The organism is Nocardia crassostreae, from assembly GCF_001613405.1.
GTDB classification, from domain to species: Bacteria; Actinomycetota; Actinomycetes; order Mycobacteriales; family Mycobacteriaceae; genus Nocardia; species Nocardia crassostreae.
Genome location: NZ_BDCH01000025.1, coordinates 1 through 115,343 on the forward strand (window position 1 = coordinate 1; position 115,343 = coordinate 115,343).

Below are 115,343 nucleotides of genomic sequence, written 5' to 3' on the forward strand. Positions count from 1 at the left end.
ACGAGATTCGATACCGTGCCCGAACTTTTCCTCCCGACCCCGTTGTTGGACGTTGACACTGTCGGCGGCGCCCACGGCTATTCTGATCGTGCAGCCTGCCTCAGCCCGTTCGGTCAAGAGATCATTGAGCCGGGGGTACGCCTCATGGAGGAAGACGGCCGCGTAGACCAGGATGTCGATGTGGTCGCGCGCTGCTGCGAACAGGTTGACGAACACCGACGCCGGAACGTCGGCTCTCTGGTCGTAGAGGGCGACGAGTTCGGGACTGACAGCGCGGGCTGTCCGTGCTTGTCGCAGGGCGGGCCACAGGGCATGAACATCCTCGCCGAGAAGTTCGGCAGCTCGAATGGCAGTACGCCTGCGAGGAACGCGGCCGAGATTTACCCAGCGCTCAACCGATTTCGGGTCCACGCCGGTAACCTCGGCCAGCCTCGCGTGGGTCCATCCTCCGGCCGCCATAGCGGCGCGTAACCGCTCATTCGACCCACATATGCTCGATGGTCCACAGGTCTCGTGGACACCAACGGGAAAGAAGATGCTGCGCAGCCGAGTTGACCACAGCGGACACCTCGGCACCCACAGCGTGCTCAGCTCCCGAGCACCCGGTCCAGCCGGGTGCGGACCGCTTGCAGTTCGGCGACGAGTTCCCGGGGTTCGCGGACCTCGAAGTCGGCGCCGAGGTCCAGGAGCCGGTGTGCCAGCCATTCCGGGGAATCCTCGCGGACCGCTTCGTAGCGGCAGGCGTTTTCGCCGACGGCGGTGATATCGCCGGGGTCATCGCCGAGTCTGCCCGCGACTTGTTCGAGGGGCGCGTGGATCGTGATGTGGTAGCGCAATGTCGTTGCGCCCCAGTCGGTTCGCTCGCCCGCCACGTAGGCGGCCGGATCGGCGGCGGGGAGTTCGCGCGGGGTGAATCGCGCGCCGGTGGGTTGCGGGCGCTGGATGCGGTCGACCCGGAAGATGCGCCAGTCGTCGCGGTCGATATCGAAGCTGGCCAGATACCAGCGATGGCGGACCGGGACGATGCCGACCGGCTCGACATTGCGGCGGGATTCCGCGCCCGCGGCCGAGAGGTAGGCGAAGCGGACGCGCTCCTTGTTCGTGATGGCGGCGGCGAGGGTGGTGAGGATTTCCGGATCCACGGGGGTTTCGCGGGAGGCGTAGCTGACCGTGGCCACGCCCAGTACGCGCACGCGGCGGCGCAATTTGGCGGGCAGCACCTGTTCGAGCTTGGCGAGGGCGCGCACCGAGGCTTCCTCGATGCCCGCGATGGCCGAGCCCGCCGCGGCGCGCAGGCCCACGGCAATGGCCACGGCCTCCTAGTCGTCCACGAGCAGCGGCGGCATGGCCGCGCCCGCGACCAGGCGGTAGCCGCCGGTCGCGCCCAGGGTGGCCTCGACCGGATAGCCGAGTTCGCGCAGCCGGTCGATATCGCGGCGCACGGTGCGGTCGGTGACGCCGAGGCGTTCGGCCAGTTCGCTGCCGGGCCATTCGCGCGGAGTCTGGAGCAGGGAGAGCAGACGCAGGAGTCGTGCCGGAGTATCAACCATGCCGAAACTCTCCTCTCCAATTAGGACCGGAACAGTCCTAGTAGCTTCCTAACGTAGTCGATATGACCTTCACGGCGATCCGCCCCTTCCGCATCGACATCCCGCAGGCCGAACTCGACGACCTGAACGACCGGCTGACCCGCGCCCGTTGGGCGGCGGCGCTGCCCGGCGAGGACTGGAGCCAGGGCGTTCCGGTCGGCTATCTGCGTGAGCTGACCGAGTACTGGCGCACCGAATTCGACTGGCGCGCACAGGAGGCCGCGCTCAATGAGTTCCCGCAGTTCATCACCGAGATCGACGGCCTGGATGTGCATTTCCTGCACGTCCGCTCGCCCGAGCCGGATGCGCTGCCTTTGATCCTCACCCACGGCTGGCCGAACACCTTCGTGGAATTCAGCAAATCCATTCCGCTGCTGACGAATCCGCGGGCGCACGGGTTGGAGTCGGCGCAGGCTTTCCACGTCGTGATTCCCTCGGTGCCCGGATTCGCCTTCTCCGCGGGCCCGCGGGAATTGGGTTTCAAGCCCGGCGATGTGGCGCGAATGTGGATCGAGCTCATGGCCCGCCTCGGATATGCCCGCTACGGCGTCCAGGGCGGCGATCTCGGAGCCTATGTGGTGCAGGAGATGGCACTGGCCTGCCCGGCTCGCATCATCGGCGTCCACATCGACGGCGGCATCGGCATGCCCTCCGCATCCGATGTCCCCACCATGACGCCCGACGAGCTGGTCGAATGGGAACTCATGCAGAAGTGGTAGACGGGCGTGAACCACCACGTCCTGTTGTCCTCGGCCGCACAGACTTTCGCGCACGGCTGGACCGATTCCCCGGTCGGCCTGCTGTCCTGGCTGGTGCACAAGTTCAAGGAATTCTCGCCGCTGGCCGAGCATCTCGAGGATGCCGTCGAACGCGACCACCTGCTGACCAATATCTCGCTGTACTGGTTCACCAATACCGTCGCCAGTTCCTCCTGACCCATGTACAACGGCCTCGGCGACGACGGTTTCACCTGGCCCGCGGATCAGAAGCTGGTCCCCGTGGGCGTCTACGGCGGCGGCTCCGCCCTGATGCGCCGCCTGGCCGAGCGCGGCAATCGCATCGCGCACTGGCCCGAGGGCAATACCGGCAATCACTTCGTCGCCATGGAACTCCCCGAGGCGCACACCGCCGATATCCAGTCCTTCTTCACTGGCCTGATGGAATAGCGGGGTGCGCTCGCGGATTGTTCACGATCATGAGCGCACGTTTCGATGACAAGGTAGTCCTGATCACCGGTGGCGCGGGCGCACTCGCGAGCGCCACCGCGCAGGCCTTCGCCGAGGCCGGAGCCACGGTGGCGCTGGCCGGGCGCAGTGCCGAGCAACTCGCCGAGACCGCCGCCCGCATCCAGGCCCCGGCGGGCCGAATCGATTGGCTCACAGCCGATGTCACCGATAGCGCGCAGGTGGCCGACCTGGTCGCCGAGGTGGTGCGGCGCCACGGCGGCCTCCATATCGCTTTCAACAGCGCGGGCGTTTTCGGAAAGGCCGCGCCGGTCGCGGACTTGGACGAAAACGTTTGGCGGTCGGTTCTCGAGGTGAATCTCACCGGCGTCTTCCTCGCCATGAAGCATGAAATCGCCCATATGCGCGCCAATGGCGGCGGCACGATCATCAATATGGCCTCGAATATCGGTGCCCACGGCCGCCGCCCCGGTATGTCCGCCTACGCCGCCTCCAAAACCGCGGTGAGCGTGCTGACGCAGACCGCCGCCCGCGATCACATTGCCGACGGCATTCGCATCAATGCCGTGAGCCCCGGCGCCAGCGATACGCCGATGTCTTTCCGCCCGGGCGAGACCCGCGCCGATCACGATGCTCGCGTGGCCACGGCCGTACCGGCCGGTCGAGTCAGCACCCCGGCCGAAGTCGCTGCGGCGGTGCTGTGGCTGGCTTCCCCCGAATCCAGCTTCGTGGTCGGTCACGATCTGGTGGTCGACGGCGGGGCAACCGCTTGATCCGAAATACTTGCGCGCCAGTTGAATTGTGGATCACACGCAGGTTGTTGCTCCGCAATACACGTTCTCGTCATCTGCGCTGACTAACGTGCTCGGAATTCGCAGTTCGTGGTACAGGAGCAGTCGCGATGACGGAGACGCTTCCAACGAAAAACGAAGTCCTTCGAGCCTGTCGAGGGACCGGCTTTCCGGGCCATCCGCTATTGCGCGCGGCCCATCACCTCGCGGAGTTACATGAGCGCCGATTAGCAGCAACCCCGGAACAGCTCGCGGATCTGGAATCGCGGCGCACCGATTTGGTGCGTCAGATCGACTGCTGGGTCACCGCGCAACTCCCGCCGTCCCACGGCGCGGCCCGCGTGCACACCGAAACTCTCGGCGCGGTCATCGACCGGCTGGCGAGATTGACCGCGCACGCGTTCTCGGCGCTGGCCGGTACTTCGGGCCAGGAATTGACGGCGGTCTGGCAGAACCTCGCCGAATTGGCCGTCGGCTACGAGGATCTGGCCTCCGAGGTGACCACCGGGCATCGCCGCCTGCCCGGTGGTCACTGATCAACCGGTGGTCACCTACGCAGCGCGGAGTACCACTCGAGGAGTTCGGGCGCGTCCACCGCGGTGGGCGCCACCACCTTGGCCGCCTCGGCGCCCTGGAAGATCTTCTTGATCGGGACTTCCAGTTTCTTACCGGTGCGCGTGTGCGGAATGCCGGGCGCCTCGATGATTTCGTCCGGTACGTGCCGGGGCGAGACCTCGGTGCGAATGGTGGCATTGATGCGGGATTTCAGGTCCTCGGTGAGTTCCGCACCGGGTGAGAGCACCACGAACAGCGGCATCCAGTAGCCGCCGTCGGGTTGTTCGGCGCCGATGACCAAGGCTTCCGCGATTTCCGGGAGACCCTCCACCGCCTGATAGATATCGGCGCTGCCCATGCGAATGCCGTGGCGATTGAGCGTGGAATCCGACCGGCCGTGCACGATGATGCTGCCGTGCGCGGTCAGGGTGATCCAGTCGCCGTGCCGCCAGACGCCGGGGAACATCTCGAAATAGGCGTCGCGGTAACGGGAACCGTCCGGATCGTTCCAGAACCGCACCGGCATGGACGGCATGGGTTTGGTGATGACCAGTTCGCCGACCTCGTTGCGTACCGACCGGCCTTGTTCGTCCCAGGCATCGAGCGCGACGCCGAGATAGGGGGCGGACAGCTCACCGGGCCAGACGGGAACGGTGCGCACGCCGCCGATGAATGCGGAGACCACATCCGTGCCGCCGCTGATGGACGCCACCGGAATATCCTCACCGACATTGTCGCGCAACCAGAGTGAGGACGACGGCGGCAGCGCCGAGCCGGTAATGCCGACCAGCCGCACGGCCGCGAGATCGTGATCGGTACGCGGCACCGCACCCGCCTTGGCGCAGGCGAGCACATATCCCGGGCTGGTGCCGACAATGGTCGCGCCGACCCGGGCGGTAATGGACCACAGGGCATCGGTGGTCGGCGCCGAGGGGCTGCCGTCGTAGCAGACCACGGTGGCGCCGACCAGCAGTCCGGCGATCTGGAAGTTCCACATCATCCAGCTGGGGCTGGTGTACCAGAACACGGTATCGCTGGGACCGATATCCGACTGGAGCGCAATGGCTTTCAAATGTTCGAGCAGAACTCCGCCGTGGCCGTGCACAATACCCTTGGGCTTACCGGTGGTGCCGGAGGAGTACAGCACCCACAGCGGATGATCGAAATCGACCTGGGCGGTATCGATTTCGGCGTCGAGATCGGGGCGGAGATCGTCCCAGGACAGCACGCCGGGCAGTGTCCGGCCGAAGCGGGACACCAGGACCGTGGCGCGCAGCGTCGGCAGCCCGGCGCGCAGGGCCTCGATATCGGCGGTCTTGTCGTGGACCTTGCCGCCGAAGCGATACCCGTCCGCGGTGACGAGGACGGTGGGTTCCAGCTGGCCGAGCCGATCCAGCGCGGCCTGGGCGGAATAGTCCTGGCCGCAAGCGCTCCAGATGGCGCCCAGGCTCGCGGTGGCGAGGAAGGCGATCACGGCGTGCGGGATGTTCGGCAGGTAGCCTGCGACGCGATCGCCGGGCCCGACGCCGAGCTCCCGCAGCTGGTCCGCGAAAGCCACTGTGCTGCCGATCAATTCGGCCCAGGACAGCTCACCGACAGTGCCGTCCTCGTCCACTGCGACAATGGCCGGGCGATCGGTGCGCGCCTGCCGCGCCACCTGGTCGATGCAGTTCAGCCGTGCACCCGGAAACCACTGCGCCCCGGGCATTTCCATGCTGGTCAGCACATCCTGCGGACGTTCGCCGAGATCGAAGTAGTCCCACACCGCACCCCAGAACCCGGGCAGGTCGTCCACCGACCACTGCCACAGCGCCCGATAGTCCGGCAGCGACTCCCCGGTCCGCTTCTCCACGAAGCGGGCGAAACTGGTGACGTCCGCCTCGACGATATCCAGATCCGTCGGCGTCCACTGGGCTTCCATCGCGCTACCTCCTACGACGCCGGACTACCGGCGCGTTGCGCCCGCGCCACGATTCGCTCGGCATGCCGGATGACCGGCATATCCACCATCCTGCCCTCGAAGGTGAAGACGCCCGGCTGATTCGGCACCTCCGCCAAAAGCCTTCGCGCCCAATCGACCTCGGCAGCGCCCGGAGCGTAGGCGCGGCGGATCACCGGAATCTGACTCGGATGAATGGCGACCTTGGCATCGAAGCCGATGGCGACCGCATCCTCGGATTCCGCGGCCAGGCCGTCGAGATCCGGAATATTCAGATACACCGAATCGAGCGCGAACTTCCCGTACGCCTTGGCGGCCAGCAGGGATTGCGAGCGCACATGCCGCGCCACATCCCGATAACCGCCGTCGGCATGACGGCTGGAATTACCGCCCAGCGCCGCGACGAGGTCCTCCGCGCCCCACATGACGCCGATGGCATTGCGCACCATGACCGCGCGCCCCACCGCCATGGCACCCAGCGGGGATTCGATCAGCGCGATCACCTCGTAATCGGCCAGGCGCGTGATCTGTTCGGCGGATTCGCATTTCGGCAGCATGATGCGCCGGTATTCGGTGCGGACCAGGGCGTCCACATCGAGCATGTGATCCAGCGTGCCCGCCGCATTGATGCGCACCACGGTGCGTTCGGGATCCAGCGGGTTGGCGATCAGCGCCTCGCGGGCCGCGGCCTTATCGGCCTCGGCGACGCCGTCCTCCAGGTCGATAATGACCACATCGGCTGCCGCGAGCGCCTTTCCATAGCGCTCGGGGCGGTCGGCCGGACAGAACAACCATGCGGGTCCGGGCATTTCCCAGCTCATGAAGGGTTCTTCCTTACGAGGGTTTTGCGGACGGCGGTGGCGACGATATCGCCGTGCTGATTGCGGCCGGTGTGCGCGAAGGAAACGATGCCCTCGCCCGGACGGCTCTTGGATTCCCGCAGGTCGGTCACCACGGTTTCGGCATAGAGCGTGTCACCGTGGAAAAGCGGCTTGGGGAAGGCGATTTCGGAGAAGCCGAGATTGGCGACAATGGTGCCCTGGGTCAGCTGCGCCACCGACAGGCCGACCAGCGTCGAGAGCGTGAACATGGAATTCACCAGCCGCGCGTGGAACGGCGGCAGCGCGTCGGCGAACGCGGCGTCCAGATGTAGCGCCTGGGTATTCATGGTCAGCGTCGTGAACAGCACATTGTCGGCCTCGGTAACGGTGCGGCCGGGCCGGTGCTCGTACACCACACCGGTCTCGAACTCCTCGAACCAGAGACCGCGCTGTACGACTCGGCGCGGGCTGTCAGTGCTCACAGCCCCAGCTCCCGCCCGATCAGCATCAACTGCACCTCCGTGGTGCCCTCACCTATTTCCAGGATCTTGCTGTCTCGATAGTGCCGGGCCACAGCATATTCGTTCATGAAGCCGTAGCCGCCGAAAATCTGGGTGGCGTCGCGGGCATTGTCCATGGCGGCCTCGGAAGCGACGAGTTTCGCGATGGCGGCCTGTTTCTTGAACGGTTTTCCGGTGAGCATGAGCGCGGCCGCGTCGTAGTAGGCGGCGCGGGCGGCATGGGCGCGGGCCTCCATGCGGGCGATCTTGAAGGCAATGGCCTGATTGCTGCCGATGGGACGCCCGAAAGCCTCGCGCTCCTTGGCATAGCGGACGCTCTCGTCCACACAGCCCTGCGCCGCGCCGACCGACAGCGCCGCGATGGCAATGCGGCCCTCGTCCAGAATGCGCAGGAAGTTGGCGTACCCGCGCCCGCGCTCGCCGAGCAGGTTCTCGGCGGGCACCCGCACATCGGTGAAGCTCAGCGGATGGGTGTCGGAAGCATTCCAGCCGACCTTGTTGTAGGCGGGCTCGGCCACGAATCCCGGCGTGTCAGTGGGCACCAGGATGGTGGAGATCTCCTTCTTCCCCTCCGTGGTCCCGGTGACGGCGGTGACGGTCACCAGCCGCGTGATATCGGTGCCGGAATTGGTGATGAACTGCTTGGAGCCGTTGATGATCCAGCTGTCCCCGTCCAGCACGGCCGTGGTGCGCGTGCCGCCCGCATCACTGCCCGCCCCCGGTTCGGTGAGCCCGAACGCCGCCAGCGCCCGGCCGCTGGTCAGCTGTGGCAGCCATTCCTGCTTCTGCTTGTCGTTGCCGAATCGGTAAACCGGCATCGCACCCAGCGACACTCCGGCCTCGAGCGTGATGGCCACACTCTGATCGACCTTGCCCAGCTCCTCCAAGGCCAAGCACAGCGCGAAGTAGTCCCCGCCCATCCCCCCGAACTCCTCCGGGAACGGCAACCCGAACAGCCCCATATCCGCCATGCCCTTCACAACCTCGTACGGGAAGCTGTGCTCGGCATCGTGCTTGGCGGCCACGGGAGCCACCACCTGATTGGCGAAATCCCGCACGGTGAGCGCGAGTTCGCGGTACTCGTCCGGAAGCGTTCCGGTGGAGAGGAAGTCGGTCATCACATATCCCTGGTCTGGTCGGCGGTAGCTGAGGCGGGTGTATCGCCCCCGCGTCGAGTTGGTTCGGTGTCGGCGGGCAGAGCGGAATCCGACGGCCGGGCCGATCCGCCCCGGCCGTCCGAAGCGGCGGTCGCGCCGGTTTCGGCCGCATCGGTTCTGGCCGCACCCGGCTGAGCCGCACCCAGCTGAGCTGCGTCGGGCTCGACAGGATTTGTCTCGGTCACACCGGTCTCAGCCGCGCCGGACTCGGTCACGCCGGACTCGGCCGCGCCGGACTCGGCCGCGCCGGACTCGGCCGCGCCGGACTCGGCAGTGTCGGACTCGGCGGCGGCAGGCGTGGCGGACTCACCCGGTGCGGGGTCGGTGATCACGCGGGCGAGCACCTGGTCCAGGCGCACCTGTGTGCCGGGCGGGACGAGTAGTTTGACTCGACCGGCGACCGGGGCGGTCAGGGTGTGTTCCATCTTCATGGCTTCCACCACGACGATCGGTGCGCCCGCGGACACCTCGTCGCCGGTTGCCGCCAGTAGGGCTATCACCGAACCCGGCATGGGGCTGGTGATTTCGGCATCGCCGGAGTGATCCGCGACAGTGCGCACATCAGCTTCGGCGACTTCGCGCAACAGGGCGACGCCTGTGGCATCGGCGATCCAGACCTGGCCGTCGTGCTCGGCAATGCGGACACGGGTGCGCAGGCCGTCGACGGTCAGGGTGAGGTGGCCCAAACTCAGGCCCGCGCCGAGTGTGGTGCTGTCGAATCGCGCTGTCAGCGTGTGCTTCTCGCCGGACTCCAGCCACGCCTCGGCGTGCTCGGGCGTGCCGGTGAGGTAGACGTGTTCGGTGCGGTCGCCGCCGATCAGGCGCAGGACGGTCGGCGCGTGCGCTCCGATTCGCCAGCCGGTGGGAATCGCCCACGGGTCGGCGGGGGTCTGCGGCCAGCGGCGCAGCCACAGATACGCTGCGGCGGCCAGGAATTGGGTGTCGCGGACCGGTTCGGCGTGAAAGTCCACCACACGACGATCGAGCAGGCCGGTATCCAGCTGTCCGGCGCGGACATCCGGGTCGGCAAGCAGGAAGCGCAGGAAATCGGTATTGGTGCGGAGGCCCAGGATCTGCGTATCTCGCAGTGCGGCATCGAGTGTGGCGATCGCGGTGGCACGGTCGGGCGCATGGGCGATGACCTTGGACAGCATCGGGTCGTAATCGCTGCCGACGACGGTCCCGGCGCGCAGGCCGGAATCCACGCGGATGCCCTTGCCTTCCGGCTCCGAGAGCGCGAGCACGGTGCCGCCGGTCGGGAGGAAGTCGCGGCTGGGGTCCTCGGCGTACACGCGGGCTTCGATGGCATGGCCGGTGAGGCGGATATCGTCCTGGCTCACTGACAGTTTCTGACCAGCGGCGATGCGCACCTGGCATTCCACGAGGTCCACGCCGGTGACGAGTTCGGTCACCGGGTGCTCGACCTGGAGGCGGGTGTTCATCTCCATGAAGAAGAACTCGTCGGGTTTGTCGGCGGAGACGATGAATTCGACGGTGCCCGCACCCATGTAGTCCACGCTGCGCGCGGTATTGCAGGCGGCCGCGCCGATCCTGGCGCGGGTCTGGGCATCCAACAGCGGCGAGGGTGCTTCCTCGATCACCTTCTGGTGGCGACGCTGCAGACTGCATTCACGCTCACCCAGATGCAGGACCTGGCCGGAGCCGTCGGCGAGGATCTGCACCTCGATATGCCGGGGGCGACTGACGAAGCGCTCCAGGAACAGGGTGTCGTCACCGAAGGCGGCGGCCGCCTCACGGCGCGCGCTGACCAGGGCGTCGGGTAGCAGTGCGGGATCCTCCACCCGCCGCATGCCCTTGCCGCCGCCACCGGCGGACGGCTTCACCAGCACGGGATAGCCGATTTCGGTTGCGGCTTCGATGAGTTCGGCATCGGTCAGACCCGGGCGCGCGATACCGGGTACGACCGGCACGCCGTAGGCCGAGACCGCGTTCTTGGCGGCGATCTTGTCGCCCATGATCTCGATGGCCCGGGCGGGCGGCCCGAGGAAGACGATGCCCGCCTCGTCGAGGGCCGCCGCGAAGGCCGAATTCTCCGACAGGAAGCCATATCCCGGATGCACGGCCTGTGCGCCGGAGCGGCGAGCCGCATCGACCACCTTGGCGATATCCAGATAGGACTCGCGCGCGGGAGCCGGTCCCAACCGAACGGCGGTATCGGCCTCGTGCACATGGCGGGCATCGGCATCGGCATCGCTGTACACCGCGACCGAGCGAATTCCCATGGCGCGCAGGGTGCGAATGACGCGGACCGCGATCTCGCCGCGATTGGCGACGAGCACGGTGTCGAAGGCAATGGGGTGCGCTTTGTTCATCATGGCAATCACATCCGGAAGACGCCGTAGGAGACGGGTTCGAGCGGCGCTTGCGCGCAGGCCGAAAGCGCCAGGCCGACAACTGTTCTGGTATCGGCCGGATCGATGACGCCATCGTCCCAGAGCCGCGCGGTCGAGTAGTACGGATTGCCCTGCGCCTCGTACTGGTCGCGAATGGGGGCCTTGAACGCCTCCTGATCCTCCTCCGACCAGGGCTTGCCATTGCCGTCCAGCTGATCGCCGCGCACGGTGGCCAGCACCGAAGCGGCCTGTTCACCGCCCATGACGGAGATGCGGGCATTGGGCCACATCCACAGGAAGCGCGGCGAATACGCGCGCCCGCACATGGAGTAGTTGCCCGCGCCGTAGGACCCGCCGATGACCACGGTCAGCTTCGGCACTCGCGCACAGGCCACCGCGGTGACCATCTTCGCGCCGTGCTTGGCGATGCCACCGGCCTCGTAGTCGCGACCCACCATGAACCCGGTGATGTTCTGCAGGAACAGCAGCGGGATCTTGCGCTTGTCGCAGAGCTCGATGAAATGCGCGCCCTTCATGGCGGATTCGCTGAACAGCACGCCGTTATTGGCCACGATCCCGACCGGATGGCCGTGGATGTGCGCGAAACCGGTGACGAGGGTGCGCCCGTATTCGGCCTTGAACTCCTGGAATTCGCCGCCGTCGACCATGCGGGTGATGACCTCGCGCACGTCGTAGGGCGTGCGCAGATCCACCGGCACCACGTCGTACAGCTCGTCCTGCGGCGCGATGGCGTCGACGGTCGGGCGCACCTCCCACGGCGTCGGCGTCTTGGGCCCCAGCGTGGCCACGATATTCCGCACGATGCGCAGCGCGTCCTGATCGCTCTCGGCCAGATGATCGGTGACACCGGAAGTGCGCGAATGCAATTCGCCGCCGCCCAGCTCCTCGGCCGTCACCACCTCACCGGTGGCCGCCTTCACCAGCGGCGGCCCGCCCAGGAAGATGGTGCCCTGATTGCGCACGATCACGGTCTCATCGCTCATGGCGGGCACATACGCCCCGCCCGCGGTGCACGACCCCATGACCGCGGAGATCTGCGCGATCCCCTTGGCGCTCAGATTCGCCTGGTTGTAGAAGATCCGCCCGAAGTGCTCGCGATCGGGAAACACCTCGTCCTGCTTGGGCAGGAACGCGCCGCCGGAGTCCACCAGGTAGATGCACGGCAGATTGTTCTGCAGCGCCACCTCCTGCGCCCGCAGATGCTTCTTCACCGTCATGGGGTAGTAGGTGCCGCCCTTGACCGTCGCGTCATTGGCGATGATCACGCACTCGCGCCCGGACACCCGCCCGACCCCGCCGATGACCCCGGCCCCGGGGCACTCGTCCCCGTACAGCCCATTGGCCGCCAGCGGCGACAGCTCCAGGAACGGCGATCCGGCATCGAGCAGCTGATCCACCCGCTCGCGCGGCAACAGCTTCCCCCGCGCCACATGCCGCTCCCGGGCCTTCTCCGGCCCGCCCAGCGCACTCACCGCGAGCCGCTCCCGCAACTCCTCGACCAGCGCCAGATGTGCCGCCCGATTCCCGGTACGCACGTCCCCCGTCAGCGTCATAACGCCATCCTGCCCGCTCGGTTAATCACCAATAACTGGAAAATAAGATAATCTTCACTAACTGAGTTGTCCAGGACCGGCGAAAGGAGCCACGGTGAGCAGCACCGACACCGTCACGCTCACCCGCCGCGAACAGCTCAAGGCGCAACGCAGACAGCAGCTGCTCGACGCCGGAGCCCGCCTGGTAGCCGACCGCGGCTTCCTGAGCATGCGCCTCGACGATCTGGGCGCGGCCGCAGGCATCAGCGGCCCGGCGGTCTACCGCCACTTCCCCAACAAGGAAGCCCTGCTGGTCGAACTACTGGTCGGCATCAGCCAGCGCCTCCTTGACGGCGGCAGAGCCGTGGCCGCCCAGGCGCCCAACCCGGCCCAGGCCCTCACCGACCTGATCGACTTCCACCTCGACTTCGCTTTGGGCGAGCCCGAATTGATCCGTATCCAGGACCGCGACCTGGAGAATCTCCCCGAATCCGCCCGCCGCCAGGTCCGCCGTACCCAGCGCCAGTACGTCGAGATCTGGGTCGCGGTCCTACGCGAACTCCACCCGGATCTCCCCGAACCGGCGGCCCGGGTCCAAGCCCACGCCACCTTCGGGCTCATCAACTCGACACCGCACAGCGCCCCGGCCGCATCCGCGACTCGCGCGCGACCGGTCCTGCGCCGGATGGCCCTCGCCGCGCTCGGATAAGCACCCTCACTTCTATCCGCGGACCGCCGGTGCCCAGCACCTGACATAACTCGGGTCCACACCCTTTGGCGTTGGTTCACACCCTGTATTGGGGCTGAATAAGGGGTGTGAAGCGGGGGGGGGAAGGGGTGTGAACTGAGGGTTAGATGCCTTTGAGTTCGCGTTCGGCGGTGCGGAGGACCAGGTGGATGCCGCCGGTGATTACTGGGAGGAAGGTGCGGGTGGTGAGGGTGGGGAGGAGGGGGGTGGCCAGTTCGAAGGTGGAGATCCAGTGGACTTTGGTGCCGCCGGGGACTTCTTCGAAGGCTATGGAGCCCTCTTGGTGGCGTAGTGGGGGGACGGATTTGAGGATTCGGTAGCGCATCAGGGCGGGGGGTGAGTATTCGACGATTTCTTCGGTCAGGCGCATCAGGGGGGTGACTATGAGGCGGACTGCGCCTGCGCCGTGGCCGGTGGTGTTGCCGGGGCGGACCAGGGTTACGCGGCGGACGAAGGGGACGCGTTGGTAGTTGGTGGCGTCGGTGAGCCAGTCGAAGACGTCGGGGCGGGGAGCCTGGATGGTGCACTCAACATCGACCGTGCGCATACCGGCTCCGTTCTGGTCTGGCTCGAACCTTTGGGAAGCCTACAGCGGATCAGATGAGGGGCTTGTGCTTTCGGACGCGGCGGCGGACATCGCGCATCATGGCGTGGGTGGGGGCAAAGCGGAGGAAGCGGGGGATGAAGCGGTTGACGAAACCCACGAAGAGGAACAGGTTTTCGAAGCGGCGTTGGTCGGCGGGGGTCCAGGGGACGCCCATCTGTTCGCGGAAGTGAGGGGCCAGGAAGCCAGCCGTGAGGAAGCGGAGGAGGCCGCCGAAGACGAGGCGCAGGTACCAGTGGATCATGCGCAGGTGGAGGAGGTCGTCCACGAAGGCGCGGACCTTGTCGTCGAGAACGGCCTGTTCGGCGGCCAGGTTCCAGTAGACGTCGAAGTCGGCGCGGGTGGGGGGCCACATGTCTTCCGGCACTTGCAGAGTCGTGCCCAGGGTGGATGAGGTGCGGTAGAACTCCTCGGCCTGATGGGGGCTCATCTTGCCGTGCAGCATCTGGTAGGAATCCTCGAAGCCGATGTACAGGCAGGCCGCGACCCAGAGCTGGAGATTGCGGTCGAAGGCGTTGCACTTCACCGGGGCGCCGGGTTCCGAGCGCACTTGGCGGTGGGCGACATTCACGGCTTCCCGGAATTCCGCCTTCTCCTCGTCGCTGCCGAGTAGCGCGACCGCGAGGTAGGAAGCCGTGGTGCGCAGGCGTTTCCAGGGATGCACCATGAGCGCGCCGGATTCCACCTTGCTGTCGGCGACGCCGTGGCCGACGCCGGGGCGGGCCATCTGCATGGCCACATTGGCGGCCGCTCCGGCGAATTGCCAGAAATCCATCGCATCCTGCACCCGGGGCGGGCGCTTGGTCTGCGAGCGGTGGATGGCGGGGATGTGGATGCGGGTCTGCTCGGTGGTCAACGGGACCGATTCGAAGGGCTGGGCCGCTGCTGAGGTCATGGTTGCCCTTTCACGCACCGATGCGGAATGACTAATAACTTAGAACGCCGGGGGCAGCAGGTCAATGGCCGAATAAACCGGTGGTTCACAGCCAACTTCCAGGAATACATGCTGGTCGACTGTCCGGGACACGAGTTTTCCGAAAGCGCTTTTCATAGCGAAAATAATCGGTAACATACCGCTCCATGCTGCAACGGCTGGACCGAATACTGAGTTACGAGATGAAGGTGTCGGAGTTTCTCGGCACGCTGATCTTGATCGGCATCCCTTACGGCCTGGTGGGCCTCATCTGGACGCTCACGCACACCTCGCACCTGAAACAGCTGCACGGGCTGGACGTGATCATCTCGTTCCTGGGCTCCATCGTCTGCTGGCCGGTGCTCACCTTCTCGAATGTGTGCATGACGTAATGATGGCGCTGGTCTGGCTCATCGATCTCCTCGTCCGAGGGGTGCGGGTGCTCGGTGGGCGTACGCAGGTGAATCCCGTTTTCCGGTTCGGGCTCTGGCTGGCGGTGCTGAGCGCCGTGGCGGCGGGGGTCGCCGTACTGGGCTTTCTGCTGGTGCTGCTGCAGCAGTATCTCGACGATATGGCGTAGGGGGGGCGACGCCTTGACCACCACTTCACCGGCCCGCATGCACAAGGGGCCGCCGGAACCGGCGCACGGTGAGCTCGACAGGATTACCGAAAGCATTGCGCGACTGTGGAAACGGCATCCACAGCAGTCTCTGGAGACCCTCGGGCGGCAGGTGCTGCTGGGGCGGGAGGCGGTGCGGCAGCTGGTTGTCGCCATGGCGCGGCGGCGGTTTCCGTATCAGGAGTTCATCAAGCAGTGCGCCTTCATGACCAGTGTGTCGGCGGCGCCGACGGTGCTGGTGGCCATCCCTATCGCGGTGGTGGTGTCGATTCAGGTGGGCGCCTTGGTGAATCAGGTCGGCGCGACCACCTTCATCGGCGCGGTGGCCGGACTGGGCATCATCCGCCAGGGTGCGCCGCTGGTGACCTCGCTCATGATCGCGGGGGCGGTGGGGTCGGCCATCTGCGCCGATCTGGGTTCGCGCACCATTCGCGAGGAGATCGACGCCATGATGGTCATGGGCGTGGATCCGGTGCGGCGGCTGGTCGCGCCGCGGCTGCTGGCGGCGGTGCTGGTGAGCATGCTGCTGTGCGGGTTCATCGTGTTCGTCGGATTCGCGACGGCCTACCTGTTCAATGTGTACGCCCAGTCGGGGACGCCCGGATCCTTCATCGGCTCGTTCGCGTCCTTCGCGGTGGCCAATGACCTGGTGATCGCCCTGATCAAGGCGGCGGTCTTCGGTGCGCTGACCGCGATCATCGCCTGCGATATCGGCCTGCACGCGCACGGCGGACCGGGCGGGGTGGCCAATGCGGTGAACTCCGCGGTGGTCAGCTCGGCGCTCATGCTGTTCGCCACCAACATCATTCTCACCCAGGTGTACAACACCTTGTTCCCGACGAAGGTGATCTGAGGTGGGCAGTACCTACACTCCCCCGGCGCTGCGGCCGATCAGGCTCGCGGGCAGCGCGATCGCCGTGCCGTATCAGGCCAATCAGCGGATGGGGCATCAGGCCGTCACGTTCTTCCAGGCGCTCATCGCGATTCCGTTCGTGATCAAGCACTATCGCAAGGAAGTGCTGCGGCTGACCGCCGATATCGGGTGGGGCAACGGCTCGCTCATCGTGGGCGGCGGGACCATCGGCGTGGTCATCGCGCTGTGCGGATTCGCGGGCATCACCGTGGGCATGTAGTCGTTCACGGCCCTGAACCTGCTGACCATGGGGCCGCTGACCGGCGCCATCTCCGGATTCGCCACCACGCGCGAGCTCGCGCCGATCATCGCCACCCTGGGCTTCGCCATTCAGTCCGGCTGCCGGTTCACCGCGCAGCTGGGGTCCATGCGCATCTCCGAGGAGATCGACGCGCTGGAATCCATTGCGATCCGGCCGCTTCCGTATCTGGTGAGCACCCGCATGATCGCCGCGACGGTGACCATCATCCCGCTCTACAGCGTGGGCCTGGCGGTCGCGTATCTGGCGACCAAGCTGTCGGTGCTGATTCTAGGCGGCACCACCGCGGGCACCTACGACCACTACTTCTTCCAGTTCCTGCTGGGACCCGACGTGTTCTGGTCGCTGCTCAAAGTCATTGTGTTCGTCATGCTTTCGGCATTCATCCAGTGCTACTACGGCTATGTCGCCACCGGTGGCCCGGAGGGCGTCGGAGTGGCTGCGAGGCGCGCCATCAAGATGGTCATCGTCGTCATGGTGTTCGCCAATCTGTTTCTGACCCTGGCCATCTGGGGTATCGACCCCGGCTTCCGGATCTCCGGGTAGGCGCGCATGATTCTCGATCCGAGTGGCCGCGGACCCACGGCCAGGCAACTGACCCTCGCGGGGCTGGCAATGCTCACGGCCGTGGCGCTGCTGCTGTATCTACTGGCCCTGTGCTACACCGGGCGCTTCGAGGACAAGGTGGGCGTGGTCGCCGAGCTGACCAGTACCGGCGACGGACTGCCCGAGCGCGCGGATGTGAAATTCCGCGGCATGGTGGTCGGCCGCGTCGAGAGCGTGCAGGTGGTCGCCAAGGGGGAACGGCAGCGCGCCGAGATCGCGCTGAGACTCACCGTGGCCGACATGATTCCGGCGAGCGTCGCGGCGCGCGTGATCCCGAACAATATCTTCGGCGTCACCGCCGTCGAATTGGTCGACACCGAGCCGAGCCGGGACACGCTGCGGGCCGGGGACGTCATTCCCGAGGACACCAGCGCGGCGACCGTGCAATTGCAGACCACCCTCAATGTCCTGCGCAACGTGCTCGACAATATTCAGCCGGAGAAGCTCGGCCGCGTACTGGGAACCCTTGCCGCGGCATTGGATCCGCAAGCGTGCGTCCCCGGCTCCACCATCGAGCGCCTCGACACCTGGCTGACCGAGGTGCACGCCATCCCCGGCATCGGCAATCTGCTCGGCGATCTGGGGCAGGCGGCCACCGCGCTGAGCCGGTCCGCACCGGAGCTGGTCGGCATGCTGTCGCGGTCGGTGACCACCGCGCGCACACTGACCGAGCAGCGGGCGAATCTCATTGCCCTGCTGACCAATGGCGGCACGGCCGTGGACGCGGTGAACTCGCTGTTCGCGCGCAATCCGGATTCCGGCAAGTTCCTGGTGGCGGGTCTGGACGAGCTGTTCGGCAGTCTCGCCAAGGATCCGCAGGCCATCCCGTACTCGATCGCCAATCTCAATACCGCGCTGCATCGTCTGCAAGGCGTGTTCACCTTCGGCTCCAGCAGCCAGATGGTGTGGAAGATGGATGTGTCCTTCACGCCGTTCCAGCAGTACACGGCCGCGGATTGCCCCCGCTACGGCGAGCTGACCGGACCGCGCTGCGGCGGGCCGACGGTGCCGGATGTCGCACCGCCGCAGGAGTACCCGACTTCGCTCATGCCGCAGTGGCTGGGGGCAGCCGGTCCGGCCCCGGTGCCGAATCTGCCCGCCATACCGGGGCTGCCGGTGATCCCCGGAATCAACGCACCCGCCTCGTACGCCGAAAATGACCAGGCCACAACGCAACCCGCGGGACTGCGCGGCACCGAAGCCATTGCGGCGGTGGTCGGCGGTAAACCCAATATGGCCCAGGTGCTCTTGCTGGGTCCTGTCCCGACCGGCGGCTATCTGACGGAGGCCACGGCATGAAATCGGCGAAATCCCTGGCGGGGTTCAGCCTCTTCGCGGTCATCGCGGTGGTGCTGACCTACACCATCTGGTCGACCCTGCAACGTTCGGTACCCGGTGGCACACACGGTTATTCGGCCATGTTCTCCGATGTGCTCGGCCTGCGCATCGGCGATGACGTGCGCATGGCCGGGGTCCGGGTGGGCCGGGTCGACAAGATCGACTTCACTGCCGACTACCGGGCCCGGGTCGACTTCCGGATCGAGGACGACCAGCATCCGACGACGTCGACCAAGGCTCTGATCCGCTATCAGAATCTCATCGGCCAGCGCTATATCGCGCTCATGCCGGGCGAGCAGGCCGGGCAGCCGCTCGCGCCCGGTGACCAGATTCCCCTCGAACGCACCGAGCCGTCCTTCGATGTCTCGGCGCTGCTCTCGGGCTTCGAACCGCTGTTCAGCGTGCTGCAACCCGGTCAGGTCAACTCGCTCTCGGAGACGCTCGTCCAGGCCCTGCAGGGCAATGGCGTCTCGCTGAGCTCGCTGGTCACCCAGGCCGCGCAGCTGGCCTCGACCTTCGGCCAGCGCGATCAGATCCTCGGCGATGTGATCGCCAACCTCAGCAGCGTGATCTCCGGCCTGTCCAATCTCAGTTCGGAGCTGGAAACCCTGATCACCCAGGCGCGTTCGCTGACCGAGGCGCTCTACTCGCAGGGCGAGGCGCTGAAAACCTCGGTCGATCGCGTGGCGACGGCGACGGATTCGCTGGTGAACATTATCGCCGCCGTGATACCCGGTGTGGCCCAGGCACAGAACGATGCCACCGGCGGCATCGCCCTGCTGCTGCTCAATGGCGCGTCATTGGATCAGGCCGCGGTGGAGCTGCCCGACATCCTGAATGCCTTGGCGCGATTCAGCTCCTACGGCGCCTACGGCAATGCCTATATCTGCCGACTGGACGTCTCGCTGTGGGGCGTGCTGCTGCCGCCCGGACTCTTCTCCCAGGTCGGCGGACCGGCTCAATCGGAGGTGCGCCGATGAATCGGTATTTGCGGCTCGGCCTGTTCGCGGCCGGATTCGTGGTGCTGCTGCTGGTCGGTTCGACGGCCATCAAGCAGGCGCAGTTCGGGGACAAGACGATTCACGCGGAATTCGCACAGGCCGCCGGGCTGCGGCCGGGTGCGACGGTGGACGTCTCCGGTATCGAGGTCGGCACCGTCGCGGCGGTGAAGCTGGACGGCGACAAGGTTCTGGTGGATTTCAAGGTGCGCCGGGACCTGCGGTTGAGCTCGAATGCCCGGGCGGCCATCAAGATGTCGACCATTCTGGGCCGCCTGCATGTGGACCTGGTGCCTGGCAATGGCGAGGCGCTGGCCGGGGATCGCATCACCATCGAGAACACCACCGTGCCCTACAACTTGGGCAAGGTCATTCAGGATCCCGAGTACAAGTCCTCGTTCGAGCACATCGAGCGAATCGACCCCGTGAAGCTGCGCCAGGCTCTCGACACCGTCAACCAGCAGATGGGCGAATCCCCCGAGCTGGCCGTGCAGGCCCTCGACAGCGTCGGCGCGCTGGCCAAGGTCATCAATGACCGCCGCGACGAGGTCGACACCCTGCTGAAAGGCATGGATGTGGTCGCGCAGCTGGCGGCAGACAATCAGAACAGCGTGCTGCTCCTGCTGACTCGCGGCGAGGCCATCGGCACCGCCGTACAGCAGCGCCAGACCCTGCTGCGCAGCCTGCTCGACAATGTCGCGGCGCTGTCGCGGCTGTTGCAGGAGATGGGCCTGGAGAACAACGGTCAGCTCGGGCCGCTCATCGGTGATCTCAACACCATGTCCGAGGGCTTGGAGAAGAACAAGCAGAACCTCGACCGGCTGTACGAGATCATGCCGGTCGCCTTGCGGCAGTTCAACAATGTGGTCGGCAACGGGCCGTACGGCGAGGTGTACGCACCGTGGCTGTTCCCGGACAACTGGCTGTGCTTCGCGCAGGCCATTCAGGGGTGCGAGTAATGAGGGCGTGGACGAGACCGCGGGCACTGCTGAAGCTGGCCGCGGTGTGCTGGGCGGCCGCGGTGGAGGCGGGGTGCGGGGTGCTGCCGGACAGCGTGAGCTCACTGCCCGGGCGGTATCTCGGCGACCGCATGCGGGTCAGCGCGGACTTCGAGAACGTGGCGGGTCTGTATGCGGGCAATGAGGTTGCGGTACTGGGTGTTCCGATCGGCACGGTCGAATCCGTCACGCCCAAGGGCAGTTACGTCGAGGTGATCATGTCACTGGATCGCAGCGTCAAGATTCCGGCCGATGCCATGGCGGCGCTGGTCAATCCGCAACTGATCACCAACCGGCATGTGGAATTGGCCCCGGCGTATACGGGCGACGGTCCGGTACTCGCGGACGGCGCGCATATTCCCTTGCCGCGCACCAGGGTTCCCGTCGAACTCGATCGCATTCTCGCCAATTTCGATCAGCTCGGCGCCGCGCTGAAGGGCGACAACGAGACCGGCCCGATGGCGAGCCGCGTCCTGTTTCCGCTCCTGGACGGCAATGGCGACCGGCTCCGCGAAACCCTCGACGCGCTGTCGTCGGCCTTCGAGGTCACCTTCGCCAACAAGGACCAGATCGCGAATACGATCATCGAACTCAACGAGATCACCAAGATCATCGCGTCCAATGATCAGACCGTCCGCGATTTCAGCGGCCGCCTCACCGAACTGGTGAGCCTCATGGGCGAGCAGGCTCCCGGTCTGCAGGCCGTACTGGCCCAACTCGACGACTTCGTCACCAATACGGCCACCCTCGTCGGCGAGAACCAGGATCAGCTCGCCGGAGCGCTGACCCGCTTCGTCACCATTTCCGAGCAGATGCGGCTCAATGCCCGCGGTCTCACCGAGATCGTGGACGTCGCACCGCTCATGTTCCAGAACCTGGCCAATGCCACCAGCACCGAACATCAGGCGCTGCGGCTGCACGGCCTGCTGGACAAATCGGCGCTCGACGGCGAGGCGCTGGCGCTGTTCTGCGAGCGCGTCATGATGCGCCTTGACGGCTGCCGCACCGGCAAGATCCAGGACTTCGGTCCCGACTTCGGGCTCACCGCCGCGCTGCTCGGGATTGCGAGCATCGAATGAGCGCGCGAATTCGCGGTATCGCGGCCGCAGTGACCGTGGCGGCGCTCACCGGCGCGAGCGGTTGCGCGGTGTCGGTGAGCAATGTGCCCATGCCCGAACCCGGAATCGGCGCACCCGGTTACACCATTCACGTGGCGTTCAAGGATGCGCTCAATCTGCCCGACCGGGCGCACGTGAAGATCGGCGGCACCGATATCGGGGTGGTCACCGATATCTCGACGACGAACTTCATCGCCGATGTGGAAATGCTGATTCGCGAGGACATTCGGCTCCCCCACGGCACCACCGCCGAACTGCGCCAGGCCACTCCGCTCGGCGACATGTTCGTGGCCATGACGCTGCCGTCCACGGCGGAGGCGGGCGAACCGCTGCGCGACGGCGACACCATCGGCACCGATCGGACCTCGGCCGGGGCCTCGGTGGAACAGCTCATGATGTCGATCTCGCTGCTGCTCAATGGCGGCGGCATCAATCAGGCGGCGCGCATCACCACCGAGATGAACTCCATGTTCGCCGGGAAGGCGCCGCAATTGCGGCATCTGATCACCGAAATGACCGGTGTCATCGCCGCATTGAATCAACGCACCGGCGATATCGACGGCGTGCTCGGCGGCCTGGACGTGCTCACCGGCGAACTCGCGCGGCGCAAGGCCGAACTCGGCGCCGCCGCCGATACCTTTCCGCAGTTGATCGGGCTGTTCACCGAGAACAACCAGCAGATCGTGGACCTGCTGACCGAGGTGTCCACCACCATGACCGCGCTCGGCGATTTCAGCGACACCACCGGCACCGAATTCGTGAGCCTGTTCAACAGCATTCAGGCCCTCATGTCGGGCTTCGCGCAGATGGGCGACAACCTCACCGGGACGCTCGACGGGTTGCACGCCATCTATCCCTCGCTCATGGCCAGCCTGGACGGTCCGGCGCTGGCGGTGGCCGCGACGGTGTCGTACCTGAACGTCGGCGCGCTCACCGATCCCGCGGGCAGCCGATGGCCCGAACTCGGCGATGCCGGACTGTTCATCGGGAGCCTGGTGCAGGTGCTGGGGAAGGTGTTCGGGCGGCTCACCAGTCCCCCGCAGCTGCCCGGCGCGCTGCCCGCAGAAGGCGGTGAGCGATGAATTCACCACTGTGGCAATGGATGGTGCGCAGGCGCATCGGCCTCGCCAATGTCGGTCTCGTGGTCGTGCTCCTGATCGGCAGCGGCTATATCGGCGGCTCTGTGCTGCGGTTCGATCCGCTGCCGCACACCATGACCGTCACCGTCGAGCTCGCCTCCTCGGGCGGGCTGGCGGCCGGAAACGACGTCACCTTCCGGGGTAGCCGGGTGGGCCGGGTCGGCGAGGTTCGGGTCTCCGGCGACGGTGTCGCGGCCATTGCCGAGATCGAGGATTCGGTGCGAATTCCGGTGGGCGGCACCGTCGCCGTCGGCCGGTTGTCGGCGGCGGGTGAGCAGTACCTCGATTTCCGGCCCGATTCCGATACCGGGCCGTATCTGCGCGACGGCACGGTCGTGGAGCGCGCTCGCACCAGCGTCCCGGTCGCCATTCAGTCGGTGTTCGCGAATATGAGCGACTTCATCGGCGGTATGAATCCGGACCGGCTGACCGTCATCATCGACGAACTGGACAAGGCCCTGGCCGGTGGTCCGGATCGGCTGCGCAACATGATCTCCGGTATCAGCCGCGCCATGGCCGGGCTCACCGATCTGCTGCCGCAGACCCGGCAGTTGATCGAGAATCTGGAGATCATCGCCGAGACCACCTCGCACGCGCAGCCCGATCTGGGCACGCTCACCGCGGCGGGCAGCACCCTGTTCCACCAATTCGCCGCGGCCGACCGGGAATTGCGCGAGCTGCTGCGACAGGGCCCGGGGCAGCTCGCCACGCTGGGCGGGTTCCTCACCGCGACCGAGGACCCCATGACCAATCTGGTGACGAACTTCGTGGCCATCACCCGCGCGGCGAAGCTGCGCGCACCGGCCATCGCGGCGCTGTTCCCGGCGCTGCGGGTGGGCTCGGCGGCGCTCGGGGTGCCCGCCCACGACGGGGCCTACCACACGCTGGTCGATCCCTGGCCGCGCCCGACCTGCGAATACAACACCATCCCGGTCGTTCCCACCCAGGCCGTCGTGGATACCCGGGTGCGGCTCTACAACTACTGCGTCACCAATGATCCGGCCCTGCAGATTCGCGGGTCGGCCAATGCGCCGCGGCCGGATGTGCCGGACAACGGCGTGACCGCGCCGCCGGGTGTGACCGGTGACGAACTCTCCCAGCCCATACCCCGATAGGAGCGAACCGATGAGCGAGATCGAGTTGACCAAGGACGCGCCTGCCGAGGACGGAGCCGAGGCGGTGGTCGACACCGCGACGGCGGCAGCCGCAGCGCCGGAAGCCGGGCAGCCGGAGGCCGCGGAGCCGGACGCGCAGGAGCCGGACACGGAGGCGCCCGTGTCCGAATCCGAAAGCCCGGCACGGCGTTTCGCGCTGCCCGAGTTCGGCGCGCGCGGCCGGGTCGCGCCGCGCGCCGCCGTCGCGCTGGTGCTCGGCGCGGCGGTGGGATCGAGCGTGTTCTTCTTCGTCCAGGACCGCGACAAACAGGCCCTGCTCGATGCCCGCGAGGCCGCGCGCACCGCCGCCTGCGCCTATGCCCCCAAGCTCGCCACCTACGACGCCAAGGATCTCGACGCCTATTTCACCGGCGTCCTCGACGGCGCGACCGGCGACTGGCACAAGCAGTTCGATTCCACCAGCAAGGATCTGCGCGAGGTCCTCACCCAGGGCGAGGTGGTCTCCAAGGCCACCGACGTCCAATGCGCCATTCGCACCAGCGATGAAGACTCCGCCGAAGCCATTGTGGTGATCGGTCAGACCATCACCAGCCTGGGCACCCAGAACAAGCCCGCCCCCGGTCAGCTCTCGATGGTCATGCGGCTGGAGCGTTCCGGGGATCGCTGGCTGGTGAACAAGGTCAACTCCCCGCTCGCCCAGCAGACACAGCCGTGAGCCAACGCCATCAACCCGGCAGGGACGCAAAAGACCTGGTGGCTACCATTGCTGATATGACCGTCGAGCCGCAGCGAGTGATCCGGCGCCGTCCGAAGAACCGGCGCGCCCAGATCGCCGCCACCTCCGCGGCCGCCTTCGGCTCGCTCGGCTATCACGGGGTGAGCATGGAGGATATCGCCGCTCGTCTCGGAATCTCCTCGGCCGCACTGTATCGGCACTATCCGAGCAAGTACGCGCTGTTCCGGGAGGAGCTGCTGCGGCTGGGACAGCTGACCGTGGACGCGGCCACCCCGCCCGACGCCGCCGAGGGCCTGACGCCACGGCAGCGGCTGGACAGCGTGCTGGACAAGATGATCGCGGAGACCATTGCCAACCGGTCCACCGTGGCGCTGGTGCGCTGGGAGCGGCGCTATCTCGACGAGACCGATCGGCGGACCCTCGAGGACCAGTTCGCGACGGCGCTGGCCACGCTGCGGCAGCTGATCGAGGATGTGCGCCCGGAGTTGGACGGGCACGATCGCGCGGTGCGGGCGGTGACGCTGCTCAGCGTGATCAGCAGCATTGGCGACCATCACGCCGCGCTGCCCGCGAAAACGCTCACCGCGCTGCTGCATTCGGCCTGCGGGTCGGTGATCGACGGTGAACTGCCGCCGCCGGGAACCGAGACCGGGCCGCCGCGGGCCATCGAGATTCCGCAGTCGTTCAAGCACGAGCTGCTGCTGAAGAAGGCCGTGGAGTTGTTCCACGCGCGCGGCTATCCCAATGTGAGCGTGGAGGACATTGCCGCGGCGGCGGATCTGTCGGCGGCGTCCGCGGTGTACCGGTACTACCGCAGTAAGGGCGATCTGCTCGCGGCGGCGTTCCGGCGGGCGGCGGATCGGGTGTCCGGGGCCATCGGCCCGGCGGTGGCCTCCTCGTCGAGTTCCGCCGAAGCCCTGACCAAACTCATCGACCTCTATGTCGCCGGTTCATTCGCCGAACGTGAGCTGACTTTCGTCTATTACGCGGAATTCGGTCACGTCGCGCCGGAGGAACGCACCATGCTGCGCAATGTGCAGCGGCTCATCGTGGCCGAATGGGTGCGATTGCTGGTGGCGGTGCGGCCGGAACTCTCCGAGGGGGAGGCGCGCATTCTGGTGCACGCCGCCTTCGGGTTGGTGGTCGATCTGGGCCGGGTATTCGGTGATGATCTCGCCGCCTCCCCTGGCTCGCGCATCTGCCCGCAGGAGAGGGTTATTCGCCTGATGGAGATCACCCTCTTCGGGGCCGGGGCCGGTCGCTGACCGGCGGTGCGCTATCCGGCGACGGCGAATGAGACCACGGGCGTGAAGGGCGCGTAATCGCGGACGTGCCCGCTCTCCCATTCCCACAACGAAATCGGATCCACCGAGACTCCGCTCTGCAGAATGAGTCGCCAGCCAGCGTCCTCGCGCTGCCAGATGTCGCCGTCCCGATCCCAATACAGGCCACCGGATAGCGGTTCGACCGTGTCACTCCGGCTCATGCTGTTCCTCTCCGGTAATAGCGATCAGCGACTGCGCGGGGACCAACTGTTTCGGGTGATTTATGCGTTTCCTTGGTGCAAATATATTTGCCGAACATTCGCGAATGCAGGAAGCGGAGGGCGCGAGTCGAATTCCGGTTACCGATCCGGACGCCGGGCGCGATAGGAAGGTGTCAGCTTCGGCGGGTGTTGTCCGGCAGTGCGCCGGGATCGCAAGGGGGACCGGGAAATATGAAGTCACGCTGTCGCGCGGCCATTGCCGCGGCCACGGGGATGGTGGCGGCGCTCATGAGCGCCGCCGGACCCGCATACGGTTCACAGACCGACCAGTTTCGAACGCCCAGTGGGAATATCGTCTGCGCCACCGGAACTCGGGGCGTGGTCTGCCAAATCCTGGAGTACAGCTACGCGCCGCCGCAGCGGCCCGACACCTGCCACGGGACCTACGGGGATGTGTTCTCGCAGTGGGACGGCCGACCGGCCGAAATCCGCTGCCACACCGATCGGCCGTTCGATCCGCAGCAGGGCGAGATCATCGAATACGGCAAGACGGTGCAGGCCGCCGATGTGGTCTGCACCGTCTTACCTGCCTATATCGAATGTCTGGATCCCTATGCCCGGCACGGCTTCCGGCTCTCGCGGGAGTCCTACACCGTGTACTGATCAGGCGCCTTGGTTGGCCACGTCGACGAGCCAGTTGTGCAACCACGCGGTGGCGGTGGTGCCATTGGCATCGACCACGTAGCGCGGATAGGACTGATGCGCTCCGGAGATGATGAACTCCTGCACCTGCCGCGCCCACTGCTCGCTGGCCGGATCGTCCGGCGGCGCGGCGAGAATGGCATTGATACCGGGGAACAGCGCCTCGGCCGTGATCGATTGCAGGGTGAGCACATAGCTGCCGACCTGCAAGGGGTCCATGGCGGAGGCCTGGGTGAAGAGACCGGCGAAGCGTCCGGCTAGATCGTCGTTGGGCACCGAACAGTACAAATCGCCCTCCGCGCAGAAGGTTCGCACCTTCGGGCTCAGGAGGCCGAACCCGCCCAGGCGCGCCCCGCCCGCACCCGCGCCCGGCACCGGCGGGCCGACCAGCGCATCGGTCCGGGAGCGGCGCGGATCGGCCAGCAGACCCATCGCGGCCACCCGATCGGGCGGCACAACGCCGAGCCCGGTGCCGATCTCCGCGGCCACGTCACCGGCCGCGTCCGCGCCCTGGCTGTAGCCGACCAGCGCGAAACGCGTGGCGGGGCAACGCGACGACATGGCGGAGATCATGCCGCGGAGATTGGTGACGGCCTCCCGCTTGGAATAGCCGTAGACCTCGCCCTCCCAGGGCAGGGCGGTGGCGACATAGCTGACGTAATCGGTGCGTACCGAGCCCGGTAGCCCGCGGGTCACCAGGGCGAGCATGCCCTGACTGTGCTCATCGCGGGAGGTTTCCCAGGTGCCCGGTACGGCGATCACATTCAGTTCGGGACAATTGGCGGGCGCCGCCTCCGCCGGGGGTGTGCCGGTGGTCCACAGGATCCCCACCGCAACAGCCACGGCCGCCGTGGCGACCGAGCACGTCTTTCCGAATGACCGTGTCGTTCGAAATAACAAGCCCTCACTCCTTGCCAGGTTGGTTCGAACCGCAGCGAATGTTCGGCAATCCACGCGTGCCGGTTAGAAAATACCAAGCAACTAGCGAGTTCAGTATCGGTCGGTGAATCTGATTATTCGAGGCACCACACCGGTCGCGGCACGGGCATTTGCGGGGGTGTCGCGTTCGTAGGGATTCGGGCGGTTTGTCCCACCCTGACCACAGCACGAGAGAATTGCTATAAACTTGAGTGCTTCTGATTTGGGAAAATTATGCTCGAGCTTGTAGAATCATCTATAACATAGTCGCAGTTGATCGAGCGGGAGTACCTCATGCGGCAGCAATCACGACGTCGATTCATCGGAACCGCGGCCAAGGTGGGCGGTGTGGCGGCGGCGCTGACGCTCGCACCCACCGGCGGGCGGGCATATGCGCAACCCGGGCGGAGCGTGGCTATTTTCGGGGCCGGGCCCGCCGGGCTCACCGCGGCGCACGAGCTCGCGGAAAGAGGGTTCGCCGTCACGGTTTTCGAGACACTGGGTGATTTCGGCGGGAAGACGCGCAGTATCTACGCACCGGACGGACTGCCCGGCGAACACGGGTTCCGGAGCTTCTTCGGCTTCTATCACAATCTGCCGGATACGCTGCGGCGCATACCGTTTCCGGGTAACTCCCACGGGGTGTGGGACAATCTGGTGCGGCTCAGCGCGGCCATGATCGCCGGGATGGACCGGCACAATCTCACCGTCCCGCTGCCGTTCCCCTTGCCGTTCAGCCAGTTTCCGATGACGCCGCAGGGTTTCATCGATTCGGTGGCGTCGGTGTTCGAGACCCTGTTCCGGCTGCCGCTGCACGAGGCGGTGTTCGCGGCCGAACGGCTGGCGGTGTACGTATCCAGTTGCACCGAGCGCAAGCTCGGCCAGTGGGAGCGAATGACGTGGACCGACTTCGCGCGCTTGGATGTCTCCTCCCCCGAATACAACCGCTTCCTCGGCGACGGGTTCATTCGCGAACTGGTGGCTACCAAATCCGCCAATTGCAGCGCGCATTCGATCGGACTGGTCGGCGAGGAGTACGTCTGGTCGCTGCTCAACCTCAACAACGACTCCGACAACAAGGGCAATGACCGAGTCCTCAACGGCCCCACCAGCGAAACCTGGATCACGCCGTGGATCGACTATCTGCGCTCGATCGGCGTCACCTTCCACCAGGGCTATCGGCTCACCGGCTTCGGCGTCGACGGCGCGCACATCACCGCGGCCACCGTGACCGATGCGACCGGCGCGCGCCACACCGTCGAATCCGACCACTACCTGTCCGCCATCCCCCTCGACAAGCTGCCGCCCATTCTCTCCGCGGACCTCACCGCCGCTGATCCCACCCTGGACCGCATCCGAAACCTCCAGTCCGCGTGGATGGTCGGCATCCAATTCTTCCTGCGCCGACGCGTGGATCTGGCCAATGGCCATGTCTGCTACAACGACGCGTCCTGGGGCCTGACCTCCATCAGCGAGGCGCAGTTCTGGCACCGCCCCGTCTCCTCCTATGGCGACGGCAGCGTGCGGGAAGTCCTGTCCGCCATCATCTCCGAATGGGAGGAACCCGGAACCTTCAACGGCCTGCCCGCGAACAAGTGCACCCCTGAGGAGATAGCCCGCGAAACCTGGTCCCAGATCAAGGCCCACGTCAATGACGACGGTCAGATCCAGCTCACCGACGACCTACTGCACTCCTGGTTCCTCGATCCGGCCCTGACCGGTGCGGGCACCCCCGAAATCGCCTGTGAAGACGCCATTTTCATCCAGAACCCCGGATCCTGGTACGACCGCCCCGACGCCTGGACCGGCCTCGACAACCTCTTCCTGGCGGGCGACTGGATCAAGACCCCAATGAACGTAGCCTGCATGGAAGGCGCCAACGAGGGCGGCCGCCAAGCCGCCAACGCCATCCTCCACGCCTCCGGCTCCGCACACCCCCAAGCCCCCATCACCCCACGCTTCACCATGCCCCTCTGGGAACCTCTGAAACTCATCGACCGCGAACTCTACAAAGCAGGCCAGCCCAATATGTTCGACATCATCGACCGCCGCTACCCCCTCCGCTGACCCAAGCTACCCTGTGGTTAATTCATGTTCGGCTCGCATTCCAGGAGGTCCGATGAAACGCACCCTGATCGCCGTCACCGCCGCAGTCGCGGTCATCGGCTTCCCGGCCACGGCCGCCGCCCAGGACACCGGAAGCGCCGGTGGCCCACCCCCGGCCCCCGCGCAGCAGGAAGGCCCGCCGCCGGTAGAAGGCGCCCCCTGCACCCAGCCCGGCGTCCCCGGCGAGGGCACCTGGGTGCACCTGGAAGGCGGAAACGCGGAGCACTACGGCCGCGAATGGATGTGCCGGTACTGAGCGCCAACCCCCAGCCAGAATTCAGCTACCAATGGGCACACTGGTGAAATGGACAGATTGCACCTGACGAGCGGCCCTTCGGCGGCCGGGGCACTCCGCGTCGCGCTCAGCACCGATCCCGCCCATTCCCATGACACCGTTCTCGAATTCCCCGACAGCCTGGCCATCGGACCACTCCGGCCCGAAGACTCCGCGACGCGCGCCGCATGGTGGCGCTGGTGGGACGAGATGGCCGCCGCGGAAACCGGCGAGGACATCAGCCGCTCACCGGACCTGCCGCGGGAACTCACCGACTACTGGGCGGCCGTGGATTCCGCCGAGAACCTGGTCGTCTGGTTTAGCCGCGACAATGCCACCGAACTGTCGATGTTTCACCAAATCTGCGACACACTGGCCGACAGATCCTTCGACGTCGTCGAGATCCCGGTCGCCGTCGCCGCTCAATACCCCGAAAAGCTGGCCGAATCCCTCAGCGGCACAAGAAGTATCACCGCATCCGAACACGCGGCGGCACGCCGGAACTGGCGCAAACTCGTGCAGGAGAACCAAACGTTCCGCATAGTCACCGAATCCGGGCTGACCTCCGCCCCCGCCGACCACTACGACAATGCCCTACTCGCCGCCGCAGGCCCCGACCCGACAATCATCGCCCGAGTCGTAGCCCCGGTCATGGCCGACATGAATGTCGCTGACGCCCCACTGTTCTGGCGCGTGCAGTCCCTGATCGAATCCGGTGCGCTGATCGCGGACGGCAACCCCTGGCTGGCCCGCAAGACGAAGGTCAGGCGCGCACCCTAGTCGCAGCCACTGCTCGAACTACTGGACCCACTGTCGCAGGAGCCGGAACTGCTCGAGCTGCTGCCGCTGTCGTAACTCGAACCGCCGCTGTCATATCCGGAACCGCCACCCCACCCGGATCCGTACGATCCGCCGTACTGCCACGACGAGTAGCCGCCGCTATCGGATGACGAACCGTTCCAATGCCTGTGCGGCGTCCGCCCGCGAGGCGGCTGGCCGGGCGGCTGGTTCCGCCCGGCGAGCGCCGCGAAAAGGAAGACGAGCGGACAACCGAACCCCACCAACACCAAGAGTGTTTCCATGCCGGATTATTGCCGGATCACCCCCACCCGGCGCGACCGAATTTTGTGGCAAATCGACAGCGTCTCGAGCACGTAGTTCGTGGACGGCAACTCCCCCAGCGGTTCTCTGATCCACCAGAGATGGGCAGCATGCTCATCCGCGGGCGATGGCAACAGCACTTCGACGCCCGGCTTGGCGATCAGGATCGACCGCCGAGCCATGAATTCCTGTGTATCGGAGTCGATCTCGACCGGACTGGTAAGAAATGTCCACAGCCCGGAGTCGTGAGCGACTGTCGGCGCATACAGACACACCTGCTGAAGGTGCCGGTGCGCCTCGGTACCGATCTCATCGAGCACGGTGATCGCATTCGCACTGTTCCCGGCCCACAACCAGATTCGATCTTCAGCGAACCAGGTCGTGAGCCCCGCCGCACGGTAAGCATCCGACCGGGCATGGTTCTCATCCGCCGGATTCGAGCTGAGGCTCATTCGTCCTCCTCGGACTAGAGGGTGGATGCGCCCGGCGGGCACGAACCGGGCGCATCCCAAGCACACACCTGGCAAAGATCAATCGGACCCACAATTGGGAACCCAGAGCCAATCGCACGAAAACCCGTGCAACGTTCCCAGCTTGGGTTCAAACTCATTCCCAACACGGTCCCGACGAAGCGTCCAGGATGAGCCATGGCCGACACAGCCAGCAGCACGTTCCCGCGCCGACAACTTGGTCGTTACCTACGCGAAGGCCGGGAAGCAATGGGCCTGACGATTGTCGAGGCCGCAACGCTCATGCAGTGGGGCAAGAGCACGTTGCAGCGGCTCGAGCGCGGCCAGGCGGACCGTGTGCGAATCGTCGATGTCAAGGAGCTGTGCCGGATCTATGGCCTGGGCGAAGACCTGACCGCAGCACTGGTCGGCCTCGCGCAACAGGCGGCGGTCAAGTCGTGGTGGCATGGGTTCGGCGAACTGATTCCCGAAAACTTCAGTGTCTATATGGGTTTGGAATCCGGCGCCCGGACGCTGACCACCTATCAATCGGAGTTCGTTCCGGGCCTCCTCCAAATCGAGGACTACGCACGCGTACTCGCAAGCGATGCTCACCCTCTCGCATCCCGCGACGAGATCGATGCACGCGTCCGGATTCGAATGCGTCGGCAGACCTTGATCAGACGAAACGCGAAGCCGACCAACCTGAAAGTCGTCCTGAACGAGGCTGTCCTGCGTCGTGAAATCGGCAATCCGGCCATCATGGCCACCCAGTTGCGCACCTTGGCCGATATGGGCACCCGCCCGAACATCTCGCTCCAGGTCCTGCCGTTCTCGGCCGGAATGCCAACGGGTGAACAGGTCGGCCCCGTCGTGATCCTGGAGTTCGACTCGGACAACCAAGGAAAACCACTGGAACCGACAGTCGTTTACGCGGAAGGTTTTACAGGGGACATGTACAGCGAGAAGCCCCACATCGTCCGCCGATATACCGACGCGTATCAAACGATCCAGCGAGCCGCGTTGGACGAAGTCAACAGCAGGGCCATGCTTCGGCGGGCAGCAAAGGAGTATTCAACGTGAACGTCGATCTATCAGCAGCCAAGTGGTTCAAGAGCAGCCGCAGCGGAGGCTCCAAAGAGTGCGTCGAAGTGGCCTTCATCCCCGGCGCGGTGGGTGTGCGAGACAGCAAGGATCGCTCTGGTCCGGCGCTGATCCTAGCGCCCGGAATCTGGGATGACTTCATGGCCGGACTGAACGCCGGAAGGTTCGACTAGCCGCACAACAGGAGATCAAAAATGAACACTGAACTGAGCCAGACGCGTTGGTTCAAGTCGAGCCACAGTTCAGGCGGACAAGAGTGCGTCGAAGTGGCCTTCATCCCCGGGGCGGTGGGAGTGCGAGACAGCAAGGATCCCGCCGGTCCGGCGCTGGTATTCGAGCCTGCCGCCTGGGACGACTTCACTTCCGGTGTGCGGGCCGGGAAGTTCGACGGCTATGCGCCGCCGGGCAATCCCTGTTCGGCGGCGTAGGCCGCCAGGCGGTCGGCCAGTTCGCGGGGGTGGCTCAGGGCCGCGCAGTGGCAGCCGGGGAGTTCGTCGGGGGTGATGCCGAGACGTTTGGGGACGAGGTCGCGGAAGAAGGCGGGTGGGAAGAACTGGTCGTGTTGGAACAGCACGAATTTCGTCGGGATATCCGGCCGTGCGGGCAGGGGCCACGGGTCGCTGTAGGCGGCGGATGATTCGCTGCGTTCCCTGCTCAATGCCTCCTCGGCCAAGGCGCGGGGGACCCCGTTGTAGTAGCTGATGAAGGGGTCGGGGTTGCCGGTTTTGCCGCCGTCTTGGTCGGCTTGGTCCTTGGCCGCTCGGGCGTAGTCGGTATTGGTCCACCAGTCCGAGGCGGACTCGCCGGGGGTCGGGATCATGGCGGCGGTGAGGACGAGGAGGGCGGTGGGTAGGCGGGCCGCTGCCAGGGTGGCGGTGAAGCCGCCATAGGACTGGCCTACGACGACCAGGTCCTGCAGGGCGCCCACCGCCTCGATCACCGCGTCGGCGTAGTCGGTCAGGGTGGCCGAATCATCCTCGGAGGGGAGGTCCGGAGCTATCGACTCATGACCCCGGGCGCGTAGCTCGGCTTCGACCAGGTGCCAGTACCAACCGACGTCGCCGCCGCCGTGAATCAGGACAAAAGTAGCCATACCGGCCCATTCTGGTGGGTGGTCAGGGTTTGCGGTCGAGTTCGAGAGCTATTGCACCGGAGAGGAGTTCGCGGGCGCGGTCGAGAGCGAGGGATTCGCTGTGCCAGCGTTCGCTCAGGCCCTCGACGAAGGTGGTGAGCCGTTCGGCGATGGCGGCGGCATCCAGGGTGGGGGCGAAGACGCCGGTGTCCTGGCCCTCCTTGATCAGGACTTCGACATCGGCGTTCCAGGAGTTGGTGGTGGCGCGCAGGGGGGCGCGCAGGTCCGGATTGAAGACCGCGCTGGCGCGCAATTCGCCCCAGGCAATGCTGGTTTCGCGGACGTGCGCGGTGTCCTGGAGCTCGAGCAGCAGCATGGCCTCGATGCGTTCACGCGGGCCGCCAGCGGAGAAGGCGCGGTCGGTGTAGGTCTGAGCGCGGTGGTTGATGTGCTCGAGCGCGGCGTACAGGACACCCGCGCGGTCCTTGAAGTGGTAATAGATGAGCGCCGTGGACACACCCGCCGCGGCGGCGAGCTTTTCTATGCGCAGGCCGCGGACTCCGTCCTGGGCGATCACGCGGACGGCGGCTTCGAGGATCTGGGTTTGACGCTCCGACACAATTCCTCACAGTAGGGGTCAGGCCGCGGGTTCCTGCTGGGTGGTGCAGTGAATACCGCCACCACCGGCGGCGATCCCGTCGATATTGATCTGCACGATCTCGCGATCCGGGAACAGTCGCTGCAGAGTGGCGCGGGTCGCCGGGTCGGTCTCGGGATCACCGAATTCGGGTGCGATGACCGCGCCGTTGCACACGTAGAAATTGATGTACCCCGCGGCGAAATCATCGTCGGCGAAGTCCTCGCGCACCGTCGACGGACCTTCGAGCACCTCGACCTGCAAGGGCCGTCCGTGCACGTCCGTGGCCTGATGCAGGATGTCGAGATGACGGCGGGTGACGTCGTAGTCGAACGAATCCGGATCATTGTCCAGTCCGGCCACCACCACCCCGGGCCGCGCGAACCGCGCGTAGAAATCGGTATGCCCGTCGGTGATGTCCTCGCCCGCGATCCCCGGCAGCCAGATCACCTTCTCGATCCCGAGCAGATAAGCCAGCTCCTCCTCCACATCCCGCTTCTTCCACCCCGGATTCCGATTGTTGTTGAGCACGCAGCTCTCGGTAATGATCGCCGTGCCCTCACCGTCGACCTCGATACCGCCGCCCTCGAGCACGAGATCGGTGGTCAGCCGCTCGACCCCCGCGCGCTCAGTGGCGATCCGCGCGACCTTCGCGTCCTTGCGATGCTCCTGCTTCTCGCCCCATCCATTGAAGTTGAAGTCGACCCCCGCGCGTCCACCACTGCCATTGACGAATACGGGCCCGGTGTCCCGCATCCAGAGATCGTCGATCTCGGCGGCGATCAACTCGACGTTCGCCGCGCCCACGAGCCCCTTGGCCAAGTCCATCTCGCCCGGCCGGACCAGCATCGACACTGGTTCGAACCGGGCGATCGTCGTGGCGATGGTCGCCAGATTCCGCTGCACCTCGGGCACCAGATCCGCGCCCCAAATGCGTTCGCTGGCCCCGAAAGCCATCCACGTCCGCAGATGCCGCTGCCCTTCTTCGGGCATCATCCACTTTCTCCCGTCATCCTGCGTGTCACTGCCGTTGCTGCCGCTGATGGGCGCATCCTGCTCGGAGCAACCCGCCAGCAAGAAGCTGCCGATCGCTGCCATCGATGTCTGAACAAATGTGCGCCGTCGCATGTCCAGCAGCGTAGCTCCTGACTAAAAAATTAGTCAACCACGGAATGACGCGTGTCACGACGCCGTCGCAACACCATGGCGAGCGCTAGTCGGAACTGCTGCTACTGCTCGACCCGCTGTCACTGGAGCTCGAGCCGCCGCTGTCGTAGCTGGAACCGGACGACCCGTCGTACCAACTGCCGCCGCTGTAGTCCGAGTCGCTTCCGCCGGAGAAGTCGCTTCCGCCCCGCCGGTGCGGACGCCCGCGCGTCTGCCTGCGGGCACCGGCCAGCGCCGCGATCAGGATGAGCAGGAACATGCCCAGGAAGATGACGCCGAAAACAAAGAAGATGATCTCCATGCCGAATTATCGCCGGGAGATCGGAATTCGTGAATGGACCCGCGGGCCGCCAGGGCGAAAACCCTGGCGGCCCGGGCGTTCAGGAGCCTGAGGTGGGCGGGAAGGTGACGGAGGAGCCGGTGAGGAGCATTTCCGCCAGGCGGCCCAGGAGGTTGTCGATGGCGCTGCCGCTGTCCATGGCGGCCTCAGGGGGCGGTGGGGGTGCCGGGGGTCACCGAGATGCCGGAGCCGGAACCGATGAGGTGGGCTATGGCCTGGAGCAGGCTGGTGAAGCCCGCGCTGCCGAGATCCATGTCGTGAGTCCTTCTGCGAGTTGCCGTTACGACCGATCAGGCGGCGTTGGGGTTGTAGTTGAGGCTGGAGCCCGCGCTGAGGAAGTTCAGCACGGTGGTGAGGATGGCTCCGATGTCTACGCCTTCCATGGATTTCCTTTCCGAGGGGGGTGGGGCGCGGAAGACGGTGTTCCGCGGGGCTATTCGGCTTCGGCCATGGCGTCGATGAGCGATTGGGGACGCATATCGGTCCACTGCGTTTCGACGTAGGCCAGGCAGTCCGGACGGGACGCGGGCCCGTGCGCGATGGTCCAGCCACCGGGGATGGCGGCGAAGACGGGCCACAGGGAGTGCTGAGCCTCTTCGTTGACCAGCACGTAGAACTGCGCGTCTTCGTCATCGAAGGGGTTGCTCATCGGATTGCCTTTCTCGAAGTCCGCAGCCAATCCTGGCGGAACAAGACTGTGAACAAGAGGCTTTTCACAATATTGGTGACTGTGGATTTCCGCTGCCCGGCGCGAGGACGCGCGCTATCCGGGCGAGCGCCTCGGGTGCGGTCATGCGCCAGTGCGTGACCGGGACCGCATAGCTGTGCAGGATGCCGTCGATGGCATCGGTCCAGCCGGAGACGCCGATGGTGCAGGTCGGATCATCCAGGGCGGCAGTGAAATACAGCAGGTCGCCCTTGAAGCGGCGGGGGCGGTAGGCGCCGGTGAGGGCCACCGAGTGCAGCGCCGCGTCGATGATCCGGGCGCGGCGGCCGGAGTCCAGCCCGGCCAGTTGATCACCCAGCGGGCCGCCCACCACCTCGGACAGGTCGACCGGCCCGGATTCACCGGCGTGCGGATCGAGGTAGCTGTCCAGCATGGCCAGGAGGGCGACCTGTTCGCCTTCCTCCTGGAGCCGCACGGCGACGGCATGGGCGAGCACGCCGCCGAGCGACCAGCCCAGGAGGTGATAGGGCCCGCCGGGCTGCACCGAGCGAATCGCCGACACGTAGACGCGCGCCCAGTCCTCGATCGAATCCGGCAGCGCCGCATCCGATCTCAGCGCGGGCGATTGCAAGCCGTAGAGCGGTCGGTCCGGATCGAGGTGCGCGGCCAGCCCGGCGAAGGACCAGGCGATGCCGCCGACCGGATGAATGCAGAACAGCGGCTCGGCCGTCCCCGACCGGCGCAGCGGCAGCACCACGTCGAACGCGGACTCGGGATCGATACCGGTCGCGCCGGAGCGGCGCGCGGCGATCTCCGCGACGAGTGCGTCCGGCGTGGATGCGGTGAACAGCCACAGCACCGGGACCGCTTCTCCGAGCAGCTCGCTCAGGCGCGCCGCCAGTCGGGTGGCGGCCATGGAGGTGCCGCCGAGCTCGAAGAAGTTGTCGTCCAACCCGATTCGTTCGATGCCGAGTACCTCGGTGAACACCGCGCAGACGGTGGACTCCAGTTCCGTTGCCGGTGCCCGGAACACTCCGGCGGTGAACTCCGGATCCGGCAGCGCCCGGCGATCCAGCTTGCCGGAGGCATTGAGCGGGAAGGCATCCAGCACAACGAAGGCCGACGGCACCATATAGCCCGGCAGCCGGTGCGAGAGCGAGCGCCGGAGCGCTTCGGTGTCGAGCTCGGCGCCCGCCGCGGGCACCAGGTAGGCGATCAGACGGTCCGAGCGGACCGCGACCACCGCTTGCCCCACCGCCTCCTCGGCAATGAGCGCCGTCTCGACCTCGCCGGGTTCGATACGCAGTCCGCGCAGCTTCACCTGGAAGTCGGTGCGGCCCAGGTACTCCAGCTCACCTTCGCGATTCCACTTCACCAGGTCGCCCGTGCGGTACATGCGCTCGCCGAGTTCGAACGGATTGGCCACGAACCGATCCGAGGTCAGATCCGCCCGTCCCACATAGCCTTGTGCGAGCTGCGTCCCGGCGAGGTACAGCTCACCCGCGACGCCCACGGGCACCGGCCGCAAGCGCGAATCCAGCACGTAAACCTTGGTGTTGAACACCGGCCGCCCGATCGGCACCGTGACCGTGTCCGTCTCGGTCACCTCGTGATAGGTGACGTCGACGGCCACCTCGGTGGGCCCGTACAGGTTGTGCAGCGTCGCACCGGTCAGCGTGCGAAGACGCCGCGCGGTATCGGCGGTCAAGGCTTCACCGGAGGCGAAAACCTGCCGCAGACTTACGTATTCGGCTGCCGCGGGTTCGGCGACGAACGCGGCGAGCATGGACGGCACGAAGTGCACCGTGCTCACACCCTCCGCCGCGATCAATCGCGCCAGGTAGGCCGGATCGCGATGCCCGTCCGGCGCGGCCAGCACCAGGCGCGCTCCGATCTGCAACGGCCAGAACAACTCCCACACCGACACGTCGAAGGTCGCCGGAGTCTTCTGCAAGACGATGTCCGCAGGTGTGAGGCGATAGGCGAACTGCATCCACACCAGGCGGTTCACGATGGCCGCGTGCGAGACGGCCACGCCCTTCGGCCGACCCGTCGATCCGGACGTGAAGATCACGTACGCGGCGCTCCGCGCCCGCAGCGGGCTCCGCCGCTCGGCATCGGTGACCGGGGTGTCCGTAAAGGCCGACAGCCCCAGCTCGTCGGTCCGAACCACCGTTCCGGCGTGTTCGAGTCCGGAATCCACATCGGCGGTGGTCAGCACGCAGACCGGCTGCGCGGTCTCGAGGATGTATCCGGTCCGTTCCGCGGGCTGATCCGGATCGATCGGCACATACGCCGCCCCTGCCTTCACGATGGCGTAGACGGCGACCACCAGATCGACCGACCGCCGCATCGCCACGGCCACCCGATCCTGCGGCCCGACCCCGCGCCCGATCAGATACCGCGCCAGCCGGTTCACCCGGGCATCCAGCTCGGCATAGGTCAGCACCTGTTGCCCCACACCGGTTCCGGCCTCATCGGCCACCAGCGCGACGGCGTCGGGATGCTCCGCTACCGCGGCATCGAACAGCGAGGCCAGCGTCGGCCGCGGTTCGACATCGATATCGGCGTGAGTGCTGTTCCAGTCCACCAGGATTCGATGGCGCTCGACGGGCGCCAGCACCTCGATCTCTCCGACCACGGCCGATTCATCGGCGATGACCGCGTCGAGGATGCGCAGGAACCGGTCCACGAAGCCGTCCACAGTCGCCGGATCGAACAGATCCGTCGCATAGGTGACAGCGCCGCTGATTCCAGCGGGCGCACCGGCTTCGTCGTACGTATCAGTGACGAACCAGTGCAGATCGAACTGCGACACCTGCGTATCGGGTTCGACCGCAGCCACCGTGAGTCCCGGCAGTTCCAGCACATCCGGCGCCAGATTCTGGAAGGACAACCCCACCTGGAACAGCGGATGCCGCGCCGTCGACCGCACCGGATTCAGCACCTCGACTAGCCGCTCGAACGGCACCTCGGCATGGGCGAACGCCTCGAGATCCCGCTCCCGCACCTGCGCGAGCAGAGCGGCGAACCGCGCGTTCGGGTCCACCTCGGTCCGCAGGACGAACGTGTTCACGAACATGCCGATCAGATCGTCCAATTCGCGTTCGCCGCGACCGGCGATCGGCGTGCCCACCGCGATATCCGCGGTGCCCGACAACCGGGCCAGCAGCACCGCCAGGACGGTTCGCACCACCATGAACAGCGACGCATTGTGCGCCCGCGCGAGCTCCGCCAACCCCGCGTGCCGCTGCGCATCGATGACGAAGCGCGCCGCCCGCCCGCGGAACGACTGCACGGCAGGTCGCGGCCGATCGGTCGGCAATTCCAGCTGATCGGGCAAATCCGTCAGCGCCGTCCGTCAGTACGCCAATTGCGTGGCAACCAGCGATGCGGAATCGGCCTCGGCTCCAAGGACCGCTCGCTGCCACAGCGCGTAATCCGCATACTGCACCGGCAGCGCAGCCCACATCGGTTCCCGCCCGGACGACCGCGCGACGTAGGCGGTCATCAGATCACGGGTCAGCGGTCCGGTCGACGCACCGTCACCAGTAATGCGGTGCATGACCAGCGCAAGCACGTATTCGTCCGCACTGTCGGAGATTTCGTGCAACACCACCCGAATCGGTGGTGCGGCAGTCACGTCGAACGCGGTTCCCATCAACTCCGCGAGCGCCTCTCCCAGCTCGCCCGCCGCGACGGCGCGAACCTCGAGCTCCGGCGCCGCCCGCTCCGGCGACAGCACAATCTGCACCGGCCCGCCGCTCTCCGGGGGCGGCGTGAGCACCGGGTAGACGGTGCGCAGCACTTCATGCCGGGCGACGACATCCGAGACGGCGGCGCGCAGGGCCGGAATGTCGAGCGCACCGGTCAACCGCACCGCAGCGGGCACGTTGTAGGCCGTCGCGGTGGGGTCGAGGCGGTTGAGGAACCACATGCGCTGTTGTGCGGGGGACAGCGGAATCCGTTCCGGCCGCGGTGCGGCGGTGAGAGCGGGTCGGCCGCCGCCGGTACCTGCGAGCTCCGCGACGCGGACGGCCAGTCCCGCCACTGTCGAGAACTCGAACATGAGCCGGACCGGTATCCGCGCGTTGAGACGGCCGCCGAGGCGGGCCATGACCTGGGTGGCCAGCAGGGAGTTGCCGCCGAGGTCGAAGAAATCGTCGTCGGCGCCGACGTGCTCGAGGCCGAGGACCTCGGACAGGGCCGCGGCTACCAGGCGTTCCATCGGGGTGGCCGGTTCGCGGTAGGGGCGCGCCTTGAACTCGGGTTCCGGCAAAGCCTTTCGGTCGAGTTTGCCGACGGGGGTCAGCGGGACCTCGTCGAGCACCATGATCGCCGAGGGAACCATGTGGGCGGGCAGGCTGCGGGCCGCGTGGGCGGTCAGCAGGTCCGGGTCGATCGAATGGCCTTGTGCAGGTAGGATATAGGAGACCAGCGCCATGACGCCCGCCGGGGTCTCGTGGCCGATGGTCACGGCGTGGTCGACCGCGTCGTGGGCGGCGAGCACCGCGTCGATCTCGCCGAGTTCGATGCGGAAGCCGCGGATCTTCACCTGGAAGTCGGTGCGGCCCAGGTATTCCAGCTCCCAGTCGCCGACATTCCCGGTGACGTGCGGCTTGTCGCCCGGCAGGGAGATCCAGCGCACCAGGTCGCCGGTGCGATACATCATGCCGCCGGGCGGTCCCCACGGATCGGCGACGAATCGGGCGGCGGTCAGGCCCGGCCGGTTGAGGTACCCGCGCGCCACCGCCGGACCCGCGACATACAGTTCGCCCGCGACGCCCGGCGGGACCGGTTGCAGCCGGGCATCGAGGACCAGGGTGGTGGTGCCGGGAACCGGGGTGCCGATGGTGATCGGAACACCGGCCACCAGCACGGCGTAGGCCGACGAAATGGTCGCTTCGGTGGGGCCGTAGCTATTGGCGAAGCGGCGGCCCGGCTGCCATTTGGCCAGGAGTTCGGGGGTGGTGGCGTCGCCGCCCGCGCCCACCACCTCGAGGTCGGGCAGACCTTCCGGATCGACCGTGGCCAGCATGGCGGGGGTGATCATGGTGTGGGTCACGCGTTCCGCGCGCAGCAGCTCGCCCAGTTCCTCGCCGCCGACCATGCCGGGCGGGGCGATCACGAGGGTCGCGCCGCTGGAGAAGGCGAGCAGCCATTCCTCCAGGGACTGATCGAAACTCGGTGAGCAGACGTGCAGGACGCGGTGCCGCGGTCGCACCAGGCACAGCCCGGCCACGTGCGCGGTCAGATTGGCCACCCGGGTATGGGTGATGGTCACGCCCTTGGGCAGGCCGGTCGAACCGGAGGTGTAGATGGTGTGCGCCGGGTGCGCGGGGCGCAGGGGCGTACTGCGGTCGGCGTCCGTCACCGGTGCGGATGACTTTGCGTCGCACAGGGTTCGGGTAGCCGAGCCGTCGATTGCCAGCCATCGCAGCGCATCCGGCAGGTTCTCGGCGAATTCCGCGGAGGTCACGCCCACGAGCGCGCCCGAGTCGGTCAGCATGTGCCGCACCCGATCCTCCGGATAGGTGGGGTCGACCGGGACATACGCGCCGCCCGCCTTGGCCACCGCCCAGACCGCCGCGATCATCTCGTAGGACCGCGGCAGCGCCAGGACGACCGAGGTCTCGGGGCCGACCCCGTGCGCGATGAGTTCCCGCGCCAGCCGCGACGAGTGTTCGTCCAGTTCGCCGTAGGTGATCGACCTGCCATTGTCCCGGACCACGATCCGGTCCGGGCCCCAACGCAATCCGCCGGTCAGCACATCCGGCAGCAGCCCCTCGGCAATGACCGGGCCGCCGTGCATACCGGTGAACCGGTCGTACTCCGGCGGCGACAGCAGCGGCAGATCGCCGACCGGCAGCTCCGGGTCGGCCGTGATCGCCTCCAGCAGCCGCACGAAGCGATGCGCGAATCCGGCGACCGTCGCCTCGTCGAACAGGTCGCGGGCGAAGGACAGGTCCGCGAGCATGCCGACGCCGTCGCGGTCTGTCTCGAATTCCTGCACCGTCAGCGACAGGTCGAACTGCTCACTGTCCAGGTCGAATTCGACGGCCTCGACCCGCAATCCGGGCAATTCGAAGGTGCGCTCGGGCAGGTTCTGGAAGGTCAGCATGACCTGGAACAGCGGGTGGCGGGCGGTCGAACGCTCCGGTTTCAGCAATTCCACCAGGCGCTCGAACGGCAGATCCGCGTGTGCGAAGGCTTGCAGATCGGTCTCGCGGGTGCGGTCGAGCAGCTCGGCGAAGCTCTCGTGACCCGGGACCCGAGTCCGCAGCACCAGGGTGTTGACGAACATGCCGATCACATTGTCGAGTTCGGCCTCGCCACGGCCCGCCACCGGTGTGCCGATCGCGATATCGGCGGTGCCGGACATGCGCGCCAGGAAGGTCGCCAGCGCCGCGTGCACCACCATGAACACGGTGGCGTGATGCGCACGCGCCAACTGGCGCAGGCGATCCCGCAGCTCGGCCGAGATGGGGAAGGCGATCCGGCCGCCGCGCGCGGACTGCATGATGGGGCGCGGTCGGTCGGCCGGAAGGTTCAGCTCGTCCGGCAGACCGGCCAGGGCCTGCCGCCAATACCGGGCCTGCGTCGAGATCAGGCTCTGCGCATCGGTTTCCGAACCGAGTACCGCACGCTGCCAGAGCGCGTAGTCGGCGTACTGCACCGGCAGCGGCGACCAGCCGGGCGACGTCCCGGCGGTGCGGGCCACGTACGCGGTCATCACATCCCGGGTGAGCGGACCCATGGACCAGCCGTCGGCCGCGATGTGGTGGGCGGTGAACACGAGCACATGCTCGGTGGGATCCAGCCGGAACAGCCTGGCCCGCAACGGAACCTGTGTGGACACATCGAATCCGGCGGCGACCACACCGATGATCCGATCGCGTAGCTCGGCGGCCGTGACGGCTTCCGGCGTCAGGTCCGGAATCGCCTGCGCCACCGGCAGAATCAGCTGATACGTGCCGTCGGCGGTATTCGGATAGACGGTCCGCAGCACCTCGTGCCGCTCCAGCACGTCGGCGACCGCCGCCCGCAGGGCGGGCACATCCAGGACGCCGGTGCGGCGAACGGCCGCCGGAACGTTGTAGGCCGCCGATTCCGGATCGAACTGATTCAGGAACCACATGCGCTGCTGCGCCAGTGACAGCGGCAGCCGCTCCGGTCGCGGACCGGCGGTCAAGGCCGTGCGCCCGCCCGTCCCCGTATGCCTTTCGACCAGCACCGCCAGCTCGGCGACGGTGGCCGCCTCGAACAGCAGCCGCACCGGGATGCGCGCATCCACCGCCGCGCCGAGCCTGGCCGCGACCTGGGTGGCCAGCAGCGAATTGCCGCCGAGGGCGAAGAACTCGTCCGCCGCGCCGATCGGCTCGCGGCCCAGCACCCGGGCGAAGACATCCGCGACGATCTGTTCGAATACCGTCGACGGCGCACGGAACTCCCGTGCGGCGAACTCCGGTTCGGGCAGCGCGGGGCGATCGACCTTGCCATTGGCATTGCGCGGCACCGCATCCAGGCACACCAGCGTTTCCGGGACCATATAGCCGGGCAGCAGTCCGACCAGTCGCGCCCGCACCGCGGCCGCATCGAGATCACCGGTGGCGCTGAAGTATCCGACGAGCCGCGCCGCCTCGGCGTCGCCGTGCACGACGACCACCGCATCGGTCACCTCGGCCTGCGCACGCAGTGCGTGCTCGATCTCGGCGAGCTCGATGCGGTAACCGCGCACCTTCACCTGGAAATCGCGCCGTTCGACGAATTCCAGTACACCAAAACCGTATTCACTGTCCGACCGGACCCAGCGCACCAGGTCACCGGTGCGATAGAGACGCGACCCCGCCGGTCCGAACGGATCGGCCACGAAGCGCTCCGCGCTCAGATCCGGACGGCCGTAATACCCGCGCGCCAACTGCGCACCACCCAGATACAGCTCACCGGTCACCCCGACCGGGACCGGCCGCAGGCGGTCGTCGAGCACGTACACCCGATTCCCGGCCTCCGGCATACCGATCGGCACCACCGCGTGGCGGATATCCCCCTCGGTCCGGAACCGGGTGACCGAGACCGCCGCCTCGGTCGGGCCGTACAGGTTGTCGATGCGGGCATCCGTCACCGCCCGTGCGCGGCGCAGGGTGTCGGCCGGGAATGCCTCACCGATGACCAGCAGCCGTCGCAGCGATTCGGGCAGCCCGCCCGCCGCGACATCGACCAGCATGGCCAGCAGGGACGGCACCAGGGTCAGCGTGGTGACCGACTCCTGACGCACCAGCGCCAGCATCCCTTCCGGATCCTGTTGTGCGCCCGCGGGAGCCAGCACCAGGCGAGCGCCGGTGCGCAGCGCCCACCACAGTTCCCAAACCGACAGATCGAAGGCCGCGGAGGTCGTCCACAGCACCGCGTCCCCGGTATCGAGCCGGTACTCCGACTGCATCCAATCCAATTGATGCGCGACCGCCGCATGCGGCAGCGCCACACCCTTGGGCTTCCCGGTCGAGCCCGACGTGAATATCACGTACGCGGTATCGGACGGGGACAGCGGGGCCCGCCGCTCCTCGTCCCGGATGGTCCGGGCCGAGATCGCCTGATCCACAGCCGCCGCGACATCGATCGTCACGGCGCCCTCCGGTAGCTCCGGCAGCGCCATCGCACGCTCCGCGCACACGATCACCACTCGCGGCGCGGCCGCCGCCAGCACTGTCGCGGTGCGCTCCAGCGGATGCCCCGGATCCAGCGGCACATACGCCCCACCGGCCCGCATGACCGCATACATCGCGATCAGTAGCTCGATACTGCGCGGAATCGCCAGTGCCACCAGCGAGTCCGATGCGACGCCCGCATCCATCAACACCCGCGCGAGCCGATTGACCCGATCGGAGAACTCCCGATAGGTCAGCGCCCGGCCACCCTCGACGAGCGCGATGGCGAACGGCGTCGCACGCACCTGGGCGTCGAACGCCCGCGACAGGTGCTGTGCCGCGAAGCCGCTCTCGCCCCCGTTCCAATCCGACAGCAGGCGCCGCGTTTCCGGCGCCCCGAGCAGGTCGAGATCCCCGACCGGACGCCGCGGTTCGGCCACCACGGCAGCCAGCAACCGCTGGAACCGCTCGGCGAACCCGGCGACGGTCGCCTCGTCGAACAAGGCGGTGGCATAGATCATGGAGGCCGCCAGCCCGGCGGGAGCGCCCGCGTCGTCATAGCGATCGGTGACGACCAATTGGAGGTCGAACTGCGCCACCTCGGAATCGAAATCCACGGCCGCGGCGCGCAATCCATCCAGCTGGAATTCCGCGCGCACCTGGTTGTGGAAGGAGAACCCGACCTGAACCAGCGGATGCCGAGCCGTCGAGCGCTCCGGATTCAGCACCTCCACCAGCCGCTCGAACGGCACATCGGTATTCGAGAACGCCGAGACGTCCGCGGCCCGAACCCGGTCCAGCAGACCCGCGAAGCTCTCCGCCGCGGCGATTTCGGTGCGCAGCACCAGCGTATTCACGAACATGCCGACGAGATCGTCGAGCGCCGCATCGCCGCGCCCGGCGACCGGCGTCCCCACCGCGATATCGGCGACCCCCGCCAATCGGGCCAGCAGCACGGCATACGCGGCATGCACCGTCATGAACAGCGTGGCGCCCGCGTTCCTGCTCAATTCGGCGAGCGCCGAATGGGTTTCGGCATCGATGCCGAAGTCGACCTTGCGCCCGCGAGTGTCCATGACCACCGGCCGCGGCCGATCGGCGGGCAGGCCGAGCTGCGGCGGCAGGCCAGCGAGCGCCTCGGTCCAGAACCCCAGCTGGCGCGAGACCACCGACTCCGGATCGCCCTCGGACCCCAGCAACTCCCGCTGCCACAGGGTGTAATCGGCATATTGCACCGGCAACGGCGACCACTGCGGCGTCGCACCCCGCCTGCGCGCGGCATACGCCGTCATGACGTCTCGTGCCAGCGGAACCAGCGAACTCCCGTCACCTGCGATGTGGTGCATGACCACCACCAGCACGTACTCCAGCGCGTCGTCCGGATCTCCGGAATCGGAGGCCACCAATAGTTTGGCCCGCAACGGCACCCTGGCGGTGACGTCGAAACCCGCGCCGAGCTCCGCCCCGATGGCCGCCATGAGCGCGCCCGAGGCGACCTGTTCCGGCTGTGGGATCGGCAGCATCGCCACCGACGCATTCACTGCCGGGGCGGGCAGGACGACCTGCACCGGACCCGCGTCCGTCTGCGGGTAGACCGTTCGGAGAACCTCATGGCGGGTGATCACGTCGGTGATCGCGGCATTCAATGCGGCGATGTCCAGGTCGCCGGACAGGCGAATGACGAGGGGGATGTTGTAGGCGGTGGAATCCGGATCGAGGCGGTTCAGGAACCACATGCGCTGTTGTGCCAGGGACAGCGGGATCGGGTCGCTGGTGGTGCGCGGGGCGAGGACGGGGCGGGCCGCTGCGTCCGGGGTTGCGGCGGCGGGGGTCAGAGTGGCGGACAGGTCGGCTACGGTCGCGTGCTCGAAGATCGTGCGGACCGGGACCGAGATCGCCAGCGCGGCGGCCAGGCGGGCCGCCAGTTGGGTTGCGGTGAGGGAGTTTCCGCCGAGGGCGAAGAAATCGTCGTCCAGGCCCACCGCGTCGGCGGCGACCGCGCCCAGTACGGCGGCGATGGTCTCGGTAATGGCGCGTTCCACGGGGGTCCGCGGGGCGCGGAAGGCCGCGGTACGGAATACGGGTTCCGGCAGCGCCTTTCGGTCCAGCTTGCCGACCGGGGTCAGCGGAAGGCGGTCGAGGACCATGATCGCGGCGGGCACCATGTAGGCGGTGAGGCTGCGCCCCGCGAACTCGAGGAGAGCAGCGGTGTCGATGGTGCGCCCGGAGGCGGCCACGACGTAGGAGACCAGGGAGACCGTACCGGCGGGATCGGTGTGGCCGCGGGTGACGGCGAATTCGACGGTTTCGTGCGCGGTGAGCACGGCGTCGATCTCGCCGAGTTCGATGCGCAGACCGCGCACTTTGACCTGGTGGTCGGCGCGGCCCACGTACTCGATGACGCGGCGGCCGTCGGAGCGGACGGCCCAGCGCACCAGGTCGCCGGTGCGGTAGAGGCGGTCACCCGGATCGCCGTACGGGTCGGCAATGAAACGCTGAGCCGAAAGACCGGGGCGCGCATGGTATCCGCGTGCCACCCCCGGACCGTTCAGGTACAGCTCGCCGGTGACGCCGAGCGGCTCCGGCAGCAAACGGGCATCCAGGACGACCGCGGACATGCCGTCGATGGTGGTACCCATATCGAAGGCATCGCCGGGGCGGATGCGGGAGCTGATGGTCGTGATGATGGTGGTCTCGGTGGGACCGTAGGTGTTGTAGAAGTTGCGGGTGGCGCCCCACCGCTCGACCACGTCCGCGGTATAGGCCTAGCCGCCCACGGTGAGATGCGAAAGATCGACGAGGCGAGCCGGATCCAGGGTTTGCAGCACCGCCGGGGGTGATGAAGGCATGGGTCACCCGCTCGGCGCACATCAGTTCGGTCAGCTCCGCACCGCCGAACACACCGGCGGGTGCGACGACCATGGTGGCCCCGGCGGCGACCGCCAGCAGCAGCTCCAGCATGCAGGCGTCGAAACTCGGGGAAGCCACGTGCAGGACGCGGGAGGCGCCGGTGACCTGGTACCTGTCCCGTTGTGCGGGAGCCACTCCCGCCACGCCGCCGTGCGTGGCCAGGACGCCATTGGGCACACCGGTGGAGCCGGAGGTGTAGATCATCCACGCCGGATTGGCCGGGCGCGCCGGGCGGCGCAGTTCGTGCGCGGCGATCGGCGTCGCATCGCTGTGCCGCAGGCCGTAGAGCAGTTCGGGGGAATCGATGACCAGCCAGTCCGCGGATCCGGGCAGGTCCGCACGGCAGTCGGCGATGGTGAGGCCGATGGCCGCGCCCGAATCGGCGAGCATGTGCGCAATGCGGTCGGCCGGATAGGTCGGATCCACCGGGACGAAGGCCGCACCGGTCTTGGTGACCGCCCAGACCGCGAGCACCGACAGGTCCGAGCGCGGTACGGCCACGGCGACGAAATCCTCCGCGCCCACCCCGCGTTCGAGGAGAATCCGCGCCAGGCGCGAGGATTCGCTGTCCAGCTCACGGTAGGTGAGCTCGCGGCCCGCGTAGCGCAGCGCCACCGCGTGGGGATGCGCCGCGGCCGTGGTGGTGAGCAGTTCACCCAGGGTGCACAGCGGAACCGCGTGCGCTTCCGGGCGATCCAGCAGATCGGCGCGTTCCGTGGGCGACAGCAGATCGATCTCACCGACCCGCACACCGGGATCGGCGGTGACCGCGCCGAGCAGACGGCCGAACCGGCGCAGCAGTCCGGCCGCGGTGGCGGCGTCGAAAAGATCGGTGGCGTAATTCAATTCGACGGCGAGATGCCCATCGGCGTCCAACTCGTCGGACACCGTGAACTGCAAGTCGAATTTGGCCACCCGATGGTCGAACTCGACCGGTTCGAGCACCAGCCCCGGCACGCCGTGCGTGCGCACGCCCAGGTTCAGATAGCTCAGGGCGACCGTGAACAGCGGATTCCTGGCCTGCGAGCGCGGTACGCCGAGCGCGTCGACCACCTGCTCGAACGGCACCGTCGCATGGGCGAAGGCGGCGAGGTCGGCATCGCGGGTGCGGGCCACCAGATCGGTGAAGCCGAGCTCCGATTCCGGCCGGGTGCGCAGCACCAGGGTATTGACGAACATGCCGACCACATCGTCGAGCGCGGTGCCGCCGCGGCCCGCCACCGGCGTGCCGATGGCGATATCGTCGGCGCCGGTCAGCCGGGCCAGCAACACCGACAGCGCGGCATGCCACACCATGAACGGGGTGGCATTGTGCCGCTTGGCGATTCGCTGTAGAGCGGAGGCGACCACGCCGTCGACGCGGGCGCGCACCACCGCACCCCGCTGGGAGGCGACGGCCGGGCGCGGGCGATCGGTGGGCAGCGCCGGATCCTCCGGCAGGTCGCGCAGCCGCTCGGTCCAGTAGGCCAGTTCCCGAGCGCCGATGCGCGCCAGGGTGGCCCGCTGCCACAGGGCGTAATCGGCGTACTGCACGGGCAGTTCCGGCCAGACCGGCGCGGATCCGGCCGTGCGGGCGAGATAGGCCGAGACGATGTCGCGCAGCAGCGTATTCATCGACTGGCCGTCACCGGCGATATGGTGCAGCACCGCGGCGAGCACATGGCTGTGCCGGGATTCCCGCACCAGCATGGCCCGCAGCGGGACCGCCGCGGTGACATCGAAGCCGCGGCCGACGAATTCCGCGATCCATTCCGTATCGGCGGTGTCGTATCCGGTCCGCAGTTCGAGCGCAGTCGGCATGGTCTCGACAGGCAGCACCACCTGGCGCCCGGCGCCGGTGTCGTCGACGGGGTAGAGGGTGCGCAGCGCCTCGTGGCGGGCGATCACATCGGCGAAGGCGGCGCGCATGGCCGCCTCGTCCAGATCGCCCAGAATGCGGACGGCGGCGGGCAGATTGTTCGCGCCCGACCGGGGATCGAGGCGATTGAGGAGCCACATTCCCCGCTGGGTCGGCGACAGCGGGACGACCTCCGGGCGCGGTCCGGCGACCAGCGGAATCAGATCCGCGTCGGGTGTTCCGGCGGCACCGGCCAGCCTGGCCGCCAGGCCCGCCACCGTCGGAGCCTCGAAGAGCAGCCGGACGGGGATGCGGCGGCCCTGCCGATCGCCGATGCGAGCCAGGACCCGCATGGCGACCAAGGAGTTGCCGCCCAGGTCGAAGAAGTCGTCGTCGACGCCGATCCGGTCGACGCCGAGCACGGCCTCGAATTCGGCGGCGACCAGGCATTCCATCCCGGTCACCGGTGCCCGGTAAGCGGCCCGGCCGAATGCTCCGGACAGGCGTGCGTCCGCACTCGCGTCCGGCAGCGCCTTGCGGTCGAGCTTGCCGGAGGCATTGAGCGGGAACTCGGCGAGCACGAGAATCGCGGCGGGAATCATGTACGACGGCAGGGAGGCCGCCGCCGTATGCCGCACCCCGTCACCGAATTCCGCGGTATCCCTCAGGGATTCAGCGGTGGTCACATAGCCGATCAGATGGTCTCCGGTCACCGTGGTCACGACCTGCGCCGCCGCCTGCGCCACTCCCGGCACGGCGGCCAGCGCCGCTTCGATCTCGCCCAGCTCGATGCGCTGGCCGCGGAACTTCACCTGGAAGTCGGTGCGGCCCAGATACACCAGGTCGGCGGCGGGGCCGTCGCCCTCCCAGCGCACGAGGTCACCGGTGCGGTGCATCCGCTCCCCCGCCGCCCCGAAAGGATCGGCGACGAAACGATCCGCGGTGAGATCGGCGCGGCCGTGGTAGCCCCGGGCCAATTGGATGCCCGAGAGATACAGTTCGCCCGCGACACCGGGCAGCGTCGGGCGCAGCCGCGAATCCAGCACGTAGACACGGCTGTTCCACTCCGGCCGTCCGATGGGCATGACGGTGCGGTCGATCTCGCCGGTGACATCGCGGTAGGTGATGCTGACGGCGACCTCGGTCGGGCCGTACAGGTTGTGCAGGCGGGCGTCACACACCGCGCCGAAGGCGCGCACGGTCTCGGCGGGCAGCGCCTCGCCGATGACGAATATCTGGCGCAGGGTGCGCAGTGCGGGTCGCAGGCGCGCCGAATCTCCGTGTGTGGCGAAGACACTCAGCATGGAAGGCACGAAATCGGTGACCGTGACGCCGTATTCGTCAATCGTGTCCACCAGGTATCCCGGATCGCGATGACCGTCCGGGGTCGCGATGAGCAGGGTCGCGCCGACTTGCAGGGGCAGGAAGTAGCCCCATAGCGAGACGTCGAAGGTGGTGGCGGTCTTCTGTAGGTACACATCGTCGGCGGCGAGGCGATATTCGGCCCGCATCCACGCCATCTGATTGGCGATGGCGGCGTGGGTGACGCTGACACCCTTGGGCTTTCCGGTGGAGCCCGAGGTGAAGATGACGTAGGCGGGCTGATCCGGATGGACCGGTGCACGGCGCTCGCCGGGCAGGAGCGGGCTGTCGGCGCAGCCGTCGTCCGCTACTGCGTCGACCAGGATGGTGGGGCCGCTGTAGCCGGTGTCGATCCGGTCGGCGGTGGTGGAAAGCAAGGCCACCGGCCGCGCGGTGTCGAGAATGTGCGCGATGCGCTGGGCCGGATGATCCGGATCGATCGGCACATACGCACCGCCCGCCTTCAGCACGGCGTACATGGCGATCACCAATTCCGGTGATCGGCGAATGGCCAAGGCCACCAGGGTTTCCGGGCCGACACCCGTGCCGATCAGCTGTCGCGCCAGCCCGTTGGCACGGCGATCCAGCTCCCCGTAGGTCAGCTCGGCACCGGCCGATCCGTCCTCCGGGGCATACCGCAGCGCGATCCGCTCCGGGGTGGCGGCGGCCTGCGCTTCGAAGCCGTCCAGCAGCAGTTCGGCGGCGGGTACGGGATGGCTCGAATCGTTCCGATCGGTGAGGATCCGATGCCGTTCACCGGCCTCGAACAGGTCGATATCGCCGACGACAAGCTCCGGATCCGCGATCACCTCGGACAGTAGCCGCAGCAGGCGACCGGCGAAGCTCTCCATGGTTGTGGCGTCGAAAATATCTGTGGCATAGGTGAATCGGATGGCGTCGCCGGTGACCGTCAATTGCAGGTCGAACCGGCTCGTATCGTGATCGAGCGGATGCTCGGCCACGGTCATCCGGCCGAGCTCCATGGTCACCGGCGTGAGGTTCTGATAGAACAGCGCGATCTGGAACAACGGATGCCGCGCTTCCGAGCGCGGCGGATCGAGCGCCTCCACCAGTCGCTCGAACGGCGCCTCGGCATGGGCGAAGGCGTCGAGATCTCGGTCGGCGACGCGCCGCAGCAGGGCGGCGAAGGATTCCGCGCCCGATACCTCGGCCCGCAGCACGAGGGTATTGACGAACATGCCGACCAGATCGTCCAGCGCGGCATGACCGCGCCCGGCGACGGGAGCGCCGATCACGATGTCGGTGGTGCCGGACAACCGCGCCAGCAGGACCGCCAGGGCCGCGTGCACGACCATGAACTCGGTTGCCTCGTATTGCGCCGCGAGCGCGGCGATTCCCTCGCGGATCGCGGTATCGACACCTATGGATACGGCGGCCGCCGCATGGGACGCGACCGCCGGGCGCGGCCGATCCATGGGCAGATCCAGCTGAGCGGGCAGCCCCCGCAGCGTGTTCCGCCAGAAGGCGAGCTGCCGGGCCGCGAGCGAATCCGGGTCGTCCTCGGCACCGAGCGCTTCGGCCTGCCACAGCGCGTAATCCGCGTACTGAACCGGCAATTCGTCCCACTCGGGCACACCACCGCCCGCGCGGGCCGCGTAGGCGACGGCAATATCGCGCGCCAGCGGGCCCATGGAGAAGCCGTCGGCGGCAATGTGGTGCACGACCAGCACGAGAATGTGTTCGTCCGCGGCGATCCGAGCCAGGCCGATACGCAAGGGCGCCTCGGCGGTGACGTCGAACGGCCGGGTAGTGAAGGCCGCCAAGGCGGCGCGGTCGGCGTCGAGTTCGGCTATCGGAGTAGCCGCCGGTGCCAGGATCCGCTGATAACCAACGCCATTCACGTCCGGATACACCGTGCGCAAGGTCTCGTGGCGTTTGGTCACATCGCTCACGGCGGCGGTCAACGCCGCAGCGTCGAGCACCCCGGTGAGCCGGAGGGCGACGGGAATGTTGTGCACGAACTCGGCCGGATCGAACCGGTTGAGGAACCACATGCGCCGCTGGGCCGCGGACAAGGGCACCAACTCCGGGCGCGGCCGGGCGGTGAGCGGCAGACGGCCACCGGTACCGGACAGCCCGTCCGCCCGGGCCGCCAGATCGGCCACGGTGGAGGCTTCGAACAGCAGCCGCACCGGAATCTCCGCGTCGAGCATCGCGCCCAGCAGGGCGACGGCCTGCGTCGCGATCAGCGAATTGCCGCCGAGCGCGAAGAAACCGTCATCGAGTCCGATGCGCTCCACACCGAGCAGGTCGCCGAAGACCTCCGCTATGGCCTGCTCGACCGCGGTGACGGGAGCCCGGTACTCCATGGTCGCGAACACCGGTGCGGGCAGCGCCCGGCGATCCAACTTGCCGGAAGCGTTGACGGGCAATGCCTCCAGCACCACGAAGGCCGACGGCACCATGTACGACGGCAACACCGCGACCAGACGAGCACGCAGTCCGTCGAGGTCGATCTCACCGGCGGGCACCACATACCCGACGAGCTGTTCACCCAGGCGGTCATCGGTGCGAACCACGACAACGGCCTGAGCAACGGAATCGACTGCGGTGAGCGCTGTTTCAATTTCACCGAGTTCGATGCGCAGACCGCGCAGCTTCACCTGGAAATCGGTGCGACCCAAGTACTCGAGATCACCGTCAGAAGTCCACTTCACCAGATCGCCGGTGCGGTACATGCGCTCACCGGACCTGAACGGATTGGCCACGAACCGATCCGAAGTCAGATCCGGGCGCGCCACATACCCGGTGGCGAGCTGATCACCCGCCAGATACAACTCACCCGCGACACCCACCGGCACCGGCCGCAAACGCGCATCCAGGACATAGACTGCAGTGTTGTACACCGGGCGACCGATCGGCACCGAGTCCACATCGGCGTCGACCACCTGGTGATAGGTGACGTCGACCGCGGCCTCGGTCGGACCGTACAGGTTGTGCAACTCCGCACCGGTCAGCTCCCGCAGACGATGCGCGGGCTTGGGCGACAACGCTTCACCGGAAGCGAAGACCATCCGCAAGCTCGTGCACCGCGCCGCAGCGTCCTCCGCCACGAAGGGCACGATTCCATCCGAAGCTCGTGACCTGCCCAATTCGAGAGTGGAGACGAAGGCTGTCAGCATCGAAGGCACGAAGTGCGTCACCGTGACACCCTCGCGCGCAATGAGTTCCGCGAGGTACGCCGGATCGCGATGGCCTTCCGGCTTCGCGACCACGAGGTGCGCGCCGACCTGCAACGGCCAGAAGAACTCCCACACCGACACGTCGAAGGTGGACGGCGTCTTCTGCAAGACCACATCGGCCGCGGTCAGCCCATACGCGGACTGCATCCACACCAGGCGGTTGACAATGGCCGAGTGCGGCACCGCCACACCCTTGGGCCGACCGGTCGACCCGGAGGTGAAGATGACGTACGCGTTGTTCGACTTCCGCAGCGGCACACGCCGATCCGCATCCGTGATCGGCGCATCCGAGTACACCGACAGGTCGAGCAGATCGATCCGCACCTGTGCGGTATCGATCCCGAGGTCCGCACCGGAGGTCAGCACCGTCACCGGGCAGGCGATATCGAGGACGTATTCGGTCCGTTCGGCCGGATGATCCGGATCCAGCGGCAGATACGCACCGCCCGCCAGCACGACCGCGTACATCCCGACCACCAGGTCGATCGACCGCCGCATCCCCAGCGCCACCACCGCACCGGGTTCCACACCCTGCGTGATCAGATGGCGAGCCAATCGCCGAGCACGGGCCGCGAACTCGGCATACGACAGACTTGTAGCCGGTAGGGAGGTATCGGCGTGCTCGAAGGTGATCGCCGCCGCATCGGGAGTCCGGCCCACCTGCGCCTCGAACAGCGCGGCCAACGTCCTCGCAGCATCAGCCGACGCCGCGGCATTCTTCGACGGCAGTGCCGTAGGCGTCAGCGCCGCCAGTTCGGCTGCCACGTCGAAGGCCGTGGCATTCCAGCCGGATACGACCAGTTCGCGCTCGGGTGCGTCGAGGAGGTCGATATCGCCGACTCGAGCTTCCGGGGTGGTGAGCGCGGTGGCCAACAACCTGAGGAAACGGCGGGCAAAGGCTTCGACGGTCGGGGCGTCGAACAGGTCTGTCGCGTAGCGCAGGATGGCGCGCAGGGCGGGGGCGTCGGCGGTCGCGACCTCGGTGATCGCCAGGGCCAGGTCGAATTGGGCGACCTGGTTGCCCAGGGGGTAGGCGGAGACCTCGAGGCCGGGCAGTTCCAGGACGTCGGTGGCGCGGTGCTCGAAGGCGAGCAGCACTTGCACGATCGGTGAGTGGGCCTGGGAGCGAACCGGGTTCAGCTCCTCTACCAGGCGCTCGAAGGGGAGGTCGGCATTGGCGAAGGCGCGGACGTCGGTGTCGCGGACGTGGGTGAGGAGGTCGGTGAAGAGGGTGGCGGGGTGGACGGCGGTGCGCAGCACCAGGGTGTTGACGAACATGCCGACCAGGTCGTCGAGGGCCTCTTCGGCGCGGCCCGCGACGGGGGTGCCGATGGCGATGTCGTCGGTGGCGGCCAGGCGGGACAGCAGGGCGGCGAAGGCGGCGTGTACCACCATGAAGGTGGATACGCCCTGTGCGCGGGCGAATGCCGCTATGGCGGCGGTGGTTTCGGCCGGGATGTCGAATTCGATGGATGCTCCGCGGCCGGTTGCCACCGCCGGGCGGGGGCGGTCGCCCGGCAGCTCCAAGACCGGCGCGAGGCCGGCCAGTTCGGTGCACCAGTGCGCGATCTGCTGGGCCAGTACCGATTCCGGATCGTCCGGCGAACCCAGGACATCGTGCTGCCAGAGGGTGAAGTCGGCGTACTGGACGCGCAGCGGCGGTAGGGCGGGTTCGGCGCCGGTGGTGCGGGCGGCGTAGGCGGCCATCAGGTCGCGGGCCAGCGGACCGGTGGAGACACCATCGGCGGCAATGTGGTGGACGACGACGGACAGCACGTGGTCGTCCGAGGCAAGGCGGAACAGGGTGCTGTGCACGGGGATTCGGTCGCGCAGGCGGAACGGGCGCGATACCGACGCCAGGACGGCGTCGGTCAGCTCGGCGGTGGTAACGGCTACCGGGGTCAGCGCGGGGGCCGTGAAGCCGTCGCCCGACAACACCACCTGGTGGGGGCCGTCGGCGTCCTCCGGGAAGACCGTCCGCAGGGATTCGTGGCGCTCCAGCACGTCGGCCACGGCGGCCTGCAAAGCCTCGCGATCGAGCGCTCCGCCGAGACGGATGACGATCGGGATGTGGTAAACCGCCGAATCGGGATCGAGACGGTGCAGCAGCCACATTCGGGTCTGTGCGAGCGAGAGCGGAATGCGGTCCGGACGCTGCCGGGCCACCAGCGGCGCGGTGAGCGCGGCGCTCGCCGCGCGGGTAGCGCGGAGGGCGAGCGCCGCCACGGTGGGCGCTTCGAATACGTCGCGCACGGTCAGGTCGCAGCCGAGCGCCGCATTGGCGCGGGCGACCAATCGCATGGCGAGCAGCGAGTTTCCGCCCCGGGCGAAGAAGTCGTCGTCCGCGCCGATGCGAATGTCGGCGCCGCCGCCCATCAGGGCGGCCATGAGCGCGGCCAGCACGGCCTCCGCGCCTTCGCGCGGGGCTCGGTAGCCGCCTGCGGATCCGAGCAGTTCGACTGCGGGCAGAGCCTTGCGGTCCAGTTTGCCGGAGGCATTGAGGGGCAACTCGTCGAGCAGCTGTAGCGCCGAGGGCACCATGTACGCGGGTAGCTCTCGCGCCAGGGCGGCTGTAATCTCCGCGCGCAGCGCAGGATCAGCGTCAGCCCCACGCGACGGAACGACATACGCCACCAGCGCTCCGCCGTCCTCGCCGCCTTGCAGCAGCACGGCGGCCTGAGCGACCGTCTCGAGCCCGAGCAGGGCTGCTTCGATCTCCCCGAGCTCGATCCGCAAGCCGCGCAACTTCACCTGGAAGTCATTGCGGCCCAGGTACTCCAGCTCACCCGCGCGGTTCCACTTCACCAAGTCGCCGGTGCGGTACATCCGGGTGCCTGGCACGCCGAAGGGGTCGGCGACGAAGCGGTCGGAGGTCAGGTCCGGCCGAGCCGTATAGCCGCGAGCCAGCTGCTCACCGGCCAGGTAGAGCTCGCCCGCCGCGCCCGAGGGCACCGGGCGCAAGCGCGAATCCAGGACATACACCCGAGTGTTGAACACCGGAGCGCCGATCGGCACGGTGGCGGTATCGGCATCGGTGACCTCATGGAAGGTCACGTCCACCGCGGCCTCGGTCGGCCCGTACAGATTGTGCAGGCGCGCACCGGTCGAGTCCCGCAACCGCTGCGCGATACCGGCGGGCAGCGCCTCCCCGGAGGCGAAGACCATGCGCAGGCTCGTACAGCGCGCAATGCTCTCCTCGGCGACGAACACCGACAGCATGGACGGCACGAAATGCGCTGTGGTGACCTGCTCGTCGGCGATGAGCCGGGCCAGGTAGGCCGGATCGCGATGGCCGTCCGGCTTGGCGACGACCAGCCGGGCACCGATCTGCAAGGGCCAGAAGAACTCCCACACCGAGACATCGAAGGTCGCCGGAGTCTTCTGCAAGACCACGTCACCGGCGGTGAGACCGTATTCGGCCTGCATCCACACCAGGCGGTTGACAATGGCGGTGTGCGACACGGCCACGCCCTTGGGGCGGCCGGTGGACCCCGAGGTGAAGATGACGTATGCGGTATAGGCGGGCGTGAGGGGCGCACGCCGTTCCGCATCGTCGATCGGCGCGGCGTCGAAGCCGTCCAGCTCGAGCCTATCCAATTCGAGTACGCGCACGCCCTCCGGCGTGGGCAGCGCGACATCGGAGAGCGTCAGAATCGCGGCGGGCCGGGCGGTGTCCAGGATGTGGGCAATGCGGTCGACCGGGTGCTCCGGATCGATCGGCAGGTACGCACCACCGGCGCGCACGATCGCCATGATGCCCGTGACCAGGTCGATCGAGCGCGGTACGGCCAGGCCGACAATAGATTCCGGCCCGACGCCCGCCGCGATGAGCAGCCGCGCCAGCCGGTTCACGCGATCGTCGAATCGGCCGTAGGTGACGGCTTCGCCCTCGTAGGTCAGCGCCACGGCCGCCGCCGACGTGGCCCGCCGATCGAGGAGATCGCACAGCGTCACGCGGGGTACGGGATGAACGGTGGCATTGCGATCCGAGAGCAGCACCCCGCGCTCGGCGACCGACATCAACTCCACCTCGCCGACACGGGTGCGGGTGTCGGTGGTCAGGGCGCGCACCACCCGCTCGAAGGCGGTCACGAACCACGCCGCCGTCTCGGAGTCGAAAAGGTCGGCGGCATAGCGCAGATGGACGTCGATACCCTCCGGATCCCCGGCGCGGGTGTACCGGTCGTTGAGCGTCCAGTCCAGATCGAACTGGATCGGGGCCGTCCCCGTATCGAGGGCCGCGATCTCCAGGCGGTGCAGCCGGATATCCGGCTCGCGCTGGTTCTGCAGGGTCAGCGAGACCTGATACAGCGGTGCGTGCGCCTGGGAGCGGACCGGATTCACCGCCTCGACGATCTGCTCGAACGGCACCGCGGCCTGTTCGAACGCGGTCAGATCCACCTCGAGCACCTGCGCGAGCAGCTCCGCCAGCGTGGCCTCGGCGGGCACCTCGGTGCGCAGCACGAGAGTGTTCACGAACATGCCGACGAGATCGTCCAGGGCTTCGTCGCCGCGTCCGGCGACGGGCGCGCCGATGGCGATATCGGCGCCCGCCCCGAGCCGGTGCAGCAGCACGGCCAGCGCGGTGTGCAGCACGATGAACGGGGTGACCCGCCGCTCGCTCGCGAGATCCAGTACGGCCCGGTGCGATTCGGCATCCAGCACGGCGGTGACCGCACCGCCGCGATTGCTCGCCACCGCGGGACGGGGGCGATCGGCGGGCAGGGTGATCACCTCCGGCAGCCCGGCGAGCCGATCGGTCCAGTGGCCGAGCTGGCGGGCCAGCACCGAGCGGTCGTCGTCGATGCGGCCCAGCACCTTCCGCTGCCAGAGCGCGTAGTCGGCGTACTGCACCGGCAGGGCCGTCCGGAACGGGGTGCTGCCCGCACAGCGGGCCACATAGGCGGTCGCGAGATCGCGGGTCAGCGGCGCGAAGGACCAGCCGTCGGCGGCAATGTGGTGCACCACGACCAGCAGGATGTGCGCGGGCGGCGCGGCGGGCGACTCGACGCGCAGCAGCCGGGCCCGCAGCGGGACTTCGGCGGTGACATCGAACGAAGTGCGCGCGACCGCCGCCAGGACTTCCGGGATCTGCTCGGCGGCAATGGTTTCCGGGACGATATCGACCAGCTTGGTACGGACGGGCAGGATCAGCTGGCGCGCTTCGCCGTCATGCTCGGGATAGAGCGTGCGCAGGGTTTCGTGCCGGTCGATGACATCGGCGATGGCCGCCCGTAGCGCATCGAGATCAAGAGCCCCGGTCAGCCGCAGCGCGAACGGGATGTTGTACGCGCCGCCGCGAGCATCGAAGCGATTGAGGAACCACATGCGCTGCTGCGCGATGGACAGCGGAATGATCTCCCCGCGATCCTGGGCGGTGAGCGGCGGGATCTCGGCGGCCGCGGCGACGGCACCCGCGAGCAGCCGGGCGGCCAGGCCGCGCACGGTGGGGGTCTCGAAGAGTGCGCGCAGCCCGATCTCGACGCCGGTGGCCTTGGCCAGGCGGGCGACGAGCTGGGTGGCGATCAGCGAATTGCCGCCGAGAGCGAAGAAGTCGTCGTCGGCGCCGACGCGGGCGAGGCCGAGCAGAGCGGTGAAGGTCTCGGCGACAAGGATTTCCGTGGCCCCGGCCGGGGCCTGGAACTCCCGCCGCGCCGGTGCGGGCGCGGGCAGCGCCCGCCGATCCAGCTTGCCGGAGGCATTGACCGGGAATTCGTCTAGCACCACCCAGGCGGACGGGACCATGTAGCCGGGCAACCGCCGGGCCACTTCCGCTTCGACATCATCGACTGATACCTGAACAGACGCCGCAGCGATCAGATAGGCGACGAGCAAGCCTCCCACGCCGTGGTCGTCGCGCACCATGACGACCGCGCGGGCAATGGAATCCAGTGCGGTGAGCGCGGATTCGATCTCGCCTAGCTCGATGCGCAGACCGCGCAGCTTCACCTGGAAGTCGGTGCGGCCCAGGTACGCGATCGAGCCGTCGGCGGCACGGCGCACCAGGTCGCCGGTGCGGTACATGCGTTCACCGGCTCCGAACGGGTTGGCCACGAACCGATCCGCGGTCAGATCCATCCGTCCGGCGTATCCGCGCGCCAGCTGATCGCCCGCGAGATAGAGCTCTCCCGCGATACCCGGCGCGACCGGGTGCAACCGCGAATCCAGCACGTACGCCCGTGCATTCCACACCGGCAGCCCGATCGGCACCGCACCGCTCACGTCGTCCGCGACAGGGGCGTGCGTCGCGTGGACCGTGAATTCGGTGGGCCCGTAGAGGTTGTGCAGTCCGGCGGCGCTCACGCGGCGGATGGCATGCACCACGTCGGCGGTGAGGGCCTCTCCGGCAATGAGCAGCGCCCGCAGCGTGCTCAGCCTGCCCGGATCGGCCGTGCCCGCGAACACGGTCAGCATGGAAGGCACGAACGAGGTCATGGTGACCCGCTCGGCCGCGATCACCTCAGCCAGGTATCGCGGGTCACGATGCCCGTCCGCATCGGCGACGACCATCCGAGCGCCGACGGCCAAGGGGCCGAACAACTCCCACACCGAGACGTCGAAGGTCTGCGGCGTCTTGAAGAGCACGATGTCGGCGGCGGTCATGCCGTATTCGCCGGTGATCCAGCGGATCTGGTTCACCACCGCCGCATGCGGCACGGCCACGCCCTTCGGGCGGCCGGTCGATCCGGATGTGAAGATCACGTACGCGGTATTGGAGGGCCGCAGCGGCGCGATCCGGTCGGCATCGGTGAGCGGAACGGCGTCGTACTCGGCAAGGTCCAGTTCATCCACAACCACGGTGGGGATATCGGTGGCGCACCGGTCGCTCGCGGTGGTGAGCACGCAGACCGGAGCCGCGGTCTCGAGCAGGTGGGCCAGCCGCTCCTCCGGCTGATCCAAGTCCAGCGGCACATAGGCGCCACCGGCTTCGAGGACGGCGTAGGCGGCGACGACCAGCTCCGGTGAGCGCCGCATACCCAGCGCGACAAGCGTTTCCGGTCCCACGCCCGCCTCGACGAGACGGCGCGCCAGACGGTGCACGCGCTCCGCGAACTCGGCATAGGTCAGCTCGGCTCGGCGGGCGTACCCCGCCGGAACGACGAGGGCGGGAGCCTGCGGAGTTCGCTCGGCCTGTGCTCGGAACAGCTCGACGACCGGTTCCTCGGCAATCGGCCGGGCGGTGTCGTTCCAGCCCGTCAGGATTCGGTTCCGCTCGGTGGCGTCCAGCAGTTCGATATCGCCGACCCGGACGGTGCCATCGGCGGCCACGGCTTCCAGCACCCGTGCGAAGCGGGTCGCGAACGATGCCGCCGTGGCGGCGTCGAACAGCTCCGTCGCGTAGCGCAGGCTGCCGGACAGCCCATTGCGCTCCCCCGATTCGGTCATTACCAGGTGCAGGTCGAATTTGACCGCCGGATCGTCGATCTCGAGGGGAGTGACGGTGAGTTCCGGGAGCGTGAGGGCGGGCGCCCGGGTGTTCTCGGTGAGGCTGAGCATGACCTGGAACAGCGGATGCGCACCGGTGGTGCGGTCCACCGCCAGCGCGTCGACCAGGCGCTCGAAGGGCAGTTCGGCATGGGCGAAGGCCGCCAGATCGGTATCGCGCACGCGCGTCAGCAGTTCGGCGAACGACAGCTCACCGTCGACCTCGGTGCGCAGCACCAGCGTATTGACGAACATGCCGATGAGCGCATCCAGTTCACGCTCCCCGCGACCGCCGATCGGCGTTCCGATCGCCACATCGCCGGTACCGCAGAGCCGGGCCAATGTGGTCGCGAAGGCGGCGTGGACGAGCATGAACAGCGTCGCATTGTGCGCGCGGGCCAGCGCACGCAGCCGGGCCGTGACCTCCGGATCGATGGAGAAGTCCACGGCCGCACCGATATTGGCCGCAACCGCCGGGCGCGGGCGGTCGGTGGGCAGCGGCAGCTGCGGAGCCAGTCCGGCGAGCGCGGCCCGCCAGAACTCCAGCTGCTGATACGCCATATCCCCGGACCGCTCCGCCGAACCGAGCGGCGCGTGCTGCCACAGGCTGTAGTCGGCGTACTGCACCGCGAGCGGCTCCCACCCCGGATCGGCGTAGCGCAGCCGCGCGTCGTAGGACCGCATGAGGTCGGCCACCAGCGGTGTCATGGACAACGCGTCGGCGGCAATGTGGTGCACCACGACCACCAGCACGAATTCGGATGCACCGACTTCTTCGCCGGGCTCGATCGCCAGCAACGCGATGCGGGAGGGCAGTTCGCGGGTCACATCGAAGCCCGCCGCGCTCACGGCGGCAATGGCGGCCGGGATCTCGGCCTCCGTCACCGGGACCTGATGCAGGGTGAGGCCGATCTCGGCGGCATCCATAATGCGCTGGTAGGGCCCGAATTCGGTATCCGGGTAGCAGGTGCGCAGCGCTTCGTGGCGGGCCAGCACGTCGAGCACCGCGCGCTCGAGCGCGAGCACGTCCAGGCGGCCGGACAGGCGCAGTACGAGCGGGAGGTTGTAGACGGTGCGCCCACCGTCCTCGCTCTCCATGCGATTGAGGAACCACAGCCGCTGCTGTGCGGGCGAGAGCGGAATGCGCGCGGGCCGGGGCCGCGGGCGCAGGGGCGGGCACGGCGCGGCATCGGATCGCGCCGCGACGGCGGCGGCGAAGCCTTCGACCGTGGCGGTGTCGAACAAGGTGCGTACCGGGATTCGGGCGCCGAGTTCCGCACCGATCCGGGCGGTCACCTTGGTGGCGTCGAGGGAGCTGCCGCCGAGCGCGAAGAAATCGTCGTCCAGGCCCACTCGATCGGTGCGCAGGACCTCGGCGAACACGCCCGCCACCAGGCGCTGTGTGGCATCGACGGGGGCGCGGAAACGCTTGGCCCGCAATACCGGAAGCGGTAGCGCTCTGCGGTCGAGCTTGCCGCTGGTATTGAGCGGGAACTCCGCGAGTTCGACGATGGCCGTCGGCACCATGTACGACGGCAATACCCGGGCCAGCCCGTCTTTCAGCCGATCGAGGTCGAGTCGGGCACCGGAGGCCGGAATCGCGTAGGCGGCCAGATAATCTCCGGTCTCCCCGGTGACCAGCCGGGCCGCCGCCTGGCTCACCGCCGGATCCAGCAGCAGCGCGCTCTCGATCTCCGCGAGTTCGATGCGCTGACCGCGGAATTTGATCTGGAAGTCCGAGCGGCCCAGGTAGACCAGTTCACCGTCCTGATTCCAGGCGACCAGATCGCCGGTGCGGTACATGCGCTGCCCGGCCCGGCCGAACGGGTTGGCCACGAAGCGATCCGAGGTCAGATCGACGCGGCCGTGATAGCCGCGCGCCAATTGCACACCAGCCAGGTACAGCTCGCCGGGCACGCCGATGGGCGCCGGGCGCAGGCGCGCATCGAGGACGTAGACCTCGGAATTCCATTCCGGTTCACCGATCGGAACCGTCGTGGCCTCCTCGCCCGTGGCCTCGCGGGCGGTAATGGAGACGGCCGCCTCGGTGGGGCCGTACAGGTTGTGCAGTCCGGCGTCGCTGACCGCGCGGAAGGCGGCGACGGTTTCCGGCGGCAGTGCCTCGCCGATGGCGAAAACATCGCGCAGCGTGCGTAGTTCGGCGCGCTCGGCATGCGCGGCAAAGACCGCGAGCATGGCGGGCACGAAATCGGTGAGCGTGACACGTTGGCGGGCAATGGTTTCCGCGATGTAGCGGGGATCACGATGACCGTCCGGGGTCGCGACCACGAGGGTCGCGCCCGCGCGCAGCGGCAGGAAGTAACCCCACAGCGAGACATCGAAGGTGGTGGCGGTCTTCTGCAGGTACACGTCGTCGGCGCGCACCCGGTACTCGGACTGCATCCAGGCCAGCTGATTGGCGATGGCACGGTGAGTGACGCTCACGCCCTTGGGTTTTCCGGTCGAGCCGGAGGTGAACAGCACGTATGCCGGGTGATCCGGGAGCAGCGGGGCGCGGTGCTCCCGATCGGTGATCTTGGCGGCCGAGAGGCCGTCCGGCTCCAGCTCGTCGAGGTAGTGCACGGGCACGGTGGCCGTCTCGGGCAGGGCGAATCCATCGCCGTGCGTGGTGAATACCGCGTGCGGGCGGGCCGTGGCCAGAATGTGCCCGACCCGGTCGGCCGGATGGCCCGGGTCCACGGGCACATACGCGCCGCCCGCGCGGAGCACCGCGTACATGGCGACGACCAGATCGACGGAGCGGGCCATGGCCAGTACGACCAGGGCCTCGGGGCCGACGCCGTCCGCGATGAGCAGGCGGGCCAGGCGGTTGGCGCGAGCGGACAGCTCGGCATAGCTGAGCGCGGTGTCGCCGAAGACCAGCGCGGTCACGTCCGGTGTGCGGCTGGCCTGCGCGTCGAAGCCCTCGTGCAGGTAGCGGTCGGCGACCTTGTGGCCGGTGGCATTCCAGCTGGAAAGCACGTAGTCGAGCTCGCCCGCGTCGAGCAGTTCGATATCGCCCACCGGACGGGTGGCGTCGGCGGTGGCGGCGGTCAGTAGCCGGGTGAACTTGGCGGCGAACTCGCGCACCGTGTGGGCGTCGAAGAGGTCGGTGGCGTAGGTGAATTCGATGCGGTAGTCGTCGGCGCCGGTGACGGTCAGCTGCAGGTCGAATTTGGCGAAGCCGGGATCGAACTCGACCGGCTCGGCCGCCAGCCCCGGCAGCACGATCGCCATCTCACCGAGGTTCTGCATGAACAGGGCCACCTGGAACAGCGGATGCCGGTGCTGCGCCCGGGGTGGGTCCAGAACTTCGACCAGGCGCTCGAAGGGCACATCGGCGCGCAGCACCAGGGTATTGACGAACATGCCGACCAGGTCGTCCAGCGCACGGTCGCCGCGACCGGCGACGGGGGCGCCGATGGCGATATCCGTGGTGCCGGAGAGCCGGGCCAGCAGGGCGGCCAGGGCGGCGTGCAGCACCATGAACGGGGTCGCGCGGTGCCGCGCGGCCATGCGGTGCACGGCGGCGGTCAGCTCCGGGCCGAGCGCGGTGTCGAGGGTCGCGCCGCGATAGGTGGACACCGCCGGGCGCGGGCGATCGGCGAGCAGGTCCAGCTGCGCCGGGAGGTCGTCGAGTTCTGTTGTCCAGAACCGGATCTGGCGGGCCGCCGTCGAGTCCGGATCGGCGTCGTCACCCAGCCATTGCCGCTGCCACAGCGCGTAGTCGGCGTACTGCACCGCGAGCGGAGCCCATTCGGGCCGGGCGCCCGCACACCGCGCGGCATAGGCGGTGACGAGGTCGCGCAGCAGCGGGGCCATAGATGCGCCGTCGGCGGCGATATGGTGTGCCACCAGCACCAGCACGTGATCCTCGGCGGCGAGGCGCAGCAGCCGCACGCGCAACGGCGCCTCGGCTGTGACATCGAATCCGGCTGCGGCCGCCTCGATGACAGCGGCGACCAGGCCGTGCTCGGGCACATCGACGGGCGTGAGGTCGACGGCGGGCGCGGGTAGCACAATCTGTGCGGGTCCGGCCGGGGTGAGCGGGTAGCGGGTGCGCAGCGATTCGTGCCGGTCGAGCAGATCGGTGACGGCCGCCGCCAGCGCGGGACGGTCGATCGCACCGCGCAGGCGCAGCGCGAACGGCATATTGTCCACCGCCGCCGGATCGAAACCGGCTGCGGCCGTATCGGAGTCGATCCGGGAGTATTCGTTGAGGAACCACATGCGCTGCTGTGCGGGAGACAGCGGTACGTGCTCGGGGCGCGGCCCGGCTTCCAGCGCCGGGCGCGGTGCGGCTACGGCGGCCGCGTCGGCGAGTGCCGCCAGTGCGGCCACGCTGGGCCGATCGAAGAAGTCGCGCATATCCAGATCGATGCCCAGCGACCGCGCCACCCGCGCTATGGCCCGGGTCGCGATGAGCGAATTGCCGCCGAGGGCGAAGAAGTCGTCGTCCGCGCCGACGCGGTCCACCGCGAGCAACTCCGCGAAGACCGCCGCCACGGCGTGCTCGGCCAGGGTCTCGGGCTCGCGGTATTCGACCGTAGCATCGCCGAACTCGGGTTCCGGGAGCGCGCGGCGATCCAATTTGCCATTGGGGTTCAACGGCATTTCGGCGAGCACCACGAGCAGCGACGGCGCCATGTAGCCGGGCACGTGCGCCCGCACCGCGGTCAGCACGGCGGCGGTATCGAGTTCCTGATCGGCGGCCGCCACCACGTATCCGACCAGCGCTCCGTCCCCGTTCGCCCGGGTGTGCAGCAGCACCGCCGCCTGCGCCACGGCGGCGTGCCGCAGCAGGGCGGCCTCCACCTCGCCCAGTTCGATGCGCAGACCGCGCAGCTTCACCTGGAAGTCGCTGCGGCCCAGGTATTCCAGTTCCGCCGGGCCGCCGTCGACGGCGGGCTGCCAGCGCACCAGATCGCCGGTGCGATACATGCGATCGCCGGGTGCGCCCTCGGGATTGGCGATGAAGCGCTCGGCGGTGAGCGCGGGCCGGGCCACATAGCCCCGGGCCAGCTGCACGCCCGCCAGATACAGTTCGCCGACCACGCCCGGCGGCACCGGCCGCAGATGTTCGTCCAGCACCAGCAGATCGGTGTCGTCGGCAGCCGCGCCGATGGGCACCGTCTCGCGATCGGCGGCCGTGACCTCGTGCGCGGTCACGTCCACGGCGGCCTCGGTCGGGCCGTACAGATTGTGCAGGGTCGCGCCGGACACATCGCGGAACCCGGCGGCCGTCGCGGCGGGCAGCGCCTCACCGGAGGCGAAAACCAAACGCAGGGAGTCGGATACGCCGGTCGCGCCGCGCGCCTCCGTCGCCGCGGCCTCGGCCACGAAGACAGACAGCATGGACGGCACGAAATGCGCGACCGTGACGCCCGCGTCGGCGATGGTGCGCAGCAGATAGGGCGGATCGCGGTGGCCGTCGGGCTCCGCGATCACCAGGCGCGCGCCGACCTGCAAGGGCCAGAAGAACTCCCACACCGAGACGTCGAAGGTGAACGGGGTCTTCTGCAGCACCGCGTCATCGGCGTGCAGCCGGTAGAGCCGTTGCCGCCAGCGCAGATTCGCGACAATGGAGCGGTGCGATACGGCCACGCCCTTGGGGCGGCCGGTGGAGCCCGAGGTGAAGATGACGTAGGCGATATTGTCGCCGTCGGGCTGGGCGAGCTCCGGATCCTCGCTCGGCGAGAGGGCCGCCGATGCCGCGGCATCCGGCTCGCCCGCCTCGAATTCGTCGATGCGCAGCACCGGGACCGCGGCGTCGAACTCCGGCTGGTCCGCCGTGGTGGTGAGCACCACGGCCGGTGCGGCGGTGGCCAGCACATAGGAGATGCGCTCGGCCGGATGATCGGGGTCGACCGGCACATAGCCGCTGCCCGCCTTCAGAATCGCGTACATGCCGACGAGCAGTTCGATCGAGCGGCGCATCGCCAGGTCGACCAGCGCATCCGGGCCGACGCCGAGTTGCCGTAGCCGCCGGGCCAGCGCATTGGCCCGGGCGTCGAATTCGGCGTAGGTGAGCGTGATTTCACCGAATTGCAGGGCGATGGCGTCCGGGGTGCGCCGCACCTGCTTCTCGAACAGCGTGACCAGCGTTTCGATGGGCGCGAGATCCGGTGTCAGCACCCCGGCGGCCGCGTCGAGGGCGTCCGCGAGCAGGTCTTCCAGCACGGTGGCGAGCGCGCCCGCCGCGCCCGCCATGAGGCCGGGCAGCTGACCGGACAGCACCACCTGCACCAGCGCGTCCGGTTCCAGCGCGCCGCCCATGGCCTCGGCCAGCGCCCCGAGCTCGGTGGCCAGCACCGCATAGCTGAGGGCGGCGTCGCCGTCGCGCACGGCGATCCGCTCCGGTTCCAGCCCGGCCACGATATCGATGAGATTCGGCAGGTCCGCAATGCCGTAGGCGCGGCGCAAGGCCGCTCGGTTGCCGAAGCGGGTGAGGGCGACCGACTCTGCGTGATACATCAGTGGTTTCCTTCCGACGTGCTTTCCGAGCGGATGACCAGGGCGTGCGCGTCCGCGGACAAGGTGTGCAGCGCCTCGGCCAGACCGGCCGCGCCGAGGGCGGCCAGCATGCCGGGCGACAGCCCGGCGAGTGCGACATTCACCAGCGCTTCCGGTTTCGCCGCGGGGCCCATGGCGCGGGCGACGGCGGCGAGTTTGTCGGCGAGATCGCGGTAGGTGACGGCGTGGGCGCCGTGTGCGACGGCGACGGCATCGGGGGCGAGGGCCGCCGCGGCGGCGATCAACTCCGGTAGCGGGGGCGAATCCGTGGGCGATATCGCGGCCATTGCGCGAGATGCGCTGCCGCCGCGCCGGTTCCGCTCCGCATCGGTGCGGATGTCGATCGAGCGCACGGCTGCCGCCGGATCGGCGGCAATGGCGCGCAGCACGCGCAGTAGCCGCTCCGCCAGCAAGCCGATGGTGCTCGCGCCGAAAATATCCGCGGCATAGGCGAATCGCATGCGCAGGCCGATGACCCGCCCGGACTCGTCGCAGCACTCCATACCGGTGAGCTGGAGATCGAACTTGGCCTCGCCCAGGCTCGGTTCCAGCACCTCGACCGCCAGGCCGGGGAGCTCCACCGCGCCCGCGGGCAGGTTCTGGAAGGTGAGCATCACCTGGAACAGCGGCGTGAACGCGCTGGAGCGGGTGCGTCCGGTGTGCTGCAGGACGGCCTCGACCACCCGCTCGAACGGGACGTCGGCCCGCGCGAAGGCGGCCAGATCCCGATCCCGCACCTGCCGCAGCAGCTGCTCGAAGGACGCCCGGCCGTCCACCTCGGTGCGCAGCACCACGGTATTGACGAACATGCCGATCAGGTCGTCCAGCACGCGCTCACCTCGACAGGCGACCGGGACGCCGATCGAAATATCCTGCTGTCCGGAGAGTTTGGCCAGCAGCACCGCGAAAGCGGCGTGCACCACGCCGAACAGCGTGGTCCCGTGCTCGCGGGCGAGGCTCACGAGAGTCGCGGTGAGTTCCACGCCGACCTCGAAATCAATGGTCTCGCCCCGCATCTCGCGGCGAGCGGGCCGCGCCCGATCAGTCGGCAGCGCCAGCTGTTCCGGCGCGGAGGACAATTCGTCGATCCAGAACCGCAGCTGTTTCGACAGCAGACTCTCCGGATCGGCATCGGCCCCGAGCAGTTCCCGCTGCCAGGCCGAGTAGTCGCCGTACTGGATCTCCAACGGCGTCCACTCGGGCGGCAGGCCACCCACCCGGCTCGCGTACGCGGTCATCAGATCCCGTGTCATCGGCGCTATCGAATACCCGTCGGCGGCAATGTGATGCAGCACGACCACCAGCACATGCTCGGCCGGAGCGACCCGCAGCAGCCGCGCCCGCACCGGCGGATCCGCGGCGACGTCGAATCCCGCGGCCACGATCTCCGCCAGCCGCGCATCGATATCCTCGTGCGCCACCGGAACCGGTGTGAGATCGAACCGCGTCTCGTCCACCGCGAGCACCTGCTGTACCGGCTCGCCATCCACCTCGGGATACCGGGTCCGCAGAATCTCGTGCCGCCCCAGCACATCCCGCAGTGCGGCGGCCAGCGCAATGTCATCGAGCGCGCCGGTGAGCCGAATCGCCGCGGGCACATGGTAGGCCGCCGAATTCGGCTGCAACCGATTCAGCACCCACATCCCCTGCTGCGCCAGCGACAGCGGAGCCGGTCCTGCCCCGCTCCGGCGAACCGGAACCAGCCGTGCGTCTTCCGGCTCCGCACTCGCGACCCACTCGGCCAGCGCCCCCACGGTCGGCGCTTCGAACACCGCCGCCACCGGAATGCGCACCCCGATATCGGAGCCGAGTCGCGCCGCCAGCCGGGTCGCCATGAGCGAATTCCCGCCCAGCGCGAAGAAATCGGAGTCCAGACCGATTGCTGCGACGTCGGCCGACTCGACACCGCGCACTTCGGCGAAGGCGGCGGCAATCCGGCATTCGAGCTCGGTGACCGGAGCGCGGAACACTGGTCGAGTGCCGATCGGCTCGGGCAGCCGGGAGCGGTCGATCTTTCCGTTGGCATTGAGCGGCAGCGCGTCCAGCACGACGATCTCGGCCGGAATCATGTACTTGGGCAACTCCGCACCGAGCGCGACGCGCAATGCCGCCGCCACCTCGCCACACCTGCCCGGATCGGTTTCGGGCACCGCGGCATAGGCCACCAAGCGGGCCCCGGTGTCGCCCATGGTGTGAGCCACCGCCACCGCGGCACTCACCCCGGCCTGGCGGCGCAGCGCGGTTTCCACCTCGCCAAGCTCGATCCGGAAACCACCGATCTGCACCTGGAAATCGGCGCGGTCCAGGTACTCGAGGACCCCGTCGGCATTCCAGCGCACGATATCGCCGGTTCGGTACATGCGGCCCGACCCGTGCGGATCGGCCACGAAACGCTCCGCCGTGAGCGCCGCCCGGCCGAAGTACCCGCGAGCCAACTGCGCACCCGCCAAATACAGTTCACCGGGCACCCCGACCGGCACCGGCCGCAGCCGGGCATCGAGCACATGCACCCGGCTGTTCCACGCGGGCGCGCCGATCGGCACCGTGTGGCCCGGCCGCTCCCGCACCTCGAACGCGGTAATCGAAACCGCCGCCTCGGTGGGTCCGTACAGGTTGAAAAGCCGTGCACCCTGGCCGCCCGAACGCGGACGAGCGACCGTGCCCAGGAAGTCCGCGGCTGTGCTCGCGGGTAGGGCCTCGCCGATCGCGAGGACCGCACGGACCGATGCGGGCAGCGGGCCCTGAGCGAGGAGCATGCCGAGCAGCGCGGGGACCGGGTGTAGGACCGTGACGGCGTGCCGTTCCATCAGTGCCCGCAGGCGGTCCGGGTCGCGCTCGTGGCCCGGTTCGGTGACGACGAGGCTGCCGCCGGTGACCAGGGGCGACCAGAACTCCCAGACGGAAAGGTCGAAGGTGGCGGGGGTTTTGAGCAGGGCACGGTCATTGCAGTCGAGCTGGAAAGTGTCTCGCAGCCAGCGCAATTGGTTCGTCACCGCGGCGTGGGTGATGGCCACGCCCTTCGGTTTGCCGGTCGAGCCGGAGGTGAAGATGACGTAAGCCGGGTTGTCGGCCCGCAGCGGGCGAACCCGGTCGGCGTCCGTGATCGGCGCCGGTGCGAAGGCGGTCGGATCGAGCCGGTCGATCTCGTGCACGGGCCGGTCCGTCACGAACGGCGCGCCGTCGGCGGCGTTCGTGAGCACGCAGACCGGAGCGGCGGTCTCCATGATGTCAGCAATGCGGTCGGCGGGGTGGTCCGGGTCGATCGGCACATAGGCGGCACCGGCCTTGACCACCGCGTACATGGCGACCACCAGATCGGTCCCGCGCCGCATGGCCAGCACCACGGTGGCCTCCGGGCCGACGCCGTCGGCGATGAGGCGACGGGCGAGCCGGTTGACCCGGGCATCGAATTCGACATAGGTGAGGACGATTTCGCCGGTGGCGTCGAGCAGGGCGACGGCGTCGGGGGTGGCCGCGACCTGGGCGTCGACCAGATCGGCGAGGGTGGCGGGAGGCAGGGGGTGCGCCGTCGTGTTCCACTCGGCCACTTGCCGCCGTTGCTCCGCACCAAGGAGGTCGATATCGCCCACGACCGTGTCCGGTCGTGCCGCAATGGTTTCCAGTAGCAGACCGAAAGCGGTGACGATGCGCTGGGCCGTGGGCTCGGCGAACAGGTCCGTGGCGTAGCCGAGGGTCAGGTCGAGACCGGCGGGGTTGCCGCCTGCTCCGTAGTGGTCGACGGCGAATAGGTGCAGTTCGAATTGGGCTGTGCCGTTGTCGTATTCGATTTCGGTGATGGTGAGGCCGGGCAGGCGGAGTCGCGCGCGGTCGTGGTTCTGGAAGGACAGACCCACCTGGAACAAGGGGTGGCGGGCGGTGGAGCGCTCCGGGTTGAGGACCTCCACCAGGCGCTCGAAGGGGACGTCCGCGTGCGAGAGCGCCGCTACGTCGGCCGCGCGCACCCGGGCCAGCAGGCCGGTAAAAGGTTCGGCGGCGTCGACCTGGGCGCGCAGGACCAGGGTGTTGACGAACATGCCGATCACGTCGTCGAGTGCGGCGTCGCCGCGTCCGGCGATCGGGGTGCCCACGGCGATATCGGTGGTTCCGGACAGCCTGGCGAGCAGGGCGGCGAAGGCGGCGTGGACCACCATGAACAGGGTCGCGCCGTGACGACGGCCCAAATCGCTCAGGCGGGAGTGCAGTTCGGCATCGACGTGGAGGTCGACGTGGCCACCGCGCAGGCTCTGCCGGGCGGGGCGGGGATGGTCGGTCGGCAGATTCAGTTGGTCCGGCAGTCCGGCGAGGACGGTCCGCCAGCAGGACAGTTGCCGGGTGGCGGTCGAACCGGCGTCGTCCTCGGAGCCGAGCAGGGTGCGCTGCCAGAGAGCGTAGTCGGCGTACTGGATGGCGAGCGGGGCCCAGGAGGGCTCCGCACCGGTCAGGCGCGCTTCGTAGGCCAGTACGAGGTCCCGGACGAACGGAACGAGCGAGGATCCGTCGGCCGAGATGTGGTGCAGCACACCGGCGAGCACATGGTCGCCGTCGGCCGCGCCATCACTGTCCACGATGCGGAACAGCCGCACCCGGACGGGGATATCGGTGGTCACATCGAAGGAGGTGGTGGCGATCTCGTGGATCCGCTGGGCCAGCGCGGTTTCCGCGACATAGATCGCGCGCAGTGACGAGACGGCCTGTGCCGCAGGAAGAATCACCTGCACGGGTCCGTCGGCCGTCTCGGGATAGACGGTGCGCAGCGTCTCGTGGCGTTCGATCACATCCGCGAGCGCGGCGTCGAGGGCGAGCGCATCCAGCTCACCGGACAGCCGCAGCGCCAGCGGGATGTTGTACGCGGTGGAGGCGCGATCGAAGCGGTTGATGAACCACATGCGCTGCTGCGCCGGGGACAGCGGGAGCCCATCCGGGCGAGCGCCCGCCGCCAGCACGGGACGCGGGCCCGTCCCATCGGTTCCGGCGCGCGCCGCCAGCGCCGCCACGACCGGCGCTTCGAACAGGGCGCGCACCCCGACCGTCACACCGAGCGCGGCGCCGATCCGGGCGACCGCCTTGGCGGCGAGCAGCGAACCGCCGCCGAGCGCGAAGAAGTCGTCGTCCGCGCCGACCAGCTCGAGACCGAGCACATCGGCGTACACACCCGCGACGATCTCCTCGGCAAAGGTGGCGGGCTTGCGATAGGCGGTGGTCTCGAACACCGGGGCCGGTAGGGCCGTTCGATCCAGCTTTCCATTGACGGTCAATGGGATTCGATCGACCGCCACAATGGCGGTGGGCACCATGTGCTCGGGCAGCTCGCGTGCGACCGCCTGCCGCAGCGCGGCGGCGTCGAGTACCCGCGACGGCCGCGCGCTCTCGGCGAGCGGTACCACGTACCCGACAATGCGGGCCTCGCCCACGGTCTCGTCGTGGCGCACGACCACCGCCGCCTCGAGCACCTCCGGCCGTGCGAGCAATGCCGCCTCGATCTCGCCGAGCTCGATGCGGAAGCCGCGCAGGTTCACCTGCTGATCGGCGCGGCCCAGATACTCCAGATCGCCCTCGGCCGTCCAGCGGGCCAGATCGCCGGAGCGGTAGGCCGGGGTTCCGGGCGGGCCGTACGGATCGGCCACGAAGCGGGCCGCGGTCAGCGCCGGGCGGCCGAGATAGCCGCGCGCCAATTGCCCACCGGAGACATATATTTCGCCCGGCACGCCCACCGGCACCGGCCGCAGCCGCGCATCCCGTACACGCACCCGCAGTCCCGCCAGCGCACCGCCGATCACGCTGGCCGCACCCGTCTCCGGGCCGATAGGCCGGTGCGAGACGTGCACCGTGGTCTCGGTGATGCCGTACATATTGACCAGCGCGGGCCGCTCCGGATGCCGTGCGAACCAGCCGGTGAGCCGCTGCGGTTCCAGGGCCTCACCGCCGAAGATCACGCAGCGCAGCGCGAGTTCGTCGCTCGCCTCGGCATCCGCGGCCATGAGCTGGTAGAACGCCGAGGGCGTCTGGTTCAGCACCGTCACGCGCTGCTCGGCGAGCAGTGCGCGGAACTGCTGCGGCGACCGGGAAGTGAAGTAGTCGACCACGATCATGCTGCCGCCGTGCAGCAGCGCGCCCCACAGCTCCCAGACCGAGAAATCGAAGGCATGGGAGTGGAACAGCGTCCACACGTCGGCGGGGCCGAATTCGTAGTGGCGGCGGGTGTTGTCGAGCAGCCGGATCACATTGCGGTGCGGGATGACCACGCCCTTGGGGCGGCCGGTGGAGCCGGAGGTGTAGATGACGTATGCGGTATTGGCCGGATCCAGCGGGGCCCGGCGGTCGCGGTCGGTCACCGGAGCGGAGTCGACACCCGCGAGGTCCACGACATCGAGATCGATGACCGGGCCGCCGAACCAGCCCGCGGGCAGGTCGGCCGCACCGCTGGTGACGGCGCACACCGGGCGGGCATCGTCCAGCACGTATTCGATGCGATCGGCCGGGTAGGCGGGATCGATCGGCAGATAGCCGCCACCGGCCTTGACCACCGCCAGTACCGCGACAACCATATCGGCGGTGCGCGGAAGCGCCACGGCCACCAGCGATTCCGGTCCGACACCTGCTGCGATCAACCGCCGCGCGAGCCGGTTGGCGCGCTCGTCGACCTCGGCGTAGGTCAGCACGGTCTCCGCGATCCGCACCGCGACCGCCTGCGGATGCGCGGCCGCCACGAGTGCGAAACGCTCTGCGAGGGTGGTGTTCTCGGCCGCATCCGCACCCGTGGCCGACCACTCGTACAGCGCCCGCCGCTGCTCCTCACCGCTCAGCAGCTGAATATCGCCGACCACCACGGTCCGGTCCGCGGCCACCGCTGCCAGCACCTGCTCGAACCGCCGGGCCAGCACCGAAATCCCCTGGGCCTCGAAAAGATCCGTGGCGTAGACGATCTCGATATCCATACTGCCCGCGCGACCGTCGGCGGCACGGGTTTCCACGACCGTGAACTGGAGATCGAACTTGGCCACCCCCGCGTCCACCGGTTCCGGCCGCATCCGCAGCCCGGGCAGCGCCACGGCGGGCAGTTCGTAGTTGTGGAAGGTGAGCGCCACCTGGAACAGCGGATGCCGGTTCTGCGCCCGCGCCGGGGCCAGAGCCTCCACCAACCGCTCGAACGGCAGATCGGCATGCGACAGGGCCGCGATATCGCCCTCGCGCACCGTATCCAGCACGGTGGCGAATCCGGCGCGCGGATCGATCTCGGTGCGCAACACCAGCGTATTGACGAACATGCCGACCAGGCCGTCCAGCGCCTGCTCGCCGCGCCCCGCGACCGGGGTGCCGATGGCGATATCCGCACTGCCCGACAACCGGGCCAGCAGGACCGCCAGCGCCGCGTGCACCGTGCTGAACAGCGTGGTGTCGTGCTTGCGCGCCAGCTCCGCCAGTTCACCGTGCAGATCCGAGTCGATGCCCAGCCGGTGACTGCCGCCGCGCAGCGACGACACCGCCGGGCGCGGGCGATCCACCGGCAGCTCCAATTGCTCGGGCAGCCCCGCCAGCCGTGTCCGCCAGAAGTCCAGCTGCCCGTGCAGCGCGGCCCCCGGATCGTCCTCGGACCCGAGCGATTCCGCCTGCCACAGCGTGTAATCCGCGTACCGCACCGGCAGCGGATACCAGGCGGGCGGCTTGCCGTCCCGCCGAGCCGAGTACGCCGTCAGGAAATCGGCCGCCAGCGGTCCGAGCGAGAACCCGTCCGCACTGATGTGATGCACGACCAGCACCAGCACGTGGTCGGTCTCGGAACTACTGAAAAGTGCGGCGCGCAAGGGTGTTTCACGAGTCCGGTCGAATCCGACACCAGCCAGCGCCGCCACCCGCCCGGCCACCTCGCCCGCCGAAACGGCGGCATGAATCAAGGCCGTCGCGGCCGCGGCCCGCACCCGCTGCTCCGGCCCGTCCGGGCCGTCCGGATAGACGGTGCGCAAGCTCTCGTGCCGCTCCACCACATCCCGCAGCGCGGCATTGAGCACCGCCGCATCCACCACACCGGAAATCCGCAGGGCCAGTGGAATATTGTCGGCGGCCGCACCCGGACCCACCCCGGACGCGGTAGCCCAATACCGATTGAGGAACCACATCCGCCGCTGGGCATACGACAACGGCAACCGCTCCGGCCGCGGCTCCACCGCCCGCAACGGAATCCGATTGCCCCGCCCCGACCGACTCTCGGCCCGCGCGGCCAGCAGCGCCACGGTCGGAGCCTCGAACAGATCCCGCACCGACAATTCGGCATCCAGCGCCGCACCCACCCGGGCCACCGCGCGCGCCGCCAGCAGGGAACTGCCGCCGAGCCCGAAGAAGTCGTCATCCGCGCCCACCGAGCGCGACGCGCCGGAGCCGCCGCGACCGAGCAGATCACCGAATACCCCGGCCACAATCTCCTCGGCGACCGTCCCCGGCCTGCGATAGGCGGTGGTCTCGAACACCGGCGCGGGCAATGCCGCCCGATCCAACTTGCCGGACGCATTAAGCGGCAAAGCATCCAACACCACGACGGCAGCCGGAACCATATAGCCCGGCAGCGCCCGCGCCAGCGCGGAGCGCACCGACTCCGGAGCGATGTCCGCGCCGGGCACCGGCACCACGTACCCCACCAGCCGCGCCTCGGCTTCCGCTGCCGCACCACCGTATTCACCCCGCCCGGAAGCGCCGCGCACCATCACGACCGCCTGCGCGACACCCGGTTGCGCCAGCAGCGCGGCCTCGATCTCGCCGAGCTCGATCCGCAATCCACGCAACTTCACCTGAAAGTCGTTGCGCCCCAGGCACTCCAGATCACCATCGTGATTCCGGACCACCAGATCGCCCGTCCGATACATGCGCTCGCCCAGCTCGAACGGGTTGGCCACGAAGCGGTCCGCCGACAGATCGGCCCGGCCCACATACCCGCGAGCCAACTGCCCGCCCGCCAGATACAACTCACCCGCGATCCCCGGTCCCACCGGGCGCAGCCGCGAATCCAGCACATAAACCCGCGTGTTCCACACCGGACGCCCGATCGGCACCGAAACACCGTCACCATCGCCCACCTCGTGGAAGGTGACATCCACCGCGGCCTCGGTCGGCCCATACAGGTTGTGCACCCGCGCCCCGGTGAGCGCCCGCATCCGCTGCGCAGTCGCCGCAGGCAGCACCTCACCCGAGGCGAACACCTGCCGCAGCGCCTCTGCACCGTGACTTGCGGGCCGACTCTCGTCATCCCGGCCCGCCTTCGGCCAGGATCCACTGCGGTATTCCGGCCGAACCCGCGCCAGAACAGCGGACGAGGACGCGACGGCGGGCTCACCGCCGAGGGCGGCTACGAAGACCGACAGCATCGACGGCACGAAGTGCGCGGTCGTGATGCCCTCTTCGGCAATGATCCGCGCCAGATACGCCGGGTCGCGGTGGCCGTCCGGCTTAGCGACCACCAGGCGCGCACCGGTCTGCAACGGCCAGAAGAACTCCCACACCGACACATCGAAGGTGGCCGGAGTCTTCTGCAAGACAGCGTCATCCGAACCGATCGGGTACTCGGCCTGCATCCACAGCAGACGGTTCACGATCGCGCCGTGCTCGACCGCCACACCCTTCGGGCGACCCGTCGAACCGGACGTGAAGATCACGTACGCGGTGTGCGACTCCCGCAGGGGGGGGCCACGCGTTCCGCATCGGTGACCGGAGCTTCCGAGTAAGCCGACAGGTCGAGGGCGTCGATCCGCAACACCGCGCCCGCCCCGGCCCCTGTCATTCCATCGCGCTCTCGGCCGAAACCGTATCGCGCCGAGGTCAGCACGCACTGCGGCTTCGCGATGTCCAGCACATACCGGTTGCGCTCCTCCGGATGATCCGGATCCAGCGGCACGTACGCGCCACCGGCCGTGATGACGGCGTACATGCCGATCACCAGATCGAGCGACCGGCGCATACCCAGGGCGACAAGCGAATCCGGTCCCACACCCTGCGCAATGAGGTAGCGGGCCAGCTTGTTCACGCGCGCGGAGAACTCGGCGTAGGACAGAGTTGTCCCCTCGAAGGTGATCGCGGGGGTGTTCGGGCTGGTCGATGCCTGTGCCTCGAAGAGCGAACCCAGCGTCGCGGGCGCACCTTCGGGCAGGACGTGTACGAGGTCGAATGCGGTGTCGTTCCAGCTGCTGAGCACCTGCTCGCGTTCATCGGCGACCAGCAGCTCGATATCGCCGATCGGCTGCTCCGGGTCGGTGGTGACCGCATCCAGGATCAGGTCCAGCCGCCGAGCCAGCGCCGCTATTGTCCGTTCGTCGAAAAGATCTGTGGCATCGGTGAACACGGCATCGACGTCGCCCGTCCGGCCCGGTTCATCCCACACCGTCAGCTGCAGGTCGAACTTCGCGGTCCGGGTGTCGATGTCCAGCCGCGCGACCTCCAGACCTGCCAGCTCGAGCGCGGGCTGCGCGGTGTTCTGGAAGTCCAGCACCACCTGGAACAACGGATGCAGCCCGGGTGACCGCACCGGATTCAGCGCCTCCACCAGCCGCTCGAACGGCACATCCGCGTGCGCGAAGGCTCGCAGATCGGTATTGCGGACGCTCGCGACCAGCTCGCGGAAGGACTGCGCCGCAACCACTTCCGTGCGCAATGCCAGCGTATTGACGAACATGCCGACGAGCCCGTCGAGCGCCTGCTCGCCGCGGCCCGCCACCGGGGTGCCGATCGCAATATCGCTCTGCCCCGAGACTTTCGACAACAGCGCGGCGAAGGCGGCATGCATCACCATGAACAGCGAGGCTTGGCAGTCCTCCGCGATCACGCGCAGTCGCCGCCGCAGCTCCCCGTCCAGCGTGAACTCGAATCGTGCACCCCGCCCGGACACCGTGCCCGGCCGCGGCCGCTCGGCGGGCAGCGCCAACTCCGGCGCCATCCCGGCCAGCCCCTCCCGCCAGAACCGAATCTGCCGCGCCAGCAGCGATTCCGAATCCTCGACGTCACCGAGTACCTCCCGCTGCCACAGCGTGTAGTCGGCGTACTGCACCGGCAGTGGCTCCCACTCCGGCGCGCCACCCGCGCATCGCGCCGCATACGCGGTCATGAGGTCGCGAGTCAGCGGTGCGATGGACCAGCCGTCGGCCGCGATGTGATGCACCGCGAAGACCAGCACGTGCTCGGCCGCCACCGATGCGGCACGATCCGCAGGCACGACGCGGAGCAGGGTCAGACGCAGGGGTACCTGATCGGTCACGGTGAAGGGCTGGGCCGCGACGTCGCGGATGCGGGCGGCGACCGCGTCCGGGTGGATGGTTTCGGGGGTGAGGTCGTGGGTGAGGTCGGTGGGCGGCAGGACGGTTTGGTGGCCGATGCCATCCACGGCCGGGTAGACGGTGCGCAGGGTTTCGTGGCGGGTGATCACGTCGGTGATCGCGGCGTTCAGGGCCGGGTGGTCGAGGGGGCCTGTGAGGCGGATGGCGGCGACCAGGTTGTCAGCGACCGAGTTCGAGTCGAAGTGGTTGAGGAACCACATGCGCCGCTGCGCGTAGGAGAGCGGGATGCGGTCCGGGGTCTTGCCGCGCTCCAGGGCGACCAGGGGTTTGCGGGGTTCGGCGGCGCCGCGGCGCAGGTGGGCGGACAGGCCCGCGACGGTCGGGTGCTCGAAGAGCGCCCGGACCGGGACATCGGCATCCAGGACGGCCGCGAGGCGGGCCGAAATCTGGGTCGCCAGCAGCCAGTTGCCGCCGAGGGCGAAGAAGTCGTCGTCCAGGCCGACCTGTTCGGCGGCGAGCACCTCGGCGAAGACCGTGGCGACCGCGCGCTCGGCGGGAGTGACGGGGGCGCGGAAGGCGCGGGCGCGCAGTTCCGGTTCGGGCAGGGCCTTGCGATCCAGCTTGCCGGACGGGGTGAGGGGCATCCGGTCCAGGTGCACATAGGCGGTGGGGACCATGTAGGACGGGAGGACGGCACGCAGCCGCTCGCCGAGAATGTCGGTGAGGTCGGCCTCCGGCAGATCGGTGACCACGTAGGCGACCAGCAGTTCACCGGTACGGTGTTTGTGGACGGTCACGGCCGCGGCGCGGACCTCGGGCGCGGCGGCCAGCGCCGCCTCGATCTCGCCGAGTTCGATGCGCTGACCGCGCAGTTTGACCTGGAAGTCGCTGCGGCCCAGGTATTCCAGCTCACCGCGGCGGGTGCGGCGGACCAGGTCGCCGGTGCGATACAGGCGAGAACCGAACGGTCCGTATGGATTTGCCACAAAGCGCTCGGCGGACAGATCGGCCCGGCCGTGATACCCGCGGGCCAGCTACACACCGGACAGATACAACTCGCCGATCACGGTATCGGGCACCGGCTGCAGCCGTTGGTCGAGAACGAAGACCCGGCTGCCCGCGACCGGGCGGCCGATCGGCGCCGGACCAGAACCGGACGAATCAACCGTAGCATGCGTGGCGTGCACCGTGAATTCGGTGGGGCCGTACAGATTGTGCAGTTCGGCCCGGCTCACCGCGGCGAAGGCGGCGGCGGCCTCACTCGTCATGGCCTCACCGGCGACGAGCACCGTCCGCAGCGAGGCGAGCTCCTCCGCGCGGGCGGCCCCGGCGAACACCGTCAGCATGGACGGGACGAACGAGGTCATGGTCACGCCGTAGAGCGCGATGGTCTCGGCCAGGTACGCGGTATCGCGGTGCCCGTCGTGCTCGGCCACCACCATGCGACCGCCACGGCACAGCGGCGCGAATAGTTCCCATACCGAGACGTCGAAGGTGGCGGGCGTCTTGAACAGCACCACGTCGCCGGGCCCGATGCCGTACTCGGCGGAGATCCAGTCGATCTGGTTCGCCACCGAGCAATGCTGAATCGCAACGCCTTTGGGACGGCCGGTGGATCCGGAGGTGAAGATGACATAGGCCAGCGCGGCCGGGTGCAGCGCGCCGCCGCGTTCGTCGTCGGCGACCGGATCGGCCGCGAAGCCGGACAGCTCGGCCGTATCCACGGCCACCACGCGAATCGGCGCACCATCGGCGTGGGCGGTCGCCGCGGCGGCCCAGCCGTCGGCCGAGGTGGTCAAAATGCATACCGGCTGGGCGGTTTCAATAACGTGTGCGAGCCGGGCCGCGGGCTGATCCGGATCGACCGGGACATAGGCCCCGCCCGCGGTGAGCGTCGCATAGGCGGCCAGCACGAACTCCGCCGACCTGCGCATACCCAGCACCACCAGGGTGTCCGGGCCGACACCGAGCGAAACCAGCAGCCGGGCAAGCCAGTTGACGTGCGCGGACATCTCCCCGTAGGTGAGCATCCACGGACCGTCGATCAGGGCCACCGCCCCGGGAGCCCGCCGCACCTGCGCCTCGAAGGCGGCGACAATGGTGGGCGCACCCGGGGTGAGCGCCGCGACAGCGCCGGATTCCAGCACCCGTCGGCGCTGCCCGGCATCCAGGAGCGGCAGGTCGGCAACCGGGGTTTGCGGGGCGGCGCAGACGGCGTCGAGCAAATGCGCGAACCACCGCGCGTATTCGCGGATGGTGGCGCGGGAGAACAAATCCAGTGCGAAGCTGAACTCCGCCTGGATCCCCGCCGGTGCCGAAAGCTTCCCCGGGACCGGCACCGGCGAAGCTTTCGGTGACCGCGACCGAGAGGTCGAACTTGGTCACCCCGGTGTCCAGCGTACCTGCCGTGGCAAGCAATCCGGGCAGTTCGACACCGATATCCCCGGCTCCGGTAAACGACAGCATGACCTGGAACACCGGATGACGAGCCTGTGACCGCGCCGGATTCACGGCCTCGACGAGTTGCTCGAACGGCGCGTCGGCATGCGCGAAGGCCGCCAGATCGATCTCCCGCACCTGCGCCAGCAACCGGTCGAACGGCGTCCGCGCGTCCACCCGGGTGCGTAATGGCAGCGTATTGACGAACATGCCGATCAGCTCGTCCAGTTCGCGCTCGCCCCGCCCGCCCACCGGCGTGCCGATCACCACGTCCTCGGCCCCCGACAGCCGCGCCAGCAACACCGCCAACACCGCATGCACCAGCATGAAGGTCGAAACCCCGTGCGCACGTGCGGTATCCGCGATCCGCGCATGCACCTCCGGCGGCAACTCGAGGGTGTGCGCCCCGCCCCGCCCACTGGCCACCGCGGGCCGCGGCCGATCCGCGGGCAGATCCAGCTGCTCCGGCGCCCCGAACAGAGCATCGGTCCAGAACTCCAGCTGCCGCGCCACCAGCGACTCCGGATCCTCGGCCACCCCCAGCCGTTCCCGCTGCCACAGCGCATAATCCGCATACTGCACCGACAGCGCCGCCCACTCCGGCCCACGCCCCTCCCGCCGCGCCCCGTACGCCCGCCCCAAATCCCGCGCCAGCACCCCCAGCGATAGCCCATCCGCGGCAATGTGATGCAACACCACCGCCAGCGCGTACTCGTCCGCCGCTACCTGGAACAGCCGCGCCCGGAACGGAGTATCGCACTCCAGATCGAAACCAGCCGTGGCGAATTCGCGCAATTCACCGGCCAGTGCAGCCTCCACTACAGAGGCGCGCCCCGGCCCCCGCGTTCCCTCGGCGGCGAGCCGCTCACCGTGATCCGCATCGGCGGTAGGCGACTCGTCCCGCATCGGCTGCGCCGCTTCCGCGACGGATGCGGTCGACTCCGTGCCGCCCAGCAGTGCGGCCGCGGCCACCAGCGACTCCACCGCACCGAGCGGAGAAATCATGTCCGGGTGCAGGATTCGCTGGTGTGCGGTGCCGTCCTGGGACTGCGGGAATACGGTGCGCAGGACCTCGTGGCGGTGCAGCACGTCCGCCAGGGCGGAGCGCAGCGCGTCGGTGTCGAGCGCGCCGCGCAGGCGCAGGACGAACGGCATGTTGTAGTCGGCGCTGGAGCGTTCGAAGCGGTTCAGGAACCAGATGCGCTGTTGAGCCGGGGAGAGCGGCAGCACCTCGGGCCGGGGCCGGACCTGGAGGTGCGGACCGGATTCGGTGTCATCGCTCAGGAATCGAGCGTCGATCAACTCGGCCAGTTCGCCCACGGTGGTCGCGGCGAAAAGCTCGCGCACGCCGAGGCGGCACCCCAGTTCCGCGCCGAGCCGCGCGGCCGCCCGCGTGGCGATGAGGCTGTTGCCGCCGAGGGTGAAGAAATCGTCGTCGAGACCGATCCGGTCGCGCCCGAGCACCTCGCCGAAGATCCGCGCGACGGTCCGCTCGACCACCGACTCGGGTTCGCGATATGCAACGAGCACCCGCTGTGGCGCGGGCAGCGCCGCCCGGTCCAGTTTGCCGGAGGCATTGAGCGGCACAGCCTCCAACAGCACGAACGCGGCAGGCACCATGTACGCGGGCAGTGCCGCGGCGGCGGCAGCCCGCAGCCGGGCGACATCCATCGAGGAGGGCGCGAACCCCGGCGCGGCGGCAGCAGAAATAGTCTCGGCGGCGGCACCGGCGGTGTCGGTACCAGCGGCGGTGTCGGTACCGGCGGCGGCGATGGCAGCGGCCGAGGTGGTCGTGGCCCCGGACACCGTCGGCACCACGTAGGAGACCAGTTGGTCTTCCCGCATGACCACTACGGCCCGCCGCACGCCCTCGACCGCGCCCAGGACCGTTTCGATCTCACCGAGTTCGATTCGCAGACCGCGCAGTTTCACCTGGAAGTCGGTGCGGTCCAGGTACAGCAGTTCGCCGGTGGCGCTCCAGCACACCAGATCGCCGGTGCGGTACATGAGTTCACCCGGGCCGCCGTGTCCGTCGGCCCCGGCGAACGGATCGGCCACGAACCGCTCCGCCGTGAGCCCCGGCCGCGCCACATAGCCCCGGGCGAGCTGAACCCCCGACAGATACAGCTCACCCGGGGTCCCTATGGGAACCGGCCGCAGACGTGAATCGAGCACGTACAGCCGGGTATTGGACACCGGCGCGCCGATCGGCACACCGGTGACATCCGAGTCGGCGACCTCGTGGAAGGTAACGTCGACCGCCGCCTCCGTAGGACCGTACAGATTGTGCAGCCGGGCGCGGGTGAGCGCCCGCAACCGCTGCGCCGTGGCGGCGGGCAGCACCTCACCCGATGCGAAGACCATTCGCAAAGCCATAGTTTCCATGGCTTTCGCGGCGGCGAGTTCCTCGACGAAGATCGACAGCATGGACGGTACGAAGTGAGCGACCGTCACTCCTGCGCGGGCAATGAGCTCGGCCAGATAGGCCGGGTCACGATGCCCGTCCGGTTTGGCGAGCACCAGCGTGGCGCCGACCTGCAACGGCCAGAAGAACTCCCACACCGAGACATCGAAGGTAACCGGGGTCTTCTGCAAAACGGCATCGGCCGCCGTGAGCCGGTACTCGGACTGTATCCAGACCAGTCGGTTGATGATCGCCGCATGCGAAACTGCCACACCCTTCGGGCGCCCGGTGGAACCGGACGTGAAGATCACGTACGCGGTATGCCCCGGACACAGCGGACCGCGGCGCTCCGCATCGGTGACCGGGCCATCGGCCAACGCCGACACATCCAGCTCGTCGATGCGCACGACCGTCGGTCCGGCACTTTCGGATTCGCCCCCGACATCATCGCGGGCCGTGGTCAGCACACAGACCGGCCGCGCCGTCTCGAGAATGTGCCGGGTCCGCTCGGCCGGATGATCCGGATCAATGGGCACATACGCCGCGCCCGCGGCCTGGATCGCGTACACGGCGATCACCAGCTCGGGCGATCGGCGCATTCGCACCGCGACCAGGTCATCCGGCCCGACGCCGAGCGAAATCAAGTGGCGGGCCAGGCGATTGACCCGGCTCGACAGCTCGCCGTAGCCGAGCTCGCACCCGCCCTCCGGGTACCGCAGCGCCACCGCCGCCGGGGTGCGCGCGGCCTGTGCCGCGAATATCGACACCAGCGTCCCGGCCTCCACCGGCCGTGCGGTGTCGTTCCAGATCCGCAGGCTCACCTCGCGTTCCAGCTCGGTGGTCACCGCCACCGCGGCCACGGGCGTCGCCGGATCTACGGCGAGCAGCCTTTCCAGGAACCGCAGGAATCGCGAATGATGCCGCGCGATCTCGTCGTGGCCGTACAGATTCGGATTGGCCTCGAGGTCCAGCATCACCCGATCGCCGTCGCCGTAATACAGCTGCAGGCTCATATCCTCGACGGGCCCGCTGGTCAGGACGTGATACCGCCCGCGCGCCCGTGCCAGCGGCAGACTCAGGTCGAACAGCATGATGTTGGCCAGCGGCCCGAACAGCGCGCGCCGCGTCTGCTGCCCCTCACGATCGGCATACCGGCGAATATCCTCGGGCCGATACCGCTGATGCCGCAGCGCACCGGTGAGCTCACGCTGGGTGGAGCTCAGCAATTCCGCCCAGGTCGCCGCCGCGCCCACCGCGATTCGCAGCGGAACGATATTCGACAGCATGCCCGCCGAGCGCCGCATCACCTCGGTGGTGCGCCCGGTCACCGGCAGGCTCAGCACCACCTCGCCGCGATCGGTGAGCCGCGCCAGATAGGTGGCGAAGGCGGCCAGCACCACCACCGCGACCCGCGAATCCCGTTCGGCGGCATACTCGTTCAATCGATCGAGGATCCGCTCGGGCAGTTGCCGCCCGAAACGCAGATTGGCCGGTGCGGGTCCCGCTACGCGCCGCTCGAGCGTGGTCGGCTCCAGGCCGCGCACCCGTTCGGCCCAGTACTCGCGATCGGCGGCGAAACGCGTGCTCTCCCGGTACTTTTGCTCGGCCTCCGCCAGCGCCCGGATGGTCCCGTCCCGCACCGGGGGCGGCTCGTTCCCGGTCATGCGCGCGGTGTAGATCTCGGCCACCCGCATGGTGTTGGTGAGCGCGCCGTAGCCGTCCAGCACCAGGTGGTGGGCCCGCAGGTACCAGAAGTACCGCCGCTCCCCCACCCACAGCACCGCACCCGCGAAGAGCCGATCGGTGAGCAGATCCACCGGCGCGGTGTAGTCGGCCCGCATCCAGGTGTGCGCGGCGGCGATCGGATCGGCGTGCTCCCGCAGATCGATGAGCGGAACCTCGACGGGCAGTTCCGGATTCAGGAACTGGCGTGGTTCCCCATCGATCTCGGCGGGCTGCATGAGCACCGACTCGAACTCGCGCCCGGCTTGCACGTGCGCCCGCGCCAGCACCTCGGCATCGAGTTCGCCGCGCACGTCCACGTACTGCGCCACATTGATCGGCACGCCGGGATCGAGCAGCTGGGCGTACCAGAGCCCGAACTGACCGGGCATGAGCGGGAACGGTTCCTGCACCAGAGCCTCCCTGGAACTCGCGAATTGCTATGTGCGCGAATGGTTCAGGGCATGGCGAAATAGACCTGGGGCGCCGCGGGTAGCGGCGCCAGGTCGCGGAATACCGCACTGCCCTGGGTTATTCGACGAATGAGCGAGCGGCGACTGCGGCGCTCGCGCGTGTGATCCGACTAGTGCTTGGAACCGGCCAGTTTGTTCGGTGTAAACCAACCGGGATGCGGGTGCCTCCGGGCCATCCGCATCGTGGATGTCCTGCTGTGGTTCGCCTCCAACTTCCCCGACGATCGCCGCTGCCGGGCCGCGCTGTCACTTGCATCACATGGATGCCGTCCATGTATCGCGAAGACTAGGCGGTCGGTGAATAAAACGGAACTTTTTCCCGAAAAAAAGTTGGACGAGCGTCTAGTTGGCCGCGACGGGGTGCGACGACTGTGGGTGCGACCACATGGGGAACCAGCGGTGTGACCGACCGCACTTTCAGAAGCGAAGACTATGAGTCGAAACGTTGCATCTGCGTTGCATCGACACCCATGCGCCGATCCAGCACGCGGATCTTGGCTTCGATCTGCGCATACAGCGGCGAATCCCGGTCCACGGCAGCGCGATACACGGCCCAGGCGGCCGCATCGTCACGGCCTTCGGCGCCCGCCGTCCAGCGACTGAGGACCGTCGCGTCACCTGAGCGCAACACGGCGGTGCGCAGCCGGACGCGCAATTCATCGCGAATGCCTATAACTCCCGGCGCAGTTGAGCGCGGGAGCGCCGGGCCCGCATAGAGCCGGACGGCGGTATGGACGTCCCCGGAATCGAGCGCCGCGCGCAGCTCCTCGACATCCGTGGCGATCGGAACGCGCAGCCGATAGGGGCGCGAACCGAAGACGTTCGACCCCACCACCGACCGCAGCCGGGACATGGCGGCGCGAATGGTGGCATTGTCGAGATCGGCATCGTCGAGGAGCAGCGCCAGGTGATCGGCGGACAGTCCCTCGGGATGTTCGGCCAGCAGCAGCATGATCTCGGCGTGCCGCTGCGACAAGGGAACCCGCTCCCTCGCCACCGTCAATTGCGGCTGGCCCAGCCCGAGCACCTCCAGGCCCAGACGGTCCGGCACGGGCGCGTCCGCACCCGCGCGGCGGTCCTGCCCGGACCGCACCGCCGCCAGCAGCAGATCCATCTCGGCCGCCGTGGCCGCCGCCTTGACCAGGGCCAGGATCTCCGGGCGCGCCACCCGCACCCCGCCCGCGATCATGAGCACGCCCACCAGTCGCCCGTCCGGATCATGAACGGGCGCAGCGGCTCCCGTGATCTGGTGCATGCGGTGCAGAAAATGCTCCGGGCCGTGGATCCAGGCCGCGCGGCCGGTGCGCACCACCAGGCCCACGGCATTGGTGCCTATCCGGCGTTCGCTCAGGTCGTTTCCCTCGCGCAGGCCCGCCGCCGTCACGGCCTGCACCCGATCCGCGGTGCCGTGCACCGAGAGCACCCGGCCGAATTGATCGGCGACCACCACGATGAGCCCGGTGCTGGAGGCATCCTGCAGCAACAACCTGTCGACCAGCGGCATGGCCGAGGCAATGGGATGCGCGTCGCGATAGCGCTCCAGATCCGCGCCGCGCAGACCGCGACCGTCGCCGTCGTCCATGGGATCGACGCCGCCGCGCAGGCTGCGCAACCACGATTCCAGGACCATGGGACGCAGCAAACCGGGCAGCTGACCCAGTTGTTCGCCGCCCACACTGAGGTATCCGTGGGCTTGTGCGGCATAGGCCTCCAGCGCGCCGAGCTGGGCGCCGGACTCGGCGCCGTGCTGCGGAGGGCTCCCACCTGCGATGTTGCTGACCATTTGCCTTTCTTTCCGCCCCAAAGAGTACCGGCGAGGGTGCGATCGATAGGGCGAAGCCGATCGTTTGTCCCGCAGGTCACATGGCGACGGACACTCATCGAAATGTGAGCTGGGCAGCACTTTGTTAAACATCGCTTATTCAGTTGGCGACGGGGTATACGAGACAGACTGGGGGAAACCCGGATTCGCGGATAGATGTCTCAGTGCGGCGGCAGGGTCGGACGCAGTGCGTCGGCGCTGCGCGCCCGCGCCGCGCCCCGCCACAGGCCCGCGCCGTAGGCGACGTCGTCCAGGCGTTTGCAGGCCACGTAGCGGGCCGGATCCAGACTGCCCGCCTCGCGATGAATGAACCAGTCCGCCAAGCCATCCGCCACCGCCACGGTCAGCGCGATACGCCGGATCCGGCGCGAGCACAGCATGCCCAGCAGGGTCACCGGCCAATAGTCGCGGCACAGCGCCGAGGCCAATCTCCAGACGCCGCCGGAAAACCCGCGCGCCATGTAGATCGCCGCCACCCGGGTCGGATTGTCGAGTTCGGCGAAGACCCGGCGTAGTCGGAACAGGGTGGCGATCAAGGTCAGCGCCCCGCCGAACACGCCCCACCAGGTGAGCGTGCCGAGCAGCAGCGCGGTGACCGCCGTCCAGATCGGAATCGACAGCGGCGCGGCCATCCCGGAATGCCGCTGCCCCAGCGGCGCCACCCCGGTGCCGTGATTCATCTTGTGCGCGAACCACTTTCGCATGGTCACCGGATTGCTGTGCGCGACCCGGGCGGCGGGCTCGTAGCGCAGCCGCCAGCCCGCGCGATCCAACCGCCAGCACAGGTCGATATCCCCACCGGCCGCCATGGATTCGTCGAAACCGCCCTCGGTCAGCAGCGCCGCGCGGCGCACCAGCAGCGCGGCGCTCGGCACGTAGGGCACCGGACCGTGCGCCTGCACGGCCGATTCACGGCGGCCGCGATGCAGCGAGCCGCGGGTGTGCTCGTAGCGGGCCAGCAGGGTGGAATCCGGATCCGCGGCCAGGATGCGCGGGGCCACCAGCGCCACCTTGGGATCGCTGAAATGCCCGAGCATGACCTCCAGCCAGCCGGTGCGCGGCACCACGTCCGGGTCCAGGAAGGCCACGAACTCGGTTGCGGCGGCACGTAATCCGAAGTTGCGGGCGGCGGCCGGGCCGTGTCTGCGATCGCGGCGCAGCACCGTCACCCGGCAGCGGCTGCCGCGCGAGGCCGGGACCCGCACCGGACGGTCGGAGCCGTCGTCGACCACGATCACGGTATGCCCGCGCAGCGCGGCGAGCAGCCGCGCCAGACCGGCGCCGTCATTGTGCACCGGCACGATCACGGTGACGTCCTCGACCGCGGGCAACAGCCGCGGCCGCGGATTCGCGACACCGGAATCGAGCAGTCGTCTGGCAACCCGAACCGACGTAGGGCCGGTCACTTCGAGGTATCCGTCACCGATCATGGCCGCAGCTTCCGGCGCGAGTCGCAGCAACCGAGTCGGCGATCCGCCGACCAGGAACCGTCCACCGGAATAAGTGCGCACCCTCGGATCGATTCGCACCCCGAAACCATCGGGAAGTCGATCATGGCGCATTCCTGGAATGCTAAGGCAGCACACATCCAGCAATCATGATTGCCACGCCGCCCGCTGCACGGATAACGGGACAAGCCGGGACGGTCCACCCGACCGGGACCCGCATGGCACCCGGCGCTCTAGACTGCGGGAGGAAAATCAGCAGTTGAACAGGCATGAGACGCAATTCGGGATACGCGCCCGGACAAGGCGATGCCTATCGAGCTGCGACTATCAACGAGTGGCCGAGGTGGTATGGGAGTCGGGCGTATGCAGACAAGCGGGGGCGGCAACACCCTCTCGGAAGCCGAAATCGTCGAGGCCGCCCTGCGGGTGGTCCGCCAGGACGGCGTGGAGAAACTGTCCATGCGCCGACTGTCCCGCGAACTCGGCGTTTCCCCGATGGCCCCGTATTACTACGTCGCGGACAAACGCGAGCTACTCGATCTCGTCGCGACGGCCGCGCTCACCGGGGTGCGGAAGCCCCCGGATGATTCGGGTCCGTGGCAAATGCGGCTGCGCGACCTCATCGATCAGATCGACGAGAAATTGCGCAAGCATCCGGGTCTCGGCGATGTGCTGATCGAGCAGATGCTGGGCAAACAGCTCGATCTCATCGCGGCCGTGATGGAAATCCTGTTCGACGCCGGATTCAGCGAACGCAATGTGCTCGCCGCGTATGCGACCATCCACACCTACCTGTTCGGCCGCTCCAAGGTGAACCCGCGCGATCGCACCGCATTGCACGATCGGGCCTTGCCCGAGGCGGTGGAGCGGGCCACCAAGCACATGGCCGACCTGCGCGGGAAATACTCCTACGACTTCTCGATGGACGTGCTGGTCGCCGGTCTGGAGGCCCAGCTTGTCCGGCAGCGCGACGGGCACGTATAGTGAAACTAGAACACGTTCTAGTTTCGGTTCGAGAGGACACTATGACCACCGTCGACGTACCGCACAGCTCGCGATCGGCCGTGCTGCGGGTCTCCGCGGTCATCAACGAGACGGCCGACTCCTGCTCGCTGGTATTCGACGTCCCCGAGGACCTGCGCGAGCGCTTCACCTATCAGCCCGGACAGTTCCTGACGCTGCGCATTCCGAGTGAGCTCACCGGATCCGTGGCGCGGTGCTACTCGCTGGCCAGCTCGCCGCACACCGACGACAAGCCCAAGGTGACGGTCAAGCGCACCGCCGACGGCTACGCCTCGAACTGGGTCTGCGACAACGTGACCGAGGGCCACGAGATCGAGGTGCTGCCGCCGTCCGGGGTGTTCACGCCCAAGAATCTGGACGAGGACCTGCTGCTGTTCGCGGCGGGCAGCGGCGTCACCCCGGTGATGTCCATCCTGAAGTCGGCGCTCGCCCGCGGCAACGGACGCATCGTGCTGGTGTACGCCAATCGTGATCACGACAATGTGATCTTCGCGCGCGATCTGCGCGAACTGGCCGACAAGCATCCGCAGCGACTGGTCGTCATCCACTGGCTCGAGCATCTGCAGGGGCTGCCCACCGCCGACGCGCTCGCCAATCTCACCGCGCCGTATACCGCGTACGAGGCATTCATGTGCGGGCCCAAGCCGTTCATGGATCGCGTGCACGACGCCCTCGCACAGCTGGGCGTGCCGCGTAATCGCACGCACGCCGAGGTCTTCAATTCACTGTCCGGCGATCCGTTCGCCGATGTGGCGCCCGCGGAAATCAGCGCAGAGGAAGCCGCCGACGCCGCGACCGTCGAAGTCGAACTCGACGAGGAAACCCATGAATTGAACTGGCCGCGCAAGCAGACGCTGGTCGACATCATGCTGGCCAAGGGCATCGACGTGCCCTACTCCTGCCTCGAAGGCGAATGCGGCTCGTGCGCCTGCACCGTGGTCGAGGGCACGGTCGAAATGGAGAACGCCGAAATCCTGGATCCCGAGGACATTGCCAACGGCTACATCCTCGGGTGCCAGGCGCGGCCGGTGACCGACCACCTCAAGATTCAATTCTGAGTCGGGTTTTCGGCCCGGGTTTCAGTACGCCCCGTACACGTTGTCGATGGAGCCGTACCGCTGCGCGGCGTAGTTGCAGGCGGCGGTGATATTGGCGACCGGGTCGTAGACGTCCCAGGAAGTGCCTTCCACGTGATAGGCGTGGAAGGTCGGGTCGATGGTCTGCAGCAAGCCCTTGGAGGGGATACCCGCCGCGGCATTCGAGTCGTACAGATTGATGGCCTGGGGATTGCCACCGGACTCCCGCATGATGTTGCGGTGAATGCCCTCGTAGGAACCGGGAATTCCGCGCTTGCCCATGATGTAGAGCGACTGCTTGATCCAGCCGTCGAGATCATTGGCGAAAACCGGCGGCAGCAGTTCGGAGAACGGCGCGGGCAGCGTCTGCACGAAATCCCGGGCCTGATCCTGCTGCGGCTCGGGCAGCGTCTTGACCAGGTCACCGGCCTGCTGCTGGATCTGCTGGGCGGGCTACTGGAACTCCGGCGGCACCCCGGCGATGGTCTCGGCCGCGGCGGCCTGGCCGGAGGCACAGATGACCAGGGCGACGGCGGCGGTTCCGGTAACGGCAAGGGGGAACAGTTTTTTCAAAGGCATAGCGATGGGGGCACAGCGCTATCCACGGCGAAGGCCATTCCGGCGCACGCCGTTACGCTGTATGGGTTGCGATCCGCATTGGGGGAGAACGGGATTCGGGTACACAACCCAGGGGATCACCATTCCGGCCTGTCGACGACTGATCACAGAATGGTTGCGCTAAGTTAACGTAAACTGAACTAGAGATGAACAATCGGTACTGATGCTCGAAGGGCAAATCTTCAGACAAGATCATCTGGCCATGACCGGGCGATTCTTCGCTCTCAGCACCGTTACCGGCAATCGCTGAGCAGTGCGTCACATCACGATTGCCTCACCGTTGCGCGCGATAGTGGGCGCGCTGCTCCGGGGTCAGATGCTCGGTGGCATAGCTCAGCGCGGTGCGGCCCATCTCGGCGGGGTGCGCATCCAGGAATCCGGTGAGGACGGCCGCATCGACCCGCTTGCCGATCTCGCGCAGCATCCAGCCCACCGCCTTCTGGATCAAATCCCGCCGATCCACCAGCAGCCGCTCGCACAGCTCCAGCGTGGTCCGCGGATCACCGGCCTTGATGAATGCGAAGGTGGTCAGCAAGGCCACCCGCCGCTCCCACAGCGACTCCTGCGCGGCCAGCTCGAACAACAGCTCACGCGGGCAATCCAGGTACCACGGGCCGAGCACGAATTCGACCGAGGCGTCCACCAGATCCCAGTTGTTCACGCGCCCGCGCCGCACGGCCGCCAGATACAGATCCACGATCCGCTGTTGCAGGCCGGGGTCCGCGCCGCGCTTGCTCATCGCCTTGGCCATCCGGTCGTTGAGCAGTACCAGCCCGGCCAGCCGATGCTCGTGCACCTCGCTGTCGAGCAGCTTGTCGATCTCCGGAAGGTCCATCCCCGCAAACGCTTTCGCGACCTTCCGGGTCTGCGGGACCCGCACTCCGATGAAAACGTCCCCCTCGCCGTACTCCCCCGGTCCGGTCTTGAAGAACCGCTGCAGATGAATCGCATCGGCGGGGTCGGCCGCCTTCGCCAGCTCCGCACGCACCCCTGCCGCCGTCAACCCGGATCCACCCATTGCCCGCTCCCGCCTCGACTCGGTCTCCGCACCATGATCGGCCACCCGTCCGACAGGTATTCGGACCCACGCCGAATCGCCCGGTGCGCGACCATGGGGCTATGAGCGAGAGCGAGGCCCGGGCGCCCTTCCGCATGACGGTCGAGGGCGTCTTCACGATCACCGGGCGCGGCACCATCGTCGCGGGGATCGTCGAACAGGGTGTGGTGGGCGTCGGGGACGACGTCGAAATCATCGGGGCGGCCGATATCCTGCTCACCCGGGTACGCGGGATCGACCTGGTGTGCCGCCCCCGCGTCGATCCGGAGGAGCGGCCGCGCACGCTCGGGCTGCTGCTCGAAGGCGTGCGGAAGGATCGGATCGCGGTGGGCGATATTGTCGCGGCGCCGAAGTTGGTCAGACGCGGCTGACGCGAGTTCAGGGGCTCCCCGAGTTTGGCGGTGTATTCGGCATCCATGGGCGACATTCTTACTCCACTCGGGAACCCGTGGCGACTCGGGCCGGTGAAAGCTATTAGCGAGCAATGGCATTGGGGGATTTACAAGGAATGACAGCGAATTCGGGGTCAACCCAGCTGCGTCATTCCGGCGGCGACCACCTGCGCGACGTTCAGGATTTCATCGGCGGTGGGGAGGGTGAGCCCGTCCAGCGTATGCAGGCGATCGGTGCTGGCAATGGCGAACATGGCCGAGACCCAGGCGGCCGCGCAGGCCCGCAGCGTACCGGGCTGAACCGGAACCGGGGCGCTGGCCTGCAGGACGCGGGCGGTCACGTCCAGCAGCTGATCACGCATGTGGCGCAGTTGTTTCCGCACATCGGGATGGGTGTCGGCCTCGCGCCACATGATGACGCGCAGCACCGAGGAGTGATGATCGCGGATATTGAGCGCGGCATCCAGATTGATCAGGCTCTTCACCGGATCGCCGGGGGCGACGACCGAGGCGATGTCGTCGATCGGATTGCGCGGGACGCGCTCGGCCATGAGGGCCGACAGAATGGCGTCCTTGGTGGGGAAGTAATAGAAGACCAGGCCTTTGGGGACACCGGCCGCCGCCGCCAGGGCGGCGGTCGGGGTCGCATCGAATCCCTGTGCCGCGAAGAGGGTTTCCGCGGCATCCAGGATGAGCTGACGGGCGTCGCCGTCGATTTTCTTGCTCCGGCGACGCCCCGCTCCGGGTCGGTGCATCTGCATCAGCCGTGTGATGCCGTATGCATCCGGGCCGATACCGTCGGCAATGCGGCGACCGCGACGACCACGGTCAGCGCGCCCACGATCCATGCGGTCCAGGTGGCCCCGCTGAAGGAATCGAAGTTCATCACCCAGGGGGAGATGAACAGCAGCACGCCCAGTGCGCCCATGGCGTAATCGGCGGTGGCGTCGGCCATCTTCTGGAGTTGGGCCAGGCCGGTGAGTGCGATCAGCACGCCGAGTACGACCAGGGTCCACGTCGCGCGGGTGTTCGTGTCGACGACCAGGGGCGACAACGCGGCGATTGCGCCGAGTACGACAGCCACCATGTCTTGTGCGCGGCTCTCGGTGAACATGTATGCCTCCTTAAGGCTGAGGATATGTCCTACCTCCCGGTATATTCCTGATTGACCGCCCGATCAATAAATGTCCGGCTACGATTCAGCGGCAGCTCGGGTGTGGTGCGGGACACAGGGGTGTGGGCGCGATACAGCAGATATGGTTTGGCCTATGTCGGAGTCGGTAGAACACGTTCTAATAGTTGGCGCGGGGCTGGCGGGGCTGCGCACCGCCGAGGAACTGCGACGCGCAGGCTACGACGGTGAACTGACGCTCATCGGGGACGAGGATCGCGCGCCCTACGACCGGCCGCCGCTGTCCAAACAGTTCGTGCGCGGGGAGACCGACGACACCACGCTGCGGCCCGCGGAATTCTTCGCCGAGAAGCGCATCGGGCTGCGGCTCGGCGCGGCGGCCACGGGGGTCGACACCGCCGCCCGGCGGGTCACGCTGAGCGACGGCGACGAGCTCAGCTACGACCAACTCGTCATTGCCACCGGTTTGCGGCCGCGCCGGATCCCGGGCTTCCCGGATGTGCACGGCGTGCACGTGCTGCGCTCGCACGCCGATGCCGCGCGACTGCGCGAACAGCTCGCCACCGCCTCCCGCGCCATGGTGGTAGGCGCGGGTTTCATCGGCTGCGAACTCGCCGCCAGCTTCCGCGCCCGCGGCCTGGAGGTCGCGCTGGTGGAACCGCAGCCCACCCCCCTGGCGGCCGCGCTCGGCGCCGAGATCGGCGCGCTGGTGGCCAGATTGCATCTCGACGAAGGCGTGGACCTGCGCTGCGGCATCGGCGTCGAGGCGCTGCTGACCGACGGCGACAGCGTGCGCGGGGTCCGCCTCACCGACGGCGCCGAACTGGATTCCGACCTGGTGGTGATCGGCGTCGGCTCGGTACCCGTGACCGACTGGCTGGCCGACTCCGGCATCCCTCTCGCCGCACCGGCCGACGGTGGCGGCATCCTCACCGACGAGGTCGGCCGCACCACTGTCCCCGGTGTCTGGGCCCTCGGCGATGTGGCCGCCTGGCCGCACGACACCGGCCGGAACAAGCGCGTCGAACACTGGACCAATGCCGGTGAACAGGCCCAGCTGCTGGCCTGCGCACTGCTCGGTGTGGAAGCCCCGGCCGCCGTGCAGGTTCCGTACGTGTGGAGCGACCAATACGACATGAAGATCCAGGTGCTCGGCACCCCGGCGCTGGCCGACGAGGTCCGGATCGTCGAGGACAAGGGCCGCAAGTTCCTGGCCCACTGCTTCCGCGCGGGCACCCTCGTGGCCGTCGTCGGGGCGGGCATGACCGGCAAGGTCATGAAGATGCGCGCCCAGCTGGCCGCCGCCTCCGGCGCCACCGTCTGATCGTTGCCGCCCCGGTCAGGGGCCTGTTCCGGCCGGTAGGGCGACCACGGTTCGCAATTCCGGGTGGGCGTTGTCTACGGTTGCGGGTGTGATCGTCGCGCTCATTGATTCCGGCCTGGGGATGCTGCCCACCGGGGCGTGGTTGCGGAAGCTGCGACCCGATATCGATCTGCTGCTGCAAATGGATCCCGAGGGCGCGCCCTGGGGACCCAAACCCGAGCAGTGGGTGGTGGACCGCGTCCTCGAGACCGCCCGCGCCTCACTGCGCGAAGGCGCGGAAGTCATTGTGCTGCCCTGTAATACGGCCAGCGTCACGGCGCTCGAACACCTCCGCGCCATGGTCGGCCCCCAGGTGCCCGTGATCGGCACCGTGCCCGCCATCAAACCGGCCGCGGCGGCCTGCCGCAAAGTCGCCGTCTGGGCGACCGCGGCCACCACCGCCAGCGCCTACCAGGCCGACCTCATCGCCCGCTTCGCCGGTGACGCCGAGGTCACCGGCGTGGCCTGCCACGGCCTCGCCGACGCCATCGACCGCGGCGATCTCCCCGCGATCACCGCCGCCATCGCCGACGCCGCCGCCCGCACCCCCGCGGGCACCGAAGGCATCGTCCTGGGCTGCACCCACTACCCCCTGGTCCTGGACGCCATCCTCACCGCCCTCCCCCAGGGCGTCCGCATCTTCGACAGCGCCGAAGCCGTTGCGGGCCAGACCCTCCGCCGCATGGACGCGCTCGGCCGCCCCACCGCGGACAGCACGACGACCCGGGTCCTCACGTCCGGACGGCCCGGAAAACTCCCCACCGCCGCAGCCGCATTCGACTCCGGCAGACTGCTCGGCGCGGTCCCCGCACCCGTGGTGGGCTAGTTCAGAAACTATTCGCGAACAGGGCGTACTGAGCCGCCGCACGCTGGAGCAGATCGCTTCGATCGTCGCCGTTGAGGACGGCGACGTAGCGGCGGTAGACCACGAAGCACTTGTTCACCCAGTAGTTTTCGGGGTTCGCGACATTCCTGACGCTCGTGCACTTCACATCGGGCGCACCGGAGGGACCGTCGATGCGGCTGTAATTGTCGCGGAAGAGCGCCGCGAAGCCGTCGGCGAGGGCGTGCGCCGCGTCCGGGTCACGTGCGCGCAGCAGCAAATCGTCGTTCATGTAAGCGATTGCGTCCGTGCCGGTTCGCTCGAACAGCGACACCCATCTCGCCTGATCGCCGACCCGGTGCACGAAATCGTTGATGCCGTACACGGCGAAGGAGTTCACCTCCGGCACCCGCACGCCCCGGTCCCGGGTGACCGTTCTGGCCAGCAGACCCTCGGGATCCAGCGGCAGGTCGTCGAGATCGGATTCGGCGGTGGGCCGGAACTTTTCGAGCACCGGAAGCTGGGCGTCGAGAGTCTTGCGCACCCATTCGAGCAGATCGTGCTCTTCGGCGAAAGGGCGCTCGATGAGCAAGGACAGGACGAATTCGTCATGCGCGAGGTAAACACCGACATTCGCGATACCGGGACGCCAATGGATATATGCCGCCGGATATTCGGCGAGATGCAACGTGACGTTCTGATCGGCGGCCACACCGAAATCGGTGTTCTCCAGTTCGACCGCGGCCGTCGCCGCCGCGGCCGCGGACGGGAAACGGAGCAGCGCACTGCTGACGATGGTCGCCGTGGACGGGATGCCCTCCTCGGTTTCCGGTTCGTTCCCGCCGCTGGTGCCGTAGCCGACGAGCATGCGATGGCGTTCCAGCACCGAGGTCGACGCCCCGGCGACCATCCCGAATTCCTCCACCTCGACGGGAGTCAGCAACACCTTGGCGTTGTAGCCGACCGGCAGCGTGAAGTCGATCCGCGACGTCAGCACCACCGCCTCGGCCATCCGGATGCCCTCCGCGAGTGCGCCATCCGTGCCCGCGGTGTGCTCGTACCGGTGCTTCGACACCGGGTACGACCCGACATCGAGTGTGCGGACATCGATTTCAATCGCAACCGGCGTTCCACGCTCGCCGAAACAGCCCGTGAGCAGACAGACCGACGCAATGACGGCGGTGCCCAACGACTTTCGTAATCGGTATTCCATGAAGCGGCCCCCCGCACGTACCTGTTCTTCCAGGCTACCGGTGGATACGCGGGCCGCTCCGGAATTCGGGCACACGCGAAAAGGGCCGCTCCCCCAGGGGGAACGGCCCTTCTCAGTAAGAGCGAGTCTTACTTGATGATCTTGGTGACGCGACCGGCACCGACGGTGCGGCCACCTTCACGGATCGCGAAACGCAGGCCCTCGTCCATGGCGACCGGCTGGATGAGCTTGACGCTCATCTCGGTGTTATCGCCCGGCATGACCATCTCGGTGCCCTCGGGGACGGTAACGACGCCGGTCACGTCCGTGGTACGGAAGTAGAACTGCGGACGGTAGTTGTTGAAGAACGGGGTGTGGCGGCCGCCCTCGTCCTTCGACAGGATGTACGCCTGGCCCTCGAACTCGGTGTGCGGGGTGGTGGTGCCCGGCTTGACGACAACCTGGCCACGCTCGACATCGTCACGCTTCAGACCACGAACCAGCAGACCGACATTGTCGCCCGCCTGGCCCTGGTCCAGCAGCTTGCGGAACATCTCGACACCGGTGATGGTGGTCTTCTGCGACTTCTCGCGGATGCCGACGATCTCGACTTCCTCGTTCACGTTGATCACACCACGCTCGATGCGACCGGTGACGACGGTGCCACGACCGGTGATCGTGAAGACGTCCTCGATCGGCATCAGGAACGGCTTGTCGGTCTCACGGACCGGGTCCGGGATCGACTCGTCGACGGCGTTCATCAGGTCGAGGACCGACTGGGTCCACTTCGGGTCGCCCTCGAGCGCCTTCAGACCGGAGACGCGCACGACCGGGGCGTCCTCGTCGAACTCCTGCGAAGCCAGCAGCTCGCGGACCTCCATCTCGACGAGCTCGAGGATTTCCTCGTCGTCGACCATGTCGGACTTGTTCAGGGCGACCAGGATGTAGGGCACGCCGACCTGGCGGGCGAGCAGCACGTGCTCACGGGTCTGCGGCATCGGGCCGTCGGTGGCGGCCACGACCAGGATCGCGCCGTCCATCTGGGCGGCACCGGTGATCATGTTCTTGATGTAGTCCGCGTGACCGGGGGCGTCGACGTGCGCGTAGTGGCGCTTCTCGGTCTGGTACTCGACGTGGGAGATGTTGATCGTGATACCACGAGCCTTCTCCTCCGGCGCCTTGTCGATCTGGTCGAACGCGAACGCAGCGTTCACGTCCGGGTAGGTGTCAGCCAGCACCTTGGTGATCGCCGCGGTCAGCGTGGTCTTACCGTGGTCGACGTGACCAATGGTGCCGATGTTGACGTGGGGCTTCGTCCGCTCGAACTTCGCCTTCGCCACTGTGGTCCTCCTGGACTAGTTTGGTGCGTGCATTTTTGCAGCAGTGCGGTTTTTATAACTGGGTGTCCTTCAGGACTCCCGGCCGGGGCAGGCTTTGTCTCCCAAAGGATCCGCACCCTGCCCCGTGAGTGACTACTCGCCGGTCGCCTTGGCGATGATCTCCTTCGACACGTTGGCCGGAACCTCCGCGTACGAAGCGAACACCATGGAGTAGTTCGCCCGGCCCTGGGTCTTCGACCGCAGGTCACCGATGTAGCCGAACATCTCCGAGAGCGGAACCAGCGCCTTGACGACACGGGCACCACTGCGTTCCTCCATGGCCTGGATCTGGCCACGGCGGGAGTTGAGGTCGCCGATCACATCGCCCATGTACTCCTCGGGCGTGATGACCTCGACCGCCATGAGCGGCTCGAGGATCACCGGACCGGCCTTGCGGGCCGCTTCCTTGAGGGCCATCGCGCCGGCGATCTTGAACGCCATTTCCGAGGAGTCGACCTCGTGGTAGGCGCCGTCGAGCAGCGAAGCCTTCACATTGACCAGCGGGTACCCGGCGAGCACGCCGTACTGCATGGCGTCCTGGATACCGGCGTCGACCGACGGGATGTACTCGCGCGGAACGCGGCCACCGGTGACCTTGTTCTCGAACTCGTAGGTCGCACCGTCCTCGGCGTCCACCAGCGGAGCGAGGCCGATGATGACGCGGGCGAACTGACCCGAACCACCGGTCTGCTTCTTGTGGGTGTACTCGAGCTTCTCGACCGGCTTGGTGATGGTCTCGCGGTAGGCCACCTGCGGCTTGCCGACATTGGCCTCGACCTTGAACTCGCGCTTCATGCGGTCGACCAGGATGTCGAGGTGCAGCTCGCCCATACCGCCGATGACGGTCTGGCCGGTCTCGTCGTCCAGCTTCACCGAGAAGGTCGGATCCTCTTCGGCGAGCTTCTGGATCGCGGTGCCCAGCTTCTCCTGGTCGGACTTGGTCTTGGGCTCGATGGAGACCTGGATGACCGGATCCGGGAAGGTCATGGACTCCAGCACGACCTGGTTCTGCGGATCGCAGAGGGTGTCGCCGGTGGTGGTGTCCTTCAGACCGATGACGGCGTAGATGTGGCCCGCCTGGACCTCGCCGACCGGGTTCTCCTTGTTGGAGTGCATCTGGAACAGCTTGCCCAGACGCTCCTTCTTGCCCTTGGTGGAGTTGATGACCTGGGCGCCGGAGTCGACCTTGCCGGAGTACACACGGATGTAGGTCAGCTTGCCGAAGAACGGGTGCGCCGCGATCTTGAACGCCAGGGCCGCGAAGGGCTCGGTGACATCCGGGTTGCGGTGGATGACTTCGTCTTCCTTGCCCGGCACGTGGCCATCGGCGCCACCGTCGTCCAGCGGGGACGGCAGGTAGTCGATGACGGCGTCGAGCATGGGCTGCACGCCCTTGTTCTTGAACGCCGAACCACACAGGATCGGGTACAGCTCGGAGTTGACGGTCATCTTGCGGATGGCGCCCTTGATCTCCTCGATCGAGAGCTCCTCACCGCCGAAGAACTTCTCCAGCAGCGCCTCGTCGGACTCGGCGACGGTCTCCAGCAGTTCCTGCCGGTAGATCTCGGCCTGATCCTTCAGATCCTCCGGGATCTCGACGACCTCGTAGGACTCACCGAGCTTGGTCTCGCCACGCCACACCTTGGCGTTGTTCTCGACCAGGTCGACGATGCCCTCGAAGGTGTCCTCGGCGCCGATCGGCAGCTGGATGACCAGCGGGCGCGCGCCCAGACGATCCTTGATGGTCTGCACGGTGAAGTAGAAGTCCGCGCCCAGCTTGTCCATCTTGTTGACGAAGCAGATACGCGGCACGTCGTACTTGTCGGCTTGACGCCACACCTGCTCGGACTGCGGCTCGACACCCTCTTTACCGTCGAACACCGCGACGGCGCCATCGAGCACGCGCAGCGAACGCTCCACCTCGACGGTGAAGTCGACGTGCCCGGGGGTGTCGATGATGTTGATCTGGTTGTCTTTCCAGAAGGTGGTGGTCGCGGCAGACGTGATCGTGATGCCGCGCTCCTGCTCCTGCTCCATCCAGTCCATGGTGGCGGCGCCATCGTGGACTTCACCGATCTTGTAAGTGATACCGGTGTAGAAGAGGATGCGTTCGGTGGTGGTCGTCTTACCGGCATCGATGTGGGCCATGATGCCGATGTTGCGGACCTTGTTCAGGTCGGTGAGCACGTCCTGTGCCACGGAAATCTTCCCCGCTCTTAGCTAGTGGGATCTTCGGGAACGACCCTGGCTTCTCCAGCGGTCATCACCGTGTCGAAGTCCGGCGCGGCGTGTTGTGTGCCACGCCGGACTGTGACTCGACTCCCGGACCATCCCGAGGGAAGGGCCGGGGGGCGAATCACCAGCGGTAGTGCGCGAACGCCCGGTTCGACTCGGCCATCTTGTTGGTGTCCTCGCGACGCTTCACCGAAGCGCCCAGGCCATTGCTGGCGTCGAGCAGCTCGTTGGCCAGACGCTCGACCATGGTCTTCTCACGACGCGCGCGGGAGAAGTTCACCAGCCAGCGCAGCGCGAGGGTGTTGGCGCGGCCCGGACGGACCTCGACCGGCACCTGGTAGGTGGCGCCACCGACACGACGGGGCTTCACCTCGAGGGAGGGCTTGACGTTGTCCAGCGCGCGCTTGAGGGTGACGACCGGGTCGGTGCCGGTCTTCTCGCGCGCCTGCTCCAGCGCGCCGTAGACGATGCGCTCGGCGGTGGACTTCTTGCCGTCCAGCAGGATCTTGTTGACCAGCTGAGTGACCAGCGGGGACCCGTAAACCGGGTCGTTGATCAGCGGACGCTTGGGTGCGGGGCCCTTGCGTGGCATATCAGCTCTTCTCCTTCTTGGCGCCGTAGCGGCTGCGAGCCTGCTTGCGGTTCTTCACACCCTGGGTGTCGAGGGAGCCGCGGATGATCTTGTAGCGCACACCCGGGAGGTCCTTCACACGACCGCCGCGAACGAGCACCATCGAGTGCTCCTGCAGGTTGTGGCCCTCACCGGGGATGTAGGCCGTGACCTCGACCGCGCTGGTCAGGCGAACACGCGCGACCTTACGCAGCGCGGAGTTCGGCTTCTTCGGGGTCGTGGTGTACACGCGGGTGCACACGCCACGACGCTGCGGGCTCCCCTTGAGGGCCGCAGTCTTGGTCTTCGCGACCTTGTCGCGGCGACCCTTGCGGACCAGCTGGTTGATGGTTGGCATAGACCGGCTTTCCTTTTAGTAACCAGGTGTCTGGAACTTCATGTCTTTGTCATTCGAGCTTTCCGCCCAGTTCTCATGGCATTTCCTCGCCACGAGGTCGGGCGTGTCGTGCTCAGCGCGTAGCCCGGAATCCGGGCACGCTGGAACGGTCAGCCGCTCTCGCTGGCCTACGTACTGCGCACAAACCTGCCCGCATGCTTCCGGGCACAGCGGTCCATGATACCCGGACCTTTTTCGGGGGGCAAAAAGGGGTCCCTCGAGCGGGGCTGGTAGAGGGGCTATCGGGCGAGGTTCAAGGTCAGCTCGACCAGCTTCGAGGCGGCCGCGCAGGGGTCGCCGTGCGCGGAGCCGGAACGGTAATTCACCCACCAGCCAACGATTCCCGCGTCCGCGGCCGGTGCGAACAACCCGCACGAATCGGCGTCGTTCGGGCGGCGCACCTCCAGCGATCGGCGGCCCTGGACGTTTATGTCATTGGTCACATAGCCGAGGCGGTCGTTATTGGTCTTCTCATTGTTGAGCGAGCCCTCCTCGTACCAACTCAGCGTGACCATGCCGCTGCCCGCGGTGCCGCCCTCGAGATCCCACATGCACACCGCGCCGTTGAACGACGGGCTCACATAGGTGCCCTCGCCGACCGCCTTGCCGATGTCCTCGAGCGAGACCACCTCGCACTCGCGCAGCAGTTTGTCGAAGTTGGTGTTGATGCGGCCGCCGCCGTCGCCGGTGGTGCCGCCCGCGGGCAGGGCGGTGCCGTCCACCGTCCGGCCGCAGCCGCCGACCGCGGCGGTGACGGCCAGCACGGCGAGCACGATGGCGCTCCGTCGCATAGGGCGCATTCCCCTCATCCGAGCCGCTGCACGGTCAGCTCGGCCATCTTGCGCGTGCGATCGCACGGATTGCCGAGATTGTCGCCGCCGAAGATGCCGTAGGACATGGACCATTCGAAGAAGTCGTCGTCGAGCTGGATGGCCAGATCGCAGACGCGATTGGACGGGTCCAGGGCCTGGAAGCCGGTGCGGCCGCCCACCTCGATGGTCTCCGGGTTGCGGCCGACGCTGGCCACCCACGCCTTCTCACGATCGATGGGGCTGCCCCGGTAGGAGGCGAAAGTGACGCTCGCGCCGCCGATTCCGCCGCCCTGCCAGTTGCATCCGACCGAGTTCTTGAACACCACGCTCACCGCGCCGAGGCCGCCGATATCGCGTACTTCGTCGTCGGTGAGGTGACCGCATTCGCCGACGAACGGGCCCAGGGTCGCCACCTTGGGTGGCGGCCGCAGGCCCGGTGTGTCGCCCGAATCGTCTTTCCCCCCACACGCCGACAGCAACAGCGCGAGGATCGACCCCGTGATGATCGCCGATGTCATCCGCATGCCGCCGAGCCTAGTGGATTTGCCGCATGCGCCTCTTGGTCAGAGGTTCCCGCGCGCCTCCTGCTCGCGCTCGATGGCCTGGAACAGGGCCTTGAAGTTGCCCTTGCCGAAGCCGAGGGAGCCGTGGCGTTCGATGAGTTCGAAGAACACGGTGGGGCGGTCGGTGATGGGCTTGCAGAAGATCTGCAGCAGATAGCCGTCCTCGTCGCGGTCGACCAGGATGCCGCGGCTCTGCAGTTCCTCCACGGGGGCGCGCACGTGGCCGATGCGGGCGCGCAGTTCCGGGTCCTCGTAATAGGAGTCGGGGGTGTCGAGGAATTCGATGCCCTCCCGGCGCAGCACGTCCACGGCGGTGAGGATGTCGCCGGTGGCCAGGGCGATGTGCTGCACGCCCGGGCCCTGATAGAACTCCAGGTATTCGTCGATCTGCGAACGCTTGCGACTGGGGGCCGGTTCGTTGAGCGGGAACTTCACGCGGTGGTTGCCGCTGGCCACCACCTTGCTCATGAGGGCGGAGTACTCGGTGGCGATATCGTCGCCGATGAATTCGGCCATGTTCTCGAAACCCATGACGCGGCGGTAGAACTCGACCCATTCGTCCATCTGGCCCAGTTCCACATTGCCGACCACGTGGTCGATGGCCTGGAAGATGCGCTTGGGCGCGCCGTCGCGCGGGGTGAAGGCCGACTTGCGGGCCACGAAGCCGGGCAGATAGGGGCCGTCGTAGCGGGAACGGTCGACCAGGGTGTGCCGGGTCTCGCCGTAGGTGGCGATGGCGGCGGTGCGGACGGTGCCGAATTCGTCTGTCACATCGTGGGGTTCGACCAGGACCGTGGCCCCGTGGGTGCGGGCCCATTCGATGCAGCGGTCCACATCGGGCACCTCGAGGGCGATATCGGTGACGCCGTCGCCGTGCCGATCGTGGTGGGCGACAAGCGGACTCGCGGGGTCCACCGCGCCGCACACCACGAATCGGGCCCCGCCGCTGCGCAAGACGTACGCCTTGTGATCGCGATTGCCGGTCTCGGGACCGGAGTACGCCTCCAGGTTCATACCGAAGGCGGATTCCAGGAAGTGGGCGGTCTGCACGGCATTTCCTACCGCCCAGACCAGGGCGTCCCAGCCGATGACCGGGAAGGGGTCGGCGGTCTCGTCGTGGTCGACGAGGCCGACCAGCCGTCGTAGTTCCTCGTTTTCCGGCAGGTCGATCGGCTGCCAGACCACGGCGTCATCGCTTCTCCAGCCGGTGATCTCGATACTCATGGATCCAGGAAATCCTCGCGGTCGGCATTGGGCAATATCGCCGAAATTCGTTAGACATCCTGGTGAATTACGCCACCATCTGCCCCGGAGTGCTGGACAATTTGAATAGAACAGAGCACCGCCGAGCGGAGGTACAACCGTGGCCCGCACGCCCGCCAAACTGGATGAACTCGATCTGGCGATCCTGACCGCCATGCACGAATTCCAGAAGGCCGGAATCCTGGAGTTGTCCCGGCGCACCCGGGTGGCCCGGGCGACCGTGCAATCACGGATCGCGCGCATGGAGGAGGCCGGGGTCATCGCCTCCTATGATCCCCAGATCGATTTGACAGCAGCGGGTTTCGATGTTGAAGCCTTCGTTACGCTGGAGATCTCACAGGGCGCGCTGGAGGCGGTGGCCGCCGATCTGGAGGGCATCCCCGGCGTTCTCGAGGCGTATGCGACCACCGGGTCGAGCGATGTGCTGTGCCGCATCGGGGCCGATTCGCACGCCGGGCTGCAGACCGTGCTGCTCAGCATCGACCGCAGTGCCTCGGTGGTGCGGTCGCACAGCGTCATCGTGCTGTCCACGGTGGTGCAGCGGCGGACGCTGCCGCTGCTACGCACGCTGACGCCGTCGGGCTCCAGCAAAGCCCCGGCGTATCGCAATGCACACTGAGCCTCAGGGACGCAAATCGGTTCCGGGATCGAGGATTTCGACGCTCGGCGTGCGATCGGGCTCCAGGAATCCGAGCAGGGCATGGGCTTCGGCTTCGACCGCCGCGCGTTCGGCCGGGGTCCAGGCGCCGCCCGGGCTGATGCGCAGGCGGGCGGTGGCGCCCTGCGGGAAAACCTTGTAGAGACCGGAGAGGTAGCCGTCGACCAGGATTGCCGACACCGCCGTCGCGAAGGCGCGCAGCGGCGGCGCCCCACCGTCGAGAATGATGCGGGTGCGGTCCTGGTGGGAGAGCAGGGCATTGTCGTACCAGCCCAGAAAGCGCACGGGGGCCGGGAGATCCGGGTCCGCGAGTTGGGCGTCGGCGGCGTCGTAGAGGGTGCGGCCGCGGTCGTCGGTGTAGGTGCGGACGCGGTCGCCGAGACGGTCCACGGCCGGTTTCATACCGGTGAGCTTGGACCAGGTCTGCATGTCCATGGTGGTGGCCGGGCCGAAGGCGCGCAGGTAGCGGAGCAGGAGTTCTTCCAGCGGATAGCCGAGGTCCAGGGGTGCGCCGAGCCAGGGTTCGACGCGCGACCAGACGGGGCGGCTGCTGTCGCCCCAGCGTCCGCGCGGCGGGGTCTGCAGGACGGGCAGCTGGTAGAGCCAGGTTTGCAGGACCGCGCCCGGATCCCGATCCGGGTAGAGGGCGGCGGCGTGGGCGCGCAGTTCGGCGGCGGGGGTTGGGGTGTCGCCGAGGACCTTCTCACTATTGACGCGCACCTCCTCCGGATCCAGGCCGACCATGGCGCCGTAGTTGAAGCCCTTGCGGAAGGGGATCTTCTCCAGCTCCGGCTGGATGTGCGGGGCGATGCGCAGCGCATCGGGCGGGGTGACCAGGTGAATGGTGCCGCGCATCAAGGTGATTCGCACCAGGGAGCGGTCTTCCAGGCCGGTCGAGACCGTCGCGGGATCGAAATCCGCGATGCGGCTCCAGGCGGCAACGAACGGCGGCAGCATGTCCTGCGCCTGGAGACCGATCAGGTGATCGCACAGGTGCGGCACGGTGAGCGCGCTACGTTCCAGCAAGTGCTGGCGGGCGAGCAGGGTCCGGTTCAGGACCCGGTTGGACAGTTTCACGATGGACCTACCTCCGGGATCGGGCTCAGCGGAGGGTGACTACGACCTTGCCGGTGGCGGTGCGCTTGTCCAGCGCGGAGACGGCCTCGGCGGTGTGGGCCAGGGTGTAGATGGCGGGCTCGGGCGGGACGATCTTGCCGTCGGCCAGCAGCGGGCCCACCTCGGCCCACTGCTCCTGCAGATAGCCGGGATGGGTCATGGCCCATTCACCCCAGGCGGCGCCGATCACCTCGACATTCTTGAGCAGCAGGCGGTTGACCTTCACGGTGGGGATCTCGCCGGCGGTGAAGCCGACCACGAGTAGTCGGCCGCCCGAGGCCAGCGAGCGGACGCTGTCGGTGAAGCGGTCGCCGCCGACCGGATCCAGCACGATATCCACCCCGCGCCCGCCGGTGAGCTCCTTGACCGCAGCCAGCCAGCCGTCGGTCAGCACCACATCGGTGGCCCCATTGGCCCGCGCGACCTCGGCCTTCTCCTCGGTGCTCACCACCGCGATCACCCGGGCCGCGCCCAGCGCCTGCGCCATGCGCAGCGTGGAGGTGCCGATACCGCCCGCGGCGCCGTGCACCAGCACGGTCTCCCCGGCCGCCAGACGCCCGCGCTTGGTCAGGCAGAAGTGCACGGTGAGGTCGTTGAACAGCACGCCAGCACCGGCTTCCAGCGACACATTGTCGGGCAGCTGGAACACCATCTCGGCGGGCGTCACCGCGACATCGGCGACCGCATTGCCGAGCAGCGTGAGCGCCACGACCCGGTCCCCTTCCCGCACGTGCGCACCCACGGGCGCCTCCCGCACGATGCCCGCGATCTCGCAGCCCACGATGTAGGGCAGCGGCGGTTTCATCTGGTACAGACCACGCGTCATGAGCACGTCGGGAAAGGCGACCCCGGCCGCATGCACATCGATGACGACGCCACCGGGATATCCGGCAGGCTCCGGCACCTCGCGCACCTCGATGGCCTCGGGCCCTTCCAGCTTGCTCACAACCGCTGCGCGCACACCAATACTCCGATCAATCCACAAATGGATACCAAGCGAACGTAACCGATCACCCGGCCCGAGACCAGCATCGATCGATGTCAGCGGTGGGCGTATTCGATCATGGGCTCGTCGGCGAGCACATTGCCGCCCTTGGTGATGGTGAGGGCGGCGGCGGTGATGCGGTACTGGGTACCGTCGGTCGGATTGGTGACGGTGAAGCCGCCCGCGCCGTCGGGGATCGGGTCGTCGAGTTCGATGCCCGCACCGTCGCTGATGCGGATGCCCTTGTAGTAGTAGCGGCCGACGCCGGTGCGGCAGACCACGATGCGGGAGGAGGAGCTGCGGCCGATGGCGTAGGCCGGATTGTCGGCATTGCAGCGGGCTCCGGCGGTTCCGATGAAACCCTGTGCGTCCGCGCCGGTTACGGAACCGGTCAGCGGGGGCAGGGTGGTGGTGACCGCGGTGGTGGTGGCGGGGGTGGTCTTCGGCGTGGTGCGCGGGGGCGTGGTGAGGCTCGGCTGGGCGGTGATGGGTGAGGTGGTGCCGCTCGCCTCGGTGCCGCCGGTCTCGTTGCCGGACACCAGCACCCAGCCCAGTACGGCGGCCAGCACCAGGACGATGCCGAGCAGCGCGCCGATCAGCAGGCCCACGGAGCGATGGTCGCGCGGCGGCGGCAAAGGCAGTGGGGCGGAGGGATGTTCGCGCTGCGGGCCGCCGATGAAGGTCGGCTGCGATTCCGAATAGCCGGATCCGTAGCCGCGCGGCGGCGGGGTGAAGTCGACCGGGCCAGAGGGATGTTCGGGACGCGGCGGCTGGGCGGCCGAGATCTGCTGCGACACCGGCGGATACACCACCGTCGGCGGGGCGGGCGGGACCGTGGTGCGGGTCTGTTCACCGTGCTCGGCCCGCAGCAGGGCGGCGCGCGCGGCGCGGGCCAGCTGGCCCGCGGAGGCGTAGCGGCGCTGCGGATCCTTCGCCATACCGACGGCCACCACCTGATCGAGGGTGGCCGGTACGCCGGGGCGGACGCTCGGACGCGGCGGCGGGAACATCATGTGGGCCCGGATGGTGGCCAGATTGCTGTCGGTCCGGAACGGGACCTCGGCGACGAGACATTCGTAGAGCACGCAGGCCAGGGCGTAGATATCGGCGGCCGGGGAGACCGCGGTGCTGTGCTCGAAGCGTTCGGGGGCCATATACGCGAACGAGCCGATGGCGCTGCCGGTGGAGGTCAGCTGCACGTCGGAGGCCGTGTGCGCAATGCCGAAATCCACCAGATAGGCGAACAATTCGCCGGTCAGCAGGATATTGGCGGGCTTGATATCGCGGTGCACCAGGCCGCTGTCGTGCGCGGCGTCCAGGGCGGCGGCGATCTGCTCCACCACCGCGACCGCGTGCGCGGGCGGCAGCGCGCCCTCGTCGTGCAGATACGCCTTGAGATCGCGGCCGCGCACCAGGCGCATATCGATGAACAGCACGCCGTCCACCTCGCCCCAGTCGTGCACCGGGATGACGTGCGGCTCCTGCAGGCGTGCGGCGGTGCGGGATTCGCGGCGGAACCGCTCCACATAGGCGGGCGAGCGGGCCAGTTCGACATCGAGCAGTTTCACGGCCACCACGCGGTCGCGCACGGTGTCGTAGGCCTCGTACACCTCGCCCATGCCGCCCACCCCGATCAGGCGGCGCAATTCGTACTGGCCGAACCGCGTTCCGGCTCTCGCCCCAGCGGTCACTTCGCTCGCCTCCCCTGCGACTGAATCACTCACCGAAAGGCTACGGGCCTGCGCACTCGACTGTCATGCCCCCGGCGCAAACCGCGCCGAGTCGGTAACAAGGAGAGGTGGGCCCGAGACAAGTAGAAGCGGCGTCCACAGAAGTAGAGGTGACTCGACGCGAGTGTGTGACGTGCGCACCGTAAAGTCATGTCACAGCAAGCACCGCACGAAACGCAGCACACCGTGCAGCGCGAGGAGCACCAGTGTCAGTCGATCAGCCACTCGCCCCGCTTCCCCAGGAGGGCATGGGCTTCGCTGCCGCGTGGCCCGTCCGGGCTGGCGACGTGGATCCCTATCACCGGCTGCGCTTCGACGCGATAGCCCGTTATTTGCAGGATATCGCCTGGGAGGAAATGCATTCCGGATTCTTCCACCGCACCGACCCGGCCTGGATCGTGCGCCGCACCGTGGTGGACGTGGTGCGGCCCATCCACTGGCCGGACCGGGTGGAACTGCGGCGCTGGTGTTCGGCCATGTCCACCCGCTGGACCAAATATGCGGGTGCGAATCACCAGTGCGGACGGCAGTCTCATCGAGACCGAGGGCTTCTGGATCAATATCAACGAATCCACCAATATGCCGACCCGGATCAGCGACGAGGGCTTGGCCGAACTGTCCCGCACCACCGATGAGCACCGGCTGCGCTGGCGGCCCTGGCTGATCGATCACACCCCGCCGGAATCCGATACCGATCTGCCGTTTCCGGTGCGCGCCACCGATATCGACCAGTACAACCACGTCAACAATGCGGCGTACTGGCAGGGGGTGGAGCAGTACCTGGTGGACTATCCGAAACTGGTGGCCGGACCGCACCGCGCGGTCATCGAGTACATCGCCCCGGTGTGGGCGCGCCAGCACATCAGCGTGCGCAGCCGCTACGAACCGGGCGATCGGACCGGTCATCCGGCGCTGCGGCTGTGGTTCGTGGTCGGCGGGATCACCACCACGGCGGTGCGGATCGGGCCGCTACCGGGCTGAGCCGGGATCGCGAATTCACCTGTTCTGCCGACATTCCCGGCGAATATTGCGTTCGCTGGAGATTAGCCTGGCAGACTCGGCGAAGGGTAGATCACCGTGCGGTGATCGAGAACAGGAGATCGCCGATATGAGACTCGCGCACGTCACCCTGATCGCGGCCACGCCCGTGCTCATCGCCGGACTCGCCGCTTGCGGGAATTCCTCCGATTCGGCGAAGTCCACCACGACCGCGACCACCGTCGCAACGACCACCATCGCCACGACCACCACCTCGGCAGCACCCGCCCCGCCGCCCGTGACCAGCACCGCGGCGCCCGTGACCAGCACGACCGGCCCGGCGCCCACGCCGCCGCCGACCACCACGCCCGCGCCCGAACCGGTCGAGGACGTCGACTGCGGCCCCGTCACCGATGCGGGCGGCGGCACCCGCACCGTGATCGCGGTGGGCACGCCCGCCGGGCGGGTGGGCTGCACCGAAGCCATCAATGTCGCGACGAAATACGTGCAGACCATCAGCGATACCGATGTGGCCACCATCGACGGCTGGTCGTGCAATGCTCAGCCGGATGCGGAGGTGCCGTCCATGTGCGCCAAGGACGGCCTGCTGATCAACCTGCGCGCCAACTGAATTCAGCGCGAAGCGGCCCCGCCCGAATCCGGGCGGGGCCGCTTCGCATACGGCGGCGTTCAGCCCTTGGCGGCCTTGAGCAGATCCTCCAGGCTGGTGAACTTCACGCGCGGGCGGCCCGCGGCCTTGCCCGCGGTGCGCTCGGCCTGGTCGATGGCCTTCCAGCCGTCCCGGCCGACCATTTCCGGCTGCCGTTCGGCGAGCAGGGCGTCGAGTCCCGCGCGATCACCTTGCGGGGCGGTGAGTTTGCCCTGTACGAAATCCTCGATGAGCTGATCCACGGTCTCCTGCGAATCGACCCGGTTGGAGCCGATGACGCCGCGCGGACCGCGCTTGATCCAGCCCGAGACGTACACGCCCGGCACCGGAGTGCCCTCGGCGTCGACGACCCGGCCCTGGGCATTGGGGATGACGCCCTTGTTCTCGTCGAACGGGATGCCCGCGAGCGGTTCACCGCGGTAGCCGAACCAGCGAGGCGTCCAGGCTGCCGGTGCGGTCGGAGGCGCGGGCCACGGTGCGGCCGTTCTCCTCGACGAGTTCGTTGTGCACGTACTCGACGGCCTCCGCCTTGCCGTCACCGGTCACGGCGGTGGGAGACACCAAGTAGCGGAAGACGATTCGCTTGTTGCCCGGCGTCGGGGCCTTGGCGGCGTATTCCTGCGCGAGGGTGTACTTGAGCCGCAGCGACGGCTCGATATCGGGATCGTCGAGTTCGGCCTGCGAGGCCGGGTCGAGGTCCAGTTCGGCCGGATCGATGACGACGTCGACGCCCTTCAGGTGCGCCAGCGCCAGGAATTCCGGCGAGCTGTAGGCGGCCTGGAGCGGACCGCGGCGGCCCAGTACAACCATCTCCTGGATATTGCTGGCGCGCAGCGCATCCAGGGCGTGGTCGGCGATATCGGTCTTGGCCAGTTCGTCGGGAGCGACGGTGAGCACCCGGGCCACGTCCAGAGCCACATTGCCATTGCCGACAATGACGGCGCGTTCACCGGAGAGGTCGAACTGGCGGTCGGCGAAGTCCGGATGCCCGTTGTACCAGGCCACGAACTCGGTGGCGGAGTAGCTGCCGGGCAGGTCCTCACCGGGCACGTCGAGCTTGCGGTCGGTGGCCGCGCCGTGCGCATACAGCACCGCGTGGTGGTGCGCGAGCAGTTCCTCGTGCGAGATGTGCGTGCCGACTTCGACATTCAGCCGGTACTGCAGGGCATCGCGGCGGAAGGCCGATTCGAACAGGCCCGCCACCGATTTGGTGCCCGGGTGATCCGGGGCGACACCGGCGCGGACCAGGCCGTAGGGCGTGGGCAGCCGGTCGAACAGCTCCACCTCGACATCGGCGCGGCGCAGCAGCTCCTCGGCCGCGTAGCAGGCGGCCGGGCCCGCGCCCACGATGGCGACGCGCAGGGTGCCCAGTTCCTTGGGCGCGCGGCTGGGCGCGACCAGGGGCTCGAAATTGGATTCGAGCGGGTGGCGCTCGAAGTACTGCGCGTTGATATCGCGGAATCTCGCCAGGGACGCGGTCAGATCGTCCTCGGAGAAGATGGCGTCCACCGGGCAAGCATCGACGCAGGCACCGCAGTCGATGCAGGTGTCCGGGTCGATGTAGAGCATTTCGGTGGTCGCGAACTCCGGTTGCTCCGGGGTGGGACGAATGCAATCGACCGGACATTCGGGTACGCAGCTGGCGTCGTTGCAACAACGCTGCGTGATCACATAGGCCATATCTCGCAGATCCTCGAAACAGTCGCGTGGTGCTCACTCCGCTCGGGTGCGAGCCGGGTGGGTAGAACACGTTCTAATTTAGCGGTAGTTCCGCACAGTCGGTACTGCGGTCGCCCCGCCCTCTTCAAGTGTGCCTCGAGTGTGAGGCCGGTCTCCTGTCGGCATCGGTGTGACGCTTACCGTAATACCCATGGTGCGGACCCTCATCTTGATGCGGCACGGCAAATCCGGCTACCCGGAAGGCGTGGCGGACCACGACAGGCCGCTGGCGCCGCGCGGACGGCGCGAGGCCGGGCTGGCGGGCGACTGGCTGCGCGAGACCCAACCGGGGATCGACGCGGTGCTCTGCTCCACCGCGACCCGCACCCGCGAGACGCTCGCGGCGACCGGCATCACCGCGCCGGTGACCTTCGAGAAGGGCATCTACGAGGCGTCACCGCACACCCTCATCGAACTGGTCCAGCTCGCCGATCCGGCCGTGGCGACGCTGCTGCTCATCGGGCACGCTCCCGGAATGCCGTGGACGGCATGGGAACTGGCGAGCAACCGCGGTTCCACGGCGGCGGAGGAACTCAGCCGCAAATTCCCCACCTCGGCGCTGGCCGTGCTCGAATTCGACCGGCCGTGGGCCGAGGTGGATCCGGGCACGGGCGATCTGGTGCGGTTCCACGTGCCCCGCTGAACAGACCGTGGCTACTTCAGGCGGTGTTACTTCAAGACGCGCCACGCGAGAACGCCGCCGCCCAGCAGGAGCAGCAGCAGCGCCCAGCCGAACCCGGCGACGGCCCACACGATCCCGAACACCACGAGCACCGGTAGCGCGGCAACGGCGGCGATGACCGGATTTTCCCTGACGGTCTCGAGTGCCGAGCGAGCCCGGACCCGATCGATGTCTTTTCCTGGCATGAACACCAGAGTAGGCGCGAAATGTGGATCCGAACCCGGCATTCCGGCCGGTGTCGAGTGGCAGGCTGGGGCAATGGACTGGAAAATCGAACTGGTCGCCATTCCTGTGACCGATGTGGACCGCGCCAAGGACTTCTACACCAAGATCGGCTTCAATGCCGATCACGATCACTCCCCCGCCCCCGAGATCCGCTTCGTCCAGCTGACCCCGCCCGGCTCCGGCTGTTCCATCTGTATCGGCACCGGCATCACCCAGGCCGCGCCTGGCAGCGTCGAAGGCATGCAGATGGTCGTCGCCAGCGCCGAGCAGGCGTATCAGCAGCTCGTCGCGGCGGGTGTGGAGGCCACCCCGGTCAAGGACGAGGGCTGGGGCCTGTTCACCTACTTCGCCGATCCCGACGGCAACAAGTGGGCCATTCAAGAGCTGCCGAACTACGGGTAGTCCCCGGTAGCGCTTTTTGCTGAACCGGCAACGTTGCTTGTCGAAAACGATTACCGCAGCCGATCCTTCGATCGGAGGTGATCGGAGTGGACATGACAACGGATGCGGCGAATCGAATTGCGCCGGAAGCACTTCGGAAGGAGGCGGGTGCCGCCGGACGGCTGCCCGTCGGGGTGTACCTGCTGGGATTCAGCCTG

Annotated in this window: 71 protein-coding genes and 12 pseudogenes (1 of these 83 running past the window's edge); 36 read left to right on the top strand and 47 right to left on the bottom strand. The window is 67.8% G+C overall.

The annotated features are described in order from the left end of the window. A pseudogene (locus tag NC4_RS39355) lies at positions 1-459 on the bottom strand (XRE family transcriptional regulator); the annotation flags it as partial. Positions 460-587: 128 nt separating this feature from the next. Next, positions 588-1,550: pseudogene (locus NC4_RS24910) on the bottom strand (helix-turn-helix transcriptional regulator). Between the two features lie 62 nt (positions 1,551-1,612). Here NC4_RS24910 and NC4_RS43140 point away from each other — a divergent pair. The 5 genes from NC4_RS43140 (at position 1,613) to NC4_RS24925 (ending at position 4,100) form a co-directional block, all read left to right on the top strand. After that, positions 1,613-2,308 carry an epoxide hydrolase family protein gene (locus tag NC4_RS43140; RefSeq protein WP_245721899.1) on the top strand — a complete coding sequence of 232 codons (696 nt, stop codon included), beginning with the start codon at positions 1,613-1,615 and terminating at the stop codon, positions 2,306-2,308. A gap of 6 nt (positions 2,309-2,314) precedes the next feature. Continuing rightward, on the top strand, positions 2,315-2,524 hold the full coding sequence (locus NC4_RS43145) for a hypothetical protein (protein WP_245721900.1): 210 nt from the start codon (positions 2,315-2,317) through the stop codon (positions 2,522-2,524). A 3-nt stretch (positions 2,525-2,527) separates the two neighbouring features. Beyond that, a complete protein-coding gene (locus tag NC4_RS43150) occupies positions 2,528-2,755 on the top strand; it encodes a hypothetical protein (protein WP_245721901.1) in 228 nt (75 codons plus the stop codon). Positions 2,756-2,784: 29 nt separating this feature from the next. After that, positions 2,785-3,546: an SDR family NAD(P)-dependent oxidoreductase gene (locus tag NC4_RS24920; RefSeq protein ID WP_067543433.1), complete on the top strand. Its 762-nt coding sequence runs from the start codon at positions 2,785-2,787 to the stop codon at positions 3,544-3,546. Between the two features lie 203 nt (positions 3,547-3,749). After that, positions 3,750-4,100 carry a DUF4254 domain-containing protein gene (locus NC4_RS24925; RefSeq protein WP_245721902.1) on the top strand — a complete coding sequence of 117 codons (351 nt, stop codon included), beginning with the start codon at positions 3,750-3,752 and terminating at the stop codon, positions 4,098-4,100. An 11-nt stretch (positions 4,101-4,111) separates the two neighbouring features. Here NC4_RS24925 and NC4_RS24930 read toward each other — a convergent pair whose 3' ends face one another. The 6 genes from NC4_RS24930 to NC4_RS24955 are packed head-to-tail and all read right to left on the bottom strand — an operon-like array spanning position 4,112 to position 12,485. Then, positions 4,112-6,040: an acetoacetate--CoA ligase gene (locus NC4_RS24930; protein WP_067542778.1), complete on the bottom strand. Its 1,929-nt coding sequence runs from the start codon at positions 6,038-6,040 to the stop codon at positions 4,112-4,114. A gap of 11 nt (positions 6,041-6,051) precedes the next feature. Continuing rightward, positions 6,052-6,879 (bottom strand): HpcH/HpaI aldolase/citrate lyase family protein, encoded by an 828-nt coding sequence (locus NC4_RS24935; protein WP_067542781.1) that lies wholly within the window; start codon positions 6,877-6,879, stop codon positions 6,052-6,054. Next, positions 6,876-7,361 carry a MaoC family dehydratase gene (locus tag NC4_RS24940; protein WP_067542784.1) on the bottom strand — a complete coding sequence of 162 codons (486 nt, stop codon included), beginning with the start codon at positions 7,359-7,361 and terminating at the stop codon, positions 6,876-6,878. Before NC4_RS24940 ends, NC4_RS24935 begins: the two co-directional genes overlap by 4 nt. After that, complete coding sequence (locus NC4_RS24945) at positions 7,358-8,518, bottom strand: acyl-CoA dehydrogenase family protein (RefSeq protein ID WP_067542787.1); 1,161 nt, start codon at positions 8,516-8,518, stop codon at positions 7,358-7,360. Before NC4_RS24945 ends, NC4_RS24940 begins: the two co-directional genes overlap by 4 nt. After that, complete coding sequence (locus NC4_RS24950; RefSeq protein ID WP_084529789.1) at positions 8,518-10,893, bottom strand: ATP-binding protein; 2,376 nt, start codon at positions 10,891-10,893, stop codon at positions 8,518-8,520. The genes NC4_RS24945 and NC4_RS24950 overlap by 1 nt, the downstream gene beginning before the upstream one ends. A gap of 5 nt (positions 10,894-10,898) precedes the next feature. Then, positions 10,899-12,485, bottom strand: a complete 1,587-nt coding sequence (locus NC4_RS24955; RefSeq protein ID WP_067542790.1) for a carboxyl transferase domain-containing protein — start codon at positions 12,483-12,485, stop codon at positions 10,899-10,901. Between the two features lie 94 nt (positions 12,486-12,579). Between NC4_RS24955 and NC4_RS24960 the strand changes: the two genes are divergently transcribed. Continuing rightward, on the top strand, positions 12,580-13,173 hold the full coding sequence (locus NC4_RS24960; protein WP_067542793.1) for an SACE_7040 family transcriptional regulator: 594 nt from the start codon (positions 12,580-12,582) through the stop codon (positions 13,171-13,173). Between the two features lie 142 nt (positions 13,174-13,315). Here NC4_RS24960 and NC4_RS24965 read toward each other — a convergent pair whose 3' ends face one another. After that, positions 13,316-13,759, bottom strand: coding sequence for an SRPBCC family protein (locus NC4_RS24965; protein ID WP_067542796.1), 444 nt, complete (start codon positions 13,757-13,759; stop codon positions 13,316-13,318). A gap of 49 nt (positions 13,760-13,808) precedes the next feature. Further along, positions 13,809-14,711 carry an oxygenase MpaB family protein gene (locus tag NC4_RS24970; RefSeq protein ID WP_067542799.1) on the bottom strand — a complete coding sequence of 301 codons (903 nt, stop codon included), beginning with the start codon at positions 14,709-14,711 and terminating at the stop codon, positions 13,809-13,811. A gap of 185 nt (positions 14,712-14,896) precedes the next feature. Between NC4_RS24970 and NC4_RS24975 the strand changes: the two genes are divergently transcribed. The 12 genes and pseudogenes from NC4_RS24975 (at position 14,897) to NC4_RS25030 (ending at position 25,833) form a co-directional block, all read left to right on the top strand. Further along, positions 14,897-15,121 carry a hypothetical protein gene (locus NC4_RS24975; RefSeq protein WP_067542802.1) on the top strand — a complete coding sequence of 75 codons (225 nt, stop codon included), beginning with the start codon at positions 14,897-14,899 and terminating at the stop codon, positions 15,119-15,121. Continuing rightward, positions 15,121-15,309, top strand: a complete 189-nt coding sequence (locus NC4_RS24980; RefSeq protein WP_067542805.1) for a hypothetical protein — start codon at positions 15,121-15,123, stop codon at positions 15,307-15,309. Before NC4_RS24975 ends, NC4_RS24980 begins: the two co-directional genes overlap by 1 nt. A gap of 37 nt (positions 15,310-15,346) precedes the next feature. Beyond that, the gene (locus NC4_RS24985; protein ID WP_067543436.1) at positions 15,347-16,201 is read left to right on the top strand and encodes an MlaE family ABC transporter permease; all 855 of its coding nucleotides are present in this window, start codon (positions 15,347-15,349) and stop codon (positions 16,199-16,201) included. Position 16,202: 1 nt separating this feature from the next. Further along, positions 16,203-17,066, top strand: a pseudogene (locus tag NC4_RS24990) (ABC transporter permease). A gap of 6 nt (positions 17,067-17,072) precedes the next feature. Further along, on the top strand, positions 17,073-18,425 hold the full coding sequence (locus NC4_RS24995; RefSeq protein WP_067542808.1) for an MlaD family protein: 1,353 nt from the start codon (positions 17,073-17,075) through the stop codon (positions 18,423-18,425). Beyond that, positions 18,422-19,444, top strand: a complete 1,023-nt coding sequence (locus NC4_RS25000) for an MlaD family protein (protein ID WP_067542811.1) — start codon at positions 18,422-18,424, stop codon at positions 19,442-19,444. Before NC4_RS24995 ends, NC4_RS25000 begins: the two co-directional genes overlap by 4 nt. After that, entirely contained in the window at positions 19,441-20,421 is a 981-nt protein-coding gene (locus NC4_RS25005) for an MCE family protein (protein WP_067542814.1), read from the top strand. The genes NC4_RS25000 and NC4_RS25005 overlap by 4 nt, the downstream gene beginning before the upstream one ends. Then, positions 20,421-21,539, top strand: coding sequence for an MCE family protein (locus NC4_RS25010; RefSeq protein ID WP_067542817.1), 1,119 nt, complete (start codon positions 20,421-20,423; stop codon positions 21,537-21,539). Before NC4_RS25005 ends, NC4_RS25010 begins: the two co-directional genes overlap by 1 nt. After that, positions 21,536-22,660, top strand: a complete 1,125-nt coding sequence (locus NC4_RS25015) for an MCE family protein (RefSeq protein WP_067542820.1) — start codon at positions 21,536-21,538, stop codon at positions 22,658-22,660. The genes NC4_RS25010 and NC4_RS25015 overlap by 4 nt, the downstream gene beginning before the upstream one ends. After that, positions 22,657-23,832 (top strand): MCE family protein, encoded by a 1,176-nt coding sequence (locus NC4_RS25020; protein ID WP_067542823.1) that lies wholly within the window; start codon positions 22,657-22,659, stop codon positions 23,830-23,832. Before NC4_RS25015 ends, NC4_RS25020 begins: the two co-directional genes overlap by 4 nt. A gap of 10 nt (positions 23,833-23,842) precedes the next feature. Beyond that, the gene (locus NC4_RS25025) at positions 23,843-24,547 is read left to right on the top strand and encodes an Rv1363c family protein (protein WP_245721903.1); all 705 of its coding nucleotides are present in this window, start codon (positions 23,843-23,845) and stop codon (positions 24,545-24,547) included. 56 nt (positions 24,548-24,603) lie between these two features. Continuing rightward, on the top strand, positions 24,604-25,833 hold the full coding sequence (locus NC4_RS25030; RefSeq protein WP_067542826.1) for a TetR/AcrR family transcriptional regulator: 1,230 nt from the start codon (positions 24,604-24,606) through the stop codon (positions 25,831-25,833). Between the two features lie 11 nt (positions 25,834-25,844). Here NC4_RS25030 and NC4_RS25035 read toward each other — a convergent pair whose 3' ends face one another. After that, positions 25,845-26,054 (bottom strand): hypothetical protein, encoded by a 210-nt coding sequence (locus NC4_RS25035; protein ID WP_067542829.1) that lies wholly within the window; start codon positions 26,052-26,054, stop codon positions 25,845-25,847. Between the two features lie 231 nt (positions 26,055-26,285). Here NC4_RS25035 and NC4_RS25040 point away from each other — a divergent pair, with 231 nt between their 5' ends. Next, positions 26,286-26,717, top strand: coding sequence for a DUF6636 domain-containing protein (locus NC4_RS25040; RefSeq protein WP_067542832.1), 432 nt, complete (start codon positions 26,286-26,288; stop codon positions 26,715-26,717). On the opposite strand, the gene NC4_RS25045 is transcribed toward NC4_RS25040, so the two are convergent. After that, complete coding sequence (locus tag NC4_RS25045; RefSeq protein WP_067542835.1) at positions 26,718-27,599, bottom strand: cutinase family protein; 882 nt, start codon at positions 27,597-27,599, stop codon at positions 26,718-26,720. It abuts the gene before it with no gap. 348 nt (positions 27,600-27,947) lie between these two features. On the opposite strand from NC4_RS25045, the gene NC4_RS25050 reads away from it, so the two are divergent. From NC4_RS25050 to NC4_RS25060, 3 genes are read left to right on the top strand one after another with little or no spacing between them, the layout of a single operon-like run. After that, positions 27,948-29,741, top strand: coding sequence for a hydroxysqualene dehydroxylase (locus NC4_RS25050; RefSeq protein WP_245721904.1), 1,794 nt, complete (start codon positions 27,948-27,950; stop codon positions 29,739-29,741). Between the two features lie 52 nt (positions 29,742-29,793). Then, positions 29,794-30,036 carry a hypothetical protein gene (locus NC4_RS25055; RefSeq protein WP_067542838.1) on the top strand — a complete coding sequence of 81 codons (243 nt, stop codon included), beginning with the start codon at positions 29,794-29,796 and terminating at the stop codon, positions 30,034-30,036. A gap of 48 nt (positions 30,037-30,084) precedes the next feature. Then, a complete protein-coding gene (locus NC4_RS25060) occupies positions 30,085-30,834 on the top strand; it encodes a DUF3658 domain-containing protein (RefSeq protein ID WP_067542841.1) in 750 nt (249 codons plus the stop codon). Between the two features lie 308 nt (positions 30,835-31,142). Here NC4_RS25060 and NC4_RS25065 read toward each other — a convergent pair whose 3' ends face one another. Then, positions 31,143-31,607, bottom strand: coding sequence for a hypothetical protein (locus NC4_RS25065; RefSeq protein WP_067542844.1), 465 nt, complete (start codon positions 31,605-31,607; stop codon positions 31,143-31,145). Positions 31,608-31,802: 195 nt separating this feature from the next. Here NC4_RS25065 and NC4_RS25070 point away from each other — a divergent pair, with 195 nt between their 5' ends. The 3 genes from NC4_RS25070 to NC4_RS25080 are packed head-to-tail and all read left to right on the top strand — an operon-like array spanning position 31,803 to position 33,136. Further along, positions 31,803-32,687 carry a helix-turn-helix domain-containing protein gene (locus NC4_RS25070; protein WP_067542847.1) on the top strand — a complete coding sequence of 295 codons (885 nt, stop codon included), beginning with the start codon at positions 31,803-31,805 and terminating at the stop codon, positions 32,685-32,687. Then, complete coding sequence (locus tag NC4_RS25075; RefSeq protein WP_067542850.1) at positions 32,684-32,881, top strand: DUF397 domain-containing protein; 198 nt, start codon at positions 32,684-32,686, stop codon at positions 32,879-32,881. The genes NC4_RS25070 and NC4_RS25075 overlap by 4 nt, the downstream gene beginning before the upstream one ends. A 21-nt stretch (positions 32,882-32,902) precedes the next feature. Next, the gene (locus tag NC4_RS25080) at positions 32,903-33,136 is read left to right on the top strand and encodes a DUF397 domain-containing protein (RefSeq protein WP_067542853.1); all 234 of its coding nucleotides are present in this window, start codon (positions 32,903-32,905) and stop codon (positions 33,134-33,136) included. Here the strand turns inward: NC4_RS25080 and NC4_RS25085 are convergent. The 16 genes and pseudogenes from NC4_RS25085 to mftF all read right to left on the bottom strand — a co-directional run bounded on the left by NC4_RS25085 (position 33,100) and on the right by mftF (position 90,160). Next, positions 33,100-33,801, bottom strand: coding sequence for an alpha/beta fold hydrolase (locus tag NC4_RS25085; RefSeq protein WP_067542856.1), 702 nt, complete (start codon positions 33,799-33,801; stop codon positions 33,100-33,102). The genes NC4_RS25080 and NC4_RS25085 overlap by 37 nt on opposite strands. Positions 33,802-33,823: 22 nt before the next feature. After that, entirely contained in the window at positions 33,824-34,399 is a 576-nt protein-coding gene (locus NC4_RS25090) for a TetR/AcrR family transcriptional regulator (RefSeq protein WP_067542859.1), read from the bottom strand. Positions 34,400-34,417: 18 nt separating this feature from the next. Continuing rightward, a complete protein-coding gene (locus NC4_RS25095; RefSeq protein WP_439957556.1) occupies positions 34,418-35,410 on the bottom strand; it encodes an agmatine deiminase family protein in 993 nt (330 codons plus the stop codon). A 220-nt stretch (positions 35,411-35,630) separates the two neighbouring features. Further along, positions 35,631-35,885, bottom strand: a complete 255-nt coding sequence (locus NC4_RS25100) for a hypothetical protein (protein ID WP_067542865.1) — start codon at positions 35,883-35,885, stop codon at positions 35,631-35,633. Between the two features lie 472 nt (positions 35,886-36,357). Further along, entirely contained in the window at positions 36,358-36,573 is a 216-nt protein-coding gene (locus NC4_RS25105) for an MbtH family protein (RefSeq protein WP_067542868.1), read from the bottom strand. A 64-nt stretch (positions 36,574-36,637) separates the two neighbouring features. Further along, positions 36,638-46,972, bottom strand: a pseudogene (locus tag NC4_RS44110) (non-ribosomal peptide synthetase). A 156-nt stretch (positions 46,973-47,128) separates the two neighbouring features. Beyond that, positions 47,129-47,986 (bottom strand): annotated as a pseudogene (locus NC4_RS45195) (non-ribosomal peptide synthetase); the annotation flags it as partial. Between the two features lie 142 nt (positions 47,987-48,128). Beyond that, a pseudogene (locus NC4_RS45200) lies at positions 48,129-52,154 on the bottom strand (amino acid adenylation domain-containing protein); the annotation flags it as partial. Continuing rightward, a pseudogene (locus NC4_RS45205) lies at positions 52,146-63,500 on the bottom strand (amino acid adenylation domain-containing protein); the annotation flags it as partial. The pseudogenes NC4_RS45200 and NC4_RS45205, both read right to left, overlap by 9 nt. Beyond that, a pseudogene (locus tag NC4_RS45210) lies at positions 63,486-68,447 on the bottom strand (amino acid adenylation domain-containing protein); the annotation flags it as partial. The pseudogenes NC4_RS45205 and NC4_RS45210, both read right to left, overlap by 15 nt. After that, a complete protein-coding gene (locus NC4_RS44115; RefSeq protein WP_067542877.1) occupies positions 68,447-78,127 on the bottom strand; it encodes a non-ribosomal peptide synthetase in 9,681 nt (3,226 codons plus the stop codon). The pseudogene NC4_RS45210 and the gene NC4_RS44115, both read right to left, overlap by 1 nt. Continuing rightward, complete coding sequence (locus tag NC4_RS44120) at positions 78,124-80,724, bottom strand: condensation domain-containing protein (protein ID WP_067542879.1); 2,601 nt, start codon at positions 80,722-80,724, stop codon at positions 78,124-78,126. Before NC4_RS44120 ends, NC4_RS44115 begins: the two co-directional genes overlap by 4 nt. Before the next feature lie 48 nt (positions 80,725-80,772). Continuing rightward, positions 80,773-81,768: an AMP-binding protein gene (locus tag NC4_RS44125; RefSeq protein WP_369690788.1), complete on the bottom strand. Its 996-nt coding sequence runs from the start codon at positions 81,766-81,768 to the stop codon at positions 80,773-80,775. A gap of 331 nt (positions 81,769-82,099) precedes the next feature. After that, positions 82,100-86,716 (bottom strand): annotated as a pseudogene (locus tag NC4_RS40560) (amino acid adenylation domain-containing protein); the annotation flags it as partial. A gap of 490 nt (positions 86,717-87,206) precedes the next feature. Then, complete coding sequence (locus NC4_RS25140; RefSeq protein WP_067542887.1) at positions 87,207-88,559, bottom strand: GAF domain-containing protein; 1,353 nt, start codon at positions 88,557-88,559, stop codon at positions 87,207-87,209. A 200-nt stretch (positions 88,560-88,759) separates the two neighbouring features. Next, positions 88,760-90,160 (bottom strand): mycofactocin biosynthesis glycosyltransferase MftF, encoded by a 1,401-nt coding sequence (gene mftF / locus NC4_RS25145; RefSeq protein WP_067542890.1) that lies wholly within the window; start codon positions 90,158-90,160, stop codon positions 88,760-88,762. 249 nt (positions 90,161-90,409) lie between these two features. Here mftF and mftR2 point away from each other — a divergent pair, with 249 nt between their 5' ends. Together mftR2 and NC4_RS25155 are read left to right on the top strand one after the other, a co-directional pair. Beyond that, positions 90,410-91,030 (top strand): mycofactocin system transcriptional regulator MftR2, encoded by a 621-nt coding sequence (gene mftR2 / locus NC4_RS25150; protein ID WP_084529791.1) that lies wholly within the window; start codon positions 90,410-90,412, stop codon positions 91,028-91,030. A gap of 41 nt (positions 91,031-91,071) precedes the next feature. After that, on the top strand, positions 91,072-92,127 hold the full coding sequence (locus NC4_RS25155; RefSeq protein WP_067542893.1) for a ferredoxin--NADP reductase: 1,056 nt from the start codon (positions 91,072-91,074) through the stop codon (positions 92,125-92,127). A gap of 21 nt (positions 92,128-92,148) precedes the next feature. Here NC4_RS25155 and NC4_RS41780 read toward each other — a convergent pair. The 3 genes and pseudogenes from NC4_RS41780 to NC4_RS25165 all read right to left on the bottom strand — a co-directional run. Further along, positions 92,149-92,484 (bottom strand): annotated as a pseudogene (locus NC4_RS41780) (transglycosylase SLT domain-containing protein); the annotation flags it as partial. A 114-nt stretch (positions 92,485-92,598) separates the two neighbouring features. After that, a complete protein-coding gene (locus NC4_RS44130; protein ID WP_281186395.1) occupies positions 92,599-92,724 on the bottom strand; it encodes a hypothetical protein in 126 nt (41 codons plus the stop codon). 313 nt (positions 92,725-93,037) lie between these two features. Next, positions 93,038-93,781 carry a DNA alkylation repair protein gene (locus NC4_RS25165; protein ID WP_067542897.1) on the bottom strand — a complete coding sequence of 248 codons (744 nt, stop codon included), beginning with the start codon at positions 93,779-93,781 and terminating at the stop codon, positions 93,038-93,040. A 101-nt stretch (positions 93,782-93,882) separates the two neighbouring features. On the opposite strand from NC4_RS25165, the gene NC4_RS25170 reads away from it, so the two are divergent. Beyond that, a complete protein-coding gene (locus NC4_RS25170) occupies positions 93,883-94,191 on the top strand; it encodes a hypothetical protein (RefSeq protein WP_067542899.1) in 309 nt (102 codons plus the stop codon). A gap of 155 nt (positions 94,192-94,346) precedes the next feature. On the opposite strand, the gene NC4_RS25175 is transcribed toward NC4_RS25170, so the two are convergent. Both NC4_RS25175 and NC4_RS25180 read right to left on the bottom strand, forming a co-directional pair. Then, a complete protein-coding gene (locus NC4_RS25175) occupies positions 94,347-94,967 on the bottom strand; it encodes a TetR/AcrR family transcriptional regulator (protein ID WP_067543448.1) in 621 nt (206 codons plus the stop codon). Positions 94,968-94,972: 5 nt separating this feature from the next. After that, a complete protein-coding gene (locus NC4_RS25180; protein WP_067542902.1) occupies positions 94,973-95,326 on the bottom strand; it encodes an SPW repeat domain-containing protein in 354 nt (117 codons plus the stop codon). Positions 95,327-95,480: 154 nt separating this feature from the next. Between NC4_RS25180 and NC4_RS25185 the strand changes: the two genes are divergently transcribed. After that, positions 95,481-96,668 carry an NAD(P)/FAD-dependent oxidoreductase gene (locus tag NC4_RS25185; RefSeq protein WP_067542905.1) on the top strand — a complete coding sequence of 396 codons (1,188 nt, stop codon included), beginning with the start codon at positions 95,481-95,483 and terminating at the stop codon, positions 96,666-96,668. Between the two features lie 88 nt (positions 96,669-96,756). Next, positions 96,757-97,533: a glutamate racemase gene (locus NC4_RS25190; RefSeq protein WP_067542908.1), complete on the top strand. Its 777-nt coding sequence runs from the start codon at positions 96,757-96,759 to the stop codon at positions 97,531-97,533. A 1-nt stretch (position 97,534) separates the two neighbouring features. Here the strand turns inward: NC4_RS25190 and NC4_RS25195 are convergent, their stop codons facing one another. The 8 genes from NC4_RS25195 to hppD all read right to left on the bottom strand — a co-directional run bounded on the left by NC4_RS25195 (position 97,535) and on the right by hppD (position 105,942). Further along, complete coding sequence (locus NC4_RS25195; protein ID WP_157555203.1) at positions 97,535-98,605, bottom strand: DUF7373 family lipoprotein; 1,071 nt, start codon at positions 98,603-98,605, stop codon at positions 97,535-97,537. A 266-nt stretch (positions 98,606-98,871) separates the two neighbouring features. Continuing rightward, positions 98,872-100,062, bottom strand: a complete 1,191-nt coding sequence (gene tuf / locus NC4_RS25200) for an elongation factor Tu (protein ID WP_067542914.1) — start codon at positions 100,060-100,062, stop codon at positions 98,872-98,874. A gap of 132 nt (positions 100,063-100,194) precedes the next feature. Further along, positions 100,195-102,300 (bottom strand): elongation factor G, encoded by a 2,106-nt coding sequence (gene fusA / locus NC4_RS25205; protein WP_067542917.1) that lies wholly within the window; start codon positions 102,298-102,300, stop codon positions 100,195-100,197. Between the two features lie 157 nt (positions 102,301-102,457). Then, positions 102,458-102,928 (bottom strand): 30S ribosomal protein S7, encoded by a 471-nt coding sequence (gene rpsG, locus NC4_RS25210; RefSeq protein ID WP_067542920.1) that lies wholly within the window; start codon positions 102,926-102,928, stop codon positions 102,458-102,460. Between the two features lies 1 nt (position 102,929). Further along, entirely contained in the window at positions 102,930-103,304 is a 375-nt protein-coding gene (rpsL, locus tag NC4_RS25215; protein ID WP_014353064.1) for a 30S ribosomal protein S12, read from the bottom strand. A 278-nt stretch (positions 103,305-103,582) separates the two neighbouring features. Next, the gene (locus tag NC4_RS25220) at positions 103,583-104,134 is read right to left on the bottom strand and encodes a DUF3558 domain-containing protein (protein WP_245721905.1); all 552 of its coding nucleotides are present in this window, start codon (positions 104,132-104,134) and stop codon (positions 103,583-103,585) included. Between the two features lie 14 nt (positions 104,135-104,148). Beyond that, a complete protein-coding gene (locus NC4_RS25225) occupies positions 104,149-104,679 on the bottom strand; it encodes a DUF3558 domain-containing protein (protein ID WP_067542926.1) in 531 nt (176 codons plus the stop codon). A 39-nt stretch (positions 104,680-104,718) separates the two neighbouring features. Then, entirely contained in the window at positions 104,719-105,942 is a 1,224-nt protein-coding gene (hppD, locus tag NC4_RS25230) for a 4-hydroxyphenylpyruvate dioxygenase (RefSeq protein WP_067542929.1), read from the bottom strand. Positions 105,943-106,081: 139 nt separating this feature from the next. Between hppD and NC4_RS25235 the strand changes: the two genes are divergently transcribed. After that, positions 106,082-106,600 carry an Lrp/AsnC family transcriptional regulator gene (locus NC4_RS25235; protein ID WP_084529762.1) on the top strand — a complete coding sequence of 173 codons (519 nt, stop codon included), beginning with the start codon at positions 106,082-106,084 and terminating at the stop codon, positions 106,598-106,600. Positions 106,601-106,603: 3 nt separating this feature from the next. Here the strand turns inward: NC4_RS25235 and NC4_RS25240 are convergent, their stop codons facing one another. The 3 genes from NC4_RS25240 to NC4_RS25250 form a co-directional block, all read right to left on the bottom strand. Continuing rightward, positions 106,604-107,716: a winged helix DNA-binding domain-containing protein gene (locus tag NC4_RS25240; protein ID WP_067542932.1), complete on the bottom strand. Its 1,113-nt coding sequence runs from the start codon at positions 107,714-107,716 to the stop codon at positions 106,604-106,606. Between the two features lie 25 nt (positions 107,717-107,741). Next, complete coding sequence (locus tag NC4_RS25245) at positions 107,742-108,716, bottom strand: NADPH:quinone oxidoreductase family protein (protein WP_067542935.1); 975 nt, start codon at positions 108,714-108,716, stop codon at positions 107,742-107,744. A gap of 80 nt (positions 108,717-108,796) precedes the next feature. After that, the gene (locus tag NC4_RS25250; RefSeq protein WP_067542938.1) at positions 108,797-110,431 is read right to left on the bottom strand and encodes a serine/threonine-protein kinase; all 1,635 of its coding nucleotides are present in this window, start codon (positions 110,429-110,431) and stop codon (positions 108,797-108,799) included. Between the two features lie 245 nt (positions 110,432-110,676). Between NC4_RS25250 and NC4_RS45215 the strand changes: the two are divergent. Further along, positions 110,677-111,451 (top strand): annotated as a pseudogene (locus tag NC4_RS45215) (acyl-[acyl-carrier-protein] thioesterase). Between the two features lie 127 nt (positions 111,452-111,578). Continuing rightward, positions 111,579-112,079 carry a hypothetical protein gene (locus NC4_RS25260; RefSeq protein ID WP_067542941.1) on the top strand — a complete coding sequence of 167 codons (501 nt, stop codon included), beginning with the start codon at positions 111,579-111,581 and terminating at the stop codon, positions 112,077-112,079. Between the two features lie 59 nt (positions 112,080-112,138). Here the strand turns inward: NC4_RS25260 and NC4_RS25265 are convergent. Beyond that, positions 112,139-113,798 (bottom strand): annotated as a pseudogene (locus NC4_RS25265) (4Fe-4S binding protein). Positions 113,799-113,988: 190 nt separating this feature from the next. Between NC4_RS25265 and NC4_RS25270 the strand changes: the two are divergent. Beyond that, positions 113,989-114,480 (top strand): SixA phosphatase family protein, encoded by a 492-nt coding sequence (locus tag NC4_RS25270; protein ID WP_067542944.1) that lies wholly within the window; start codon positions 113,989-113,991, stop codon positions 114,478-114,480. Between the two features lie 26 nt (positions 114,481-114,506). On the opposite strand, the gene NC4_RS25275 is transcribed toward NC4_RS25270, so the two are convergent. Continuing rightward, the gene (locus NC4_RS25275) at positions 114,507-114,704 is read right to left on the bottom strand and encodes a hypothetical protein (RefSeq protein ID WP_067543454.1); all 198 of its coding nucleotides are present in this window, start codon (positions 114,702-114,704) and stop codon (positions 114,507-114,509) included. A gap of 73 nt (positions 114,705-114,777) precedes the next feature. Between NC4_RS25275 and NC4_RS25280 the strand changes: the two genes are divergently transcribed. Continuing rightward, the gene (locus tag NC4_RS25280) at positions 114,778-115,146 is read left to right on the top strand and encodes a VOC family protein (RefSeq protein WP_067542948.1); all 369 of its coding nucleotides are present in this window, start codon (positions 114,778-114,780) and stop codon (positions 115,144-115,146) included. A 92-nt stretch (positions 115,147-115,238) separates the two neighbouring features. Then, positions 115,239-115,343: the 5' portion of an MFS transporter gene (locus NC4_RS25285; RefSeq protein WP_084529792.1), read on the top strand. It continues 1,116 nt past the right edge of the window; the window shows 105 of its 1,221 coding nt (coding positions 1-105); the start codon lies at positions 115,239-115,241; its stop codon lies off the right edge, out of view.

What these genes read in the sequence shown, in the direction of transcription:
- NC4_RS43140 (WP_245721899.1), top strand. Translation starts at nt 1,613, where the DNA reads ATGACCTTCACGGCGATCCGCCCCTTCCGCATCGACATCCCGCAGGCC.
- NC4_RS43150 (WP_245721901.1), top strand. Translation starts at nt 2,528, where the DNA reads ATGTACAACGGCCTCGGCGACGACGGTTTCACCTGGCCCGCGGATCAG.
- NC4_RS24920 (WP_067543433.1), top strand. Translation starts at nt 2,785, where the DNA reads ATGAGCGCACGTTTCGATGACAAGGTAGTCCTGATCACCGGTGGCGCG.
- NC4_RS24930 (WP_067542778.1), bottom strand. Translation starts at nt 6,040, where the DNA reads ATGGAAGCCCAGTGGACGCCGACGGATCTGGATATCGTCGAGGCGGAC.
- NC4_RS24935 (WP_067542781.1), bottom strand. Translation starts at nt 6,879, where the DNA reads ATGAGCTGGGAAATGCCCGGACCCGCATGGTTGTTCTGTCCGGCCGAC.
- NC4_RS24945 (WP_067542787.1), bottom strand. Translation starts at nt 8,518, where the DNA reads ATGACCGACTTCCTCTCCACCGGAACGCTTCCGGACGAGTACCGCGAA.
- NC4_RS24950 (WP_084529789.1), bottom strand. Translation starts at nt 10,893, where the DNA reads ATGATGAACAAAGCGCACCCCATTGCCTTCGACACCGTGCTCGTCGCC.
- NC4_RS24955 (WP_067542790.1), bottom strand. Translation starts at nt 12,485, where the DNA reads ATGACGCTGACGGGGGACGTGCGTACCGGGAATCGGGCGGCACATCTG.
- NC4_RS24965 (WP_067542796.1), bottom strand. Translation starts at nt 13,759, where the DNA reads ATGCGCACGGTCGATGTTGAGTGCACCATCCAGGCTCCCCGCCCCGAC.
- NC4_RS24970 (WP_067542799.1), bottom strand. Translation starts at nt 14,711, where the DNA reads ATGACCTCAGCAGCGGCCCAGCCCTTCGAATCGGTCCCGTTGACCACC.
- NC4_RS24975 (WP_067542802.1), top strand. Translation starts at nt 14,897, where the DNA reads ATGCTGCAACGGCTGGACCGAATACTGAGTTACGAGATGAAGGTGTCG.
- NC4_RS24980 (WP_067542805.1), top strand. Translation starts at nt 15,121, where the DNA reads ATGATGGCGCTGGTCTGGCTCATCGATCTCCTCGTCCGAGGGGTGCGG.
- NC4_RS24985 (WP_067543436.1), top strand. Translation starts at nt 15,347, where the DNA reads ATGCACAAGGGGCCGCCGGAACCGGCGCACGGTGAGCTCGACAGGATT.
- NC4_RS24995 (WP_067542808.1), top strand. Translation starts at nt 17,073, where the DNA reads ATGATTCTCGATCCGAGTGGCCGCGGACCCACGGCCAGGCAACTGACC.
- NC4_RS25000 (WP_067542811.1), top strand. Translation starts at nt 18,422, where the DNA reads ATGAAATCGGCGAAATCCCTGGCGGGGTTCAGCCTCTTCGCGGTCATC.
- NC4_RS25005 (WP_067542814.1), top strand. Translation starts at nt 19,441, where the DNA reads ATGAATCGGTATTTGCGGCTCGGCCTGTTCGCGGCCGGATTCGTGGTG.
- NC4_RS25010 (WP_067542817.1), top strand. Translation starts at nt 20,421, where the DNA reads ATGAGGGCGTGGACGAGACCGCGGGCACTGCTGAAGCTGGCCGCGGTG.
- NC4_RS25015 (WP_067542820.1), top strand. Translation starts at nt 21,536, where the DNA reads ATGAGCGCGCGAATTCGCGGTATCGCGGCCGCAGTGACCGTGGCGGCG.
- NC4_RS25020 (WP_067542823.1), top strand. Translation starts at nt 22,657, where the DNA reads ATGAATTCACCACTGTGGCAATGGATGGTGCGCAGGCGCATCGGCCTC.
- NC4_RS25025 (WP_245721903.1), top strand. Translation starts at nt 23,843, where the DNA reads ATGAGCGAGATCGAGTTGACCAAGGACGCGCCTGCCGAGGACGGAGCC.
- NC4_RS25030 (WP_067542826.1), top strand. Translation starts at nt 24,604, where the DNA reads ATGACCGTCGAGCCGCAGCGAGTGATCCGGCGCCGTCCGAAGAACCGG.
- NC4_RS25035 (WP_067542829.1), bottom strand. Translation starts at nt 26,054, where the DNA reads ATGAGCCGGAGTGACACGGTCGAACCGCTATCCGGTGGCCTGTATTGG.
- NC4_RS25040 (WP_067542832.1), top strand. Translation starts at nt 26,286, where the DNA reads ATGAAGTCACGCTGTCGCGCGGCCATTGCCGCGGCCACGGGGATGGTG.
- NC4_RS25055 (WP_067542838.1), top strand. Translation starts at nt 29,794, where the DNA reads ATGAAACGCACCCTGATCGCCGTCACCGCCGCAGTCGCGGTCATCGGC.
- NC4_RS25060 (WP_067542841.1), top strand. Translation starts at nt 30,085, where the DNA reads ATGGACAGATTGCACCTGACGAGCGGCCCTTCGGCGGCCGGGGCACTC.
- NC4_RS25065 (WP_067542844.1), bottom strand. Translation starts at nt 31,607, where the DNA reads ATGAGCCTCAGCTCGAATCCGGCGGATGAGAACCATGCCCGGTCGGAT.
- NC4_RS25070 (WP_067542847.1), top strand. Translation starts at nt 31,803, where the DNA reads ATGGCCGACACAGCCAGCAGCACGTTCCCGCGCCGACAACTTGGTCGT.
- NC4_RS25080 (WP_067542853.1), top strand. Translation starts at nt 32,903, where the DNA reads ATGAACACTGAACTGAGCCAGACGCGTTGGTTCAAGTCGAGCCACAGT.
- NC4_RS25085 (WP_067542856.1), bottom strand. Translation starts at nt 33,801, where the DNA reads ATGGCTACTTTTGTCCTGATTCACGGCGGCGGCGACGTCGGTTGGTAC.
- NC4_RS25095 (WP_439957556.1), bottom strand. Translation starts at nt 35,410, where the DNA reads ATGCCCGAAGAAGGGCAGCGGCATCTGCGGACGTGGATGGCTTTCGGG.
- NC4_RS25100 (WP_067542865.1), bottom strand. Translation starts at nt 35,885, where the DNA reads ATGGAGATCATCTTCTTTGTTTTCGGCGTCATCTTCCTGGGCATGTTC.
- NC4_RS25105 (WP_067542868.1), bottom strand. Translation starts at nt 36,573, where the DNA reads ATGAGCAACCCCTTCGATGACGAAGACGCGCAGTTCTACGTGCTGGTC.
- NC4_RS44125 (WP_369690788.1), bottom strand. Translation starts at nt 81,768, where the DNA reads ATGCTCACCTACGGGGAGATGTCCGCGCACGTCAACTGGCTTGCCCGG.
- NC4_RS25140 (WP_067542887.1), bottom strand. Translation starts at nt 88,559, where the DNA reads ATGGTCAGCAACATCGCAGGTGGGAGCCCTCCGCAGCACGGCGCCGAG.
- mftF (WP_067542890.1), bottom strand. Translation starts at nt 90,160, where the DNA reads ATGCGCCATGATCGACTTCCCGATGGTTTCGGGGTGCGAATCGATCCG.
- mftR2 (WP_084529791.1), top strand. Translation starts at nt 90,410, where the DNA reads ATGCAGACAAGCGGGGGCGGCAACACCCTCTCGGAAGCCGAAATCGTC.
- NC4_RS25155 (WP_067542893.1), top strand. Translation starts at nt 91,072, where the DNA reads ATGACCACCGTCGACGTACCGCACAGCTCGCGATCGGCCGTGCTGCGG.
- NC4_RS44130 (WP_281186395.1), bottom strand. Translation starts at nt 92,724, where the DNA reads ATGCCTTTGAAAAAACTGTTCCCCCTTGCCGTTACCGGAACCGCCGCC.
- NC4_RS25165 (WP_067542897.1), bottom strand. Translation starts at nt 93,781, where the DNA reads ATGGGTGGATCCGGGTTGACGGCGGCAGGGGTGCGTGCGGAGCTGGCG.
- NC4_RS25170 (WP_067542899.1), top strand. Translation starts at nt 93,883, where the DNA reads ATGAGCGAGAGCGAGGCCCGGGCGCCCTTCCGCATGACGGTCGAGGGC.
- NC4_RS25175 (WP_067543448.1), bottom strand. Translation starts at nt 94,967, where the DNA reads ATGCACCGACCCGGAGCGGGGCGTCGCCGGAGCAAGAAAATCGACGGC.
- NC4_RS25180 (WP_067542902.1), bottom strand. Translation starts at nt 95,326, where the DNA reads ATGTTCACCGAGAGCCGCGCACAAGACATGGTGGCTGTCGTACTCGGC.
- NC4_RS25185 (WP_067542905.1), top strand. Translation starts at nt 95,481, where the DNA reads ATGTCGGAGTCGGTAGAACACGTTCTAATAGTTGGCGCGGGGCTGGCG.
- rpsG (WP_067542920.1), bottom strand. Translation starts at nt 102,928, where the DNA reads ATGCCACGCAAGGGCCCCGCACCCAAGCGTCCGCTGATCAACGACCCG.
- rpsL (WP_014353064.1), bottom strand. Translation starts at nt 103,304, where the DNA reads ATGCCAACCATCAACCAGCTGGTCCGCAAGGGTCGCCGCGACAAGGTC.
- NC4_RS25220 (WP_245721905.1), bottom strand. Translation starts at nt 104,134, where the DNA reads ATGCGACGGAGCGCCATCGTGCTCGCCGTGCTGGCCGTCACCGCCGCG.
- NC4_RS25225 (WP_067542926.1), bottom strand. Translation starts at nt 104,679, where the DNA reads ATGCGGATGACATCGGCGATCATCACGGGGTCGATCCTCGCGCTGTTG.
- hppD (WP_067542929.1), bottom strand. Translation starts at nt 105,942, where the DNA reads ATGAGTATCGAGATCACCGGCTGGAGAAGCGATGACGCCGTGGTCTGG.
- NC4_RS25260 (WP_067542941.1), top strand. Translation starts at nt 111,579, where the DNA reads ATGAGACTCGCGCACGTCACCCTGATCGCGGCCACGCCCGTGCTCATC.
- NC4_RS25270 (WP_067542944.1), top strand. Translation starts at nt 113,989, where the DNA reads ATGGTGCGGACCCTCATCTTGATGCGGCACGGCAAATCCGGCTACCCG.
- NC4_RS25275 (WP_067543454.1), bottom strand. Translation starts at nt 114,704, where the DNA reads ATGCCAGGAAAAGACATCGATCGGGTCCGGGCTCGCTCGGCACTCGAG.
- NC4_RS25280 (WP_067542948.1), top strand. Translation starts at nt 114,778, where the DNA reads ATGGACTGGAAAATCGAACTGGTCGCCATTCCTGTGACCGATGTGGAC.